Annotated in this window: 111 protein-coding genes (2 of these 111 running past the window's edge); 35 read left to right on the forward strand and 76 right to left on the reverse strand. The window is 68.7% G+C overall.

The window, feature by feature from the left end; translation table 11 throughout:
* The 6 genes from AC5Y7E_RS10820 to AC5Y7E_RS10845 all read right to left on the reverse strand — a co-directional run.
* Positions 1-210, reverse strand: the 5' portion of a protein-coding gene (locus tag AC5Y7E_RS10820) for a hypothetical protein (protein WP_499948884.1). The gene continues 132 nt to the left of window position 1, outside the view; only the first 210 of its 342 coding nucleotides appear in the window; the start codon lies at positions 208-210; the stop codon falls past the left edge of the window.
* The gene (locus tag AC5Y7E_RS10825; RefSeq protein ID WP_499948885.1) at positions 207-533 is read right to left on the reverse strand and encodes an NUMOD4 domain-containing protein; all 327 of its coding nucleotides are present in this window, start codon (positions 531-533) and stop codon (positions 207-209) included. The genes AC5Y7E_RS10820 and AC5Y7E_RS10825 overlap by 4 nt, the downstream gene beginning before the upstream one ends.
* Before the next feature lie 15 nt (positions 534-548).
* A complete protein-coding gene (locus AC5Y7E_RS10830) occupies positions 549-1,739 on the reverse strand; it encodes a hypothetical protein (RefSeq protein ID WP_499948887.1) in 1,191 nt (396 codons plus the stop codon).
* Positions 1,740-1,926: 187 nt separating this feature from the next.
* The gene (locus tag AC5Y7E_RS10835) at positions 1,927-2,157 is read right to left on the reverse strand and encodes a hypothetical protein (protein WP_499948888.1); all 231 of its coding nucleotides are present in this window, start codon (positions 2,155-2,157) and stop codon (positions 1,927-1,929) included.
* A gap of 452 nt (positions 2,158-2,609) precedes the next feature.
* A complete protein-coding gene (locus AC5Y7E_RS10840) occupies positions 2,610-3,509 on the reverse strand; it encodes a tyrosine-type recombinase/integrase (RefSeq protein WP_499948889.1) in 900 nt (299 codons plus the stop codon).
* A 28-nt stretch (positions 3,510-3,537) separates the two neighbouring features.
* Positions 3,538-4,185 (reverse strand): riboflavin synthase, encoded by a 648-nt coding sequence (locus AC5Y7E_RS10845; protein WP_499948890.1) that lies wholly within the window; start codon positions 4,183-4,185, stop codon positions 3,538-3,540.
* Positions 4,186-4,303: 118 nt separating this feature from the next.
* Between AC5Y7E_RS10845 and AC5Y7E_RS10850 the strand changes: the two genes are divergently transcribed.
* A complete protein-coding gene (locus AC5Y7E_RS10850) occupies positions 4,304-5,011 on the forward strand; it encodes an LppX_LprAFG lipoprotein (protein ID WP_499919723.1) in 708 nt (235 codons plus the stop codon).
* Positions 5,008-6,588 carry an MFS transporter gene (locus AC5Y7E_RS10855; protein WP_499919720.1) on the forward strand — a complete coding sequence of 527 codons (1,581 nt, stop codon included), beginning with the start codon at positions 5,008-5,010 and terminating at the stop codon, positions 6,586-6,588. The genes AC5Y7E_RS10850 and AC5Y7E_RS10855 overlap by 4 nt, the downstream gene beginning before the upstream one ends.
* On the opposite strand, the gene ribD is transcribed toward AC5Y7E_RS10855, so the two are convergent.
* The 4 genes from ribD to fmt all read right to left on the reverse strand — a co-directional run bounded on the left by ribD (position 6,585) and on the right by fmt (position 10,756).
* Positions 6,585-7,610 (reverse strand): bifunctional diaminohydroxyphosphoribosylaminopyrimidine deaminase/5-amino-6-(5-phosphoribosylamino)uracil reductase RibD, encoded by a 1,026-nt coding sequence (gene ribD / locus AC5Y7E_RS10860; RefSeq protein WP_499948891.1) that lies wholly within the window; start codon positions 7,608-7,610, stop codon positions 6,585-6,587. The two genes, AC5Y7E_RS10855 and ribD, sit on opposite strands and share 4 nt — an antisense overlap.
* Entirely contained in the window at positions 7,607-8,305 is a 699-nt protein-coding gene (rpe, locus tag AC5Y7E_RS10865; protein WP_499948893.1) for a ribulose-phosphate 3-epimerase, read from the reverse strand. The genes ribD and rpe overlap by 4 nt, the downstream gene beginning before the upstream one ends.
* A gap of 52 nt (positions 8,306-8,357) precedes the next feature.
* Entirely contained in the window at positions 8,358-9,707 is a 1,350-nt protein-coding gene (locus AC5Y7E_RS10870; protein ID WP_499949188.1) for an RsmB/NOP family class I SAM-dependent RNA methyltransferase, read from the reverse strand.
* Positions 9,708-9,808: 101 nt separating this feature from the next.
* Complete coding sequence (fmt, locus tag AC5Y7E_RS10875; protein WP_499948895.1) at positions 9,809-10,756, reverse strand: methionyl-tRNA formyltransferase; 948 nt, start codon at positions 10,754-10,756, stop codon at positions 9,809-9,811.
* A 177-nt stretch (positions 10,757-10,933) separates the two neighbouring features.
* Here fmt and AC5Y7E_RS10880 point away from each other — a divergent pair, with 177 nt between their 5' ends.
* Positions 10,934-11,761 carry a class I SAM-dependent methyltransferase gene (locus AC5Y7E_RS10880; RefSeq protein WP_499948897.1) on the forward strand — a complete coding sequence of 276 codons (828 nt, stop codon included), beginning with the start codon at positions 10,934-10,936 and terminating at the stop codon, positions 11,759-11,761.
* Positions 11,762-11,764: 3 nt separating this feature from the next.
* Here AC5Y7E_RS10880 and AC5Y7E_RS10885 read toward each other — a convergent pair whose 3' ends face one another.
* The 3 genes from AC5Y7E_RS10885 to AC5Y7E_RS10895 form a co-directional block, all read right to left on the reverse strand.
* Positions 11,765-12,250, reverse strand: a complete 486-nt coding sequence (locus tag AC5Y7E_RS10885) for a MarR family winged helix-turn-helix transcriptional regulator (protein WP_499919709.1) — start codon at positions 12,248-12,250, stop codon at positions 11,765-11,767.
* 127 nt (positions 12,251-12,377) lie between these two features.
* Positions 12,378-14,390, reverse strand: a complete 2,013-nt coding sequence (locus AC5Y7E_RS10890; RefSeq protein WP_499948899.1) for a primosomal protein N' — start codon at positions 14,388-14,390, stop codon at positions 12,378-12,380.
* 79 nt (positions 14,391-14,469) lie between these two features.
* Positions 14,470-15,240: a lysoplasmalogenase gene (locus tag AC5Y7E_RS10895; RefSeq protein WP_499948901.1), complete on the reverse strand. Its 771-nt coding sequence runs from the start codon at positions 15,238-15,240 to the stop codon at positions 14,470-14,472.
* On the opposite strand from AC5Y7E_RS10895, the gene lipI reads away from it, so the two are divergent.
* The 3 genes from lipI to AC5Y7E_RS10910 are packed head-to-tail and all read left to right on the forward strand — an operon-like array spanning position 15,239 to position 18,714.
* Entirely contained in the window at positions 15,239-16,213 is a 975-nt protein-coding gene (lipI, locus tag AC5Y7E_RS10900; RefSeq protein WP_499948903.1) for an esterase LipI, read from the forward strand. The two genes, AC5Y7E_RS10895 and lipI, sit on opposite strands and share 2 nt — an antisense overlap.
* 22 nt (positions 16,214-16,235) lie before the next feature.
* Entirely contained in the window at positions 16,236-17,207 is a 972-nt protein-coding gene (locus AC5Y7E_RS10905) for an alpha/beta hydrolase (RefSeq protein ID WP_499948905.1), read from the forward strand.
* 10 nt (positions 17,208-17,217) lie between these two features.
* Positions 17,218-18,714, forward strand: a complete 1,497-nt coding sequence (locus AC5Y7E_RS10910; RefSeq protein ID WP_499948906.1) for a flavin-containing monooxygenase — start codon at positions 17,218-17,220, stop codon at positions 18,712-18,714.
* Positions 18,715-18,720: 6 nt separating this feature from the next.
* Here AC5Y7E_RS10910 and metK read toward each other — a convergent pair whose 3' ends face one another.
* The 5 genes from metK to mihF form a co-directional block, all read right to left on the reverse strand.
* A complete protein-coding gene (gene metK / locus AC5Y7E_RS10915; protein WP_499919697.1) occupies positions 18,721-19,932 on the reverse strand; it encodes a methionine adenosyltransferase in 1,212 nt (403 codons plus the stop codon).
* 95 nt (positions 19,933-20,027) lie between these two features.
* A complete protein-coding gene (coaBC, locus tag AC5Y7E_RS10920) occupies positions 20,028-21,281 on the reverse strand; it encodes a bifunctional phosphopantothenoylcysteine decarboxylase/phosphopantothenate--cysteine ligase CoaBC (protein WP_499919696.1) in 1,254 nt (417 codons plus the stop codon).
* Positions 21,282-21,305: 24 nt separating this feature from the next.
* Complete coding sequence (gene rpoZ, locus AC5Y7E_RS10925; RefSeq protein ID WP_007774376.1) at positions 21,306-21,632, reverse strand: DNA-directed RNA polymerase subunit omega; 327 nt, start codon at positions 21,630-21,632, stop codon at positions 21,306-21,308.
* A gap of 65 nt (positions 21,633-21,697) precedes the next feature.
* Positions 21,698-22,369, reverse strand: coding sequence for a guanylate kinase (gmk, locus tag AC5Y7E_RS10930; RefSeq protein ID WP_499919692.1), 672 nt, complete (start codon positions 22,367-22,369; stop codon positions 21,698-21,700).
* A gap of 33 nt (positions 22,370-22,402) precedes the next feature.
* The gene (gene mihF / locus AC5Y7E_RS10935) at positions 22,403-22,717 is read right to left on the reverse strand and encodes an integration host factor, actinobacterial type (RefSeq protein ID WP_007171927.1); all 315 of its coding nucleotides are present in this window, start codon (positions 22,715-22,717) and stop codon (positions 22,403-22,405) included.
* Positions 22,718-23,520: 803 nt separating this feature from the next.
* Between mihF and AC5Y7E_RS10940 the strand changes: the two genes are divergently transcribed.
* The gene (locus AC5Y7E_RS10940) at positions 23,521-23,943 is read left to right on the forward strand and encodes a TOBE domain-containing protein (protein ID WP_499919691.1); all 423 of its coding nucleotides are present in this window, start codon (positions 23,521-23,523) and stop codon (positions 23,941-23,943) included.
* A 13-nt stretch (positions 23,944-23,956) separates the two neighbouring features.
* On the opposite strand, the gene pyrF is transcribed toward AC5Y7E_RS10940, so the two are convergent.
* The 8 genes from pyrF to AC5Y7E_RS10980 all read right to left on the reverse strand — a co-directional run bounded on the left by pyrF (position 23,957) and on the right by AC5Y7E_RS10980 (position 33,258).
* A complete protein-coding gene (pyrF, locus tag AC5Y7E_RS10945; RefSeq protein ID WP_499948908.1) occupies positions 23,957-24,781 on the reverse strand; it encodes an orotidine-5'-phosphate decarboxylase in 825 nt (274 codons plus the stop codon).
* Positions 24,778-28,155, reverse strand: coding sequence for a carbamoyl-phosphate synthase large subunit (gene carB / locus AC5Y7E_RS10950; protein WP_499948910.1), 3,378 nt, complete (start codon positions 28,153-28,155; stop codon positions 24,778-24,780). Before carB ends, pyrF begins: the two co-directional genes overlap by 4 nt.
* Positions 28,155-29,276: a glutamine-hydrolyzing carbamoyl-phosphate synthase small subunit gene (gene carA / locus AC5Y7E_RS10955; protein WP_499948912.1), complete on the reverse strand. Its 1,122-nt coding sequence runs from the start codon at positions 29,274-29,276 to the stop codon at positions 28,155-28,157. Before carA ends, carB begins: the two co-directional genes overlap by 1 nt.
* Positions 29,273-29,776, reverse strand: a complete 504-nt coding sequence (locus tag AC5Y7E_RS10960; RefSeq protein ID WP_499948913.1) for a PH-like domain-containing protein — start codon at positions 29,774-29,776, stop codon at positions 29,273-29,275. The genes carA and AC5Y7E_RS10960 overlap by 4 nt, the downstream gene beginning before the upstream one ends.
* Entirely contained in the window at positions 29,773-31,077 is a 1,305-nt protein-coding gene (locus AC5Y7E_RS10965) for a dihydroorotase (RefSeq protein WP_499919678.1), read from the reverse strand. The genes AC5Y7E_RS10960 and AC5Y7E_RS10965 overlap by 4 nt, the downstream gene beginning before the upstream one ends.
* A complete protein-coding gene (locus AC5Y7E_RS10970) occupies positions 31,074-32,033 on the reverse strand; it encodes an aspartate carbamoyltransferase catalytic subunit (RefSeq protein ID WP_499919677.1) in 960 nt (319 codons plus the stop codon). The genes AC5Y7E_RS10965 and AC5Y7E_RS10970 overlap by 4 nt, the downstream gene beginning before the upstream one ends.
* Positions 32,030-32,602 (reverse strand): bifunctional pyr operon transcriptional regulator/uracil phosphoribosyltransferase PyrR, encoded by a 573-nt coding sequence (gene pyrR, locus AC5Y7E_RS10975; protein WP_499919676.1) that lies wholly within the window; start codon positions 32,600-32,602, stop codon positions 32,030-32,032. The genes AC5Y7E_RS10970 and pyrR overlap by 4 nt, the downstream gene beginning before the upstream one ends.
* A gap of 227 nt (positions 32,603-32,829) precedes the next feature.
* The gene (locus tag AC5Y7E_RS10980; RefSeq protein ID WP_499948914.1) at positions 32,830-33,258 is read right to left on the reverse strand and encodes a cellulose-binding domain-containing protein; all 429 of its coding nucleotides are present in this window, start codon (positions 33,256-33,258) and stop codon (positions 32,830-32,832) included.
* Positions 33,259-33,403: 145 nt separating this feature from the next.
* On the opposite strand from AC5Y7E_RS10980, the gene AC5Y7E_RS10985 reads away from it, so the two are divergent.
* Together AC5Y7E_RS10985 and AC5Y7E_RS10990 are read left to right on the forward strand one after the other, a co-directional pair.
* Positions 33,404-34,618 (forward strand): serine hydrolase domain-containing protein, encoded by a 1,215-nt coding sequence (locus AC5Y7E_RS10985; protein WP_499948916.1) that lies wholly within the window; start codon positions 33,404-33,406, stop codon positions 34,616-34,618.
* A 12-nt stretch (positions 34,619-34,630) separates the two neighbouring features.
* Positions 34,631-35,170, forward strand: a complete 540-nt coding sequence (locus tag AC5Y7E_RS10990) for a GNAT family N-acetyltransferase (RefSeq protein ID WP_499919673.1) — start codon at positions 34,631-34,633, stop codon at positions 35,168-35,170.
* On the opposite strand, the gene AC5Y7E_RS10995 is transcribed toward AC5Y7E_RS10990, so the two are convergent.
* The 6 genes from AC5Y7E_RS10995 to AC5Y7E_RS11020 are packed head-to-tail and all read right to left on the reverse strand — an operon-like array spanning position 35,171 to position 41,893.
* On the reverse strand, positions 35,171-37,873 hold the full coding sequence (locus AC5Y7E_RS10995) for a fumarate reductase/succinate dehydrogenase flavoprotein subunit (RefSeq protein WP_499948917.1): 2,703 nt from the start codon (positions 37,871-37,873) through the stop codon (positions 35,171-35,173).
* Complete coding sequence (locus tag AC5Y7E_RS11000) at positions 37,870-38,622, reverse strand: ABC transporter ATP-binding protein (protein ID WP_499948919.1); 753 nt, start codon at positions 38,620-38,622, stop codon at positions 37,870-37,872. The genes AC5Y7E_RS10995 and AC5Y7E_RS11000 overlap by 4 nt, the downstream gene beginning before the upstream one ends.
* Positions 38,619-39,494 carry an ABC transporter permease gene (locus tag AC5Y7E_RS11005; protein ID WP_499948921.1) on the reverse strand — a complete coding sequence of 292 codons (876 nt, stop codon included), beginning with the start codon at positions 39,492-39,494 and terminating at the stop codon, positions 38,619-38,621. Before AC5Y7E_RS11005 ends, AC5Y7E_RS11000 begins: the two co-directional genes overlap by 4 nt.
* Positions 39,491-40,879 carry an ABC transporter substrate-binding protein gene (locus tag AC5Y7E_RS11010; protein WP_499948922.1) on the reverse strand — a complete coding sequence of 463 codons (1,389 nt, stop codon included), beginning with the start codon at positions 40,877-40,879 and terminating at the stop codon, positions 39,491-39,493. Before AC5Y7E_RS11010 ends, AC5Y7E_RS11005 begins: the two co-directional genes overlap by 4 nt.
* A gap of 25 nt (positions 40,880-40,904) precedes the next feature.
* Entirely contained in the window at positions 40,905-41,135 is a 231-nt protein-coding gene (locus AC5Y7E_RS11015) for a 4Fe-4S dicluster domain-containing protein (protein WP_064885673.1), read from the reverse strand.
* On the reverse strand, positions 41,132-41,893 hold the full coding sequence (locus tag AC5Y7E_RS11020) for a GntR family transcriptional regulator (protein WP_499919661.1): 762 nt from the start codon (positions 41,891-41,893) through the stop codon (positions 41,132-41,134). The genes AC5Y7E_RS11015 and AC5Y7E_RS11020 overlap by 4 nt, the downstream gene beginning before the upstream one ends.
* A gap of 187 nt (positions 41,894-42,080) precedes the next feature.
* On the opposite strand from AC5Y7E_RS11020, the gene AC5Y7E_RS11025 reads away from it, so the two are divergent.
* Together AC5Y7E_RS11025 and AC5Y7E_RS11030 are read left to right on the forward strand one after the other, a co-directional pair.
* Positions 42,081-42,923, forward strand: coding sequence for a COG4705 family protein (locus tag AC5Y7E_RS11025; protein WP_499919657.1), 843 nt, complete (start codon positions 42,081-42,083; stop codon positions 42,921-42,923).
* Between the two features lie 33 nt (positions 42,924-42,956).
* Positions 42,957-43,625 carry a response regulator transcription factor gene (locus AC5Y7E_RS11030; protein WP_499919653.1) on the forward strand — a complete coding sequence of 223 codons (669 nt, stop codon included), beginning with the start codon at positions 42,957-42,959 and terminating at the stop codon, positions 43,623-43,625.
* Here the strand turns inward: AC5Y7E_RS11030 and AC5Y7E_RS11035 are convergent.
* The 6 genes from AC5Y7E_RS11035 to AC5Y7E_RS11060 all read right to left on the reverse strand — a co-directional run bounded on the left by AC5Y7E_RS11035 (position 43,607) and on the right by AC5Y7E_RS11060 (position 51,058).
* Positions 43,607-45,019 (reverse strand): ATP-binding protein, encoded by a 1,413-nt coding sequence (locus AC5Y7E_RS11035; RefSeq protein WP_499919837.1) that lies wholly within the window; start codon positions 45,017-45,019, stop codon positions 43,607-43,609. The two genes, AC5Y7E_RS11030 and AC5Y7E_RS11035, sit on opposite strands and share 19 nt — an antisense overlap.
* Before the next feature lie 392 nt (positions 45,020-45,411).
* Positions 45,412-48,264: an aminotransferase class I/II-fold pyridoxal phosphate-dependent enzyme gene (locus AC5Y7E_RS11040; protein WP_499919647.1), complete on the reverse strand. Its 2,853-nt coding sequence runs from the start codon at positions 48,262-48,264 to the stop codon at positions 45,412-45,414.
* 92 nt (positions 48,265-48,356) lie between these two features.
* Positions 48,357-48,755 (reverse strand): antitermination protein NusB, encoded by a 399-nt coding sequence (locus tag AC5Y7E_RS11045; RefSeq protein WP_499948923.1) that lies wholly within the window; start codon positions 48,753-48,755, stop codon positions 48,357-48,359.
* A complete protein-coding gene (nusB, locus tag AC5Y7E_RS11050) occupies positions 48,752-49,255 on the reverse strand; it encodes a transcription antitermination factor NusB (protein ID WP_499919644.1) in 504 nt (167 codons plus the stop codon). The genes AC5Y7E_RS11045 and nusB overlap by 4 nt, the downstream gene beginning before the upstream one ends.
* The gene (gene efp / locus AC5Y7E_RS11055) at positions 49,252-49,815 is read right to left on the reverse strand and encodes an elongation factor P (protein WP_007171952.1); all 564 of its coding nucleotides are present in this window, start codon (positions 49,813-49,815) and stop codon (positions 49,252-49,254) included. Before efp ends, nusB begins: the two co-directional genes overlap by 4 nt.
* Positions 49,816-49,948: 133 nt before the next feature.
* Positions 49,949-51,058: a M24 family metallopeptidase gene (locus AC5Y7E_RS11060; RefSeq protein WP_499948925.1), complete on the reverse strand. Its 1,110-nt coding sequence runs from the start codon at positions 51,056-51,058 to the stop codon at positions 49,949-49,951.
* Between the two features lie 33 nt (positions 51,059-51,091).
* Here AC5Y7E_RS11060 and AC5Y7E_RS11065 point away from each other — a divergent pair, with 33 nt between their 5' ends.
* The gene (locus AC5Y7E_RS11065; RefSeq protein WP_499948926.1) at positions 51,092-51,808 is read left to right on the forward strand and encodes a B-4DMT family transporter; all 717 of its coding nucleotides are present in this window, start codon (positions 51,092-51,094) and stop codon (positions 51,806-51,808) included.
* On the opposite strand, the gene aroQ is transcribed toward AC5Y7E_RS11065, so the two are convergent.
* The 5 genes from aroQ to AC5Y7E_RS11090 are packed head-to-tail and all read right to left on the reverse strand — an operon-like array spanning position 51,805 to position 56,380.
* Positions 51,805-52,251, reverse strand: a complete 447-nt coding sequence (aroQ, locus tag AC5Y7E_RS11070; protein WP_499919638.1) for a type II 3-dehydroquinate dehydratase — start codon at positions 52,249-52,251, stop codon at positions 51,805-51,807. The two genes, AC5Y7E_RS11065 and aroQ, sit on opposite strands and share 4 nt — an antisense overlap.
* A complete protein-coding gene (gene aroB / locus AC5Y7E_RS11075) occupies positions 52,248-53,342 on the reverse strand; it encodes a 3-dehydroquinate synthase (RefSeq protein ID WP_499948928.1) in 1,095 nt (364 codons plus the stop codon). Before aroB ends, aroQ begins: the two co-directional genes overlap by 4 nt.
* A 48-nt stretch (positions 53,343-53,390) precedes the next feature.
* Positions 53,391-53,915, reverse strand: a complete 525-nt coding sequence (locus AC5Y7E_RS11080; RefSeq protein WP_499948930.1) for a shikimate kinase — start codon at positions 53,913-53,915, stop codon at positions 53,391-53,393.
* Positions 53,915-55,120 (reverse strand): chorismate synthase, encoded by a 1,206-nt coding sequence (gene aroC, locus AC5Y7E_RS11085; RefSeq protein WP_499948932.1) that lies wholly within the window; start codon positions 55,118-55,120, stop codon positions 53,915-53,917. The genes AC5Y7E_RS11080 and aroC overlap by 1 nt, the downstream gene beginning before the upstream one ends.
* Positions 55,121-55,171: 51 nt before the next feature.
* Positions 55,172-56,380 (reverse strand): acyl-CoA dehydrogenase family protein, encoded by a 1,209-nt coding sequence (locus tag AC5Y7E_RS11090; RefSeq protein WP_499948934.1) that lies wholly within the window; start codon positions 56,378-56,380, stop codon positions 55,172-55,174.
* 211 nt (positions 56,381-56,591) lie between these two features.
* On the opposite strand from AC5Y7E_RS11090, the gene AC5Y7E_RS11095 reads away from it, so the two are divergent.
* Entirely contained in the window at positions 56,592-57,665 is a 1,074-nt protein-coding gene (locus tag AC5Y7E_RS11095; RefSeq protein WP_499948936.1) for an LLM class flavin-dependent oxidoreductase, read from the forward strand.
* A 5-nt stretch (positions 57,666-57,670) separates the two neighbouring features.
* On the opposite strand, the gene AC5Y7E_RS11100 is transcribed toward AC5Y7E_RS11095, so the two are convergent.
* From AC5Y7E_RS11100 to AC5Y7E_RS11125, 6 genes are all read right to left on the reverse strand, one after another.
* On the reverse strand, positions 57,671-58,099 hold the full coding sequence (locus AC5Y7E_RS11100; RefSeq protein WP_499948937.1) for a prepilin peptidase: 429 nt from the start codon (positions 58,097-58,099) through the stop codon (positions 57,671-57,673).
* A 10-nt stretch (positions 58,100-58,109) separates the two neighbouring features.
* Positions 58,110-58,940 (reverse strand): shikimate dehydrogenase, encoded by an 831-nt coding sequence (locus AC5Y7E_RS11105; protein WP_499948939.1) that lies wholly within the window; start codon positions 58,938-58,940, stop codon positions 58,110-58,112.
* Positions 58,915-60,162, reverse strand: a complete 1,248-nt coding sequence (gene mltG / locus AC5Y7E_RS11110; protein ID WP_499948940.1) for an endolytic transglycosylase MltG — start codon at positions 60,160-60,162, stop codon at positions 58,915-58,917. The genes AC5Y7E_RS11105 and mltG overlap by 26 nt, the downstream gene beginning before the upstream one ends.
* Positions 60,155-60,673 carry a Holliday junction resolvase RuvX gene (gene ruvX, locus AC5Y7E_RS11115; protein ID WP_499919624.1) on the reverse strand — a complete coding sequence of 173 codons (519 nt, stop codon included), beginning with the start codon at positions 60,671-60,673 and terminating at the stop codon, positions 60,155-60,157. The genes mltG and ruvX overlap by 8 nt, the downstream gene beginning before the upstream one ends.
* Positions 60,674-63,376, reverse strand: coding sequence for an alanine--tRNA ligase (alaS, locus tag AC5Y7E_RS11120; protein ID WP_499948942.1), 2,703 nt, complete (start codon positions 63,374-63,376; stop codon positions 60,674-60,676).
* A gap of 132 nt (positions 63,377-63,508) precedes the next feature.
* Positions 63,509-63,898, reverse strand: a complete 390-nt coding sequence (locus AC5Y7E_RS11125) for a secondary thiamine-phosphate synthase enzyme YjbQ (protein WP_170880053.1) — start codon at positions 63,896-63,898, stop codon at positions 63,509-63,511.
* A 192-nt stretch (positions 63,899-64,090) separates the two neighbouring features.
* Here AC5Y7E_RS11125 and AC5Y7E_RS11130 point away from each other — a divergent pair, with 192 nt between their 5' ends.
* Complete coding sequence (locus AC5Y7E_RS11130) at positions 64,091-64,714, forward strand: hypothetical protein (RefSeq protein ID WP_499948944.1); 624 nt, start codon at positions 64,091-64,093, stop codon at positions 64,712-64,714.
* Positions 64,715-64,729: 15 nt separating this feature from the next.
* Here the strand turns inward: AC5Y7E_RS11130 and AC5Y7E_RS11135 are convergent, their stop codons facing one another.
* Both AC5Y7E_RS11135 and AC5Y7E_RS11140 read right to left on the reverse strand, forming a co-directional pair.
* Positions 64,730-65,065, reverse strand: a complete 336-nt coding sequence (locus AC5Y7E_RS11135; protein WP_499948946.1) for a hypothetical protein — start codon at positions 65,063-65,065, stop codon at positions 64,730-64,732.
* On the reverse strand, positions 65,062-66,423 hold the full coding sequence (locus AC5Y7E_RS11140; RefSeq protein WP_499948947.1) for a replication-associated recombination protein A: 1,362 nt from the start codon (positions 66,421-66,423) through the stop codon (positions 65,062-65,064). Before AC5Y7E_RS11140 ends, AC5Y7E_RS11135 begins: the two co-directional genes overlap by 4 nt.
* A gap of 111 nt (positions 66,424-66,534) precedes the next feature.
* Here AC5Y7E_RS11140 and AC5Y7E_RS11145 point away from each other — a divergent pair, with 111 nt between their 5' ends.
* The gene (locus tag AC5Y7E_RS11145; protein ID WP_499948949.1) at positions 66,535-67,533 is read left to right on the forward strand and encodes a hypothetical protein; all 999 of its coding nucleotides are present in this window, start codon (positions 66,535-66,537) and stop codon (positions 67,531-67,533) included.
* Between the two features lie 64 nt (positions 67,534-67,597).
* Entirely contained in the window at positions 67,598-70,231 is a 2,634-nt protein-coding gene (locus AC5Y7E_RS11150) for a circularly permuted type 2 ATP-grasp protein (RefSeq protein ID WP_499948951.1), read from the forward strand.
* An 88-nt stretch (positions 70,232-70,319) separates the two neighbouring features.
* Here AC5Y7E_RS11150 and AC5Y7E_RS11155 read toward each other — a convergent pair whose 3' ends face one another.
* The 3 genes from AC5Y7E_RS11155 to AC5Y7E_RS11165 are packed head-to-tail and all read right to left on the reverse strand — an operon-like array spanning position 70,320 to position 72,974.
* The gene (locus tag AC5Y7E_RS11155) at positions 70,320-70,991 is read right to left on the reverse strand and encodes a DUF6629 family protein (protein ID WP_499919617.1); all 672 of its coding nucleotides are present in this window, start codon (positions 70,989-70,991) and stop codon (positions 70,320-70,322) included.
* A 2-nt stretch (positions 70,992-70,993) separates the two neighbouring features.
* Positions 70,994-72,049 (reverse strand): zinc-binding metallopeptidase family protein, encoded by a 1,056-nt coding sequence (locus AC5Y7E_RS11160; protein ID WP_499919616.1) that lies wholly within the window; start codon positions 72,047-72,049, stop codon positions 70,994-70,996.
* Positions 72,042-72,974, reverse strand: coding sequence for a transglutaminase family protein (locus AC5Y7E_RS11165; RefSeq protein ID WP_499948952.1), 933 nt, complete (start codon positions 72,972-72,974; stop codon positions 72,042-72,044). The genes AC5Y7E_RS11160 and AC5Y7E_RS11165 overlap by 8 nt, the downstream gene beginning before the upstream one ends.
* Before the next feature lie 129 nt (positions 72,975-73,103).
* On the opposite strand from AC5Y7E_RS11165, the gene AC5Y7E_RS11170 reads away from it, so the two are divergent.
* Positions 73,104-73,493: an MmcQ/YjbR family DNA-binding protein gene (locus AC5Y7E_RS11170; protein WP_499919614.1), complete on the forward strand. Its 390-nt coding sequence runs from the start codon at positions 73,104-73,106 to the stop codon at positions 73,491-73,493.
* 5 nt (positions 73,494-73,498) lie between these two features.
* On the opposite strand, the gene AC5Y7E_RS11175 is transcribed toward AC5Y7E_RS11170, so the two are convergent.
* Complete coding sequence (locus AC5Y7E_RS11175) at positions 73,499-74,551, reverse strand: FUSC family protein (protein ID WP_499948953.1); 1,053 nt, start codon at positions 74,549-74,551, stop codon at positions 73,499-73,501.
* A 24-nt stretch (positions 74,552-74,575) separates the two neighbouring features.
* A complete protein-coding gene (locus AC5Y7E_RS11180; protein WP_499919611.1) occupies positions 74,576-75,007 on the reverse strand; it encodes a nitroreductase family deazaflavin-dependent oxidoreductase in 432 nt (143 codons plus the stop codon).
* Between the two features lie 207 nt (positions 75,008-75,214).
* Here AC5Y7E_RS11180 and AC5Y7E_RS11185 point away from each other — a divergent pair, with 207 nt between their 5' ends.
* Complete coding sequence (locus AC5Y7E_RS11185; RefSeq protein WP_499948955.1) at positions 75,215-75,352, forward strand: hypothetical protein; 138 nt, start codon at positions 75,215-75,217, stop codon at positions 75,350-75,352.
* 21 nt (positions 75,353-75,373) lie between these two features.
* Here AC5Y7E_RS11185 and aspS read toward each other — a convergent pair whose 3' ends face one another.
* Entirely contained in the window at positions 75,374-77,146 is a 1,773-nt protein-coding gene (gene aspS, locus AC5Y7E_RS11190; protein ID WP_499948956.1) for an aspartate--tRNA ligase, read from the reverse strand.
* A 62-nt stretch (positions 77,147-77,208) separates the two neighbouring features.
* Here aspS and AC5Y7E_RS11195 point away from each other — a divergent pair, with 62 nt between their 5' ends.
* Genes AC5Y7E_RS11195 through ypfJ form a run of 3 tightly spaced genes read left to right on the forward strand, consistent with a single transcriptional unit; the run spans position 77,209 to position 79,515 of the window.
* Entirely contained in the window at positions 77,209-78,108 is a 900-nt protein-coding gene (locus AC5Y7E_RS11195; protein WP_499949189.1) for an oxidoreductase, read from the forward strand.
* A gap of 9 nt (positions 78,109-78,117) precedes the next feature.
* Positions 78,118-78,627 (forward strand): SRPBCC family protein, encoded by a 510-nt coding sequence (locus AC5Y7E_RS11200; RefSeq protein ID WP_499948958.1) that lies wholly within the window; start codon positions 78,118-78,120, stop codon positions 78,625-78,627.
* Between the two features lie 9 nt (positions 78,628-78,636).
* Positions 78,637-79,515: a KPN_02809 family neutral zinc metallopeptidase gene (gene ypfJ, locus AC5Y7E_RS11205; RefSeq protein WP_499948959.1), complete on the forward strand. Its 879-nt coding sequence runs from the start codon at positions 78,637-78,639 to the stop codon at positions 79,513-79,515.
* Here ypfJ and AC5Y7E_RS11210 read toward each other — a convergent pair.
* The gene (locus tag AC5Y7E_RS11210; protein ID WP_499948960.1) at positions 79,512-80,390 is read right to left on the reverse strand and encodes a dihydrodipicolinate synthase family protein; all 879 of its coding nucleotides are present in this window, start codon (positions 80,388-80,390) and stop codon (positions 79,512-79,514) included. The two genes, ypfJ and AC5Y7E_RS11210, sit on opposite strands and share 4 nt — an antisense overlap.
* 11 nt (positions 80,391-80,401) lie before the next feature.
* Positions 80,402-81,187 carry an aldolase gene (locus tag AC5Y7E_RS11215; protein ID WP_499948962.1) on the reverse strand — a complete coding sequence of 262 codons (786 nt, stop codon included), beginning with the start codon at positions 81,185-81,187 and terminating at the stop codon, positions 80,402-80,404.
* 70 nt (positions 81,188-81,257) lie between these two features.
* On the opposite strand from AC5Y7E_RS11215, the gene AC5Y7E_RS11220 reads away from it, so the two are divergent.
* Positions 81,258-81,791: a helix-turn-helix domain-containing protein gene (locus AC5Y7E_RS11220; protein ID WP_499948963.1), complete on the forward strand. Its 534-nt coding sequence runs from the start codon at positions 81,258-81,260 to the stop codon at positions 81,789-81,791.
* A gap of 75 nt (positions 81,792-81,866) precedes the next feature.
* On the opposite strand, the gene AC5Y7E_RS11225 is transcribed toward AC5Y7E_RS11220, so the two are convergent.
* Entirely contained in the window at positions 81,867-82,292 is a 426-nt protein-coding gene (locus tag AC5Y7E_RS11225) for an Rv2576c family protein (protein WP_499948964.1), read from the reverse strand.
* 88 nt (positions 82,293-82,380) lie between these two features.
* Between AC5Y7E_RS11225 and AC5Y7E_RS11230 the strand changes: the two genes are divergently transcribed.
* Positions 82,381-83,982, forward strand: coding sequence for a purple acid phosphatase family protein (locus AC5Y7E_RS11230; RefSeq protein ID WP_499948966.1), 1,602 nt, complete (start codon positions 82,381-82,383; stop codon positions 83,980-83,982).
* Between the two features lie 11 nt (positions 83,983-83,993).
* On the opposite strand, the gene AC5Y7E_RS11235 is transcribed toward AC5Y7E_RS11230, so the two are convergent.
* Both AC5Y7E_RS11235 and AC5Y7E_RS11240 read right to left on the reverse strand, forming a co-directional pair.
* Positions 83,994-85,022, reverse strand: a complete 1,029-nt coding sequence (locus tag AC5Y7E_RS11235; protein WP_499948967.1) for an Rv2578c family radical SAM protein — start codon at positions 85,020-85,022, stop codon at positions 83,994-83,996.
* 68 nt (positions 85,023-85,090) lie between these two features.
* Positions 85,091-86,593, reverse strand: coding sequence for an HNH endonuclease signature motif containing protein (locus AC5Y7E_RS11240; RefSeq protein WP_499948969.1), 1,503 nt, complete (start codon positions 86,591-86,593; stop codon positions 85,091-85,093).
* 115 nt (positions 86,594-86,708) lie between these two features.
* Between AC5Y7E_RS11240 and AC5Y7E_RS11245 the strand changes: the two genes are divergently transcribed.
* The 3 genes from AC5Y7E_RS11245 (at position 86,709) to AC5Y7E_RS11255 (ending at position 87,943) form a co-directional block, all read left to right on the forward strand.
* Complete coding sequence (locus AC5Y7E_RS11245; protein ID WP_499919599.1) at positions 86,709-87,194, forward strand: SRPBCC family protein; 486 nt, start codon at positions 86,709-86,711, stop codon at positions 87,192-87,194.
* Between the two features lie 128 nt (positions 87,195-87,322).
* A complete protein-coding gene (locus AC5Y7E_RS11250; protein WP_499948970.1) occupies positions 87,323-87,550 on the forward strand; it encodes a deoxyribodipyrimidine photolyase in 228 nt (75 codons plus the stop codon).
* 93 nt (positions 87,551-87,643) lie between these two features.
* Complete coding sequence (locus AC5Y7E_RS11255; RefSeq protein ID WP_499919597.1) at positions 87,644-87,943, forward strand: hypothetical protein; 300 nt, start codon at positions 87,644-87,646, stop codon at positions 87,941-87,943.
* A 9-nt stretch (positions 87,944-87,952) separates the two neighbouring features.
* On the opposite strand, the gene hisS is transcribed toward AC5Y7E_RS11255, so the two are convergent.
* A complete protein-coding gene (hisS, locus tag AC5Y7E_RS11260; protein ID WP_499948971.1) occupies positions 87,953-89,224 on the reverse strand; it encodes a histidine--tRNA ligase in 1,272 nt (423 codons plus the stop codon).
* A 4-nt stretch (positions 89,225-89,228) separates the two neighbouring features.
* The gene (locus AC5Y7E_RS11265) at positions 89,229-89,897 is read right to left on the reverse strand and encodes an MBL fold metallo-hydrolase (RefSeq protein ID WP_499948973.1); all 669 of its coding nucleotides are present in this window, start codon (positions 89,895-89,897) and stop codon (positions 89,229-89,231) included.
* A gap of 117 nt (positions 89,898-90,014) precedes the next feature.
* On the opposite strand from AC5Y7E_RS11265, the gene AC5Y7E_RS11270 reads away from it, so the two are divergent.
* The gene (locus AC5Y7E_RS11270) at positions 90,015-90,911 is read left to right on the forward strand and encodes a peptidylprolyl isomerase (protein ID WP_499948974.1); all 897 of its coding nucleotides are present in this window, start codon (positions 90,015-90,017) and stop codon (positions 90,909-90,911) included.
* 133 nt (positions 90,912-91,044) lie between these two features.
* Positions 91,045-92,754: a protein kinase domain-containing protein gene (locus tag AC5Y7E_RS11275; RefSeq protein WP_499949190.1), complete on the forward strand. Its 1,710-nt coding sequence runs from the start codon at positions 91,045-91,047 to the stop codon at positions 92,752-92,754.
* A 13-nt stretch (positions 92,755-92,767) separates the two neighbouring features.
* Here AC5Y7E_RS11275 and AC5Y7E_RS11280 read toward each other — a convergent pair whose 3' ends face one another.
* The 6 genes from AC5Y7E_RS11280 to yajC form a co-directional block, all read right to left on the reverse strand.
* Complete coding sequence (locus tag AC5Y7E_RS11280) at positions 92,768-95,146, reverse strand: RelA/SpoT family protein (protein ID WP_499948975.1); 2,379 nt, start codon at positions 95,144-95,146, stop codon at positions 92,768-92,770.
* 43 nt (positions 95,147-95,189) lie between these two features.
* Positions 95,190-95,723 carry an adenine phosphoribosyltransferase gene (locus AC5Y7E_RS11285; protein WP_499948976.1) on the reverse strand — a complete coding sequence of 178 codons (534 nt, stop codon included), beginning with the start codon at positions 95,721-95,723 and terminating at the stop codon, positions 95,190-95,192.
* A 7-nt stretch (positions 95,724-95,730) separates the two neighbouring features.
* Positions 95,731-97,425 carry an ABC transporter substrate-binding protein gene (locus AC5Y7E_RS11290; protein ID WP_499948978.1) on the reverse strand — a complete coding sequence of 565 codons (1,695 nt, stop codon included), beginning with the start codon at positions 97,423-97,425 and terminating at the stop codon, positions 95,731-95,733.
* A gap of 4 nt (positions 97,426-97,429) precedes the next feature.
* Positions 97,430-98,707, reverse strand: a complete 1,278-nt coding sequence (secF, locus tag AC5Y7E_RS11295; RefSeq protein ID WP_499948979.1) for a protein translocase subunit SecF — start codon at positions 98,705-98,707, stop codon at positions 97,430-97,432.
* A 3-nt stretch (positions 98,708-98,710) separates the two neighbouring features.
* Positions 98,711-100,513 (reverse strand): protein translocase subunit SecD, encoded by a 1,803-nt coding sequence (gene secD, locus AC5Y7E_RS11300; RefSeq protein WP_499948980.1) that lies wholly within the window; start codon positions 100,511-100,513, stop codon positions 98,711-98,713.
* 116 nt (positions 100,514-100,629) lie between these two features.
* Positions 100,630-100,956, reverse strand: a complete 327-nt coding sequence (yajC, locus tag AC5Y7E_RS11305) for a preprotein translocase subunit YajC (protein ID WP_499919585.1) — start codon at positions 100,954-100,956, stop codon at positions 100,630-100,632.
* A gap of 200 nt (positions 100,957-101,156) precedes the next feature.
* Between yajC and gabT the strand changes: the two genes are divergently transcribed.
* Both gabT and car read left to right on the forward strand, forming a co-directional pair.
* Positions 101,157-102,497, forward strand: coding sequence for a 4-aminobutyrate--2-oxoglutarate transaminase (gene gabT / locus AC5Y7E_RS11310; protein WP_499949192.1), 1,341 nt, complete (start codon positions 101,157-101,159; stop codon positions 102,495-102,497).
* Positions 102,498-102,642: 145 nt separating this feature from the next.
* Positions 102,643-106,155, forward strand: coding sequence for a carboxylic acid reductase (car, locus tag AC5Y7E_RS11315; protein WP_499948982.1), 3,513 nt, complete (start codon positions 102,643-102,645; stop codon positions 106,153-106,155).
* Between the two features lie 63 nt (positions 106,156-106,218).
* Here the strand turns inward: car and AC5Y7E_RS11320 are convergent, their stop codons facing one another.
* The 6 genes from AC5Y7E_RS11320 to ruvC all read right to left on the reverse strand — a co-directional run bounded on the left by AC5Y7E_RS11320 (position 106,219) and on the right by ruvC (position 110,752).
* Complete coding sequence (locus AC5Y7E_RS11320; protein ID WP_499919582.1) at positions 106,219-106,911, reverse strand: hypothetical protein; 693 nt, start codon at positions 106,909-106,911, stop codon at positions 106,219-106,221.
* Between the two features lie 131 nt (positions 106,912-107,042).
* The gene (locus tag AC5Y7E_RS11325; protein ID WP_499919580.1) at positions 107,043-107,426 is read right to left on the reverse strand and encodes a DUF1304 domain-containing protein; all 384 of its coding nucleotides are present in this window, start codon (positions 107,424-107,426) and stop codon (positions 107,043-107,045) included.
* Between the two features lie 153 nt (positions 107,427-107,579).
* A complete protein-coding gene (locus AC5Y7E_RS11330; protein ID WP_499919579.1) occupies positions 107,580-108,302 on the reverse strand; it encodes a hypothetical protein in 723 nt (240 codons plus the stop codon).
* Positions 108,303-108,543: 241 nt separating this feature from the next.
* Positions 108,544-109,590 carry a Holliday junction branch migration DNA helicase RuvB gene (ruvB, locus tag AC5Y7E_RS11335; protein WP_499948984.1) on the reverse strand — a complete coding sequence of 349 codons (1,047 nt, stop codon included), beginning with the start codon at positions 109,588-109,590 and terminating at the stop codon, positions 108,544-108,546.
* Complete coding sequence (gene ruvA, locus AC5Y7E_RS11340) at positions 109,587-110,189, reverse strand: Holliday junction branch migration protein RuvA (protein WP_499948985.1); 603 nt, start codon at positions 110,187-110,189, stop codon at positions 109,587-109,589. Before ruvA ends, ruvB begins: the two co-directional genes overlap by 4 nt.
* A complete protein-coding gene (gene ruvC / locus AC5Y7E_RS11345; protein WP_499948987.1) occupies positions 110,186-110,752 on the reverse strand; it encodes a crossover junction endodeoxyribonuclease RuvC in 567 nt (188 codons plus the stop codon). Before ruvC ends, ruvA begins: the two co-directional genes overlap by 4 nt.
* A 168-nt stretch (positions 110,753-110,920) precedes the next feature.
* On the opposite strand from ruvC, the gene AC5Y7E_RS11350 reads away from it, so the two are divergent.
* The 5 genes in view from AC5Y7E_RS11350 to AC5Y7E_RS11370 are tightly spaced (at most 17 nt apart) and all read left to right on the forward strand, a layout consistent with a single transcriptional unit that may run on beyond the window.
* On the forward strand, positions 110,921-111,532 hold the full coding sequence (locus AC5Y7E_RS11350) for a DUF4178 domain-containing protein (RefSeq protein ID WP_499948988.1): 612 nt from the start codon (positions 110,921-110,923) through the stop codon (positions 111,530-111,532).
* A gap of 17 nt (positions 111,533-111,549) precedes the next feature.
* Positions 111,550-112,056: a DUF2617 family protein gene (locus AC5Y7E_RS11355; protein WP_499948989.1), complete on the forward strand. Its 507-nt coding sequence runs from the start codon at positions 111,550-111,552 to the stop codon at positions 112,054-112,056.
* On the forward strand, positions 112,053-112,484 hold the full coding sequence (locus AC5Y7E_RS11360; protein ID WP_499948991.1) for a DUF4247 domain-containing protein: 432 nt from the start codon (positions 112,053-112,055) through the stop codon (positions 112,482-112,484). Before AC5Y7E_RS11355 ends, AC5Y7E_RS11360 begins: the two co-directional genes overlap by 4 nt.
* Before the next feature lie 17 nt (positions 112,485-112,501).
* A complete protein-coding gene (locus AC5Y7E_RS11365; RefSeq protein ID WP_499919572.1) occupies positions 112,502-112,957 on the forward strand; it encodes a DUF350 domain-containing protein in 456 nt (151 codons plus the stop codon).
* Positions 112,954-113,075 carry the 5' end (the start) of a polyamine aminopropyltransferase gene (locus AC5Y7E_RS11370; protein WP_499948993.1) on the forward strand. The gene runs 1,456 nt beyond the window's last position, so the window shows 122 of its 1,578 coding nt (coding positions 1-122); it begins with the start codon at positions 112,954-112,956; the stop codon falls past the right edge of the window. The genes AC5Y7E_RS11365 and AC5Y7E_RS11370 overlap by 4 nt, the downstream gene beginning before the upstream one ends.

Consider the following 113,075-nt stretch of genomic DNA (forward strand, 5'->3'; position numbering starts at 1 on the left):
GACGCACAGGCGACTAAAACTACAATCCGCGGGTGTTTCCGCCTTCGCGGCTAGCCTGTATCCCAGCGTGGACATAGCGCCGATAGCGCGTAAGTCGGACTCGTCGCATTTGTCGAATTCAACGCCGAGTTCATCAACCTTCATGCGGTAATAGATGCCGTGCAAAAAAGAGCCGACGAATTCTTCGGCACTCATCTCCCAGCCGCTCATGCTGCAGCCCCAGACTGTCTAACGCCGTTAGACAGTTCTCCCCAGACTTCCCGCATCAGTACGGACACGAGCCGGACATGTCTGTGACCATCTCTGGCCAGGGTGACTGATAGGTGCTGGGGGCGTCCGTTAACCGGGATGGGCTTGAGCACCTTCCCGCGTACGCGGTAGCGCCACCCATTCGAGCGAACGAGATTGCGGCTGACGCTTCGTACCCTGCCGTAGTTGGATATCTGGTAGTAGCCGACCCAATCGGGGATGTCGCGCCACTGCTCAGTCATGACGCGGCCCCCCGTCTTGGTGATGGCGGTCAGGGAAAGCATTTCGTTGGTTCTCCTTTAATAATCAAGGTCGTCATCGAGGGTTGACTTGAGGTGGTCGAATTGTGAGTCGATTTCGTAGTGTCCCGTTTTAGCTATTTGCCAAAATCCTTCGGATTCGGATTCGATGCGGCGGATTTCGGCGAGATTGCCTGCCATGGAGTGCTGGCAGTCCACTTCGTATTCTTCGTCGTCTTCGTCGTTGAGGAGATTGATTACGTAGCCGTGGCGGTCCAGAAACTTGCCAGTGCCGTAGCAGAGGTTGCAGGTTTTAGGCGGGCATGCGGAGCGCCCGCTTGCGGGCGGGCGCGCAGCGTGCTCGCCTTTAAGTTCTTTTAAAGTCTTAACAGACTTAAAAGACTTATGGGAATGGTCGTTTACGCTGGTCAGTGAATCGGAGTTGGACAGGGGTCTGTCCACAGGTGGACAGGGGTCTGTCCAACCATGGCCAGGGGTCTGTCCATTGGTGGACAGGGGTCTGTCCATTTCGGGTGCTTCGTCGGGCTGCGGATCGGGGTCCTGGAAGTGCTCTTGGGGTTTGGCGGCGATTTTTTTGAGCGCCTCCGCCAGTGTGAGTTGGCCGGCTTGGTGGCCTTCCCAGGCGATGTGCGCGACCCGGTAGGCGAATTCGGAATTTCCGCAGCGGTCCATGACGGCATCGAATACTTCGGCCTCGAATTTGTTACAGGCGTCGGCTTCGGCCCTCAGCCATTCCGTCTGGATTTGTTTCTCCGCATCGAGCCATTCCTGGACGAATCGTTTCTCCGCGTCGAGCCACTGCCGTACGAATTCGTATTCCGCGTCTAACCATTCTCGGACAAATTCTTTCTCCGCTTTGAGCCATTTCCGGCAATCTTCTTCGTGAAAGTGCTTAAAGGTTTCCCACAACTCGAGTCGTTCGTCTGGCGGGATGATCGTGTACACGTTGGCGCCGCCGGATGTATCCGTGATGTCCCAATATTTTTCGCGGTACAGCTCGTCAACCGCGCGGCGGACCGACCGATAGGTCATGCCACAGAGGTTCGCCATTGCTTTATGGGTCGCCTTGAAGTACCCCTTGCGGCCCGCCAGCTTGAGTACGGTCAGCGTGGCGACGAGCTTGGCCGGTGGCGACAGCGCGGGATTGGCGCAGAGGTCGTAGATCCACGCGAACTTGATCTGGTTGCCGTTGGGTTCCGGCGCCGGCTCGGGCTGCTGGCGGCGGGTCACGATTCCCCCTGAGCCCACCCCTCCGAGCGAAGGTCGGGGGTGTTGTCGTCGTCAATCAGGCCCAAGTCGCAGTGCCATTCCTGGGGGTGGTTGCCTGTATACTGACGAATGGTTAATGGTGTGGCGTGGAGGCCGCTTGAACTGTTGATTGGCCCCTTCGGGGGCCTTTCTTCTTTTGGCGGGCCGGTCATGCTGCACCACCGCCCCGGCGGCGGCTCTGGGCTGATTTCAGCGCCAGCTTGGCGAAATATGCTTTGCGCAACGACTGAGCGCGCAACTCGTCGCCATCAGCCTCGGCGAGGAACTTGTCTTCGAATGCCCTGCGCGCATTGGCGGTACGGGCGGTGCGGTTGAGAGTGTTCGCCCAACTGGTGTGAGCAGCGATGCTCGCCTTCAGCGAGATTTCTGATTCGGTCAACGGACAGCCTTCGCTAATCGAAGGCCCGTTGAGACCTTGCCTAAGGGCGTACCCCCGGTGGTGAAACCGTAGCCGGGAGGGCGGTTATGGTTATGCACTCTAGCGCATAACGCTGCATTAGGAAGCTAAGCGGTGTTCGGCGCGTCCGGCGACGGCTTCTCGGGCTAGCTCAAGAGCTAGTCGGCGCTCGTTGTAGGAGCCGCGGTAGTTGCAGCGCCCGTTGACGCACTCAAGCACAGTGTTTGTGTTGGCCGATACGTGAACATCGGCGGAGAAAACCCCACCCCTTTGAGAATCCCTGCGGCGCATATCTTTTCCCGATAGGCCCCACCGTGTCGTCATCTGGCCGTCCCTCACGAATAGCGTGATGTTGGCGATGAAGTGCCCGTGTGGACACAGAACTCTAATTTCGCGCGGCGACTGTTCCAATTGGCGGATCACGTCCTCGGTGTTCACAGCTCACCTAGATTCAGTCCGCGTGCTTCTACCGCAGCGCGTTCCGCCGCGCTAGCGCCCGTATATCTGTCAAGCATGGAGCGGGTAGTCCAACCAGCCACGCTCATCAGTCCCTGTTCGCTTCCTCCCGCGCGGAGCCACCGGGTGGCAGCGGTGTGGCGCATTAGGTGAAGGTGGAAGTTTGCAATGCCGGCGACTGCAGCTCGGCGCTTGAGCGCGATATTCAAGCCGTGATAGGAGAAGGTCTGACCGCCGCCGCCGAGCCAGAGTGGATCGGTGCCGCTGAGTCGGTGGCTGCGGCGGGCGCGAAGGTAGCGGTCGATCGCGGCGGCGGTTTGCGGCCCGAAGGGAACTGAGCGGCCCTTGCCGCCCTTGCCGCGCCGTATGGTCGCGCGCCCTTCCTGTAGGTCGACATCGGCCGCGCTCATTGCGATGACTTCGCCGGCCCGCAATCCGGTCTCGGACATCAGTCGCACAATGGCCTCGTCGCGGCGGTCGATCAGTTCTTTCCCGGCGCACGCCTTAATCAGTAGCCGTAGTTGCTCGTCGCTGAGTGCTTCCACCATCTTGTTGTCGAGCTTGGGTGGCTTGACACCGAGCAGTGGATTGGCGTCGATCTCGTCTTCGTCGGCTAGCCATGCCGCGAATCGGCGCAGTGCCATATGCCGAGAACGAGCGGTGGCGGCCTGGGCACCGCCGTCGAGCAGGTCGGCGGTGAATGCCTGCACAGTCTGTTTGGTGATCTCGGGCGCCATGCCCGCGGACTCGCACCAGCGCAGGAACGCCAACACCCCTTCGGTGTAGCTCGCGACCGTGGCCGGGGATTTGCGTTCGGCCCGCATGGCCAGCTGCCAGGACGGCAGGAGTGCAGCTAGGTCGGGCGCACTGGGGGTCACACGGTTATCTTAAACCAGAGCGCTGTGCTTACGTGCTATTCTCGCCTGTGTCAGCTAAACCGCTGGCAGATCGGATATTCGGGGTGAGTAGTCGTTCAACATATTTGGCGATGACATCGACTTCGAGGTTCACCGGCGTCCCGACTGCAGCGCGGCCCAAGGTGGTCAATTCGCGGGTGGTGGGTATCAACGAGACTTCGAACCAGTCCCCCGGCCCTCCGCCCAGCCCGGACACCGTCAACGAAATCCCGTCGACGGTGATCGATCCCTTCTCCACGACGTAGCGGGCCACCTCGGCGGGCATCTCGATTCGCACCACTTCCCAGTGCTCGGACGGGGTCCGGGCCACGATGCGCCCCGTCCCGTCGACGTGCCCCTGCACGATGTGGCCGCCCAGCCGGCTGTTCACGGCCGCGGCGCGCTCCAGGTTGACTCGGCTGCCGACCTGCAATTCGCCCAAGTTGGACCGGTTGAGCGATTCGGCCATCACGTCGGCGGTGAACTGACCACCGGGCAACAGCTCGGCGACGGTCAGACACACGCCGTTGACGGCGATCGAATCGCCGTGGCCCGCGTCGGCCGTCACGACGGCGCCGCGAATGGTCAGCCGCGCCGCCTCGGAAAGGACCTCACGAGCAGTCACCTCGCCGAGTTCCTCGACAATGCCGGTAAACATCCTCTTAGGCTAATTGGGCCTCAGGCAGACTGATGAGCAGGGCAAAGACCGCGACCCGGGCGACACCGGCCCCCCGCGTTCACCAGAGCAGTCACCGGCACCCTCTACGATGCACAGTATGCAGACCCGCCGCCGTCTATCGGCCGTCATCGCATCCCTTACCCTCGCCACCGCCCTGATCGCCGGCTGTTCGTCGGGCTCCAAGCAGAGCGGCGCGCCGCTTCCCGACGCCACGACCTTGGTCAAGCAGTCGGCGGCCGCCACCAAAAACGTGAAGAGCGCGCACCTCGTGCTCAGCGTTCAGGGCAAGATTCAGGGGCTACCGCTCAAGACGCTGACCGGTGACCTCACCACCGCGCCTGCCACCGCCGCCTCGGGCAACGCGACGATCACTTTGGGTGGTTCCGACATCGACGCCAACTTCGTGGTGGTCGACGGAACCCTGTATGCCGCCCTCACCCCGAACAAGTGGAGCGACTTCGGCAAAGCGTCCGACATCTACGACGTCTCGGTGCTGCTGAACCCCGACACCGGGCTGGGCAACGTGCTGGCGAACTTCAGCAACGCCAAGGCCGAGGGCCGCGACAACATCAACGGCCAGAACACGGTCCGGATCAGCGGAAACGTCTCCGCGGACGCGGTGAACAAGATCGTGCCGCAGTTCAACGCGACGCAGCCGGTACCCAGCACGGTGTGGATCCAAGAGAGCGGTGACCACCAGCTGGTCCAGGCCAATCTGCAGAAGAGCTCGGGCAACACCGCCCAGATCACCCTGTCCAACTGGGGCGAGCCGGTTCAGGTCAGCAAGCCCCCGGTGAGCCAGTGACCGCGGACACCGAGGCCCAACCCGGCCACCAGACCGGACGTCGCGTAGCGATCAGCGCGGGCAGCCTCGCGGTCCTGCTGGGCGCCCTGGACGCCTACGTCGTCGTGACGATCATGCGCGACATCATGACCGACGTTCACATCCCGATCAACCAGCTGCAGCGCATCACCTGGATCATCACGATGTACCTGCTGGGCTACATCGCCGCCATGCCGCTGTTGGGCCGCGCTTCGGACCGATTCGGCCGCAAGCTGGTGTTGCAGGTCAGCCTGGCACTGTTCATCGTGGGCTCGGTGGTCACCGCGCTGGCCGGTCACTGGGGCGATTTCCACCTGCTGGTCGGTGGCCGCACCATCCAGGGTGTGGCCAGCGGCGCGCTGTTGCCGGTCACCCTCGCGCTGGGCGCCGATCTCTGGGCGCAGCGCAACCGCGCCGGTGTGCTGGGCGGCATCGGCGCCGCGCAGGAGCTCGGCAGCGTGCTGGGCCCCCTGTACGGGATTTTCATCGTCTTCCTGACCCACGACTGGCGCTACGTCTTCTGGATCAACGTCCCGCTGACCCTCATCGCGATGGTGATGATCCAGTTCAGCCTGCCGTCGCACCAACGGGTCGAGCAGCCCGAAAAGGTCGACCTGGTCGGTGGTGTGCTGCTGGCGGCCGCCCTGGGCCTCGCCGTGATCGGTCTGTACAACCCGCAGCCGGACGGCAAGCAGATTCTGCCGAGCTACGGGTTACCGCTGGTCATCGGGGCGGTCGTGGTGGCGGTGCTGTTTTTGCTCTGGGAACGCTTCGCGCGCACCCGGCTGATCGAACCGGCGGGCGTGCACTTCCGCCCGTTCCTGGCCGCGCTGGGCGCCTCACTGTTCGCCGGTGCCGCGCTGATGGTGACGCTGGTCGACGTGGAGCTGTTCGGCCAGGGCGTGCTGGGCCAGGACCAGGCCCAGGCCGCCGGGCTGTTGCTGTGGTTCCTGATCGCCCTGCCGATCGGGGCGGTGCTGGGCGGCTGGATCGCCACCCGGATCGGTGACCGGATCATGACCTTCGTCGGACTGCTGATCGCCGCCTACGGGTACTGGCTGATTCACTTCTGGCGCCAGGACGTGATGAACCAGAAGCACAACATCTTCGGGGTGTTCAGCGTGCCCGTGCTGCACGCCGACCTGCTGGTGGCCGGCATCGGCCTCGGCCTGGTGATCGGGCCGCTCACCTCCGCCGCGCTGCGCGTGGTGCCATCCGCCCAACACGGCATCGCCTCGGCGGCGGTGGTGGTGGCCCGGATGACCGGGATGCTGATCGGCGTTGCCGCGCTCAGCGCGTGGGGCCTTTACCGGTTCAACCAGATCGTGGCGAACCTGACGGCCGAGATCCCGCCCAACGCCACCCTGTTGGAGCGCATCGCCGCGCAGGGCACGCTGTACCTCAAGGCCTTCGCCCAGATGTACGGCGACATCTTCTTGGCCACCGTCGTGATCTGCATCGCGGGCGCGCTGTTGGGCCTGTTGCTCGGTGGACGCAAAGAGCACGCCGAAGAGCCGGAAATCGCCGAGCCGCAAGCGGTCTCGCTGAGCGAGCGCTAGCCGCTGCGCGGCACCAGGCTGAGCACCACGTCGGGTCCCACCCGGTCGATGCCGTCGAACTGCCAGCGCAGCGCCCGCGCGATCGTGGTGACCCCGACGTCGTCGACCGCGGTGACCGGGCCGCCCAGCAGGGTCGGAGCGACGTAAGCCAGGATCCGGTTGACCACCCCGGCCCGCAGGAAGGCGCCGGCCAGGGTGGGGCCGCCCTCCAGCAGCACATCGGTGCGGTCCGACACGGCCTTGAGCACCTCTAGCGGGTCGTGCGTGCGGATCAGCATGGTCCGCGAATCGTCGTTGAGAACCTTTGCTTCCGAGGGTATTTCACGCTTCCCGACGACGACTCGCAGCGGTTGCCGGCCGGCCAGTGAGCCGTCCGGCAGCCGGGCGGTCAACGCCGGGTCGTCGGCGAGCACGGTGCCGGTCCCCACCACGATCGCGTCGGCGGCCGCGCGGCGACGATGCAGATCGAGCCGCGAGGCCTCGCTGGAAATCCACTGGCTGGAGCCGTCCGCGGCCGCGCTGCGGCCATCGACGCTGCTGGCGTACTTCCAGGTCAGGTGCGGAAACCCGGTCCGTTGCTTGTGCAGCCACTCGCGCAGCGGGCCGCCGGTCACCTCGTCGGCCAGCACGCCGGAGTGCACGGGTACGCCGGCTTCCTCGAGACGGGCCGCTCCACCGGCGGCTTCCGGGTTCGGGTCGGCGACGGCGTACACCACGGTGCCCACCTTCGCGGTCAGCAGGGCGTTGACGCACGGCGGGGTTCTGCCGTAGTGGTTGCACGGCTCGAGGGTGACCACGACGGTGCCGCCGGCCGCCAGCTCACCGGCCCGCCGCAGCGCCAGGATCTCGGCGTGATCGCCGCCGGCCGGTTCGGTGGCGCCGACACCGACCACCTCGCCACCGGCGTCCAAGACGACCGCCCCCACCGGTGGGTTCGGATACGTGGTCCCCTTGACGTGATTGGACTGGTCGATCGCCAGGCGCATCGCGGCGTCAAGGCTGTCGCCCGGCGGAACCGTCATCGACGCAGGTGCGGGGACGCGTCGGCGGCCTGGCGGCGCAACGCGTCGATCGCGGCCCCCGGGTCGTCGGCGCCGTAGACGGCCGACCCGGCGACGAAGCAGTCGACGCCGGCCTCGGCGGCCTGCTCGATGGTGTCCTCGTTGATGCCGCCGTCGATTTCGACCAGGATCGTCAACTCGCCGGCCTCGATGAGCTTGCGGGCGGTGCGCACCTTGCTCAGCACCTCGGGGATGAAGCTCTGGCCGCCGAACCCGGGCTCCACCGACATGATCAGCAGGGTGTCGAATTGCGGCAGGATTTCCAGGTAGGGCTCCAGCGGGGTCCCCGGCTTGACGCTGATGCCCGCTTTGGCGCCGGCGGCGCGGATGTCGCGGGCCACCGCGATCGGATTCTGGGTGGCCTCGGCGTGGAAAGTGACGTTGTACGCCCCCGCCTCGGCGTACGGGGGCGCCCAGCGGTCCGGGTCCTCGATCATCAGATGGCAGTCCATCGGAATGGTGGTGGCGGCCAGCAGGCTCTCCACCACCGGCAGCCCGAGGGTCAGGTTCGGCACGAAGTGGTTGTCCATCACATCGACGTGCAACCAGTCGGCGCCGGTCACGGCGGCGGCTTCGTCGGCGAGCCGGGAGAAGTCAGCGGAAAGGATCGACGGCGCGATCAGAGGCCCCTTCAACGGTTCCGTAGTGCGAGGCATGAGCGCCAGACTACTGAGCCGCGCGGCCCGCTTCACATCCGGCGCGCCCCCACTACCCCGCCTCGCGGCGCAGCGCGGCCGCGAACATCGCGTCGGTGCCGTGCCGATGCGGCCAGAGCTGCACGTGCGGCCCGTCGCCCAGGTCGGAGACGGGCTCGAACATCGGCCGGGCGTCCAGCGCGCTCACCGGGTGGCGGCGCAGCGCGTCGGCGACCACGCCGACGGTTTCGGCCAGGTGCGGCGAGCAGGTCGCGTAGAGCACCACGCCGCCGGGACGGGTCAGCGCGATCGCGGCGCCCAGCAACTCGCGTTGCAGCTTGGTCAGCGTGGGCACATCGGCGGGTTGGCGCCGCCACCGGGCCTCCGGCCGGCGGCGCAGCGCCCCCAGCCCGGTACAGGGCGCGTCGACGAGCACCCGGTCGAACGCCGGTTCCAGACCGGTGTGTCGCCCGTCGGTGCGCAGCACGTCGACCGGCAACCCACGAGTGTTCTCGGCCACCAAATCGGCGCGGCGCGGCGCCGGCTCCACCGCCGTGAGCCGGAACCCGGACCCCGGGTGGTGCTGCACGCCCAGCGAGGCCAGCAGCGCCGTCTTGCCACCCGGCCCGGCGCACAGGTCCAGCCACCGGCCCTCGTCACCGTCGACCGGCGCCAGGGTAAGCGCCCGGGCCACCAGCTGGCTGCCCTCGTCCTGGACCAGCGCCATGCCGTCGCGCACCGGCGCCAGCCGCCCGGGATCACCGCCAGTCAGGTACACCGCGTACGGCGAATAGCGGCCGACCGTCCCGCCAACCGCGTCGGCCAGCTCGGCGGCGGTCAGTGCGCCGGCGCGGGCGGCCAGATGCACCTGAGGCCGTTCGTCGTCGCTGGCCAGTATCGCGTTGAGTTCCGTGGCGGCGGCGCCCAGCGCATCGGCGAAGGCCTGGGCGATCCACCGGGGGTGGGCATGCACGAACGCCGCATGCCCGATCGGATCCTGCGCCGGGTTCGGGGCCAGCTCGGCGACCCAGGACCGCTCGTCGCGCAAGGAGATGGCGCGAAGCACTCCGTTGACGAAACCCGCTCGCGCCGAGTCGAATTCGATTCCGGCCTGCTCGACGGTGGTGGACACCGCGGCGTGCGCGTCGACCCGGGTACGCAGCAGCTGATACGCGCCGAGCCGCAGCAGGTCGAGCAGCACCGGGTCGATGGCTTGCGGCGGGCGCCCGGCCGCCGCGCCGATGACGGCGTCGAGCAGGCCCCGCGTGCGGCAGGTGCCGTAGGTGAGCTCGGTGGCGAACGCCGCGTCGCGGCCCGTGATGTCGCGTTCGCGCAGCAGCGCGGGCAGCGCGAGGTTCGCGTAGGCATCGCGTTCGCTGACCGCCCGGAGCACGTCGAACGCGGCGGCGCGGGCCGGGTCCAGCGGCCGGCGCGATGGTCGGCGGTCCCGTTGCCGGGGCCGGCGGTCGCGCTGCGGCGGCGTGCGTTCCGCCCGGCCGCGCTGCGCTCTGTCGCGCCCGGTGCTCACGTCGCCCGCATCGCGGGGTCGAGCCGAGCCCCGCGCGCCCAGTCGACGGCGTTCATGAATCGCTTTCCAGGCGGCTGAATGTGGCCCAGCCGCACCGGATCGGAACCCGTGCCGATCCAGACACTCTTGCGATCGACGTGAATGGCGCCGGGCGGCAAGGGTTCTGAAGGCCCGGGCAGTGCGGGGTCGCGGGAAACGTGCACCGGCCCCAGTTTGATGCGCAGATCGCCGATCAGCGTCCAGGCGCCGGGATTGGGCGTGACGGAGCGGATGCGGCGATCGACGGCCAGCGCAGGCTGGTCCCAGCGCACCCGAGCCTGCTCGACGGTGACCTTGGGCGCGAGGCTGACCCCGTCGGCGGGTTGCGGCACCGGCGTCAGCGTCCCGTCGGCGATGCCGTCCAGCGTGGTGGACAACAGCGCCGCGCCCGAAACAGCCAGTCGGTCAAGCAGTTCCCCGGCGGTGTCGGTCGGCCGGATCGTCTCGGTCACGACGCCGTAGATCGGGCCCGAGTCCAGGCTCGGCTCGATCTGAAACGTCGAGGCGCCGGTGATGCTGTCGCCCGCGGCGATGGCCGCCTGCACCGGGGCGGCGCCGCGCCAGGCGGGCAGCAGCGAGAAGTGCAGGTTGATCCAGCCCCGCGGCGGCACCGCCAGCAGGCCGTCGCGCAGCAGCGCGCCGTAGGCCACGACGGCGCAGCAGTCGGGCGCCAGCCGCGACAGCTCCCCGACGAATTCGTCCGAGTTGGGCCGCGATGGCCGCAGCACCGGAATGCCGCGGTCGAGTGCCTCGCGGGCCACCGGTGACGGCTCCGGCTTACCGCGCCGTCCGGCCGCGGCGTCGGGCCGGGTCAGCACCGCGATCACCTCGTGCCGCGGTGAGTCGATGAGACGCCGCAGCGCGGGCAGCGCGGGTTCGGGAGTTCCGGCGAAGACGAGACGCACCGACCCAGTCTAGGAAGCGGCATGCGCAAGCCGGACCCGCCCAAACCCGCGAATATGCGTGAGTACACTGTTTCTTATGGCTATTATTTCTGGTAGCCATTAACTGCGCGGGTCAGAACCTACCGCGAACTCACGTCGACAACGAGGTCCAGACGCCACCCCCCTAAGGAGGTCTGCATGACCCTCGACGCTCCCATCAACGAAGCATCAGTGGCCGCCACGCATCGCACGGTATGGGCCCTGGGCGACTACGCGCTGATGGCCGAGGAGGTGATGGCCCCCCTCGGTCCCGCCCTGGTCGAAGCCGCCGGCATCCGTCCGGGCCTGCGGGTCCTCGATGTCGCCGCCGGCTCCGGCAACATCTCGCTGCCGGCGGCGGCGACCGGCGCCTCCGTGGTTTCCACGGACCTCACCCCGGAGCTGCTGCGCCGGTCGCAGGCCAGGGCGAAGTCGCGGGGCTTGACGATCGACTACCGGGAGGCCAACGCACACGCGCTGCCGTTCGGTGACGGCGAGTTCGACGTCGTCGTGTCCGCGATCGGCGTGCAGTTCGCCCCCGACCAGCCCCGCGCTGCCGCCGAACTGGTCCGGGTTTGCCGGCCGGGCGGCACGATCGGCGTGATCAGCTGGACTCCCGAAGGGTTCTTCGGCCGGATGCTGGCCACCATTCGGCCCTACCGGCCGAGCCTGTCGCACCCCGTGCCGCCTGCGGCGCTCTGGGGCCGCCCGGGCTACGTCACCGCGCTGCTCGGCGACGAGATCGGCGAGATCACCACGGCGCGAGGCATGTTGGCCGTCAACCGGTTCGACAGCGCCGAGGCCGTGCATGCCTACTTCAAGCAGCACTACGGCCCGACGATCGAGGCGTACGCGAACATCGGTCACAACCGGGTGCTGACGGCCGAGCTGGACGCCCAACTCGTCGAACTCGCGCAGGACCACCTCACCGACGGCGTCATGGGCTGGGAGTACCTGCTGGTGACCGGCCGGAAGCGGACCGAGTAGCCGCTACAGGTCGACCTCGGCGTCCAGGTGGACGTCAGGCTCGCCGCCGGCGGCGGTGAAGGCCGTCAGGGCCCGCACCAGCCCGTGCCGCTCGGGTGGCGGCATCTTCGCGACGATGGCCGCGATCTCGGCGCGCCGGTGCGCGGTGACCTGGTGGACGACGTCGCGGCCGCGCGTGGTGAGCGCGGCGAGCAGCTCGCGCCGGGAGGTCGGGTGCGGCAGGCGGTCGATCAGCCCGGCGGCGACCAACCGGTCCACCATCCGGCCGGTGGCCGACGGCTGCACACCCAGCAGACCGGCCAGGGTGGCCAGGTTGACGGGGCCGCGATTGGACAGGATCACCAGCGTCCGGAACTGCGCGATGGTGATGGTCTCGTCGACCTGCCCGACGGAGCGGGCCGAGATGGCCATCAGCAAACGGGAGGCCGTCAGTAGCGCATCGGTGATGACGTCCAACGATTCGTCAACCGCGGTGTGATCCGCTGCCATAACGCCCTCCCCGGATGGTTTCCGGCCTTTCGGCGGCTAAGGATTAGAAAGTGTAGCAACACTCTAATGTCGTAAAAAGAGATTATTGCATGCGTATATTGTCGCCTAGGGTAATGATTGGTGAAGGTTAGCCGATGTGCAGCGGGTCGATCTGGACCCGGGCCGGCTCATGCGTTTGCCGTGTGCTGAGCACGCTGATGCCGCGCCGCAGCGCCGCCGCGAGCGCCAGGCCCTGCTGACGGGGCACGCGCACCAGCATTCGCGTCACCGGGGCGCCGGCCGGCGTTCCGGCCGGGCGGCGCACGCCGGCCGGAAGGTCCACCGGTCCAAGCAAATCCGCGTCGAGGGAATCCTGATCGGACAACCGGACCTCGTCGAGCAGCGCCGCCACGGCGCCGGCGGTCCCGTCGACGGCCGCCATGTGCACGCTGGGCGGCAGACCGACCTCGGCCCGCGCGGTCACCTCGGCCTCCGCATGACCCACGGGATCCCAACGGATCAGCGATTGCACTGTGGGCAGAGACAATTCGGCGACGATCGCCACCACGCCGCCGTCGCCACGGGCCCGCACCAACGCGGCGGCGCTCATCCAGCGCCACAACGCATCCTCGGCCGCGCGCAGGTCTTGGCGGCCCAGCAGCGCCCAGGTGTCCAACAGCAGCGCCGCCCCGTAACCGCCGCGCGCCTGCGGTTCGGCACCAGGGGTGGCCACCACCAGGGCCGGACCGGCCGCGACCTCGGGCACCACGCCGTCGCCCGACGACGTGATCACCGCCGTGTCCGGGAACGCGCGGCCGAGTTCCTCGGCGGTGCGGCGCGCGCCGACGACGACCGCGCGCACGGCGTCAGACCCGCAGCGCGCGCACCGTCGGGTCGGGTCGACGCGGCCGCACCAGCGGCACAGCAAGGCGGCCCCGCCCTCCTGCAACGACAGCGGGCCCGTGCAGTGCCGGCACCGGGCGATCGTGCGGCACCGCGCGCAGGCCAGCGCGGGGATGTACCCGCGCCGGGGCACCTGCACCAGCACCGGGGCCCCGGCCTGCAGCGCCGAGCGGGCGGCGCGCAGCGCGATGGACGGGACGCGGGCCGTGCGCGCCGCCGGGTCGCGCTCGTCGGCGTAGCCGGTGTCGTCCAGGGCGATCACTCGCGGCGTGCGGGCGCGCACCACGGGACGCGCGGCCACGATGTCGTGCGCCCAGCCGCTGCGCACCAGCGCGTGGGCTTCGGCCGTGCGCGCGTAGCCGCCGATCAGCGCCGCACACCGGGCCTGATGCGCGCGCAGCATGGCCACCTCGCGGGCATGCGGATACGGCGCGCGCGGCTCGGCCAGGCTGTCGTCGGCGTCGGCCCACACCATGACCAGCCCCAGGTCGCTCAGCGGTGCGAACACGGCGCTGCGGGTGCCGATCACCAACCGCGCGGAGCCGCGCAGCGCCGCCAGCCACCGCCGGTACCGGGCGGCCGGCCCCAGGCCGGCCGACAGGGCGACCACGCTGCCCTCGTCGATCCGCGTCGTCGCGGCTCGCCACAGCGCGTCCAGGTCGCGCTGGTCGGGAACGATCGCCAGCGCCGAGCGGCCGGTCCGCACCGTTTGCGCGGCGGCCTCGGTGAACCGGTCCGCCCACGACTCGCCGGGAAGCGCCTGCCACACGGCTCGGGCGGCCCGCGATTCGGCCAGGGCGGCCAGGAACTGAGCGCCCCGGCCGTAACCTTCCCAGCCCGACGGATCGACGGGCCCCGGGGCCGCGGCCTCGGGACCGACCGAGGGTTCCCGCTCCACCCTGGCGTGCCGGGCCGGCACCGCCAGACGCAACACGTCCGGGCGGGTGCCGGCGTAGTGCGCGGCCACCGCGTCGACCAGCCGGCGGATTTCCGGGGTGAGCACCGGTTCGGCCGACACGACGCGATCCAGCCAGCCCAGTTTGCCGGGGTGATCGGTGTCGTTGCGGCGCTCCAGCACGAACCCGTCGACCAGCCGGCCGTGGAAACGCACCCGCACCCGCACCCCGGGCTGGGCGTCGTCGGACTGTTCGGCCGACACCAGATAGTCGAAGTCGCGGTCGAGGTGGGGCACCGACAGCATCGGCAGCACCCGGGCGATGGGCTCCACCTCGACGGGCGTGCGCGCGCTCGGACTCACCGCGTCTCCGGACCGCGAATCATGTTGTCATCCAATGGTTTACCGTCGGAGTCCGCAGCGTACCGGACACCGGCGACAATCAGCTCTCGACGGGCGCCGGGGCGTCCCCGGCGGCCTGCGCGGGAACCTCGCGGCCGAAGAAGAAGCCGGCCGTGATCAGGATCTGGGCCGCCGCGTAGGACCACCAGATCGGCACCGCGAGGGCCTCGTTGCCGAGGATGAAGCGGCCGATGGCGATCATCGAGTCCGAGGCCGCAAAACACAGCGCCCCCACCGCCGTCCAGATCGTCGGCAGCTTCGCCAGCAGGGCCGCGCACACCATCGCGGTCAGCACCACGATGTAGAGCGTCACCGGCAGCGTCAGCTTTTGTGCGCCCAGGTGGGGCCAGAACCAGCCCAGCAACGCGATCGACGCCGCGCACATCAGGACCGCCGCGACGATGCGCATCGTCGACGGGCGGTCATCCTCCGAAGCTCCGGAGAACTCCGGAACCAGCGGCAGCAGGGCGGCGATGAAACACAAGTGCGCCAACAGGAATGCCCCAAGCCCCACCTCGAACGACAGCGGCCACCACGGGATCGCCAGCACCCAGTCGCCGACGGCCGACCCCAGCAGCGCCAGCATCAACCACCGCCGCTCGCGGACCTTGGCGTGGCCCGCCGCGGCCAGCGTGAGCAGCAGCGCCATCGAGGCCTTGAACGCCGGCTGAAACACCCAGTGACCGGTCAGCTCGATCCCCGGCGGCGAGCGCAGCGCGAGCACGGTCAGGTAGATGCCGTAGCCGAGGGCCACCCAGCCGGCCACCACCCAGGCGCCGGCCACCAGGCGGGGTGCGTACGGTACGTCCATGCCCAGCTTGGATAACACAGCCGAGGAGAAACCCGCTATCGACCCCATCCTGCAGAAGGTACTGGATGCGGTTCCCTTCCGGCTATCCACTGAGGACGGAATCCGCGCGGCACGTCAGCGGTTCCGCGACCTGCCGCGCCGGCCGCTGCATCCCGAGTTGCGGGTCCAGAACCGCACGATCCGCGGCCCCGCCGGCTCCATCGAGCTCCGGATCTATTGGCCGCCAAGCTATCCCGACGATGATCGACAGTGCGCCGCCGCCCCGGTCGTGCTGTTTTTTCACGGCGGCGGCTTCGTCATCGGCGACCTCGAAACCCACGACGGCACGGCGCGCCAGCACGCGGTGGGCGCCGACGCGATCGTGGTAGCCGTCGATTACCGGCTCGCCCCCGAGCACCCCTACCCCGCTGCCGTCGAAGACGCTTGGGCCGCAACGCTTTGGGTCGCCGAGAATGCGGCCGAACTGCACGCCGATCCCAGCCGGATCGCGGTGGCCGGGGATTCGGCCGGCGGCACCATCGCCGCCGCGGTGGCGCAGCGGGCGCGCGACAACCGCGCCCCTTCGATCGTGTTCCAGCTGTTGTGGTATCCGTCGACCATGTGGGACGCGTCGCTGCCGTCGTTCACCGAAAACGCCACCGCGCCGATCCTGGGCACCGACGCCGTCGCGGCGTTCTCTCGTTGGTACGCGGGCGAAGTCGCCATGTCCGATCCGCCGTCGGACATGGCGCCGGGGCGCGCGCGTGACCTGAGCGATCTGGCGCCGGCCTACATCGCCGTCGCCGGGTACGACCCCCTGCGCGACGACGGCATCCGGTACGCCGGGTTGCTGACCGCCGCCGGCGTCGCCGCCGAGGTGCACAACGCCGAGACGCTGGTGCACGGCTACCTGGGCTATGCCGGCGTGGTGCCCGCCGCCACCGCGGCGCTCGAGGGCGGACTGACCGCGCTGCGCGCCGGGCTGCACGGGTGACCCCGCGGCGTACGGTGAACGCATGAGCGAGCCGACCCCCGCCCGCCCCGGTATCGATCCCACCTTCAAGGCGCTGCTCGACGCCTATCCGATGACCTTCCGCGAGGCCGACGGCGTCGAGGTTGCCCGCAAGCGGCTGCGGCTGCTCAAGGTGCCGGCGGAAATGCTGCCGGACCTGCGGATCGAGGACCGCACGGTCTCGCACGGCGACCGCAGCGACATCCCGGTGCGCATCTACTGGCCCGACAGCGACGTCACGCCGTTGCCCGTGGTCGTCTTCTATCACGGCGGCGGGTTCTGCCTCGGCGACCTGGACACCCACGACCCGGTCGCCCGCGCGCACGCCGTGGGCGCCGAGGCAATCGTGGTGTCCGTCGGCTACCGGCTGGCCCCCGAGCATCCGTTCCCGGCGGGCGTGGACGACTGCTGGGCGGCCCTGCAGTGGGTCGCCGAGAACGCGGCCGAGCTCGGCGGCGACCCGGCCAACATCGCGGTGGCCGGCGACTCGGCGGGCGGCAACCTCGCCGCGGTGACGGCGCTGTTGGCCCGCGACAACGCCGACAACGGCGGGCCCGAGCTGCGCTTCCAGCTGCTGTGGTACCCGACGGTCATCGCGGATCTGTCGCTGCCGTCGTATACCGACAACGCGGATGCGCCGATCCTGAACCGTGAAGTCATCGACGCGTTCCTGGCCTGGTATGTGCCCAGCCTCGATGTCACCGACCCGAAGGCGCTGCCCACCACCATGGCTCCGGCGAACGCCGCGGACCTGTCCGGGCTGGCGCCCGCCTACATCGCCACCGCCGAACACGATCCGCTGCGCGATGAGGGGACCCGTTACGCCGAGCTCCTCGAGGCAGCGGGCGTGCCGGTCGAGCTGAGCAACGAGCCCACCCTGGTGCACGGGTTCGTCAGTTTCGCGCTGGCGATACCCGCCGCCGCCGAGGCCGCCGAGCGTGGCCTCGCGGCGCTCCACAAGGCTCTGCACCCCTAGGCAGGCAACGATGATCCCCACCGACGACGAAACCCCCGACTACCACACGCTGATCATCGGCGCCGGGTTCTCCGGCATCGGCGCGGCCATCAACCTCGACCGGGCCGGGCTGTCCGACTATCTGGTGATCGAAGCCGGCGACGGGGTCGGCGGCACCTGGCACTGGAACACGTATCCCGGTATCGCCGTGGACATTCCGTCGTTTTCCTACCAGTTCTCCTTCGAGCAGAGCCGGCACTGGTCGCGCACCTACGCGCCGGGCCGAGAGCTCAAGGCCTACGCCGAACACTGCGCCGACAAATACCGCATCCGATCGCGGATCCGCTTCAACACCAAGGTGCAGGCCGCCGAGTTCGACGACGAGCGCCGGCTGTGGCGGGTACAGACCGACCCTTCGGGCGAAATCACGGCGCGGTTCGTGATCAGCGCGTGCGGCGTGCTGACGGTGCCCAACCTGCCCGACATCGACGGCGTGGACTCGTTCGCCGGCACCACCATGCACACCGCGCGGTGGGACCACAATCAGGATTTGACCGGCAAACGCGTCGCCGTGATAGGCACCGGCGCCTCGGCGGTCCAGGTGATCCCCGAGATCGCGCCAATCGTCTCGTCGCTCACCGTATTTCAGCGCACGCCGATCTGGTGTTTCCCCAAGTTCGACGTCCCGCTGCCCACGCCCGCGCGGTGGGCGATGCGAATCCCCGGCGGCAAGTTCGTGCAGCGCCTGCTCAGCCAGGCCTACGTGGAGCTCACCTTCCCCATCTCGGCGCACTACTTCACCGTCATCCCGCTGGCCAAGAGGATGGCGGCACTGGGCAAATCCTATCTGCGGCAACAGGTTCGGGATCCGGCCGTGCGCGAGCAGCTCACGCCGAAGTATGCCGTCGGCTGCAAACGCCCCGGCTTCCACAACGGCTACCTGGCCACGTTCAACCGCGACAACGTGCGACTGGTCACCGAACCGATCGACAAGATCACGCCCGACGCGGTCGCCACCACCGACGGCGAGAACCACGAGATCGACGTCCTGATCCTGGCGACCGGCTTCAAGGTGATGGACCCCGACAACGTACCCACGTTCGCGGTGACCGGAAGCGGCGGAAAGTCGTTGAGCCGCTTCTGGGACGAGCACCGGCTGCAGGCCTATGAGGGCGTCACCGTGCCCGGCTTCCCCAACCTGTTCACCGTCTTCGGCCCCTACGGTTACGTCGGCTCGTCGTATTTCGCGCTCATCGAGGCGCAGACGCATCACATCGTGCGCTGCCTCAAGCGGGCCAAGTGGGTCGGCGCGACCCGCGTCGAGGTCAGCCAGGAAGCCAACGACCGCTACTTCGCCGAGATGATGCGCCGACGGCACCGGCAGATCTTCTGGCAGGACAGCTGCAAGCTGGCCAACAGCTACTACTTCGACAAGAACGGTGACGTGCCCCTGCGCCCTGGCACCACCCCGGAGGTGTACTGGCGCAGCCGGCGATTCGATCTGGACGACTACCGATTCACCGGCTGACCGGCCCTAGATCGCGCGCTTGAGGTCGTCGACCTTGTTCAGCTGCTCCCAGGGCAATTCGACGTCGGTGCGGCCGAAGTGCCCGTACGCGGCGGTCTGCGCGTAGATGGGGCGCAGCAGGTCCAGGTCGCGGATGATCGCGCCCGGCCGCAGGTCGAACACCTCGGGAACGATCTTCTCGATCTTGACCGGGTCGACGGTCGCGGTGCCGAACGTCTCGATGAACAGCCCGACCGGGGCGGCCTTGCCGATGGCGTAGGCCACCTGCACCTCGACTCGCTCCGCCAGGCCGGCGGCGACGATGTTCTTGGCCACCCAGCGCATCGCGTAGGCCGCCGACCGGTCCACCTTGGACGGATCCTTGCCGGAGAAGGCGCCGCCGCCGTGGCGGGCCCAGCCGCCGTAGGTGTCGACGATGATCTTGCGGCCGGTCAGGCCCGCGTCGCCCATTGGCCCGCCGAGGACGAACTTGCCGGTCGGGTTGACCAGCACCCGCGTCGCCGACGAGTCCAGGGTGTCGTGGGCCAGCTCGTCCAGCACGGTCTTGAGCACGTGCTGGCGGATGTCGGGGTCCAGCGTCTTCTCCAGGTCGATGCCGTCGGCGTGCTGGGTGGACACGACCACGGTGTCCAGCCGGACCGGGACGTCGTCCTCGTACTCGATGGTGACCTGTGTTTTGCCGTCGGGCCGCAGGTAAGGCAGCGTGCCGTTCTTGCGGACCTCGGTGAGCTTGCGCGACAACCGGTGGGCCAGCGCGATCGGTAGCGGCATCCGCTCGGGGGTGTCGTTGATGGCGTAACCGAACATCAGGCCCTGGTCGCCGGCGCCCTGGGCGTCCAGCGGGTCAGCGGCGCCCTCGACCCGGGCCTCGTGGGCGGTGTCGACGCCCTGGGCGATGTCGGGCGACTGCGCGCCGATACCGATGTTCACGCCGCAGGTGGCCCCGTCGAAGCCTTTGTCCGACGAGTCGTAGCCGATGTCGAGAATGCGCGCGCGAACCGTATTGGTGATGTCGGCGAACGCCTCTTTGGCCGTCGTCGTCACCTCGCCCACCACGTGCACCTGTCCGGTGGTGACCAGCGTTTCGACCGCGACACGTGAGCTCGGGTCCGCCGCCAACAGGGCGTCGAGAACGGAGTCGCTGATCGCGTCGCAGATCTTGTCGGGGTGTCCCTCAGTCACCGACTCACTGGTAAACAGGCGACCCTTTTCGCTCACAATGCCGATCCTTCCAAATAGTTAGTTAGCCGAATTATATCGACTGGCGTCGGCCCGCCAGCACCTGGTCCGGTGCCGAGAAGAACTCGACCGCTCTACCCGCTGTCCCCGTGCAGAAACGCGGCGATCGCATCAACGATACGACTGGCCATCAACGTCTTGGAGCCGTGTTGCAGCGCCGACTCGGTACCGTCGGCCGCCAGCAACCAGCCGTCGTTGCTGTCCACCTCGAAGGCCCTACCGTCGCCGACCGCGTTGACGACCAACAGATCACAACCCTTGTTGCGCAGCTTCGTCCGGGCGTGAAACAGCACGTCCCCGTTGGCGTCGCCGGTCTCGGCGGCGAACCCCACGATGGCGCGCATGTTGGGCAGCTCACCGTTGGCGCGTGCCCGCACGGCGCCGGCCAGAACGTCGTCGTTGCGGACCAACTCGATCGTGGGCGGCTGATCCTGATCCTGCGGGCCCTTTTTGATCTTGGCGGCCGCAACCCGGGCCGGCCGGAAGTCGGCGACCGCGGCGGCCATCACGAGCACGTCCACCTCGGCCGCGTGCTTGGCCACGGCGTCGCCCAGTTGCTCGGCTGAGCTGACGTGGACCACCTCGACACCCGCGGGATCGATCAGCCCGGCGGTATGCCCGGCGATCAGAGTGACCTCAGCGCCCCGCTGGGCCGCGACCCGCGCCACGGCATAGCCCTGCTTGCCGGAGCTGCGGTTGCCGATGAAGCGCACCGGATCGACCGGTTCGCGGGTGCCGCCGGCCGTCACCAGCATCTTGCAGCCGGCGAGGTCGTAGGGCAGCGCGTCCTGGCGCTCCAGCAACAGGTGAGCCAGGGTGGTGATCTCCTCGGCCTCGGGCAGCCGGCCCGACCCGCTGTCCGTCCCTGTGAGCCGCCCGGCGGCGGGTTCGAGCACCACCGCTCCCCTGCGGCGCAACGTGGCCACGTTGTCCACGGTGGCGGGGTGCAGCCACATCTCGGTGTGCATCGCCGGCGCGAACAGCACCGGACATCGCGCCGTGAGCAGGGTGGCGGTCAGCAGATCGTCGGCCCGGCCGTGCACCGCCCGGGCCAGCAGGTCCGCGGTGGCAGGCGCCACCACGACCAGGTCGGCCTGCTTGCCGAGCTGGACGTGCGGAACCTCGGGCACGTCGTTGAAGACGCCGGTGTGCACCGGCTGGCCGGACAGCGCCTCGAACGTGGCGGCCCCGACAAAGCGCAGCGCGGACTCGGTCGGGATGACGCGAACGGAATGACCGGCCTCGGCGAGCTGGCGGACGACGGTGCACGCCTTATAGGCGGCGATGCCGCCCGAGACGCCGACGATGATCCGCTTGCGGCTGTCCACAGCGCGTCGCCCGGCCCGGCCCGGTTACTCGCCCTCGGTGTGCTCGAGCAGGTCGCCGTGGATCTCGCGCATCGCGATCGACAGCGGCTTTTCCTGCAGCCCCGGCTCGACCAGCGGACCGACGTATTCGAGGATGCCCTCACCGAGCTGGTTGTAGTAGTCGTTGATCTGACGGGCCCGCTTGGCGGCGTAGATCACCAGGGCGTACTTGCTCGAAACGCGGTCCAGCAGCTCGTCGATGGGCGGGTTGGTGATGCCCAGCGGGGTGTCGTATGCGCCCGGTCCCCCTGCGGACGGATCGAACCGGTCGGGGACGGCGGCCAGTGCCGCGTCGGACTGGGGAATGCTCACTTAGGTCAATCTCCTGGCGCATTGGAGCGGCTCGTCGCCGCTGAAAGATACTGGAAAATTCGTGGTCAGTCGTGCTGGGATATGGTCCGGCTGCTGGTCTCGCTGGACGGGTCATGGCGGCCCGGCGCAGTTTCCACCAGCAAGGATACCAATTCCGAGCAGGCCGACTCCAATTCGCTGTTCACGACCACCCGATCGAAGTCGTTTCGGGCCGCCATTTCGGTGCGAGCGGTCTCCAGCCGCCGCTGCATGACCTCGGGTGTCTCGGTGCCGCGGCCGACGAGCCTGGCCTGCAGATCCTCCCAGCTGGGCGGCGCCAGGAAGACCGCCAGCGCCTCGGGCATCGCCTTCTTGACGGCCCTGGCCCCGGCCAGGTCGACTTCGATCAGCACGGGAAATCCGCGGGCGGTGGCGGCCCGCACCGGCTCGGCCAGGGTGCCAGATCGATGCAGGCCCCCGTGGATTTCGGCCCACTCCAGCAGCGCACCCTCGTCGATGAGCTGCTGGAATCGGTCGGGGCTGACGAAGTGGTAATCGACGCCGTCGACCTCGCCGGGCCGCGGCGCCCGTGTGGTGGCCGAGACGCTGAAATGCAGGTCCGGGACCCGCTCCCGCAGGCATCGGACCACAGTCGACTTGCCGACCGCTGAGGGACCGGACAGCACGACCACACGTCCGTTACCCGATGGTTCAGGACGTGTGCCGTGCTGGACGTCCGGTCCCCCGCCGGCGCTCACAGGCGCTCCTGGGCCGGTGCGCCCACGGTTCGGTTAGGAGCCGAACTTTTCCAGCAGGGCCTTGCGCTGACGATCGCCGAGGCCGCGCAGACGGCGGGTCGGGGCGATCTCCAACTCGGTCATGATCTCCTGCGCCTTGACCTTGCCAACCTTCGGCAACGCCTCGAGAAGCGCGGAAACCTTCATCTTGCCCAGGACTTCGTCGGTCTCGGCGTCCTTGAGCACCTGGGTGAGGTTGGTGCCGCCACGCTTCAGGCGGTCCTTCAGCTCTGCTCGCGCTCGACGTGCGGCAGCCGCCTTCTCCAACGCGGCCGCGCGCTGCTCGTCGGTCAACTGGGGAAGGGCCACGATTCCTCCGTATCTGATCAATCAATTTCAATCGATCTCATTTTGTCTCGCCGGCACTTCTGCCAGCGGAGACGACCGTACTCAGGCCTCCTGACGAAATCTAACCCGGCCCCCTGCTTGAGGGGGCAAAGTCCCAGCATGGACCGGCGTGTGACCGGCCAAAACGGCGCTCCCACGCGCGTCGCCGACGGTCGCGTGTGGCGCCGCCCGCGGGGCGATACCGGCCGCGCTTCAGCCCCTCGTTAGGCCGTCTACCAGGGGTTTTGTCGTCCGCCGGCGGGGCAGGGCTTTCCGGCCGGGCGGCCCGGAAAAGGCGCCGGCCGGCAGCCCCGACGCCCGGTGCGGGGGATCACGGATTTGTTGCGGCGTGTCGCGCGTGTCGCGTCGCCGGTCAAACGGGTCGCGCACGGATCGCTCAGCAACCAACGCGGCTATCACCGAGATTCGTCGTCGAGGGCGCGGGAGGGGCTGGCCGCCGCATCCGGCGAAAGGACATCGGGTGCCCGGTGCGTCCGCACCGCTGGTCGGCCGACCGGTTCGACGCCGGCACGACGCCCGCTCCAGAACACCGCCGACTTTCACCAATCATCTAGGGCGGCAACATCTTTGGCGGTGGTGATCCGCGGCCGCGGCCGGTCGCGCGCGGCGACGACGGTTGCCCATCTCCGTGGATTCGGACGGATTTCCAATGAATCGCCGCATGCGCGGAATTGGGCAGGCGCTTATTCCGTCCTTGCGGATAACTAGGCCCTCGCCACCGTATTTCAGCTAATCGGCAGTGCGCAATCCGATACGATCGACCGGTGTCCAACCTGCGAATTCGCCAGGCGGCTGAGCTGCTGGGCGTCAGCGACGACACCGTGCGGCGCTGGATCAACCAGGGCACATTGACGGTCAGTCACGATGCCGCCGGCCGCAAGGTGATCGCCAGCGAGGACCTGGCCCACTTCTCCCGCACCAACGCACCCGCCCCGCCGGCGGACCCGCTCAGCATCGGCAGCTCGGCCCGCAACCGCTTCGTCGGGCTGGTCACGTCGGTGGTCAGCGACAAGGTGATGACCCAGGTGGAGATGCAATGCGGTCCATTCACCGTCGTCTCACTGATGAGCACCGAAGCCGCCGAGGAATTGCAGCTGCGACCCGGCAGCGTCGCGGTGGCCGTGGTCAAGGCCACTACCGTCATCGTCGAAACCGCGCGGCCCAACACCGCACTGGCGTCGGACTAGACGTCCACCCCACTCATACGGCCAGGTAGGCCACCGCGTCCAGCATGCGATCGGCCGCGTCCCGCAGCTGCGTCACGCCGGGGCCGGCCCGCAGCACCTCGCGGGCCACCGCGGGCAGCAGCTGCCCGGGTTCCGCGCCGCCCAGCCCGGCGAGCGCCTCGGGTCGCCCGCCCTGCACACCGAGCCCGGGCACCAGGACCGGACCGCCGAGCGCGCTCAGATCGGGCGCCTGCAACACGGTCGCGCCGACGACCACGCCGACATATCCCGGCCCGGACGGGGTCGCGGACCGGTTCACCACCGCGGCCTGGTCGACGACCAGCTGGGCCACCGTGCGGCCGTCGAAGGCGGCCCGCTGCACCGTGGCGCCCTCGGGGTTGGAAGTGGCCGCCAGCACGAACACCCCGCGGTCGTGGGCCGCGGCGGTCTCCAGCAGCGGCCGCAGCGAGCCGAACCCCAGGTACGGGGTGGCCGTCACGGCGTCGGCGGCCAGCGGCGAATCACCCGCCCAGGCAGCGGCGTAGGACGCCATCGTCGTGCCGATGTCGCCGCGCTTCGCGTCGGCCAGCACCAGCACCCCGACCGATCGCAGGTCCGCGATGGTGCGTTCCAGCACCGCGAATCCCGCGGCTCCATACGCCTCGAAGAACGCGACCTGAGGCTTGACGACGGCGTATCCGGAAAACGCCTCGATGCAGATGTCGCAGAACGCGGCCAGCCCCTCGGCGGTCGTGGGCAGGTCCCAGGCGCGCAGCAGCTCGGGATGCGGATCGATGCCCACACACAGCGGCCCGCGTTCCGCTTTCGCCTCCGCGAGGCGGACGCCGAATCCGGTCACCGGGCCCCGTTACCGGGCACGCCGCCCTGACCGATCTGGCTGTGCAGTTCTTGCAGGCTGCGCACGCCGATGTCGCCGCGGATGCCCGCCTCGATGCCCTGGACGGCGGCCGAGGCGCCCTGCACCGTCGTCACACAGGGGATGTTGACCGACACGGCGGCCGAACGGATTTCATAACCGTCGATGCGCGGCCCGGAGTTGCCGTAGGGCGTGTTGATCACCATGTCGACCTCGCCGGCCTTGATCGCGTCGACCGCCGACATCTCGGGGCGGCCCGGCTGCGGGTCCTCGAAGTGCTTGCGCACCTCGTCGCAGGGGATTCCGTTGCGGCGCAACATCTCCGCGGTTCCTTCGGTGGCCAGCACGCGAAATCCCAAGTCGGCCAGCCGCTTGACCGGAAAGACCAGCGATCGCTTGTCCCGGTTGGCCACCGACACGAAGATGGTGCCCTGCGCGGGCAGCGACCCGTAGGCGGCGGTCTGGCTCTTGGCGAACGCGCTGCCGAAGTCGCGGTCGATGCCCATCACCTCGCCGGTGGATTTCATCTCTGGGCCCAGCAGCGAGTCGATGCCCGAGCCGTCGGCCCGGCGGAACCGGTGGAAGGGCAGCACCGCCTCCTTGACCGCGATCGGCGCGTTCTGGGCCGCGTGGGCCCCGTCGCCGGACGCCGCCAGCAACCCCTCCTCGCGCAGCTGAGAGATCTTGGCGCCCAACATGACCCGGGCACACGCCTTGGCGAGCGGGATCGCGGTGGCCTTCGACACGAACGGCACCGTGCGGCTGGCGCGCGGGTTGGCCTCCAGGACATAGAGCACGTCGTCCTTGAGCGCATACTGCACGTTGAGCAGCCCCACGACACCGATGCCGTGCGCGATGGCCTCGGTCGCGCGGCGGACCTTCTCGATGTCGCTGCGGCCCAACGTGACCGGCGGCAGGGCGCACGCCGAGTCGCCGGAGTGGATGCCGGCCTCCTCGATGTGCTCCATGATGCCGCCGATGTACACCTCGGTGCCGTCGCACAGCGCGTCCACGTCGATCTCCACCGCGTCCTCCAGAAAGCGGTCGACGAGCACCGGGTGCTCGGGTGAGAGCTCGGTGGCGCGGGTGATGTAACCCCGCAACGTCTCCTCGTCGTACACGATCTCCATGCCCCGACCGCCCAGCACGTACGACGGCCGCACCAGCACCGGGTACCCGATGTCTTCGGCGATCCGCTGGGCCTGCGCGAAAGTGGTTGCGGTGCCGTACTTCGGCGCCGGCAGGCCGGCCGCGGTGAGCACGTCGCCGAACGCGCCGCGGTCCTCGGCGAGATCGATGGCCTCCGGTGGTGTGCCGACGATCGGCACCCCGGCGTCGGCGAGGCGCTGTGCCAGCCCGAGCGGAGTCTGGCCGCCCAGTTGCACGATCACCCCGACCACACCCGGGCCGCCGCCCGCCGATTGCTGCTCGGCGCGGAACACCTCGAGGACGTCCTCGAAGGTCAGCGGTTCGAAGTACAGCCGGTCCGCGGTGTCGTAATCGGTGGACACCGTCTCCGGGTTGCAGTTGATCATCACGGTCTCGAAGCCGGCCTGCGACAACGTCGTTGCCGCGTGCACACAGCTGTAGTCGAATTCGATGCCCTGGCCGATACGGTTGGGCCCCGAACCCAGGATCAACACCTTGGGCTTCTCGGTTTGCGGCGCCACCTCCGTCTCGGCGGCGGGGTCCAGTTCGTAGCTGCTGTAGTGATACGGCGTCTTGGCCTCGAACTCCGCCGCGCAAGTGTCGACGGTCTTGTACACCGGGTGCACACCCAGCCGCTCGCGCAGCGACCGCACGCCGTTCTCGCCGGCCAATTCCGGCCGCAGCGCGGCGATCTGGCGGTCCGACAGCCCGCTGTGCTTACCGCGGCGCAACAGGTCGGCGTCGAGCACCGGGGCGGCGATCAACTCGGCGCGCAAGTCGATGAGCTCGCCGATCTGCGCGACGAACCACGGGTCCACTCCGCTTGCCTCGGCAACGCGTTCCACCGAAGCACCCAGGCGCAGCGCCAATTCGATGTCGTAGAGCCGGCCCTCGGTCGGAGTGCGCAGCCGGGTCAGCACCTCGTCCGGCCCCTTGCCGTCCAGCGCCGGATCGTCCGGTTTGGTCCAGAAGCCGGCGCGGGTGGTCTCCAGCGACCGCATGACCTTGCCGAGCGCCTCAACGAAGTTGCGGCCCAACGACATTGCCTCGCCGACCGATTTCATGGTGGTGGTCAGGGTGGGATCGGCGCCCGGGAACTTCTCGAAGGCGAAGCGCGGAGCCTTGACCACGACGTAGTCCAGGGTGGGTTCGAAGCAGGCCGGCGTTTCCTTGGTGATGTCGTTGACGATCTCGTCCAGGGTGTAGCCGATGGCCAGCTTGGCCGCGATCTTGGCGATCGGAAAGCCGGTGGCCTTGGACGCCAGGGCACTCGACCGCGACACCCGGGGATTCATCTCGATGACGATCAGCCGGCCATCGACAGGGTTGACCGCGAACTGGATGTTGCAGCCCCCGGTGTCCACGCCGACCTCGCGCAGGATCGCGATGCCCAGGTCGCGCATCCGCTGGTATTCGCGGTCGGTCAGCGTCATCGCCGGCGCGACGGTGACGGAGTCACCGGTGTGCACGCCCATCGGGTCGAAGTTCTCGATCGAGCACACCACGACCACGTTGTCGTTGCCGTCGCGCATCAGCTCGAGCTCGAATTCCTTCCAGCCGTAGATCGATTCCTCGATCAGCACGTTGGCGCTCGGGCTTTCGGCAAGCCCGGCGCCGGCCATCCGGTCGACCTCCTCGACGGATCGCGCCATCCCCGAACCCAGGCCACCCATGGTGAAGCTGGGTCGCACCACGACCGGCAGGCCGAGCTCGGCAACCGTCTCGCGGACTTCTTCCATCGTGAAACACACTCGGCTGCGGGCGGATTCGCCGCCCACCTTGGCGACGATGTCCTTGAACATCTGCCGGTCCTCGCCGCGCTGAATGGCGTCGAAGTCGGCACCGATGAGCTCCACGCCGTGGCGCTCCAACGCGCCGTTCTCGTACAGCGCGACCGCGGTGTTGAGTGCGGTCTGCCCGCCCAGGGTGGCCAGCAGCGCGTCGATCTTGTTGCCGCGCTGCGCCTGCTGGGCGATCACCTTCTCGACGAAGGCGGCGGTGATCGGCTCGACGTAGGTGTGGTCGGCGTACTCCGGGTCGGTCATGATGGTCGCCGGGTTGGAGTTGACCAGGCTGACTTGCAGCCCCTCCGCGCGCAGCACCCGGCACGCCTGGGTGCCGGAGTAGTCGAATTCGCAGGCTTGCCCGATGACGATCGGCCCTGAGCCGATCACCAGCACGTGGTTGAGGTCGGAGCGACGTGGCACTAGCGGCCCTCCCCTGCCATGAGCTCGATGAATTGGTCGAACAGGTATTCCGCGTCGTGCGGGCCGGCCGCGGCCTCCGGATGGTACTGGACCGAAAAGGCCTGCCCGTCGGCGAGTTTGACGCCCTCGACCACTCCGTCGTTGGCGCAGGTGTGGCTCACGATCGCTCGGCCGAACGGCGTGTCGAAGGACTGGCCGGCCTCCCCTTCGAGCGCGAAGCCGTGGTTTTGTGCCGTGACCGCCACGCGGCCGGTGGCGTGGTCGATCACCGGGATGTTGATGCCGCGGTGACCGAACACCAGCTTGTAGGTGGACAGTCCCAGCGCCCGGCCCAGGATCTGATTGCCGAAACAGATGCCGAACAGCGGGATCCCGGCGCCCAGCGCCTCGCGGGTGATCGCGACGACGTGATCGGCGGTGGCGGGGTCGCCGGGGCCATTGGACAGGAAGATGCCGTCGGGCTTGATGTCGGCGATCTGCTCGTAGGTCGCCGACGATGCCAGCACGTGGGTGCGGACGCCGCGGCGGGCGAAGTTGCGCGGGGTGTTGGTTTTGATCCCCAGGTCCAGCGCGGCAACCGTAAACCGCGGTGCGCCTTCGGGTTCCACGATGTAGGTGTCCGGCGTGCTGACCTCGCCGGCCAGGTCGGCGCCCAGCATCGACTGCTGGCCGCGCACCCGCCGCAGCAGTTCGTCCGGATCGGCGAGCGCGTCACCGGAGAACACGCCCGCCTTCATCGAGCCGCGGGTGCGCAGATGCCGCACCACCGCGCGAGTGTCGATGGCGGCGATTCCCACGATCTGCTGGCGGACCAGTTCGTCCTCCAGCGTTCCGGTGGCCCGCCAGTTGGACGGCCGCGGCGACGGATCGCGCACCGCGTAGCCGGCGACCCAGATCTTGTCGCCCCGGCTCTCGGCGTCCTCGCCGTTCCAGCCGGTGTTGCCGATCTGCGGAGCGGTGGCCACCACGATCTGCCGGTGGTAACTGGGATCGGTCAGCGTCTCCTGGTAGCCGGACATGCCGGTGGAAAAGACGGCCTCGCCCAATGTTTGGCCGACCTTGCCGAACGGCGTGCCGGTGAAGACGCGGCCGTCCTCGAGTACCAACTGCGCTTTACTCACGGGCGCCGCTCCCCCTCATGTTGCGATTTGAGCCAGCCGTCGTATTCGTTGCGGTGATTCGCCCGGAAGCCGGTGTCGATCTCGACGCCCGAGGGCAGCCGCCAGCGGATCGCCAGGATCCCGACCCGGCCCGTCATCCTGCGCTCCATCCGGATGTGCGTGATCGAATCCTCAGGTATCCAAATAGGCTGGGCCCGTACGCGTTCCACCATGATGCCCCCCTCATAGCGAGTCAGTACCGCCTTGCTACGGAAACCCAGATCACCGGCTGCGATCCGCTCGCTCCAGCCCGGCGCCATCATGGAACCGCAGTAGTGCCCGCGGGTGGTGATGGTCGCCGCCCCCACCTGGTCCGGGATCTCGGGCAGCGCCCCGATCAGCTCCGCCTGCTGCTGGGAACGACGGTGCCAGGTCCGCATCATCAGCTGGATCACCACCGTGAGCACGACCACCAGTACGGCCGCGAAGATCAGCGATCCCACCAGCGTGCCCGAGTTCATGCCGGGCACTTCCCGTCTCGGGCGGTGACCTTGCCGCGCAGCAGCGTGGCGGTCACGGTGGCGGGCAGGGTCATCGCCTCGTACGGCGTGTTGGCCGACCGGCTGGCCAGGTCGGCGCCGGCGATCGTCCATGAGGCCGTGGGATCCACGACCGTGAGGTTGGCGGGCTCCCCAACCTCCAGCGGCCGCCCGTGATCGGGCAGCCGCGCAATGCGTGCGGGGTTTTCACTCATCACCCGGGCGACGTCCCGCCAGGTCAGCAACCCCGGGGTGACCATGGTCTGCACCACGATCGACAGCGCCGTCTGCAGCCCCAGCATGCCGGGACGCGCCGCGGAGAACTCCACACACTTCTCATGCTCGGCGTGCGGGGCGTGGTCGGTGGCCACGCAGTCGATGACGCCGTCGGCCAGCGCTTGGCGCAGCGCCGTCGCGTCGGCGGCTTCGCGCAGCGGCGGGTTGACCCGGTTGCGCCCGTCGTAACTGGCCAGCCGGCTGTCGTCGAGCATCAGGTGGTGCGGGGTGACCTCGGCGGTGATCGAAATCCCTTGCTCCTTAGCCCATTTCACGATCTCGACCGTGCCCGCCGTGGAGGCGTGGCAGATGTGGACCCGGGCGCCGGCGTCGCGGGCCAGCAGCGCGTCGCGGGCCACGATCGATTCCTCGGCCGCCCGCGGCCAGCCCGCCAGGCCCAACCGGGCCGCGGTGGGGCCCTCGTGGGCGACGGCGCCGACCGTCAGCCGCGGCTCCTCGGCGTGCTGGGCGATGAGCACGCCCAGGCCGGTGGCGTATTCCAGGGCGCGGCGCATCACCAGCGGGTCGTGCACGCAGATGCCGTCGTCGGAGAACATCCGCACCTGCGCGGCACCGGCCGCCATCATGCCCATCTCGGTGAGCTCCTTGCCGGCCAGCCCGACGGTGACGGCGCCCACCGGGTGCACGTCGACCAGGCCGACCTGCTGGCCGCGATGCCACACGTGGTCGGTGACCACCGGGCTGTCGGCGACCGGGTTGGTGTTGGCCATCGCGAACACCGCGGTGTAGCCACCCAAAGCCGCCGCAGCCGAGCCGGTTTCGATGTCCTCCGCGTATTCACGCCCGGGTTCGCGCAGGTGCGTGTGCAAGTCGACCAGGCCGGGCAGCAGCACGTGGCCGGTGGCGTCGATCACGTCGGCCGTCTCGGGAATGTCCAACGTGGCCCCGATGTCGGCGATCTGGCCGTCAAACCCGGGGCTGTCGATCAGCACGTCGACGCGATCGCCCTCGCCGTACAACCGAACCCCGCGCAGCAGCACGCTCACGCCGCACCCTCTTCTCCGGCTAGTTCGGTGCCGACCAGCACGTGGAACAGCACCGCCATTCGCACGTGGACACCATTGGAAACCTGTTGCAGCACAGCAGATTGCGATGAGTCGGCCACCGACGAGGCGATCTCCATGCCGCGCAGCATCGGCCCGGGGTGCAGCACGACGGCGTGGCCGGGCAGCAGCGCCTGGCGGCGATCGGAAAGCCCGTACAGGGAGGAGTATTCGCGCACCGACGGAAAGAAGCCGCCGTTCATCCGCTCGGCCTGCACGCGCAGCATCAGCACCGCGTCGGCGGCGGGCAGCTCGGCGTCGAAGTCGTTCGATACGGTGACCGGCCAGCCCTCGACCCCGACCGGCAGCAGCGTCGGCGGCGCGACCAGGACCACCTCGGCGCCCAGGGTGTCCAGCAGCATCACGTTCGAGCGGGCGACGCGGCTGTGCAGGATGTCGCCGACGATCACGATGCGCCGGCCTTCGATGCCGCCGAGGCGCTGGCGAATGGTGAGTGCGTCCAGCAGCGCCTGGGTCGGGTGCTCGTGGGTGCCGTCGCCGGCATTGATCACCGACGGCCCGCCGTCGTCCTTCGCGCCGGTCCAGTCCGCGAGCAGATGCGCGGCGCCGGAAGCCGGGTGCCGGATGATCAGCGCGTCGGCGCCGGCGGCGCGCAGCGTGAACGCGGTGTCGCGCAGCGACTCTCCCTTGCCCACCGACGATCCCGACGCGCTGACGTTGATCACGTCGGCGCTCATCCACTTGCCCGCCACCTCGAAGGACACCCGGGTGCGGGTCGAGTTCTCGTAGAACATCGTGACGATGGTGCGGCCGCGCAGCGTCGGCAGCTTCTTGATCTCGCGGCCCACCAGCGCCTGCGCGAACCGGTCGGCGTCGTCGAGGATGGCGGTGGCGTCGTCGCGGCTCAGGTCGCCGGCGGCCAGCAGGTGGCGCGTCATCGCGAGATCACCACCCCGTCGTCACCGTCGTTCTCGCTCAGCAGCACGTGCACGCTCTCGCTGCGTGAGGTGGGGACGTTCTTGCCCACATAGTCGGCTCGCAGCGGCAGTTCGCGATGGCCGCGGTCGACCAGCACCGCCAGCTGGACGACCCGCGGCCGGCCCACGTCGCGCAGCGCGTCCAGCGCGGAACGCACCGAGCGGCCGGAGTACAGGACGTCGTCGACCAGGATCACCAACGCGTCGTCGATGCCGCCGGCCGGAATCGAGGTGGCCTCCAGCGGCCGCGGCGGCTTTTGCATCAGATCGTCGCGGTAGAGCGTGATGTCCAGGGCGCCGTGGCCGACCTCGACGCCGCTGTATTCGCCGATGTTGGCCGCGAGCCGCTTGGCGAGGATGACACCGCGGGTCGGGATGCCCAGCAACACCACCCGTGGCGCGTCGGGAGCGTCCAGCGCGGTCTTTTCGATGATCTGATGCGCAATGCGGGAAATGGTGCGGCCCACGTCGGCCGCCGACATCAACTCCCGGGAATCGCTGCCTAAGCCGGTGTCGCCCGCAGCACCCATACGAAACTTGACCTCCTTCTCCGCCTCGCCGGACGGATCGTTAAAGGATGTCGACTGCGTGGCAGCGTAGCACTTATTTCGAGCGAGGCGCTGCGAGGGACATGTCGCGCCGGTCGCCCGTCGCCCGCGCCCGTCACACCCGCCCCATCAATCTCTGAGAAGGGACACAGGGTGTTTGTCTCCCACCGACGCGTCGCGACGCCCAGCCGGCCGCTAGGGGTGCTCGATCAGGTGCAGGGATATTGCCCGTTGAGCACGCAGTTCGCCGGCGGCGAGTAGGAACCGGTCAGCATGCCTCTCATGCCACCGGTCGCGGAACCACCGGGCGCAATGGTGCGATTCCAATTCGCGGGAGTGAGAACATAGTGCGTGCCGGACTGGGTAATCGTGCTGTTCCACGTGTGCACGACGGATTCTCCCGCCGGCAAGTCGAAATCGAGCCTCCAATCGGTTAGCGGCGCCAGGCTCGAATTGACGATGGTGAAGCGGGCGATGAAACCGGTCTGCCATGTGTGTTCAACCGTCAGCGTCGCCGTGGCGGCAGCCGCATGAGCGACGGGAGTGTTGGCAAGTCCGACGATGGCAACCACCAATGCCGATACGGTTACGTGAAGCGCTGTGCGCCAGCGCTTCACACAATTGTTCAGTCCGGACATAGCAGCCAACAGTAAAACCACACAGGCGATATCGGCCCTCGCATCGCGGGTACGCTGCAGTACCTTTGCTCAACCGCAACCGTCATGAAATTTTGGCCGCGAGACGGGTAACCGGGCGCCGCGCCCGGCCCGCTAATCTGACCAGGTGAATCGCTCGGCCCTCAACGGCAATGCCGCCTCCGTGAGGGAAGTGTGCGACGCCGGCCTGCTCGCCGGTGCGGTGACTGTCGTGTGGCAGCGCGGAGAATTGCTACAGGTCAACGAGATCGGCTACCGCGACGTGGATGCGGGTCTGCCGATGCAGCGCGACACGCTGTTTCGCATCGCGTCGATGACCAAGCCGGTGACGGTCGCGACGGTGATGAGCCTGGTCGACGAGGGCAGGCTGACGCTCAAGGATCCGGTCACCCGCTGGGCGCCGGAGCTGGCCGGCGTGCGGGTGCTCGACGATCCGCACGGCCCGCTCGACCGGACCCACCCGGTGAACCGCACCATCCTGATCGAGGATCTGCTCACCCACACCAGCGGGCTGGCCTATGGCTTCTCGGTGTCCGGGCCGATCTCCAAGGCCTACATGCGGCTGCCCTTCAATCAGGGCCCGGACGCCTGGCTGGCCGAGCTGGCCAAGCTGCCCCTGGTGCATCAGCCCGGCGACCGGGTCACCTACAGCCACTCCATCGACCTGCTGGGGGTCATCGCCTCCCGCATCGAGAACAAGCCCTTCCACCAGGTGCTCGAGGAGCGGGTACTGGGCCCGGCGGGCATGACCGACACCGGGTTCTTCGTTTCGCCCGAGGCGCGCCGCCGCGCGGCCACGATGTACCGGCTCGACGGACAAAGCCGGCTGCAGCACGGGGTGATGGGCCCACCGCACATCACGCCGCCCTCGTTCTGCAACGCCGGCGGCGGATTGTGGTCGAGCGCCGACGATTACCTGCGGTTCGTGCGGATGCTGCTCGGCGGCGGAACGGTCGACGGCGTGCGGGTGCTTTCGGAAGAGTCCGTCCGGCTGATGCGGACCGATCGGCTCACCGACGAACAGAAGCGGCACAACTTCCTGGGCGCGCCGTACTGGGTGGGCCGCGGCTTCGGGCTCAACCTGTCGCTGGTGACCGATCCGGCCAAGTGCACACCGCTTTTCGGGCCGGGCGGTCTCGGCACGTTCAGCTGGCCCGGAGCCTACGGCACCTGGTGGCAGGCCGACCCCAGCGCGGATCTCATCCTGCTCTACCTGATCCAGAATCTGCCGGACCTCACCGTCGATGCCGCCACCGCCGTCGCCGGCAACACGTCGCTGGCCAAACTCCGCACGGCACAACCCAGATTCGTCCGCAACACCTATCGTGCCCTCGGCCTCTAAAGTCACATTCCGATGCCCGGATACCCACCCGACCGCATCAGCGGTCCGCGACTGCTGCTCCGCCCGCCCGCGCTCGACGACGCCGGGGCGCTGTTCCAGCGAGTCGCCCGCGATCCGCAGGTCACCAAGTACCTGCTGTGGGCGCCGCATCCCGACGTCGCCGCGACGCGGCGCGTGATCACCGAAAAACTCAACGCCAGCGCGGACGAGAAGACCTGGGTCATCGAGTCGCGGCACCGTGGCGAGGTGATCGGGCTGGCCAGCTGTCGGCGCACCGCGCCGCACTCGGTCGAAGTCGGCTACTGCCTGGGCCGACGCTGGTGGGGCAAGGGATTGATGTCCGAGGCGCTCGGCATGCTGCTCACCGCGCTCGACGCCGATCGCGAGATGTATCGCGTCTGGGCCACCTGCAGCGTGGACAACGAACGCTCGGCGCGACTGCTCGAGCACGCCGGCTTCTTCCTGGAGGGGCGGCTGGCCCGGCACGCGGTCTACCCCACGATGGGGCCAGAGCCCCAGGACAGCCTGCTCTACGCCAAGATTCTGCGTTGATCAGGCTTTCTCCGCCGAGCCCTCCTCGTCGAGCGCCCGGCGGGCGTAGGCGCGCACGTCGGCGTCGCCGTCCTTGAGCGCAAGCCCCAAGGCGTCCCGAGCGGCGGGCTCACCGGCCCACCGGGTCAGGGACAGCACCCCGGCCTTGCGCACGTCCAGATGGGCGTCACCCAGCGCCTCGGACAGCTGCGCAATTGCGAAGTCGGCAGGCGCGCCGGCCAGCGCGCGCGCCGCGCCCTCGCGCACCTGCCAGGCCGGCGACCGCAACGCCTGCTTGATCGCGACGTAATCGTCTGCGCTGCAACCTAATTGGCCCAGCGCGGTCAGCGCGGCGGCGCGAACCAGTGGGTCGGAGTCGGCAACGAGCCGGCGCACCGCATCGACACCATTGCGCAGGGTCGCGAGCCCGGCGGCCGCCGCGATGCGCACTTCCCGGTTCTCGTCGCCCGCGGCGGTGACGACACCGTCCACGTCGTCGACGGACACCAGCGCCCGCACCGCCTCGATGCGGACCCGATGATCGACGTCGCCCAGGGCGCGACGGTATTGCACGGCGTCACCGGCCCGGCGCGCGGCCAGCACGTACAACGACGCCGCGCGCACCAGCCGATCGACCGAGTCCAGGTACTCCCGAACGCTTTCCGGCTCCGGCAGCACCTCGACCAGCTCGCGGATGCCCTCGGCGCTCGTGAGGCGGACGGCGGCGTCGTCGTCGTTCAGCGCGGCCACCAGCGCCGGCGCGTAACCGTCGGGAATGTGCTCGGTCAGCGTCGAGACCGCGGTGCGGCGCACCCCCGGATCCGCGTCGGCGAGGTAGGGCCGCAGGGTGGCCATCGTGGGCTCCTCGAGCGCCAGGACCTCGGCGATACGCGGTGACGGCGGTTCGAACACCGTTGCGGCCGCGTCGATTCGGGACACCGTGGTGGCCGGCGCTTGGCCGCCGACCAATGGCGGCTGCTCCACGGGATACACGGTCTGGTCGGTGGGCGGCAGGCCGTCGAGCTCCGGGACCGGCACGAAATACGGTGCCACCGGCCGCTTGAGGAACACCATCTCGCCGTCGGCGTCCTTGCGCAGATTGAGGTGATAGCCCCATTGGTGGTCGTCGCGGCCGGGCAGGTCGGCGCGATCGTGATAGAGGCCCCACCGTGATTCGGTGCGGGTGTGCGACGAACGGGCGGCCATCTCGGCACAGTCGCGGATGAACGACACCTCCACCGCGCGCATCAGCTCGTGCGGATTGCGGGCGCCCATCTCGGCGATCTCCACGCGCATCCGCTCGAACGTGCGGATGGCCAGCGACAGCTTGGCCCCGGTCTTGGGCGGCGCGACGTAGTCGTTGACGAAGCGGCGCAGCTTGTATTCGACCTGGGGCTGCGGCGGGCCGTCCGGATGCCGCAACGGCCGGTAGATCAGCTCGTGCGCCTCGCGCACCTGTTCTGCCGGAAGTTGTTGCGGTGCAGCGGTATCGGCCAGCGTCGAGGCGGCGTGCGTGCCGGCCAGGTCGCCGAACACGAATGCCCCGATCATGTAGTTGTGCGGCACGCACGCCATGTCACCGGCGGCGTACAGCCCGGGCACCGTGGTGCGGGCGTGCTCGTCGACCCACACACCCGACGCGGAATGCCCGCTGCACAACCCGATTTCGGAGATGTGCATCTCGATGTCGTGGGTGCGGTAGTCGTGGCCGCGGTTGGCGTGGAAGGTGCCCCGGGTCGGCCGCTCGGTGGTGTGCAGGATGTTCTCCAGCGCGGTCAGCGTCTCGTCGGGCAGGTGCGACACCTTGAGGTAGATGGGCCCGCGCGCCGAATCGATCTCGGTCTTGACCTCGGCCATCATCTGCCCCGACCAGTAGTCGGAGTCGACGAACCGCTCGCCGAGCGCGTTGACCTGATAGCCGCCAAAGGGATTGGCGACGTACGCACACGCCGGGCCATTGTAGTCCTTGATCAGCGGGTTGACCTGGAAGCACTCGATGCCCGACAGTTCCGCACCCGCGTGGTAGGCCATCGAGTAGCCGTCGCCGGCGTTGGTGGGGTTCTCGTAGGTGCCGTACAGGTAGCCCGACGCGGGCAGGCCGAGCCGGCCGCAGGCGCCGGTGGCCAGGATCACCGCCTTGGCGCCGACCGTGACGAATTCACCGGTGCGCGTGTTCAGGGCCGCCGCGCCGACCGCCCGCCCGCCGTCGGTCAGCACCCGGACGGGCATCAGCCGGTTCTCGATCTGGATCTTCTCGCGCATCGACCGTTGCCGCAGCACCCGATACAGCGCCTTTTTGACGTCCTTGCCCTCGGGCATCGGCAGCACGTAGGAGCCCGAGCGGTGCACCCGGCGCACGGCGTATTCGCCGTGCTCGTTCTTCTCGAACTTCACGCCGTAGCGTTCCAGCCGCTGCACCATCGCAAACCCGCGGGTGGCGGTCTGATACACGGTGCGCTGGTTGACGATTCCGTCGTTGGCGCGGGTGATCTCGGCGACGTAGTGCTCGGGTTCGGCCTTGCCGGGGATCACCGCGTTGTTCACGCCGTCCATGCCCATCGCCAGCGCACCGGAGTGGCGCACGTGGGCCTTTTCCAGCAGCAGCACCTGCGCTCCGTTCTCGGCGGCCGACAGCGCCGCCATGGTGCCCGCGGTGCCACCGCCGATGACCAGGACGTCACAGTCGAGCCGGACCGGGGTCGCCGGGTCGGGAATCTGCATCATGCCGCCTCCGCCGAGTGATTCAGTGCCGCAATGACTTCGGCGCGCAACGCCGCGCGCTGCCGCTCGACGCGCGGCTCCGGAACGTCGATCAGGGCGCGCAGCGGCTGACCGGCCCTGCCCAGCACGGCGATGCGATCGCCGAGCAGCAGCGCCTCCTCGACGTCGTGGGTGACGAAGACGATCGTCGTCGGATGGGCACGCCAGGTGTCGATCAGCAGCCGCTGCATGGCGGTACGGGTCTGGGTGTCCAGGGCGCCGAACGGCTCGTCCATCATCACCGCGCGCGGCGCGCCGGCCAGCCCGCGGGCCAGCTGGACGCGCTGGCGCATGCCGCCCGACAGGCTCTTCGGCAGGTAGTCGCCGAAGCCGGTGAGGCCGAGCTCGGCGATCCAGCGGTCCGCCTCGGCGCGCCGCCCGGCGCGGGAGACGCCGCGCAGCCGCAGGGCCAGCTCGATGTTGGAGCGCACGGTGCGCCAGGGCAGTAACGCGTTGTCCTGGAACACCATGCCCCGATCCCCCGACGTGGTGGTCACCTCGTCGCCGTCGGCGACGATCCGGCCCTCGTCGGGCCGCAGCAGCCCCGCCAGGGCGCGGAGCACCGTCGACTTGCCGCAGCCCGAGGGGCCGGTGAGCACCAGGATCTCTCCGGGGCGCACCGTCAGGCTCAGCCGGTCGATCACCGGTTCGCCGGTGTAGGACAAGCGAACTCGATCCAGTTCGAGACTCACTCCAGCCTTTTTTAAAGTCATTGCCGGCCTTCCTCCTCCGCTCGCGGCAGCCAGCCGGTCACCCGGCGGCCCACGACCTCCACGGCCGCCGCGGTCGCGAAACCCAGCACGCCGATGGTGATGATCCCGACGAACACCTGCGGATACGCCAGCACGGTGTAGTCCTGCCAGGTGCGGTAACCGATCCCGAGCCGGCCCGAGATCATCTCCGCGGAGATCACGCAGATCCACGCCACGCCCATGCCGACCGAAAGGCCGCCGAACACTCCGGGCAGGATGCCCGGCAACACCACCTGCTTCAGCACATCCCACCGGCCGCCGCCGAGGGTGCGCACCGAGTCCTCCCACAGCGTGGGCAACGCCCGCACCGCGTGCCGGGTACTGACCAGGATCGGGAAGTAGGCCGCCAGGAAGGTGATGAACACGATGCCGGCCTCGTCGGTGGGGAACAGCAGGATCGCCACCGGCACCATCGCGATGGCCGGCACGGGCCTGACCAACTCCGTCAGCGGGCCGAAGGTGTTGGCGAACAAGCGCGAACGGCCCAGCAGCACGCCCGTCGCTACCCCGACCACGGCGGCCAGTCCGAAGCCGGTGAGAATCCGGATCAGCGACTGCGCCAGGTCAAGCCAGTACTCGGACGTTCCGAGCCGGCGTCCCAGCGCGTGCACGATCTCGGTGACGGTGGGCAGCGTGTCGAAGCGCAGCAGCAACCGCACCTTGCCGGCGGTGAGCGCCTGCCACAGCCCGATCGCGGCGGCGACCGAGGCGAGCCGCAGCAGCCGCCACTGCCACGGTGAGCCGGCACGTCGCGGGGTGGCCGTCGCCGGGACCGGGTCGACGACTTGCGCCGATACCGGGGCTGCCGGGTCGCCGGTGAGATAGGCGGTCATACCGAACCTCCAAGGGCCTGCTGGTAATTCACGATGGCGCCGCCCGGGTGTGCGGCGAGATAGCGATGCGCGCCGGCCGGCGTCCCGAACGGCAGGTAGTTCTGGCCGTCTTGCACCCAGACCGCCTTGTCGGCGAACCATCGGGTGCCCAGCTCGGCGTCGGGAACGTAGGCGGCACGGACTTTGGTGCCGTGGGCGGTCGCCTCGCGCACCGCGCGAAGCAGACTCGTCGGGTTGGCGACCGTCTGGGTGGCATTCGAACCGTCCAGCCACAGTTCGCTGGCCAGGGCGGGATCCCCGCGCAGCGCGGACGGGTTGGCGGTGACGGCCCGGGCCGCGTCGTAGTTCAGGCCGCGCGCGCGGAACACGGTGCGCAACGGCGCGTCCTGGACGAAGCCGGACACGTCGAGGTCGGCGAAGTCGCCGATCGACTTCAGGTACGGCACATCGTTTTTCAGCGCCTCGACCAGTGACGGTTTGAGCGTGGTGTCGAATGACGTACCGCCGGGACCGTTGTAGAGGTACACCACTTCCTGCGGCAGGCCGCTGCCCTGGGCGACGATGCGGGCGGCTTCCAGTGGCTTGTCGTTGAGGAAGTCGGTGGCGTCCAGTTGCGCCTGCAGGAAGGCGCCCAGCACCTCCGGGTGAGACGCCGCGTACGAGCGCCGCACCACCACCCCGTGCAGGGTGGGCAGGTTCAGCTCGGCGCCGTCGTACAGCAGTTTGGCCTTGCCCTGAAAGACGAGCAGGCCCGGCCAGGCGACGAACTGCGAAAGGCCCTGCACCTGGCCGGATTCCAGCGCGGAGGCGCCCACCTGCGGTTGCTGGTTGAGCACTTCCACGCCTTTGATCCCGGCCCTGTCCAGCGCCCGCATCAAGGTGCCGTGACCGGCCGACCCCACACTCGCCGAGACCTTGGCGCCGGCCAGGTCGCTCAGCGTGGCCGCCGACGAACCGGGCGCTACCACCACCATGTTCAGCGCGCCCTTGGGGTTGTAGCCGGTGATGGAGACGATCTCGGTTTTCGCCAGCGGGTTGGCCTGCGTCTTGGAGCCGTTGATCAGCATGGGATAGTCGCCCATCGAGCCGATGTCGATCTTCTCGGCGAGCATCTGCGCGGTGATCGGGGCGCCGGTGTCGTAATCCTGCCATCGCACCGCGTATTTGGTGCCGGTGCGGGTGGTGATGTCGGCGAGCCGGCGCTCCAGGTAGCCCTGCGCGCGAAGCAGCGTGCCCGCGGTGACGGTGTTGATGGTCTTGGACTGATAGCCCACCACCACGTTGACCACGCCGGAGGACTGCGACAGGGATTCCAGTGAGCAACCGGAGGTGAGCGCGGCGATCGCGAACACCGCCGACGCCAGCCGGATGGCGCGTCGTTTCATGAAAGATCCTGGGGTCGGCGGCTTTTCAGCGAAGGAGATAGGGCATGTTGACGGTGACGGCGCCGGTGGGACAGCGGGCCGCGCAGGGACCGCAGTACCAGCACTCGTCGACGTGCATGAAGGCCTTGCCGGTGTCGGGGTTGATGGCCAGCGCATCGAGCGGGCAGACCTCCACGCACAGCGTGCAGCCGTCGATACACAGCGACTCGTCGATGGTGACCGGCACGTCGGCGCGGTTGTTGTTGATCAGCGTCATGGGTTGCTCCTCATCGGCTCGGCTCTGAAAAGATTGCCCCGCATGGTGATTCGATCGCCCCGCATCCGGATGTACTCCAGGTCCACGGGGGTGCCGTCGGCGAGGCTGGTGAGCCGCTCCAGCATCAGCAGCGCCGCACCGTCGGGCACCTGCAGCGTGGCCGCCGAATGCGCGTCGGCGGGAATGGCCTCGAGCGCCAGCGCCGCCGAGCCCAGCCGTTGCCCGCTCACCTCCTCGATGAGCGCGAACAGATCGTTCGTCTCCAGCGGGTGGTTCAGCACCTCGCGGCCCAGTTCTGGGGCGAGGTAGGTGAGGTCCAGGCTGAGCGGCAGGTCACCCAGGTAACGCAGCCGCTCGACGAACACCGCCTGCTCGCCCGGCCGAAGTCCCAGCCGGCGGGCCACCGACGGCGGCGCGGTGACCGGCATCGCGGCGCGCACCTCATTGCGGACCTCGCCGAGATCCTTGAACGTCTCCTTCAGGCCCAGCAGCGCGTCGAGCCCGTGATCGTACTTGCGCTGCGCGACGTGCGTGCCGACCTTCGGTCCGCGATCGATCAGCCCCTCGTGCTTGAGGACGGCCAGCGCCTCGCGAATGGTGTTGCGCGACACCGAGAACTCGGCGGCCAGGTCTAGTTCCGCGGGCAGGCCCTGCGGGTAGGCGTCGGAGTGGATCTGCTGGCGCAGCACATCGGCGACCCGGCGGGCGCGGTCGGCCCTGGGTCCGCCAAGAGGTAATGGTTGCGCCACGGGGGCCACGCTAATGCAGCTCAGGGCCGCTTTTCGGGTCGCCGATGAGGGCCCGCCCCGGTGGCGGGGCGCATTGCGCCGGGGCGCCTTCGGGCGCGACCAGCCAAAACCGTCAACCGCCGCGCTATTGCGCCACCTGCGAGAACCCGCCGTCTTTGCGATCCTGATGAGCAGAACCTGAAGGAAGATGGCTTGCATGACTGACGTTTCGAAACACGCGCTGACCAAGGTGCCGGCGGTCACGCTGGGCTTTTGGGTCATCAAGGTCTTGGCGACGACGCTGGGGGAGACCGGCGGCGACACCGTCACGATGACGCTGAATTGGGGCTACGCCGCCGGGGTCGCGATTTTCGGCGTGGCGCTGGTGGCGCTGGTCGCGGCGCAGATACTCGCCAAGCGATTTCACGCCGTCCTCTACTGGGCGACGATCGTGGCCTCGACGACGTTCGGCACCGTGCTGGCCGATTTCGCGGACCGGTCGCTGGGCATCGGCTACACGGGCGGGTCGCTGCTGCTGCTCGCGTGCCTGGTGGCGACGCTGTGCCTCTGGCGATGGTCGCAGGGCACCGTATCGGTCAGCACCGTCTCGACGCCCAAAGTCGAGGCCTTCTACTGGGCGACCATCACGTTCTCGCAGACGCTGGGCACCGCGCTCGGCGATTGGCTGGCGGACACCCGCGATTTCGGGTACGAACGCGGCGCGCTGGTCTTCGCGGCCGGCCTGGCCGTGGTCGCGGCCCTGTACTTCTGGACGTCCATCTCGCGCGTCACCTTGTTCTGGGTGGCGTTCATCCTCACCAGGCCGCTGGGGGCGACGGTGGGCGACTTCATCGACAAGCCCGTCGCCGACGGCGGCCTGGCGTGGAGCCGCCCGTGGGCCTCGGCGGCGCTCGCGGCGCTCATCGCGGTGTTGCTCGTCGTCATCCCGCAGCGTCCCGGTCGCCATCCCGGTGAGCTCAAAGACGATGAGGCAGAAGCCCATCCGGGCACCGACGTCGAGCAGCCAGACCAAATGCGCATCGACCGGCCGCCCGAATGAGGGTGCGCCCGACACTCGACGTAGCTTTGACACATGCGAGTCCTGCTCGTTGAGGATGAACCGCGGCTGTCCGCCACCGTGGCCAGGGGGCTCAAGGCGGAGGGGTTCGTCGTCGTTGCCGTCGGCAACGGCGTCGACGGCCTGCGGGAGGCCACCGAAAACGGGTTTGACGTAGTCGTTCTCGACATCATGCTGCCCGGGCTCAGCGGTTATGAGGTCCTGCGCCGGATGCGGTCGCACAACGTGTGGACACCGGTGCTCATGCTGACCGCCAAGGACGGTGAGTACGACGAAACCGACGCCTTCGACCTCGGGGCGGATGACTATCTGACGAAGCCGTTCTCATTCCGCGTGCTGGTGGCGCGGCTGCGGGCGCTGGTTCGTCGCGGTGCACCGGCGCGGCCGGTGGTCATGAAAGCGGGGACGCTGACCCTGGATCCCGCCCGGCACACGGTCGAGCGGGGCTCGACCCCCATCGCGCTGACTCCGCGCGAATACGGGGTGCTCGAGTTCCTGATGCGCAACAAGGACGTGGTGGTGACCAAAGCCGAGATATTGCAGAACGTCTGGGACGCGCATCACCACGGCCCCGACAACGTGGTCGAGGTCTACGTGGGATATCTGCGTCGCAAGATCGATGTTCCTTTCGGTACCAACACCATCGAGACGATCCGGGGCGTCGGTTACCGACTGGTGTGCTGAGACACGGGCAGCGTCACAATCATTGTTGTTCCGCCGCAGGGCGGGTCGTCGATGGTGACCACGCCGTTGTGGGCGGCGACGATCTCGGCGACGATCGCCAGGCCCAGCCCGGCCCCTCCCCCGCTACGCGCTCGATCGGAATCCAGGCGCACGAAACGTTCGAACACCCGGCGCCGATCGGCTGGGGCGATCCCGGGCCCGTCATCGCTGACGGTGAGGGTCACCGTTGCGCCTTGGCCGCCGACTTCGATGGCGGCACACGAATCCGCATGACGGACAGCGTTTTCGATGAGGTTGCGGATCATCCGCGACATGGCGACCGGGTCGGCTTCCAGGCGCACCGGATGGATATCGGTGTGGATCACGCATTGCGTGTCACGCCGCGCGCGGTCGACTTCGGCCTGCGCCAGGTCGTCGAGCGCCACCTGCTCTTTGCGCCGGAGCAGCGTCTGCTCGTCGGCGCGGGCCAGCAGCAGCAGATCTTCGATCAGGGTATGCATGCGCCGCGCCTCGGGCAGCAAGGTGTTGACCGTCAATTCGGCGTCGAGTAGATCGGGGTGTGCCTCGGCCACTTCCAGCCCGGAGATGATGGTGGTCAGCGGGCTGCGCAGTTCGTGTGAGGCGTCGCCGACAAAGCGCTGCTGCGCACGGTGACCCGCCTCCAGGCGCGAGAGCATCTCGTTCATCGTGACTGCCAGGGCCGCGACTTCGTCGTGGCTGTCCGGCACCGGTACCCGCTCGGCCAGATCGGACGTCGAGATGTCGGCCACCCTGGTCCGGATGGCGTCCACCGACTGCAGCGACCGTCGCACCAGCCAGTAGGTTGCAGCCGCCGCCACCCCGACGATCACCGGTGCGCTGCAGGCCAACAGGATCGCCAGCGTCCGCGCGGTCGCCTCGACCGCCTCGCTGCCTCCCCCCACCAGCACGGTGTACACACCGGATCGGGTTGCGACCTTTTGGCCGCTGACCCGCATGTCGTCACCGGCGACCGCGTCGTCGGGCAGGCCGCGACGCAGGTTGAAGTCGAACTGATTCGCCGGGACCAGCGGTGTTTTCGGCGCCGAGCCGGACCGCTTCACCACATTGCCATCCGGACCGACCAATTGGGTTGCGACCACCCGCTGGTCGGTGTGCAGCAACGCGTTGTCGAGGTCGTCGACCGAACCGGACTGCAGCGCCTTGGTGATGTCGCGGACCCGCTCGGCGGCGGCGTAGTCGACGCCCGCCAACAGCTTGCGGTACAAGACCGCGTCCAAGCCGGCGCCTGCCACGCTGAGCGCACACAGTACGACGATCGCCGACACGGCCGCCGACCGGGCCGAAATGCCCAGGTGCGCCAGGTGCCACGAACGCGCTCGCCCGCTTCGCCGGGACGGCCAGGCACCGGATATCCGCACGTCGTTAATTCTGCAGTCCCGCCGCCCGGGGCGAAAACGTCGAGTTCAGCGCGTTCTCAGCGGCCTCTCAGCGGCCGCGTCCTACGCTGACGTGGTCATGCCTGGTATTGCACGCCCTGTGCGTCGTAACGATCGTGTGATCGCCCGACTACTGGTCGGCGCGGCGGTAGTGGTCTGCTGCGGCGCCCTGGGCGCCGCCCCGGCCGGTGCCGACCCCAGCCCCTTCAACACCCTCAGTTCGAGCTGCAACCAGACCGCTGCTGGGGGCAGGGACGCGCTCCTGCAGGGGATTCGGCGAGGTATCGCCGACTGGTCGATGGGCGCAACGCACACCTCTGCCCGCACCACGTGCGGCGCGAGCCCGGCACCGACGACCGGTTGATCGCTCAGCTGTCCGCGACCGACGGCATGGCGGGGACACCGTTGGCGCGTGCCCCGTTGGTTGCCGACGCGTCGGCGGGCAGCTCGAACGCAGCGGTCACCGAACCCACCGCCGCCATCGCCGCGTTGCGTTGTGCCTCCATGCGCGCCAGCGCCGTCTCGGTGAAGACCGACAACCCGAGATCCGGGTTGTATCCGTGGATTTCCTTGACGTCGAGCTGGGCCAGGAAGTAGACGATCTCCTTGGATACCACCTGCCCAGGGACCAGCACCGGGAAGCCCGGCGGGTAGGGCACCACGAACGTGGTCGACACCAGGGTCTTGCCCTCGGCGAGCCGTCTGCCCGCGCTGCCGATCTGCACGTACTCGCGGTCCGACTCTTCGTATCCGGCGTAGAACGCCGACCGCATGTCGCCGAATTTGCACTCATCGACCGGCCGGAACGCCACGTCGAACTCGCTGAAGTCGGGCAGATGCGGCAGATCCTCGGTGATCTCCTCGACATGACGCTCCTGCAACGCCCGGTCGGCGACGCTGGCCGCCTTCACGATGCGATCCAAATCGATTGCCACCCTGCGTAATACGTCGAGCAGGTAGTGCACGCTCGACCAGGTGACACCGATCGTGAAGATGAGCAGCACGCTGTTGATCGAGGTCTTGTTGATCTGGATGCCGAATCGTTCCATCAGCACCTTTTCGCGGAAGTCGAATCCGGTCATTCCGGTGTTGCCGATGAACAGCGTGACCCGCGTCGGGTCCAGCACGAACTGATCGGAGCGCCAGGCCTCGTTCCACTCGGCCAGGGCGCCCTGCCTGATCGACGCGGTCGAGCTGACCGTGGAGGCACGAAACTCCTCGGGCACCAGGTCGGACTCGTCGAGGATGCTGAACCACTTGCTGATCAACCGGTCTTTGCGCACCCGGTGGCGGAAGACCAACGCCATGTCGTAGACCTGGCGGACCAGCTGGAAGCCCTCCATGTCGACCTGCCGGCGCGCCAGGTCCAGCGAGGCGAGCAGTTGCTGGTTCGGTGAGGTCGAGGTGTGGGTCAGGAAGGCCTCACCGAAGGCGTCGCGGGCCCGGGAGTTGAAGTCCTGGTCGCGGACATGAACCATCGAAGCCTGCCGAAACGCAGACAGGGACTTGTGGGTGGAGTGCGTCGCGTACACGCGGACCCGCGCGCGACCGGGGTCGGGAAGCAGCCGCCGCTCAACCCACTCCGACCGGTCCACCCCTTCCATCGACGTACGCCAATCCCTATATTCCGCAACGTATTCCGGCGATGCCAGCATCTGCTCGAGACGCTCGGCGGCTATCATCGCGGTTCGCTGCCGGGCCCACGGCACGGCCGTGGCGAACGCGTACCACGCCTCGTCCCAGAGGAAACAGATGTCGGGCTTGATCGCCAGCACTTCCAGCATGACCTGCATGGGGTTGTAGACGACACCGTCGAAGGTGCAGTTGGTCAGCAGCAGCATCCGGACCCGGTGCAGCTGACCGGCCGCCTCCAGGTCCAGCAGCGTCTGCTTGACGGTGCGCAGCGACACCGCGCCGTAGATCGCGAACTGCGGCAGCGGATACGCGTCCAGATACAGCGGATAGGCGCCGGCCAGCACCAGCCCGTAGTGGTGGGACTTGTGGCAGTTGCGGTCGATCAGCACGATGTCACCGGGTCGCGTCAGCGACTGCACCACGATCTTGTTGGCGGTCGATGTGCCGTTGGTGACGAAATAGGTGTGGTCGGCGTTCCACGTCTTCGCGGCCTTGTCCATCGCCTTTTTGATGTTGCCGTGCGGGTCCAGCAGCGAGTCGAGTCCACCGGAGGTGGTGGAGGTTTCGGCCATGAAGATGTTGCGGCCGTAGAACTCCCCCATGTCCTGCAGCGACCTGGAGTTGAAGATGCTGGCGCCGCGCGCGACGGGCAGGGCGTGGAATTGGCCGACCGGCGCCGCGGCATACGCCCGCAATGCATCGAAAAACGGTGTGGCGTAACGGTTTCGCAGTCCCGCGAGCACCGTGCTGTGCAGGTCGGTGACGTCGTTGAGCCGGTAGAACGTCCGGTCGTAGACGTCGGGCTCGGCGTCGTCGCCGGCCGCGATCGACTCGTCGGTCAGCAGATACAGGTCGATGTGGGGCCGCAGCTCCCTGATCCACTCGCCGCACTCCACCCAATCGTTGGCGCGGTCCGGAATGACGCCTTCCGCATCCTCGTTGGGCCCGAGCAATGTGTTCATCAAGGGCAACCGGTCGCGGGACCGAAGCGGCAGGTCGTCGCGGATGATCGCGGCCTGAATCTCGCCGTTCAGCGCGACCGCGGTGATGGCGTCCTCGACGCTCGGCACCACCAGGATTTCGAACTGCACGTCGTCGGACGGGCTGCGCAGCGCGCGCAAGCACTCGGCCAGGCTGTCCGGCGCCGTGCTCGGGGCGTCGTCGGCGAGCAGCACGGTGTAGAAGTGCTGCTGCATGGCCTGAGCGACCAGCTCCTGATCGTCCAGCGGCGCCGAAGTGTCGAAAAGCCCTGCGCGGTCGCCGTATTCACTGAGCAATCGCACGGCCAGGGAAACCTCTTCGGTGAGCCGCACGGTGGACAGGCTCTCCAGGTGAGCTCGGAAGACCGCCAGGTTGGCCGCACCGGGGTACAGCCAGTACCGCTCGTAGGCGGCGATGCGGTCCATCAGACGTTTGACCCGCGCCACGTCGTGGGCTTTGTCCAGCCCGGCGAGGTCCACCTCGGCGAGGTGACGGCAGGCGTCGTCGAGCAGGTTCCAGGTGTCCACCCTGGCGTACGACGGGTTGGCCACGGCCGCCAGTGCGGACACTCGAAGTCGTCGCGGCTGGGTGCTGTATCGAATCATGACCTCACCTGTTCTTCGTTCGCCGCCGCTGACGTGCCGCTCGTATTGTCAACCCGCCGCGTCACGCCCGTGGTCATTTCACCGCAGCTCGATCAATCCGCCCCGTCGTCGCTTTCCACGTCACCCTCTATTAAGCGCCGCCGCCCCCGGGCGCCGTCCGCCCACCGCAGCATCGGCAGCTCCCAGCGCCGGGCCGGCAGCTCGGTGACATCGGTGAGGGACCTGACCACGGCCTGCGTCAGTCCCATGATCGCGGCCATCACCGGCAGCAGCGGCTGCAGCGGCTTGGCCGCCGAGCGCACCGTGCTGATGCGGCGGGCGACGACCACCCGTTCGACGCAGTGGTACAGCCAGGCGCCCACGCCGAGCGCGTAGATCGAGAGCACCGAGGCGACGATGGTCAGGCCGTAAGCGGCGCAGATCACCGCACCCATGACCACCGTCGCGGCCAGGACGGCCGCCACGAGCAGGCGCAGCTCCAACCGGGTCATGGCTGCGGCCCGTGCTCCTCCGCTGTCATGTCGGAACCCACCGCGCCCCGAACCGCCCGGGCGGCGGCCCTGATCTGCGGCGTCACCAGCATGACCTGGCCCAGGACGCCGTTGACGAAGCCCGGCGAGTCGTCGGTGGACAGCTCCTTGGCCAGCTGGACGGCCTCGTCGACGGCGACCGGCTCCGGCACGTCGTCGGCATACAGCAACTCCCAGACCGCGACTCGCAGGATGGCGCGGTCCACGGCGGGCAGCCGGTCCAGCGTCCAGCCCTGCAGATGCGAGCTGATCAGGTCGTCGATGTGCGCGGCGTGTTCGCCGACGCCCCGGGCCGCCACGGCGGTGTACGGCTGCAGGGGCGCGATTTCGGGGTTCGTTTCGGCCAGCCCGGTGCGGACGTCGACGACCTCCGCCGGGCTCAGCCCACGGGCCTCAGCTTCGAACAACAGGTCGACGGCACGTTTACGGGCCTGATGGCGTCCCCGGACGGGTCTGCTCACGCGTTGACGCGCCCCAGGTAGCTGCCGTCGCGCGTGTCGACCTTCAGCTTGTCTCCGGTGTTGATGAACAGCGGCACCTGGATCTCGGCCCCGGTCTCCACGGTGGCGGGCTTGGTCCCGGCGCTGGACCGGTCGCCCTGCAGGCCCGGCTCCGTGTGCGTGACCTCCATCTCGACCGACACGGGCAGCTCGATGTACAACGGCGCCCCGTTGTGGAACGCCACCTGCACCGGCAGGCCCTCGAGCAGGAAACGGGCCGCGTCGCCGACCAAGGACTCGGGCAGCGGGTGCTGCTCGTAGTCCTGGCTGTCCATGAACACGAAGTCCGACCCGTCGCGGTAGAGGTAGGTGGTGTCGCGCCGGTCGACGGTAGCGGTCTCCACCTTCACGCCGGCGTTGTACGTCTTGTCGACGACCTTCCCGGAGAGCACGTTCTTCAGCTTGGTCCGCACGAAGGCGGGGCCCTTGCCGGGTTTGACGTGCTGGAACTCGACGATCTGCCACAGCTGGCCGTCGATCACCAGCACGAGTCCGTTCTTGAAATCGGCAGTGCTTGCCACGGTTCGGTATATCTCCTCGGACTTTGGACAGCCGTCTGCGGAACTGTCTGTGACTTGTCGATCAGTTTAGAGCGCGTGGCGGCGGCGCCTGCCGGGCCGGGGTCGGGCGGTGACGCGCGAAACCCTGTACGGGCTACGCCAAGACGGTCAGCTCTTTGGGGAACTTGGTCAGCAATTCGGGCGACTTGCCGTGAGCCTCGTCGGGCACCACGAGGGTGTCCTCGATGCGCACGCCGCCGCGGCCGGGCAGGTAGACGCCGGGTTCCACGGTCACCACCGATTCGGCCAGCAACGTGCCGGTCGACGTGGCGCCGATGCCGGGCGCTTCGTGAATCTCCAGGCCCACGCCGTGGCCGAGGCTGTGGCTGAACTGCTCGCCATAGCCGGCGTCGGCGATCACCTGGCGGGCCGCGCCGTCCACCTCGCGCAGGCCGGCGCCGGCGCGCAGCGCCTCCCGGCCGGCCCGCTGCGAATCCGCGACCAGCTGGTAGATCTCCAGCTGCCAGTCGGCGGCCTTGCCGAGCACGAAGGTGCGGGTCATATCGGAGTGGTAGCCGCCCACCAGCGCGCCGAAGTCGATCTTGACGAAATCGCCGCCGGCCAGCACCGCGTCGGTGGGGCGGTGATGCGGGATCGCCGAATTCGGCCCGGCGGCCACGATGGTCTCGAACGAGATCGCGTCCGCGCCGTGGTCCAGCATCAGCGCCTCCAGCTCGCGGCTGACCGCGCGTTCGGTCCGGCCGGGCCGCAGGCCGCCACGCGCCACCAGATCCGTCAGTGCCGCGTCGGCCGCCTCGCAGGCCAGCCGCAGCAGCGCGACCTCGCCGGCGTCTTTGACCTCGCGCAGCGCTTCGACGGTCCCGGCCGCCTTGACCAACTCGGTGGCCGACTTCCGCTCGTCCAGCTCGCGGGTCAGGGCGTCGAATCCGTCGACGGTCACCACATTGCTTTCGAAGCCCAGCTTCCGCGCGCCCGCCTTCGCGGCCTGTGCGGCCAGGTAGCGTCCCAGCACCCGTTCGATCGCGACCTCGAGGTCCGGTGCCTGCTCGGCGGCCTGGGTCCGGTACCGCCCATCGGTGGCCAGCACGGGGCCGCGATCGTCGGCGAACACCAGCAACGCGCCGTTGGATCCGGTAAAACCGGAGAGATAACGGACGTTCACCAGGTCCGTGACCAGCAGCGCATCCAATCCGCTGGCCTCGAGTCGCGCTCTGAGCCTTTCCCGACGCTGTGAATGTGTCACGGGTCTTGACGGTACTCGCTACGCTTTTGGGCCATGAGTAACTGGATGCTGCGCGGATTGGTCTACGCCGCGGCGATGGTCGTGGTCCGATTGTTCCAGGGTGCGCTGATCAACGCGTGGCAGACGCAGGCGACGCTGTTCAGCGTGGCGCTGCTGCTCGTGTTCATCATCGGCGTGGTCATCTGGGGGATTCGCGACGGCCGGGCCGACGCCATCGCCAACCCCGACCCCGATCGCCGCGGCGACCTGGCGATGACCTGGCTGCTGGCCGGCCTGGTGGCCGGCGTGCTCAGCGGAGCCGTCACCTGGCTGATCGCCACCTTCTACAGCGGCCTGTACACCGGGGGGCTGCTCAACGAGTTGACGACGTTCGCGGCCTTCACCGCGCTGATTGTCTTCGTGCCCGGGATCATCGGCGTGACCATCGGGCGCTGGCGGGTTGACCGCAATCCCCCGGCGCGCCGGCCCGGCGCTGACGAGGACCGAGCCGACACCGACGTGTTCTCCGCGGTGCGCGCCGACGACGCGCCCACCGGCGAGATTCCCGCGCAGGGCTCCGATGCCCACACCGAAGCGCGCACCGCATCGGTCGCCACGGCCGAGCGCGACGCGCCCACCGACAAGGTGTCCACCACCGAATCGCCGACCGAAACGATCCCCAAGGCCGTAGACGACCCGAAGACCGAGGTGATCCGCACCCGCGGCGGCGACGAGCACACCAGGCCCGGCACCGAACACGACAAGGGCTAGCTGTCGGCGCCGGGCTTCCCGGCCAGATAGCGCAGGGCGAGCAGATAGCCCTGCACCCCCAGCCCGACGATCACGCCGGTCGCGACGGGGCTGAGGTAGGAGTGTCGCCGAAATTCCTCGCGCGCATGGACATTGGAGATGTGCACCTCGATCAGGGGGGCGCTCAACTCCGCGCACGCGTCGCGCAGCGCCACCGAGGTGTGGGTGAGCCCGCCGGCGTTGAGGATCACCGGTTCGGCCGCGTCGGCCGCCGCATGGATCCAGTCCAGCAGTTCCGCTTCGTTATCACTCTGTCGCACAACGGCTTTGAGGCCGAGCGCGTCGGCCTCCCGTTCGATCAGCGCGGCCAGCTGATCGTGCGTCGTGTCGCCGTACACGTCCGGCTCGCGCACGCCCAGCCGGCCCAGGTTCGGGCCGTTGATGACGTTCACCGTCGTGGTCACGAAGCCTCCTCCGCGAGTCCGGCATAGGCCGCCGCCAGCAGCGACGGGTCGGGGCCGGCCATCCGGCCCGGCTTGCCCAGGCCGTCGAGGACCACGAACCGCAGCACCCCGGCCCGCGACTTCTTGTCTCCCGCCATGTATTCCAGCAACTGCGGCAACGCGTCGGCGTCGTAGCTGACCGGCAGGCCGAGCGCGGACAGGATGGTGCGGTGCCGCTGCGCGGTGGCGTCGTCGAGGCGGCCGGCCAGCCGGGCCAGCTCGGCGGCGAAAACCAATCCCACCGACACCGCCGCGCCGTGCCGCCACCGGTAGCGCTCGCGACGCTCGATCGCGTGCCCCAATGTGTGTCCGTAGTTGAGGATTTCGCGCAGCTCCGACTCTTTCTCGTCGGCGGCCACCACCTCCGCCTTGACGGCGATCGCGCGGCGGATCAGCTCCGCCAGCACGTCACCCGCCGGGTCGACCGCGGCCTGCGGATCGGCCTCGATGAGGTCGAGGATCACCGGATCGGCGATGAATCCCGCCTTGACGATTTCGGCCATCCCCGCGACGAGTTCGTTGGCCGGCAACGTCTGCAGCGTCGCCAGGTCGACCAGTACGGCGTGTGGCTGATGGAACGACCCGACCAGGTTCTTACCCGCGTCGGTGTTGATCCCGGTCTTGCCACCGATGGCCGCGTCGACCATGCCGAGCAGCGTGGTCGGCACGTGCACGATGTCGACGCCGCGCAGCCAGGTGGCCGCCGCGAAGCCGGCGACGTCGGTGGCCGCTCCGCCCCCGAGGCTGACCAAAGCGTCTTTGCGTCCAATACCGATGCGGCCCAAGACTTCCCACAAGAAGCCCACCACCGGCAGGTCCTTGCCCTCCTCGGCGTCCGGGATTTCGATGCGGTGCGCGTCAACACCCTTGTCCGCCAACCGGCTTCGGATCACCTCGGCGGTCTCGGTCAGCACCGGTTGATGCACGATGGCCACCTTGTGCCGGCCGACGAGAAGTTCGTCCAACTCGCCCAGCAAGCCGGTGCCGATGATCACCGGGTAGGGCGGGTCGACGGCAACCTCGATGGTGACCGGATCCCCGGGCTCAGTCACGTGCGCCGCTCCTCCTCATCGCTGCGCTCTGCATCGTCGCCGGCGCTGTCATGTGGCGGCCCCGGCGGGGGCCTGCAACCGCGAGACGATGTAGCGGACCACCGCGCCGGGGTTACGCCGGTTGGTGTCGACACGGATGGTCGCCGCTCGCCGGTACAGGGGGCTGCGCTCGGCCAGCAGGGCGCGGTACTTGTCGGCGCGATCCGGTCCGGCCAGCAGCGGGCGCACGGTGTTGCCGCCGGTGCGCCGCACGCCCTCGGTGGCGCTGATCTCCAGATAGATGACGGTGTGGCCGGCGAGCGCGGCACGCACCCCCGGGCTGGTGACCGCGCCGCCCCCGAGCGACACCACGCCGTGGTGGTCGGCCAGCGCCGCACGCACCACGCCCTCCTCGATCCGGCGGAATTCCGGCTCGCCGTCGGTGGCGAAGATGTCGGCGATGCGACGCCCGGTCTGCTGCTCGATGGCCACATCGGTGTCGAGGAAATCGACGCCGAGCGCCTTGGCCAGCCGCCGGCCGATGGTGGACTTGCCCGATCCGGGCAGACCCACCAGGACCGCTTTCGGCGCCACTACGCGGTACCCCGGGCCGCCGGTGATTCCCGCTCCGCGACCGCGCGTCGGTAGGCCTCGACGTTGCGCCGGGTTTCGGCCAGCGAATCGCCGCCGAACTTCTGCAGGGTCGCCCGGGCCAGCACCAGCGCCACCATGGCCTCGACCACGACGCCGGCGGCGGGCACCGCGCACACGTCCGAGCGCTGGTGGATGGCGACGGCCTCGTCGCCGGTCGCCATGTCGACGGTGGCCAGCGCCCGCGGCACCGTGGAGATGGGCTTCATCGCGGCGCGCACCCGCAGCGGCTGGCCGTTGGTCATGCCGCCTTCCAGGCCGCCCGCACGGTTGGTCGAGCGGACCACCCCGTCGGGGCCGGGGTACATCTCGTCGTGGGCCCGGCTGCCGCGGCGGCGCGCCGTCTCGAAACCGTCGCCGATCTCGACGCCCTTGATCGCCTGGATGCCCATGACGGCGGCGGCGAGCTGGCTGTCGAGGCGGTTGTCGCCGCTGGTGAACGAGCCGAGCCCGACGGGCAGGCCCAGCACCACCACCTCGACCACCCCGCCGAGCGTGTCGCCGTCCTTCTTGGCGGCTTCGATCTCGGCGATCATCGCCTCCTCGGCCGCCTTATCGAAGGCGCGCACCGGGCTGGCGTCGATCGCGGACAGGTCGCCCGGGCCCGGCGGCGGGCCCTGGTAGGGCGCCGACGGGCCGATCGCGATCACGTGCGAGAGCACCTCGACGCCGAGCGCCTGACGCAGGAACGAACGCGCGATGGTGGCCGCCGCGACGCGGGCCGCGGTCTCGCGCGCGCTCGCCCGCTCCAGCACCGGCCGGGCGTCCTCGAAGCCGTACTTGAGCATGCCCGCGTAGTCGGCGTGGCCGGGCCGCGGCCGGGTGAGCGGCGCATTGCGCGCGCTGTCCGCCAGCTCCCCCGGGTCGACCGGGTCGGCGGCCATCACGGTCTCCCACTTCGGCCATTCGGTATTGCCGATCTCGACGGCGATCGGCCCGCCCAGTGTGACGCCGTGACGCACCCCGGCCAGCACGCTCACCGCGTCCCGCTCGAAAGCCATCCGGGCGCCGCGGCCGTAACCGAGGCGGCGCCGGGCCAGCTGTTCGGCAATGTCGAGGGAGGTGATCTCCACACCGGCGACCATGCCTTCGAGCACGGCAACCAGCGCGCGGCCATGCGACTCCCCAGCAGTGATCCAACGCAACACGGGTCCCATTGTCCCATGGGCACCTGCGCTGACTTAAATCCGCGCGCTGCGTCAGAAGAAACTGCTCTGGGGCAGGTCCGCGCCGTTGACGGCGATATCGCCGAGCACCCGCGCCTTGTAGACGGTCGGGTTGTGCGAGAACAACGTCCGCAGGTTGCGCCAGTGCCGATCCAGCAACGCCGACGCCTGGACGGCCGACGCGCCGCCGGCGTCGAAGATGCGCGAGGCGGCCCGCAGCGCGGGCTCCTGGATCGTGACCTTGACGCGCGCGGCCGCGATCGACGACCTGGTTTCGAGATCGGGATCGATCCCCGTGCTGCGCGCCGCCTCCAGCGCGGGCGCGAGTTCGGCCGCCGCGCTGCGCACCAAGGCCTGCGCGGCGTAGGCCACCGCGTCGATCTCGCCGACGATCTGCAGCAGCTGCGGATCCGAGCTGGGCTCCTCGACACTGGCGAACGTGTAGGTGCGTCGCCGGCCACGCACCAGCGCCGCGGCGTCTTCGGTCAGCGCCCGCAGGATGCCGGCGGCGATCGCGTGCAGGTAGAGCTGCATCAGTGCGCCCCGGGCGCGGTTCACCCCGATCATGTCGGCCATCGGGAACACTTCGTCGGGCGCAACCGCGACGTCGTTGAATACCGTTGTGCCGCTGCCTGTTTGGCGCTGGCCGATGCCGTCCCAGTCGTCGAGGTGCTCGACACCGGCCCGGTCCACCGGGATCACCACGGCGGTTGGGGCGTTGTCGTCGTCCTGCGCGGTGATGCGCAGGTAATCGGAGAACTGCGCGCCGGTGCTGTAGAACTTCCGGCCGCGCAGCCGCAGCCCGTCCGAGGTCGACACCAACCGGGTGTCACGCTCGTTGCCTCCGATCGACTTCTGGCTTTTTTCGGCGTTGGCGCCGCCGATCAGCCCACCCTCGGCGACCACCGCGATCCACCGGTCGCTGCCCAGCGGCCGCGGCGCGACCTGTAATTCCTCCACCAGCGCGTAGTGAATCCGCAGGATGTGTGCCAGGTCGGGATCGGCCGCGGCGAGCGCGATGAGGTGGTCGAAGAATTGGGCCGCCGAGTAGCCGGCGCCGCCGTGCTCGCGGGCCAACCGCACCGCGCCCCACCGATGGTCGCGGACGAGTTCGAGGCCGCGCAGGGGCGGCTGGGTCCCGCCGCAGGCCAACCGATGACGGTCATCGGCGGCGATTTCGGCGAGCACCCCGTCGATCCCCGCCGGATCCGCCGGCGTGTGGTCGTGGGATTCGACGGGCATGGGTGTCAAAGCCTCTCTGGGCGAATCGATGTCGTACGCGGGACGGCCAGCCCGGAAGGCTGTCAGGAGCGGACGTTACCGCCAACGGTTTGCTGCGTGCTGAATTTTCGCTCACCCGTCGACTTTCATCCGCGGTGATTCCGGCGATGACCATGGGATAAGCCGCGAAGCCGCGCCACGCGATCGCGGTCGTGTGCCACCATGATGGCTGGTGGGGCAATTTCTTTGGTACATACCGAATACCGTCGAGCCGGGCCATCGAGGCGATGACACGGTCGACGGCTGGGGAAGTCTGGACTATTCGGTCGACCTGGCGCTGCGCGCCGAGCAACACGGTTGGGAAGGCGCGCTGATCGGCACCGGCTGGGGGCGACCGGACACGTTCACCGTCGCGACAGCAATCGCCGCGCGCACCAACAACTTCGCCCCGCTGGTGGCGGTCCGCCCCGGGTACTGGCATCCCGCGCATTTCGCCAGCGCGGCGGCGACCCTGGATCGGCTCAACGACGGCCGGCTGTTGATCAACATCGTGAGCGGCGCCGACGACCTGGCCGCGTATGGCGACGCCGAAGTCGACAAAGCGCGCCGCTACGACCGCACCCGCGAATTCATGCGGCTGGTTCGCCGCTTGTGGAGCGAGGACGACGTCACCTTTCGCGGCGAGTTCTTCACCGTCGAACACTCGACGCTGCAGCCGCGCCCGCTCGGAGCGGCCGACGGCCGGTTCCCGAAGCTCTACTTCGGCGGGGCATCGGCGACCGCCGAGCAGGTCGCCGCGACCGACGCCGATGTCCAACTGTTCTGGGGCGAGTCACTGGACGGGATCGCCGAGCGCATCGACCGGCTGAAGTCGTTGTCCGACAAGCTCGGTCGCGAACACGCGCCGCTGGAATTCGGGCTTCGGGTGACCACGCTCGTGCGCGACACGTCCGAGCAGGCCTGGCGCGACGCCGAGGCGAAGGTCGCCAAGCTGGCCGGCACGCCGACCATGCTGCTGCTGCACGACCCGGCCGGGTCCGAGGGGCAGCGGCGGCTCAACGACCTCGCCGGGCGCGGCGAGGTGCTCGATTCCTGCCTGTACACGACGCCGAGCAAGTACGGCGGGGAGGGCGCCGGGACGACCTGGCTGGTCGGCTCGGCCGTCGAAGTCGCGGACGCGCTGCGCAACTACGCCGACCTCGGGGTCAGCCATTTCGTGCTGTCGGACACCCCGTACATGTCGGAGACGGTCAGGCTGGGCGATGAGTTGTTGCCGCTGCTGCGCTCCACCGCCGTGCCGAAGTGAGGGCGTCAACACAGCGCCAGCCCGATGCCCGCCGCGCTGGCCAGACACATCGACGGCCCGTGCGGCACCGACCTACCGGCGCCCCGCGCCATGGCGACCACCGCCAGCGCGGCGGTCAGCAGCGGCGCCCCCACCGCGGCCAGAAACCACACGCCGATCCCGAAGCAACCGGTCAGTGCGCCCAGACCGATGGCCAGCTTGACGTCGCCGGCGCCCATTCCGTCCGGCCCCACGCAGTGCACCACCAGGTAGACCGCGGTCAGCGCCACGGCTCCGGCCAGTGCCGCTAAGCCGCGCCCGGCCACCGTCGCGACGGCCGGCACCACCACGGCCCCGGTCAGCGTCAGCGCGTTGGGCAGGCGGCGTTGGCGAATGTCGTAGCGACTCAACGCCGCCAGCCAGGCCAGCACCACGAACGCCGCCGCAATCCGCATGCCCGGCAAACTAATCCGGTGCGGCCACCGCGCAAGTCATGGCCTCGCGCGGCGCGGGCAGCCCGGTGAACTGTTCCACCTGCGCGAAGGCCTGATGCAGCAGCATCTGCAGACCGCTGACCACCCGCCCGCCGGCGGCGCCGACCGCGGCGGCCAGCGGCGTGGGCCACGGATCGTAGACGACGTCCAGCAGCACACCGATGCGTGCGAAGGTGCCGGCGTAGCGTTCGGCCACCTCCGCGGGGATGGTGCTGACCAGCACCTCGGCGCCCGCCACCGCATCGGCCAGCCCGTCGCCGTCCAGGTCGCAGAACCGCGTCGGCACGCCCAGCTCGTTGCCCAGGTCCACCAGCCGGGCCGCCTTCTCGGCGTTGCGGGCCACCACGGTGATGCCGGCGACGCCCAGCTGGGCCAGGCCGGCCACGGCGGCCGGCGCGGTGCCCCCCGATCCACAGACGAGCGCCCATCCCGAGGCGCTGCCGAGGGCCCCGGCCACCCCGTCGATGTCGGTGTTGTCGGCCCGCCAGCCGGTCGGCGTGCGCACCAGGGTGTTGGCCGAGCCCACCCGCCGCGCCCGGTCGGTGCGCTCGTCGGCGAAGCGCAGGGCGGCGAACTTGCCGGGCATGGTCACCGACACCCCGGCCCATTCGGGGCCGAGGCCGCCGACCACGCCGGGCAGCTGCTCGGCGTCGCACTCGATGCGCTCGTAGGTCCAGTCGGTCAGGCCGAGCGCACGATAGGCGGCCAGGTGCAATTCCGGGGACTTCGAGTGGGCGATCGGCTTGCCGAGCACGGCCGCCCTGCGGGGGCCCGCGCTAGCGGGGCGTGCTGTCCAGGACACCGTTGCGCTTAGCCAGCTCGATGTTGGCCAGGTGTTGTTGGTAGTCGCGGGTGAACAGCGTCGTGCCCTGGCCGTCGATGGTGACGAAATACAGCCAGTCGCCGGGCTCCGGGTGCTCGGCGGCGCGCAGCGCGTCGGTGCCGGGCGAACAGATCGCGGTGGCCGGCAGGCCCTGCGACACGTAGGTGTTCCACGGCGTCTTCTGGGCCCGGTCGGCGTCGCTGGTGGCCACCTCGCGGCGGTCCAGCGGGTAGTTGACCGTCGAATCGAACTCCAGCGTGTGGTGGGCGTGCAGGCGGTTGTAGATGACCTGCGCGACCTTGGCGAAGTCCTGGGAGTTGGATTCCTGCTGCACCAGCGACGCCACCACCAGGATGTCGTAGGGCGACAGCCCCATCGCCTGGGCGGTGTCCACCAGCCCGGACTTCACGTACTCCTCGGCCCCCGCCCCGATCAGGGCGGCCAGGATCGCCTCCGGCGAAGCGGATGGGTCGATGTTGAAGGTGCCGGGCGCGATCAGGCCCTCGATCCGGCGGTGGTCCCTGCCGAGCTCGCCGACGGGTTCGGTGGCCCACGGCGGCACCGCCAACGCCAAGGGAGAGCTGTTGGTCGCGGCCGCGCGCAGGTCCTGCGCCTGGACGCAGCGGGTGTCACCGTCGAGGTCCACGCAGGTGGCTCGCGAGATCAGCGTCAGGATTCCGGGCGTCACCACGTTGGTCTTCATATCGGTGGTGTCGTCAAGCTGACGGCCTTCCGGGATGACCAGCCGGCCCACCCGGCTATTCGGGTCGGTCAACCGCGCGACGGCGTTGGCCGCCGGGATCTCGGTGCGCATCCGGTAGAAGCCGGGCTGAATCGAGTTGATGGCGCTGTTGCCGTGCGCGGCGTTGACGAACGCCCGCACCGTCTTGATGACGTGCTCTTTTTGCAGGGTCTCGCCGATGTTGGTGGTGGAGTCACCGGCCTGAATCTGAATCACCAGGTCCCGCTTGCCGCTACCGCTGTAGTCGTCGCCGAGCCCGAACAGCGCGTGCCACAGCTTGCCGCCCGCGAACACGCCGGCGACCACCACCACGACGAACACCGCGAGCGCGATCTTGACGACGAAGCGCCGCCGACGGCCCCGCTTGGCCTGGTTGCGGGCGACGCGGCTCGACCTGCGCGCCGACGGCGCGCCCACTGCCTCGGGCTCGGCTCGTTCCCGCCGTGCGCTGTCAACCATCGCTGAGCTCCCCCGCCACCGCGGCGCGGCGCTGATCCAGCCAGCTCTGCAGGATCGCCACCGCCGCCGCCTGATCGATCACCGCACGCTGTTCCTTGGCCCGCACCCCCGCCGCGCGCAGCGATCGCTGCGCGGCCACGGTGGTCAACCGCTCGTCGGCCAGCCGCACCGGCACCGGCGCGGCTCGCCGCGCCAAAACTTCAGCCAACGCCTCGGCCACCTCGATCGCGTCGAGGGCCGACGGGCCGGTGCGATCGGCCAGCGTGCGCGGGAGCCCGACGACCACTTCGACGGCCTCGTATTCGGCGGCCAGCGCGGCCAGCCGCCGCAGATGCTTGCCGTTGCGGTCGCGGCGGACGGTTTCGACCGGGGTGGCCAGGATCGCGTCGGGATCGCTGCAGGCCACGCCGATGCGGACGCTGCCCACGTCGATGCCGAGCCGTCGCCCGCGCCCGGGATCCTGCTGCGGATCGCCGGGTCGGTCGGGCAAGCGATGCTGTGTCAAGACCACTCAATCGACCCGCGCTATCGCGGCGATCTCGGCACGCACCGCGTCGAGCGCCACGTCGATGGCTGCCGGATCCTTACCCGAACCCTGCGCCAGGTCGGCCTTGCCGCCGCCACGTCCGTCGACGGTTGCGGCGAGCTGCTTGACCAGGTCGTTGGCGCGAAGGCCGAGATCTTGGGCGGCCGGGTTGGCGGCGACCGCATACGGCACCGACCCGCCTTCGCCCTCGGCGATCAGGGCGACCACGGCGGGATCGCTGCCCAGCTTGCCGCGAATGTCACCGACCAGGGAGCGCAGGTCGGCCGCCGTCATCCCGCCCGACATTCGTTGCGCCACCACCCGGACGTTACCGATGCGCTCCGCGCCGGCCGCGGCGTTGGTCGCAGCCGCGCGCGCACCGGCCAGCCGCGCGCGTTCGAGTTCCTTCTCCGCCGCCTTGAGCCGCTCGACCAGGTTGGCCACCCGGGCGGGGACCTCGTCTGAGGGCACCTTCAGCGACGACGCCAGTCCCGCCATCAGCGCGCGTTCCTTGGCCAGGTGCCGGAACGACTCCAGCCCGACGTAGGCCTCCACCCGGCGCACGCCGGAACCGACCGACGATTCGCCCAGGATCGTCACCGGCCCGATCTGCGCCGAGTTGTGCACGTGCGTTCCACCGCAGAGCTCCAGCGAGAACGGGCCGCCGATCTCGACCACCCGGACCTCGTCGGGGTAGGCCTCGCCGAACATCGCCATCGCACCCATCGCCTTGGCCTTCTCCAGTTGCTCGGTGAACGTGTGCACCTCGAAGTCGGCCTGCACGGCCTGGTTCGTCACCTCTTCGACCTCGGTGCGCTGGCTCTCGGACAGCGGCCCCTGCCAGTTGAAGTCGAACCGTAGGTAGCCCGGCCGGTTCAGTGACCCGGCCTGAACGGCGTTGGGGCCCAACACCTGTCGCAGCGCCGCGTGCACCATGTGGGTGCCGGAGTGCCCCTGGGTGGCGCCGCGGCGCCACTGCGGGTCGACCGCGGCGACGACGGTGTCGCCCTCCACGAATTCACCCGACTCGACGTGAACCCGATGCACCCACAGGGTTTTGGCGATCTTCTGCACATCGGTGACCGCGGCGCGGGCGCTCTGTCCGGCGCCCGTCCCACTGATGGAGCCCTCGTCGGCGATCTGGCCGCCGGCCTCGGCGTACAACGGGGTACGGTCGAGCACGAGTTCGACCCGGTCGGCCCCTTCGGCGCCGTGGGTGACCACCGGAACCCGCTTGCCGTCGACGAAAATGCCCAGAATCTTTGCCTCGGAGGTCAGTTCGTCGAAACCGGTGAACTCGGTGGGCCCGGCGTCGACCAGTTCCCGGTAGGCGGTCAGGTCGGCGTGCGCGTGCTTGCGCGCGGCGGCATCGGCCTTGGCCCGGCGGCGCTGCTCGGCCATCAATTCCCGGAAGCCGACTTCGTCCACCCGCAGGCCGGCCTCGGACGCCATCTCCAGCGTCAGCTCGATCGGGAAGCCGTAGGTGTCGTGCAGGGTGAAGGCGTCCGAACCCGAAATCGATTTCGCACCAGAGGCTTTGGTGGTGCCCGCCACCTCGTCGAACAGCTTCGAGCCCGCCGTCAGCGTGCGATTGAACGCCGTCTCCTCGGCGACGGCGATGCGCCGGATGCGGTCGAAGTCGGCGACCAGTTCGGGATACGACGGGCCCATCGCGTCGCGCACGGTGGCCATCAGGTCACCGACGATGGGTCCCTCGATGTCGAGCAGCCTGGCCGAGCGGATCACCCGGCGCAGCAGCCGGCGCAGCACGTAGCCGCGGCCGTCATTGCCGGGTGTGACGCCGTCACCGATCAGGATGGCCGCGGTGCGGCTGTGGTCGGCGATGACCCGGTAGCGCACGTCGTCGTCGTGGTTGCCTACGTCGTATCCGCGCGGTGCCCGCGCGGCCGCGGCGTCGATGACGGGCCGCAACAGGTCCGTCTCGTAGACGTTGTGCACGCCCTGCAGGATGAAAGCGACCCGCTCCACACCCATTCCGGTGTCAATGTTCTTGCGCGGCAACGGTCCCAGGATCTCGAAGTCGGCCTTGCCGGTCCCCTCGCCGCGCTCGTTCTGCATGAACACGAGGTTCCAGATCTCGATGTAGCGGTCCTCGTTGGCGATCGGGCCGCCCTCGACGCCGAACTCCGGCCCGCGGTCGTAGTAGATCTCCGAGGACGGGCCGCACGGGCCGGGGATGCCCATCGACCAGTAATTGTCTTCCATCCCGCGACGCTGGATCCGGTCCTCGGGCAGCCCGGCGATCTCCTGCCACAGCCGCACGGCCTCGTCGTCGTCGAAAAAGACTGTCGTCCAGATGCGTTCGGGATCGAGGCCGTAACCGCCCTGCTCGACGCTGTCGGTCAGCAGGGTCCACGCGAGTTCGATGGCGCGGCGCTTGAAGTAGTCGCCGAACGAGAAGTTGCCGGCCATCTGAAAGAACGTGTTGTGCCGGGTGGTGATACCGACCTCGTCGATATCGGGGGTGCGGATGCACTTCTGGATGCTGGTGGCGGTTGAGTATTCGGGGGTTCGGGCGCCCAAGAAGTAGGGCACGAACTGGACCATGCCGGCGTTGACGAACAACAGGTTGGGGTCGTCGAGGATCACCGACGCGCTCGGCACCTCGGTGTGCCCCGCCTTCACGAAATGATCAAGAAACCGTTTCCTGATCTCGTGTGTCTGCACTTTCGGAGTCCGCTTCTTCTGAGTTACTTCGACGTCTGCATCCCAGCCTATTCGCCGGCGCATGGGAAGCCCGTCTAACGACGCATTTCGACCGCTCACAGTACCTGCCCCGGCGCGACGCGCACCGAGGCGCTAACCCTCCAGGAAGCTCAGCCGGACCGAGCGTTGCGGGTTGTCGCGGTTCAGGTCGACCAGGACGATGCTTTGCCACGTGCCCAGCATCGGCTCACCGGCCGATACCGGAACCGTCACCGACGGCGCGACGAGCGCCGGCATCACGTGGTCGGCGCCGTGACCCGCGGAGCCGTGCGAATGCCGGTAACGATCGTCGCGCGGGAGCAGCCGCTCCAGCGTGTCGACCAGGTCGTCATCGGAACCGGCGCCCGTCTCGATGATGGCGACCCCGGCCGTGGCGTGCGGCACGAACACGTTGCACAGGCCGTCACCCCGCGACCAGCAGAACCCGCGCACCGCCTCGGTCAGATCGACGATTCGGCGCCGCGAGGTGTCCACGTCCAACACATCCGTATGCACCCGGCCAAGCCTACGGCGCGAGCCTCGAGGCCGGCCAATGCGTTGTGAGCGCTGTCACGACATCTGAACGCAGCGGAGAAGCTTTTCGAAAGCGTTGCGGCGACTAATCGGCAGGAGGAAGGTAGCGGGTGGGACCGGTGGCGCCACCGGGGCGCCGCCCCGACACAGGAGGGGCCGACCGTGTACGCACGCTCCACCACCATCCAGGCGCAACCCCTGTCCGTCGACATCGGCATTGCGCACGTTCGCGATGTCGTCATGCCCGCCCTCACCGAGATCGATGGGTGTGTGGGGCTGTCGCTGTTGGTCGACCGGCAATCCGGCACCTGCATCGCCACCAGCGCGTGGGAATCGATCGACGCGATGCGTGCCAGCGCCGAGCAGGTCCCACCCATCCGGGACCGCGCCGCGCTGATGTTCGACGGCAGCGCGCGGGTCGAGGAATGGGACATCCCGCTCCTGCACCGCGACCACCCCTCCCGCGCGGGGGCGTGCGTGCGGGCCACCTGGCTCAAAGTGGTGCCCGACCAGCTGAACCGGTCGCTGGAGTTCTACCGGATGGCGGTGCTGCCCGAGATGCAGCATCTCGACGGGTTCTGCAGCGCCAGCCTGATGGTCGACCACCCCGCCTGCCGCCGCGCCGTGACCTGCTCCACGTTCGACTCCATGGAGGCGATGGCCCGCAACCGCGACCGCGCCAGCGAACTGCGCAGCAGGCGGGTGCGCGACCTGGGCGCCGAAGTGATCGACGTCGCCGAGTTCGAGCTGGCGATCGCGCACCTGCGGGTGCCCGAGCTCGTCTAGCGCGTCACGGCCGGTTCAAGGCAAGGCGTCGCCGGGGAAGCCGCGGCAGGCGTGCACCTCGTAGGTGAAGACGCTCGCGGCGACCCCGGGGTCGTCGGCCATGATCGCCGCGGTGTCCTCGACCGTCGCCGCGAACACCCCGACGCCGCAGACGTCGGATTCGTCGCTGACCGGTAGGACCACCGCGAGCACGCCGTCGTCGCGCAGCCCGAAATTGCGCCGGCCGTGCTCCCAGATGACGCCCGCTGACGACTCGTCGGCGAACTTCGGGCCGCGCTTGAGGATCATCACGGTGTAGGGCCGGGCGGTGGGCAGCAGCGCGCCCATCTCCTCGTCGGTGAAGGTTTTCATGACGGTTTCCTTTTGTTGCGGATGATCGCGCGCAGCCGGTCGAGGCGGCCGGCCATCTCGCGCTCGCCGCCACGGCCGGTGGGCCGGTAGTAGTCGACCCCTACCAGCTCATCCGGTGGATATTGTTGTGCGACAACACCATCCGGGTGGTCGTGCGAGTACTTGTAGCCCTGCGCGTTGCCCAGTCCCGCCGCACCCGAATAGTGCCCGTCGCGCAGATGCGGCGGGACCAGACCGGCTTTGCCGGCCCTGATGTCGGCCATCGCCGCGGCCAGCGCCGTGGTGACCGCGTTCGACTTCGGCGCGCTGGCCAGATAAATCGTGCAGTGCGCCAGGGTGAGCTGCGCCTCGGGCATGCCGATCAGCGCCACCGTCTGCGCGGCCGCGACCGCGACCTGCAGCGCGGCCGGGTCGGCCATGCCGATGTCCTCGCTGGCCAGGATCATCAGCCGGCGCGCGACGAACCGCGGGTCCTCGCCGGCGACGAGCATGCGGGCCAGGTAGTGCAGCGCGGCGTCGACGTCCGAGCCGCGGACGGACTTGATGAAGGCGCTGATGACGTCGTAGTGCTGGTCGCCGTCGCGGTCGTAGCGCACCGCGGCCTCGTCCAGGGACTGCTCTACGGCCGCGACGGTCAGCTCGCCGCCGGGCTCGACCGCCTCGGCGGCGACCTCCAGCGCGGTCAACGCGCGCCGGGCGTCACCGGCGGCCAGCCGCACCAGCAGGTCGACGGCCTCGGGCGCGACCCGGGTCTGCCCGCCCAACCCGCGCGGGTCCTCGATCGCGCGCTGCACCACGATGCGGATGTCGTCGGCGCTCAGCGGCCGCAACTGCAGGATCAGCGAGCGCGACAGCAGCGGCGACACCACCGAGAAGCTGGGGTTCTCCGTGGTCGCCGCCACCAGCAGCACCACCCGGTTCTCCACCGCGGACAACAGCGCGTCCTGCTGGGTCTTGGAGAACCGGTGCACCTCGTCGATGAACAGCACCGTCTGCTCCCCGGACAGCAGCGCCCGGCGCGCGGTGTCGATCACCGCCCGAACGTCTTTGACGCCGGCCGACAGGGCCGACAGCGCCTCGAACCGGCGGCCGGTCGCCTGCGAGATCAGCGCGGCCAGCGTCGTCTTGCCGCTGCCGGGCGGGCCGTACAGGATGGCCGACGCCACCCCCGAACCCTCGACCAGGCGGCGCAGCGGGGATCCGGGCGCCAACAGATGGTCCTGGCCGACCACCTCGTCAAGCGATGCCGGACGCATCCGGACCGCCAGGGGTGCGCCGCCCGACACGCCCAGCCCATGATCGCTTGACTGCGGCGGGCCGGGCAGGTCAAACAGACCGTCGGACACGGCTTCAGGCATACCACGAAGCCGCGACACGGCGGCGCCTCATCTGGCACGGTCTGCACTGCCGTCGGATACTTGTTAAGTTCTGCGACGCATGCCCAGAACGTCGACGACGTAGGAGCGGCCATGAGCCAACCCCCGGAGTACCCCGGCAATCCGATCCGGCCGCAAGGCAACCCTGAGCCCTCCGGTTACCCGCCCCCCGGCTACGGGCCGCCCCCCGGCTACGGGCCACCCCCCGGCTCGGCGCCCCCCGGTTATGGCCCGCCGCCCGGATACGGGCCACCGCCCGGCTACGGCCCGCCCCCCGGTTATGGCCCGCCCCCCGGTTATGGCCCGCCCCCCGGATATGGGCCACCACCGGGCTACGGTGCACCCCAACAGCCCGGCTACCCGGGTTACGGCGGCCCGCAGCGGTTCAGCATCGGCGAAGCCTTCTCGTGGGCGTTCAACAAGTTCGGTAAGAACGCCGTGCCGCTGATCGTCGCGTTGCTGGTGTACGCCGTGGCCGGGCTGATCCTGTACGGCCTGGTATTCGTGCTGTTGGGCGGCGCCGACGCGTCGACGAGCAATGCCGACGGAAACTACGGCGCATCGTTTACGGGAAGCATGGCCGGCGTCGGCGCGATCGTCCTGCAGATCGTGATCTTCGTCTACACCATCTTCGTCCAGGCGGCATTCCTGTCGGGCGCCCTTGACATAGCGGACGCCCGGCCGGTGACGGTCAGTTCGTTCTTCAAGCCGCGCCACTTCGGCAACGCGCTTCTGGCCGCGGCACTGCTCAGCGTGATCAGCGTGGCCCTGGATGCGGTCTCGCTGATCCCGCCGACGATTCTGTTCAACCTGGTGGCGCTGTTGGCGGTCGCGGTCTTCAGCTTCTTCGCGCTGTTCACCATCGCCTTCGCGACGGATCGCGACCTGCCGCCGATCGAGGCGCTGAAGGCAAGCTTCACCACGGTCCGCTCCGACATCGGCAGCGCCTTGCTGTCGTGGCTGGTGCAGTTCGCGATCGTGCTGGTCGGTGCCTTCCTGTGCTTGGTGGGGCTCGTCGTCGCCGCCCCGGTGGCGCTGTTGATCCAGGTCTACACCTACCGCCGGCTGTCCGGCGGGCAGGTCGCGCCGTGAGTCCGCTGACCGTCACCGTCGGCTGAGGCGGCTTCGCTGCCTCGGTCATAAGGCCGGCCCACCAATGACATTCGCCACCGGCGCGCCGTCAGGGCCCGGCACCGCGCGCTACGACGCGGATCGCCTGCTGGCCGGATACCGCGCCGCGCGCGCCCAGGAGGCGCTCTTCGATCTGCGGCACGGTCCGGCGCGCGGGTATGACGAATTCCTCGACCGCGACGGCAACGTGCGACCGGCGTGGGCCGAGCTGGCCGACGCCATCGCGGAGCGCGGCCGCGCCGGCCTGGACCGGCTGCGCTCGGTGGTGCACGACCTCATCGACAACGACGGCATCACCTACACCGACGTCGCGCCCGACGGTCGCGGCCAGGAGCCCAGGCCCTGGCAGCTGGACACGCTGCCGATCGTGCTGTCCGCGGCCGACTGGGAGGTGCTCGAGACGGGCCTGCTGCAACGGTCGCGGGTGCTCGACGCCGTACTGGCCGACCTGTACGGGCCGCGCAGCCTGCTCACCGAGGGCGTCCTTCCCCCCGAACTGCTGTTCGGCCATCCCGGGTATGTGCGCGCCGCCAATGGAATCGAAATCCCCGGGCGCCACCAGCTTTTCATGCACGGCTGCGATGTCAGCCGGCGTCCGGACGGCACTTTCGTCGTCAATGGCGACCGCACCCAGGCGCCCTCAGGGGCCGGCTACGCGCTGGCCGACCGGCGCGTCATCGCGCATTCGGTTCCCGACCTCTACGAGCGAATCGCGCCCCGGCCGACGACTCCGTTCGCGCAGGCGCTGCGGCTGGCGCTGATCGACGCCGCACCCGATGACGCCCAGGATCCCGTCGTGGTGGTCCTGTCCCCGGGTATCTACTCGGAGACCGCATTCGACCAGGCCTACCTGGCCACCCTGCTGGGTTTCCCGATGGTGGAAAGCGCCGACCTGGTGGTGCGCGACGGCATGTTGTGGATGCGCTCGCTGGGCACCTTGAAACGCGTCGACGTCGTCCTGCGCCGGGTCGACGCGGACTACACGGACCCGCTGGATCTGCGCGCCGATTCCCGGCTCGGGGTGGCCGGTTTGGTGGAGGCCCAGCACCGCGGGACGGTGACCGTGGTCAACACGCTGGGCAGTGGAATTTTGGAAAACCCTGGGCTGCTGCGTTTTTTGCCCGCGATGGCCGAGCATCTGCTGTCGGAAACGCTGCAGTTGCCGAGCACCGAGGTCTACTGGGGCGGCATCGCCAGTGAACGCTCACACCTGCTGGCGAACCTGCCGTCGTTGTTGGTGAAGTCCACCATCGGTGACACGACCCTGGTCGGGCCGGCACTATCGTCTGGGCAGCTGACCCGGTTGGCCGCCCGCATCGAGCAGATGCCGTGGCAGTGGATCGGCCAGGAGCTGCCGCAGTTCTCGTCCGTGCCGACCGACCACGCCGGTGTGTTGTCCTCGGCGGGCGTCGGCATCCGCTTGTTCACCGTCGCCCAGCGCGGCGGCTACGCGCCGATGATTGGCGGCATCGGTTACGTGCTGGCCCCCGGGCCCGCCGCGTACACGCTGAAAACCGTTGCGGCCAAAGACGTCTGGGTGCGCCCCACCGAGCGGGCGCACGCCGAGGCGATCAGCCTTCCGACGCCCGGGCCGTCGGCCAAGACGGCCGCGGGCACCTGGGCCGTCAGCTCCCCGCGCGTGCTGTCCGACCTGTTCTGGATCGGCCGCTACGGTGAGCGCGCGGAAAGCATGGCGCGACTGCTGATCGTCGCCCGCGACCGGTTCCACGTCTACCGCCACCACCAGCACAGTGCGGAAAGCGAATGCGTGCCGGTGCTGATGACCGCGCTGGGCCGCATCACCGGAACGCCTGACAGCGATGGCGACCACGCCGAGATGATCGCCATCGCCCCCTCCACGCTGTGGTCGCTCACCGTTGATCCGAACCGGCCCGGCTCGCTGGTGCAGTCGGTGGAGGGTTTGGCACTGGCCGCGCGGGCGGTGCGCGACCAGATGTCCAACGACACCTGGATGGTGCTGGCCGGGGTGGAGCGCGCGCTGGCGCTCAAAAGCGATCCGCCGGAATCACTTTCGGAGGCCGACGCGGTGCTCACCGGAGCGCAGACCCAGACGCTGGCCGGCATGCTGACCCTGTCGGGGGTGGCCGGCGAGTCGATGGTGCGCGACGTGGGCTGGACGATGATGGACATCGGCAAGCGGATCGAACGCGGGCTGTGGCTGACGGCGCTGCTGCAGGCCACCCTGACCGTCGCCCGCGGCGCCGCGGCCGAACAAACCGTCATCGAATCCACGCTGGTGGCGTGCGAGTCCTCGGTCATCTACCGGCGCCGCACGGTGGGCAAGGTCAGCGTGGCCGCCGTGGCCGAGCTGATGCTGTTCGACGCGCAGAATCCGCGGTCGCTGCTGTACCAGCTGGAGCGGCTGCGCACCAATCTCAGGGACCTGCCCAGCTCATCGGGATCGTCACGCCCGGAACGGTTGGTGGACGAGATCGGCACCAGGTTGCGGCGCTCGCACCCCGCCGAGCTCGAACGGGTCAGCGACGATGGCCGGCGTGCCGAGTTGGCGGAGCTGCTCGCGTCGGTGCACGCCGAGCTGCGCAACCTGGCCGAGGTCATCACCGCTACGCAGCTGGCGTTGCCCGGCGGCATGCAACCGATTTGGGGTCCCGACCAGCGACGCGTGATGCCCGCCTAGCCGGACGACGATGCACCCGCGCAGCGGGGTGAGGAGGAGTCCGGCAATCCTGCCTAGTCCCGTTCTCGCCCAACACGTTTCATGCCTTCTATGCCGCATGCTCCGCGGTGAGGCCGTGGTAGCGGTGCGGATCGGGCAGTCGCCGTCGCCGCACCATGTGCACCAGCGCCAGGACCGACAGCGTGGCGGCGTAGATGCACCACAGCGACGCGAACGCGTTCACGTAGAGGACGGCGACCACGACGAGCCCCACCAGGTTGGCCAACCCGAACACCACGATGGAGCGATAGCCCGACAACAGTGCCGGGCCGATGACGGCGATGACGTAGAGCACCGCCCACACGTAGCCACCGTGAACGCCGGTCTGGTATTGCAGCGCATGGGGACCCTTCGTCACTTCGACCGGTTCGGTGAGCACGACGACAGCCAGATAGGCGGACACGACGGTGCCGAGCACCGCGAACGGCGCCACCCGAAGGCGGGCGCCACGCGGTTCCAGCAGCAGAATCGCCCACGGCACCAACGCCGGAAGCAGCGGCAGCGCGATGAAGACATACGCGCGCGTCGCCAGGTGGATCAGCCCCGCCGAGAACAAGCCGTCCGGCCACACCGCCGCCTCGATGAACTGGTGGACCGCGAACACCGTCGGCAACAACGCGAATGGCACTTCGCGCCAGTGCCTCACCTCGCGCAGGGTCGCGACGGCGACCGGGACGAGGGCGGCACCCACCACCAGATCCGCTGTGATCGAAAAGCACATCGTTAACCGGCCACCGAGGCGGGGCCGCGCGACTCCGATGTCACGTCGTCGACCACGGTGTGGATGAACCTCATCTTCTCCAGCACCGCGGCCGGGAGCACGAACGGGTACAGGTCGTCGTGGCCCATCGACCGGTTCACCATGTTCAGCGACCACGACAACGGCAACCACATGTCGATGATCGTCTGAAAAGCGCTGGGGCCCAAGGCGGGCCGGTCGAACGTGGCCGACGCCGGGGCCAGCCCGCACCACGCCGAGGTGTCCAGCGTGTCGCGGATGTGCAGGTAGTGGGCGAACGTCTCGGCCCAGTCTTCGGCGGGATGCATTGTGGCATAGGACGATACGAAGTGCTCCTGCCAGCCCTCGGGAGCGCCCTCGCTGTAGTGGCGATCGAGCGCCGCCTGATAGTCGGCTTCGTGGTCGCCGAACAGCTCGTTGAACCGCTCGACATAATCGGTGAACGGTGCGATCAGCCGGTAGTAGTAGTAATGGCCGATCTCGTGGCGGAAGTGACCCAGCAGGGTCCGGTACGGTTCGTCCATCTCCACCCGCAACTGCTCGCGGTGCGCGTCGTCGCCCTCGGCTAGGTCGATGGTGATGACGCCGTTCTCGTGCCCGGTCATCACCTGTTCGTGCGCGCTGGACAGCAGCCGGAAGGCCAGCCCGTAGTCGGGATCGCGGTCCCGCCCGACGATCGGCAGCTTCAGCTCGTGCAGCTCGGCGATCAGCCTGCGCTTGGCCGCCTCCGCCCTGGCGAACTCGGCCATCCCGGTGGTGTCGGCGTCGTTGGGCCGTTCGATCGTCAGCGCGCACGACGGGCACAGCAGCCGGGGGTTGTTGACGGGAACCAGCCAATTGCATTCGGCGAGTAGCAGATTGGCGCACAGCTGATACTCGCTCGCGCGCACGAAGCCGGCGTGCTCGCCTGCGTCGTCCTCCGCGATCACCAGCAATGCCATCTGGTCGAGCGAAAACCCCAGCGCGCTACCGCAATTGAGACAGGTGGAATTCTCGAAGGTAAGGCGCTGGCCACAATTCGGGCAGGTGAAGTCACGCATGCAGCACATCGCCTTCGAAGGGCACCACGTCGACGGCGACGTCGATCGCGCTGTGTGCCGAGTCGGTGTAGATGATGCCCCGCAGCGGCGGGACGTCCGCGTAGTCACGGCCCCGGCCCACGACGATGTAGCGCTCGTCGACCATCTGGTCGTTGGTGGGATCAAGCCCCAGCCACTCGAATTGCCCGGGCCGCTGCCGAGTCCAGACCGCTGCCCACGCGTGGGTGGCGTCGATGCCGATCATCCGATCCTTTCCGGGTGGCGGGTCGGTGGCCAGGTATCCGGAGACGTAACTGGCCGCCAACCCGTTGGCTCGCAGGCAGGCGATCGCCAGCCTGGCAAAGTCTTGACATACCCCTTCGCGGGCGGCCAGAACCTCGTTGACTCCGGTGGAAATCGTCGTCGACCCCGATCGGTAGGTGAAGTCGGTGAAGATGCGCGACGTCAGATCTCGCAGCACTTCGATGAGGGGACGCCCGGGGGCGAAGCTGGCCGCCGCGTAGTCGCGGATGTCGTCGGTGATCTCCGGCGGATTGAGGTCCAGGGTGAACTCGGTCGCCAGGGCTGCGCCAGGGCCGGTCGGCCGGGCCGCCTCCCACGGCTGGGCCGCGGTGTCAGGATCCGGGCGGTGCGGATAGACGTCGACGATGGAATCGCTGGTCACCTTCAGGGTGTGGTGCGGCTCGGTCACGTGGAAGTAGGAGCTGGTGTTGCCGTAGCTGTCCACACTGGTGGAGCTGTCGGCGGGGGCCGGCTCGATGATCAGCTGATGCGCGACACAGCGCTGCCGCAGCGAGTCGCGCGGCGTGAGGAACCCGCGCCCATACGAGCCGGTCACGATGTCGGAGTAGCGATACTCGGTGCGGTGGGTCACCCGGTGTCGGCGGGCGACCCCGGCCCCTGGTTCGCCTGGTTCTGCTGGCAAGCCCTTCATCCCTCCTCACCGCTGATCTCATCACATGCCCGCCCCCTGCGTAGGGCCCGCGGAATGCCCAGTCGCCCACCGTTTGCCAATCCGACGGCACTGGCGCCAAAACGGGAGCACAATCGTGATGTGGCCACCTGGGGCGAGGTCGCCCGCATCGTCGGTGAGCTGGCACTCACCTCCGAGCCGTCACCGCACGACTGGCGGGTCGGCAAGAAACTGCTGGCCTGGGAGCGGCCGCTGCGGCCCTCCGAGCGCGAGGCGCTGGAACGCACCGGGCCCCAGCCGCCGCGGGGCGACATCCTCGGGGTCCGGGTGTCGGACGAGGGCGTCAAGTTCGCGTTGATCGACGACGAGCCGAGGGTCTACTTCACCACCCCGCATTTCGATGGCTATCCCGCGGTGTTGGTCAACCTCGCCGAGATCTCGGTGCGCGACCTCGAGGACCTGATCACCGAGGCGTGGCTGACCCAGGCGCCGCGGAAACTGGTTCAAGAGTTCCTGGCCGACTCGCGCTGAAACGCTCAGACGTGCCGAAGGTCGATGACGCGCTGCAGGTCGTCGATGCAGGCGCTGACGACGTCGGCGAGCAGCAGGTGCGTCTTCTGATGCGCCCCGGCCTGTAATTCCGCGGCGTGATGGCGCGCCGACGCCGTGTAGGCGCAGGCGCCGGCGGGATCGGAGTCGGCCAGCGCGGTCGCGGCCGCCAGCACCACCAGCACGGTGGGCACCGGCTGCGGAAGGCGTTCGCCGGCCGGGATGGGATCGGGGCCGGGCGAGACGGCGCGGGCCAGTTGCAGCACCGAGCCGGCCAGCAGGGCCACGTGCACGGCCTGGTGATCGGCGGCTTCGATCGTGGTGCGCAGCACCCAGCGTCGCGGCGCGATGGCGACGACGTGGCGGGCCGTGGTGCGCGCCTCGAGCAGCCCGCTGAGCTGTTCGTGCACCCGATCCACCGCCGTCAGCGGCCAGTCCGGCGGCGGGTCTTTGCGTCCGGCGGCGACGTCCGCGGCGCGCGCCAATACGTCGTGCAGCGTCCCGAGCACGCCCACCCGGGCATTGCGCAGCACCGTCAGCGGGTCGGCGGGAAACAGCAAGACGGCGAACACGATGGCCACCGCACCGCCGACCAGCGCGTCGAAGATGCGCTCCAGTCCGACGCCGCCGTGGTACAGGGCCAGCACCAGGATCGCCGACACCACGGTCTGATTGGCGAACATCATCCCGTGTCCGATGAAGCCGCCCCCGATGAACACCGCGGCGGCCAGCGCCACCAGCGCGGCGACCGCGATGGGTAGTTCGCCCGGCCCGAGCAGGCCCTGCACCAGCGAGCCCACTCCGATTCCCAGCGTCACCCCGATCATCATCTGGACGGCGCGTTGCGCGCGCAGCACGTTGCTGGTCGACAACGACACCGCGGCGGCGATCGGCGCGAAGAACGGCTGCGGGTGCTCCAGGACGTCGTGGGCCAGGTACCAGGACAGGCCCGCGGCCAGCGCGGTCTGCACCAGGTTGAACCACACCACCCGCAGCCGCTTGCCGCCCGCGCGCGCGGCGGCGAGAACCAGAGATGGCATCGCTCGCCGCGAACCGCCCACCGGCTAGGTCCGGTTTAACTCGAACAGCGGAATCACCCGGGTGGTCTTGGCCTGGTATTCCGCGAAGCCCGGCGCGACGGCGGTGATCTTGTCGAAGAGCGCTGCCCGCTCGTCGGCGGGAAGCTCGCGGGCGGCGACGTCGAACGCGTCCGTGCCGATCTCCACGCGCGCCTGCGGATTGGCCCGCAGGTTGTGCACCCAGGCGGGGCTGACCGGGGCGCCGGCGAAGGATCCGATGATGATGAGCTTGCCGTCGACGCGGAAGTAGGCCAGCGGCGACACCCGCGGCTGACCGGACTTGGCGCCGGTCGTGTGGAGCAACAGCAGGTTGGCGCCCTCGAACTGGCCACCGACCACGCCGTCGTTGGCGCGGAATTCGTCGATGATGCTCTTGTTGAACGCGTTGACGGTCTCGGCGTCAGGGGTTTCGGTCATTTCCTGTGAACCTTGTCGGGCTTGGCGTCTATTCCGGACTTCGTCCCTCAGCAGCGCCGTCAACGCTAGCCGCTCGACGATTCGCGTAGTCCGCGACGCCCGGCAGTTCCCGAAATATTGCACATGTGTCTAAAGACACGCGGTAGCATCAGCTAGCCCGCGGTAGTTGACCTACGCGGCCACCTCACCAGCAGAAAGGTGTGACTCATGAAGGCGAAGATCACCAAGAGAACGCTGCGCGCCGCCGCCCTGGCCATGATGCTGATCGGTGTGATGCTGGGATCGTCGAGCTGCATCATGATCGAAGGCGGTACGGTTTGCGCCGCACTTCGCGCCGGCTGCTAGTGGGCCTGGCCACTAGCTAGGTCAAGACGTCTTAAGCTGCGGCTTGGCGTCTATTCCGGACTCCTTGCGCTGCTGGGCGGTGATCGGCGCCGGTGCTTCGGTGAGTGGGTCCACCCCGCCGCCGGTCTTCGGGAAGGCGATGACCTCGCGGATGGAGTCGACCCGGGACAGCAGCGCGTTGATCCGGTCCCAGCCGAACGCGATGCCGCCGTGCGGCGGTGCGCCAAAGGTGAAGGCCTCCAACAGGAATCCGAACTTCTCCTGGGCCTCGGCCGCATCCAGCCCCATCACCGCGAACACCCGCTCCTGGATGTCGCGGCGGTGGATACGGATCGATCCGCCGCCGATCTCGTTGCCGTTGCAGACGATGTCGTAGGCGTCGGCGAGCACCGCGCCGGTATCGGTCTCGATGGCGTCCTCATGCCCGGGCTTGGGTGAGGTGAACGCGTGGTGCACGGCGGTCCACGCCCCCGACCCGACGGCGACGTCGCCGGCGGCGGTCGCGTCGTCGGCGGGCTCGAACAGCGGCGGGTCCACCACCCAGACGAACGCCCAGGCGTCCGGATCGATCAGGTCCAGCCGGTGGGCGATCTCTCCGCGGGCGGCGCCCAGCAGCGCACGCGAGGGCTTGGCCGGGCCCGCCGAGAAGAAGACGCAGTCGCCCGGCTTCGCCCCGACGTGCGCGGCCAGGCCGTCACGTTCGGCGTCGGACAGGTTCTTGGCGACCGGACCGCCCAGCGAGCCGTCGTCGGCGATCAGGACGTAGGCCAGCCCGCGGTGGCCGCGCTGTTTGGCCCACTCCTGCCAGCCGTCCAGCGTGCGCCGCGGCTGTGACGCCCCGCCCGGCATCACCACGGCACCGACGTAAGGCGCCTGGAAGACGCGAAATGTGGTGTCCTTGAAGAACTCTGTGCAGTCGACCAGCTCGAGCCCGAAGCGCATGTCCGGCTTGTCGGAACCGAATCGCCGCATCGCGTCGGCGTAGCTGATCCGCGGGATCGGGGTCGGAATCTGGTAGCCGATCAACGCCCACAACGCGACCAGGATCTCTTCGGAGATGGCGATGATGTCCTCGGCGTCGACGAAGCTCATCTCCATGTCCAGCTGGGTGAACTCCGGCTGACGGTCGGCGCGGAAATCCTCGTCGCGGTAGCAGCGGGCGATCTGGTAGTAGCGCTCCATGCCGGCCACCATGAGCAGCTGCTTGAACAGCTGCGGGCTCTGCGGCAGGGCGTAGAACGAGCCGGGGTGCAGCCGGGCCGGCACCAGGAAGTCGCGGGCCCCTTCCGGGGTCGAGCGGGTGATGGTCGGGGTTTCGATCTCGACGAAGTCATGCTGGGAAAGCACCGACCGCGCCGCGGCATTCACCTTGGAGCGCAACCGGATTGCCTCGGCCGGCCCGTCGCGGCGCAGGTCCAGGTAACGGTACTTCAGCCGCAGCTCCTCGCCGGCGGGCTCGTCGAGCTGGAACGGCAGCGGGGCGCTCTCCCCCAGCACCGTCAGCGACGTGGCGTTGACCTCGATGTCGCCGGTGGCGATCTCCGGGTTGGCGTTGCCCTCGGGGCGGATCTCGACGACACCGGTGACGGCGACACAGAATTCGGCGCGCAGCCGGTGCGCCTGCGCCAGCACGTCCTCGGCGCGGAACACCACCTGGGCGATGCCCGAGGCGTCGCGCAGGTCGATGAAGATGACGCCGCCGTGGTCGCGGCGGCGGGCCACCCAGCCCGTCAGCGTCACCTGCTGCCCGGCGTCGCCACTGTCCAGCGAACCCGCGGCATGACTGCGCAGCACAAAACACTCCTCTTCACCTGGCCAGAACGAGTGCCCAGTCTAAAGGAGGTAATTTCGATGCCATCGCCACAGACGCTGCTACCAACATCGCCCTGGTCGGTCCCGGCGCCGTCGGCACGACGGCCGCCGCTTTGCTGTACCGGGCGGGCCATTCGGTCATGGTGTGCGGTCGCACCCCGCGCGACGCCATCGAACTGCGGCCCGACGGATCGGATCCGATCGTCGTTCCCGGGCCGGTGCGCACCGATCCCGCCGAGGTGACCGAGCCGGTGGACGTGGTGCTGCTGGCCGTCAAGGCCACCCAGAACGACGCCGCGGCCGGTTGGCTGGCCAGGCTGTGCGATGTCCACACCATCGTCGTGGTCCTGCAAAACGGCGTGGAGCAGGTCGAGCAGGTGCAGCCGCACTGCCCGTCCTCGCCCGTCATTCCCGGGATCGTGTGGTACTCGGCCGAGACCCAGCCCGACGGCTGGGTGCGATTGCGCACCGAGGCGGCCCTGGTCCTGCCCAGCGGCCCGTCCGGGGAGACCGTCGCCGAACTGCTGCGCGGCGCCGGTTGCCGGGCGGACTGCGACCCCGACATCATCACCGCGGCCTGGCACAAGCTGCTGACCAACGCACTGGCCGGGTTCATGGCGCTGGCGCGAAGGCGGTCGGGCATGTTCCGCCGCGACGACGTCGCCGCGCTGTCGCGGCGGTATGTGACCGAGTGCCTGGCCGTAGCGCGGGCCGAGGGCGCCCGGCTGGCCGACGGGGTGGTCGACGAGTTGGTCGACATGTTCCGCAACGTGGCCGAAGACCTGAGCACGTCGATCCTCACCGACGCCGAACATCAACGGCGGATGGAATGGGATGTCCGCAACGGCGTGATCATTCGCAAAGGCCGGGCCCACGGGCTGGCTACGCCGATCAGCGACGTCGTAGTGCCCTTACTGGCCGCGGCCAGCGACGGCCCCGGCTAAGTTGTTGTCATGTTCCCTTGCGAACGCGTCGATACGAGCTTCACCGACGCTGATTCCGTTGAGGCCCGTTTCCGGTTCAGCAACAGCGTCGACCTGGCCATCACGCCCGAGCAGCTGTTCGAGGTGCTGTCCGATGCCGAGTCGTGGCCGCGGTGGGCGAAGGTGATCACCAAGGTGACCTGGACCAGCCCCGAGCCGCGCGGCATCGGGACCACCCGCGTCGTCGAGATGCGCGGCGGCCTCGTCGGCAACGAAGAATTCCTCGCCTGGGAGCCGTTCACACACATGGCATTTCGGTTCAACGAATGCTCGACCCGATCCGTGGCGGCGTTCGCCGAGGATTACCGGGTCGAGGCCATCCCGGGTGGCTGCCGGCTGACGTGGACGATGGCCCAGAAACCGGCCGGCCCGGCGAAGCTGGCGATGGCCGTGGTGGGCCCACTGCTGAACCTGGCCCTGCGCCGCTATCTGCGCAACCTGCGCAGCTATACCGACTCCCTTGCGACCCGGCAACGTTAGGAGCGTGTCATGACCTTCAACGAGGGCATGCAGATCGACACCAGCACTGCGTCCTCGTCCGGTGGGGGCGGGATGGGAATGGCCGTCGGGGGTGGTGGCCTCGGACTGCTGATCCTCATCGGCGCGCTGTTCTTCGGCGTCGACCCCGGTCGCGTCATGAACTCGCAGCAGACCAACACCGGCGGGTACTCGGCGCCCGGCTTCGACCTGAGCCAGTGCAAGACCGGCGCAGACGCCAACAAGTATGTGCAATGCCGCGTGGTCGCCACCGGCAACTCGGTGGATGCGGTGTGGCATCAGCTGCTGCCGGGGTACACCCGCCCCCACGTCCGGCTGTTCACCGGTCGGGTGAACACCGGCTGCGGGGCGGCCACCACAGCGGTCGGGCCGTTCTACTGCCCGGTCGATCAGACGGCGTACTTCGACACCGACTTCTTCCAGGAGCTGGTCGATCGATTCGGTTCCAGCGGTGGGCCGTTCGCGCAAGAATATGTGGTCGCCCACGAATACGGTCACCACGTGCAGAACTTGCAGGGTCTGCTGGGCCGCTCGCAGCAGGGTGCCCAGGGCGCCGGCGGCAACGGCGTGCGCACCGAACTCCAGGCCGACTGCTACGCCGGGATCTGGGCGCACTACGCCTCCACGGTCAAGCAGGAGAGCACGGGCGTGCCCTACCTGGAACCGTTGAGCGACAAGGACATTTCCGATGCCCTCTCCGCGGCGGCGTCGGTGGGCGATGACCGCATCCAGAAGGAATCCACCGGGCGGGTCAATCCCGAGTCCTGGACGCACGGTTCGTCCGAACAGCGGCAGAAGTGGTTCACCACCGGCTACCAGACCGGTGACCCGAAGAAGTGTGACACCTTCTCCGCGCCCGAGTTGGGCTAGGCGTTAGTCAGCAAGCCCCGCAACTCGACGCGGCCCTGCTCGTCGAGCGGCAACAGCGGCGCGCGCGGGTCGCCGACCGGGAAATCGAGCAGCTCCAGGCCAGCCTTGACCGTGGTCGCCAGCCCGCCGGCGACGATGTAGGTGAGCAACGGCTTGAGGTCGTCGTAGAGCTTCTGCGCGGTGTCGAGGTCCTGCGCGCGCACCGCCTCGTACAGGTCGATGCAGGGCTGCGGCCGCAAATTGGGTGCGGCCGTGCACCATCCGGACGCCCCGGCCTTCAGCGCGTCGAGTACCAGCGGGTTACTGCCGTTGTAGAAGGGCAGCCGGTTGCCGGACAGTTCGGCGATGCGCCGCATGCGGGCCAGGTCGCCGGTGGATTCCTTGACCATGGTGACGTTGTCGATGTTTTCGAACATGCGCACCAGCAGCTCCGGAGGCATGTCGACACCACTGGTGGCCGGATTGTTGTAGGCCATGATCGGGATCGAGATGGCGTCACCGATGCTGCGGTAATGCTGGAAGATCTCGCGCTCGGTGAGCTTCCAGTAGGACACCGGCAGGATCATCACCGCGTCGGCCCCGGCCTGCTGCGCGTACTGGGCGCGCCGAATGGTCTTGGCGGTGGTCACATCCGACACCCCGACGATCACCGGGACGCGGCCGGCGACCGTGGCGATGGTGGTGTCGACGACGGTGTCGAATTCGGGTTCCTCGAGGTACGCCAGTTCACCCGTGCTGCCCAGCGGCGCGATCGCGTGAACGTCGGCGGACACCAACCGCTCCACCAGCGCGGCCAGCCGTTCGGTGTCAATCCCGTTATCGGAGAACGGGGTCACCGGGTAGGCGATGATGCCGTGGATCTTGGGCTCGGTCACTGCTCGGCTCCTCAGCTGGTCAACACGTCGGGGTGCCGGGCCAGCGCCCGGCGGGCGTAGTAGGCGAAGTTGGCGCGGCTGCGTTGCGGTGACAACGTCCAGTCATGGGCTTCGCGGGCGAGTTCTTCGGGCAGTTCCTTGACGGTGCCGGCGGCCATGGCGGCCAGCTGCAGCTTGGCGGCGCGCTCGATGAGGATTCCCAACGAGCACGCCTCCTCGACGCTGGCGCCGGCGATGACGTGGCCGTGATGCGCCAGCAGCACAGCCTTCTTGTCGCCGAGCGCGGCGGTGATGATCTCGCCCTCTTCGTTGCCGACGGGCACGCCCGGCCATTTCGGCAAGAATGCGCAGTCGCCGTAGAGCGGCGTGGTGTCCATGTGGGAGACGATCAACGGGACTTCCAGCATCGACAGCGCCGCCACGTGAAACGCGTGGGTGTGCACGATGCACTGGACGTCGGGCCGGGCGCGATAGATCCAGCTGTGAAAACGGTTGGCGGGGTTGGCAATTCCGTCCCCGTCGAGGACGTTGAGGTCCTCGTCGACCAAAAGCAGGTTGCCGTCGGTGATCTCGTCGAACCCCAGGCCCAGCCGCTGGGTGTAATAGGTGCCGTCCGCCTCGGCCCGGGCGGTGATCTGCCCGGCCAGCCCGGAGTCATGCCCGGCGTCGAACAGCGCCCGGCACGTCAGGGCCAGCTTCTGGCGCGTGGTGAATTGCGCGTCGGCGACGTTCGCGGTCAACTGCTCGGCGGCCCGGCGCATCAAATCGGACTTCGAATCGGTGAACGTGCTGGCCATATCGGCTCCCTCGGCGGTATGACACAATAGTATCACTGTAGGAAACCTTGTGTCATGAGAGGGGTCGCCCATGACCGCATTGTTGCGCGCGGTCCGCAGGCAACGCGGCCTCACGCTCGAGGCGCTGGCCCAGCAGACCGGACTGACCAAGAGCTATCTGTCCAAGATCGAACGCCGACGCAGCACGCCGTCGATCGCGGTGGCCCTCAAGGTGGCCAAGGCCCTCGAGGTCGACGTCGGGCGGCTGTTCTCCGAGGACGCGGCGCAGGAGAAGATCACCGTCGAACGTGCCACCGGCAGCGCCGACGGTGAGCGCTATCGGGTGCTCGCCTCGTCACTGCTGGGAAAGACGATGTCGCCGTTCGTGGTTCGCCCGACCGAGCAGCTGGCCGACGATCCTCATCCCACGCATGCCGGGCAGGAATTCATGTTCGTGCATGCCGGAACCATCGAATTCGACTATGGCGACCAGACATTCACACTCGAGGCCGGCGACAGCGCGTATTTCGACGCCTCGGTCAGCCATAACATACGGGCCGTCGGCGTCGCACGCGCCGAAGTCGTCGTCGTCGCGCACGCCGAACCCGGCAGCACACCGGCTTGAGCGTCGTCCATGTGGACCACGACGGTGTTCGCCATCAGCGAACGCGCGTCGATTACCCGGGCTAGGTGTTCTTCCCTAGGCCGCGCAGGTGACGGTGGTGGTGGCGTCCTGCTGCGCGATCACCTGGCCGTCCACGGCGATCTCGCAGTGGAACGAGGCCGGACCGTTGCCCGAATCCGGCCAGTGCAGCATGCCGCTGGCGCTGATCCTCGCCGACTGGTTCGGGTTGGCCAAGGTGGCGGTGTAGGTGACCGGGGTTCCCGCGCTGAGCGGGGCCTGGACGCTGGTCATGAACTTCGACGGGTCCGCGTTGTAGGCCGCCTGGCTGGGGGGATCGGCATTCACGTAGTTGACGGTGGCGGTCACATTGTTGGGGCTCGTCACCGTGTAGGTCACCTGGTGGCCTTCCGCATGGGCCGTCCCCGCCGTCAGCACCGCCCCCGTGGCCGTTGCCAGCATCACCGCTGAGATCGCGCTCGCTGTCTTATGCACGTTCGTCATATCGAAAACGCTACCGGATTCGTTAGCGGCGGTTCGCTGTTTACCGGCAGCCGTGCCCGTGGTCGCGCGGCTGCGGTATGAAGCAAGCATGAGCGATGAGCCGCAGGCGGCACCGACACCGGCCGCTATCGCCGCAGCGCCGGTGACCCGCCGCCGGTTGCTGACGACCGGGGCGGTCTCGGCAGCCCTCGGGGTGAGCCTCGGCGGCGGCGCCGTGCTGCTGGGGTCCCGCCCGAGAAGCCCGATGGCCTGGCTGCAGCCCGACCGCCACGGCGCGCCACCGGTCGGCGGGCTGCACCTACAGTTCGGGAGGAACGCCGGCACCGAGGTGGTGGTCTCCTGGCACACCACCGACGCGGTCCGCAATCCGCGGGTCATGGTCGGGACGCCGACATCCGGCTTCGGCCGCACCGTTGCCGCGGAAACCCGCACCTACCGGGACGCGAAGTCGGGCACCGAGGTTCGCGTCAACCATGCGCGGCTGACCAACCTGACCCCGGACACCGACTACGTGTATGCGGCGATGCACGACGGCGCACAACCCGAGCCGGGCACGGTGCGCACCGCCCCGGTCGGCCGAAAGCGACTGCTGTTCACCAGCTTCGGCGACCAGTCCACACCGGCGCTGGCCAGGATGCCTGACGGCAGGTACGCCACCGACAACATCGGCTCGCCGGCCGCCGCCGACACCACGATGGCGATCGAACGGATGGGGCCGCTGTTCAACCTGATCAATGGCGACCTGTGCTACGCCAACCTGGCCCAAGACCGGGTGCGCACCTGGTCGAACTGGTTCGAGAACAACACCCGCTCGGCGCGACACCGGCCCTGGATGCCGGCCGCGGGCAATCACGAGAACGAGTTGGGTAACGGGCCAATCGGTTTCGGCGCTTACCAGGCCTTCTTCGCGGTTCCCGATTCCCGGTCGAGCCCGGAGACCCGCGGCATGTGGTACTCGTTCACGGCCGGCTCCGTGCGGGTGATCAGCCTGAGCAACGACGACGTCGCCTTCCAGGATGGCGGCAACTTCTATGTGCACGGCTACTCCGGCGGTGAGCAAAAACGCTGGCTTGCAAAGGAACTCGCTGCGGCCCGGCGAGACCCTGACATCGACTGGGTCGTGGTGTGCATGCACCAGACGGCGATCTCCACCGCCGACAAGACCAACGGGGCCGACCTGGGCATCCGCGAGGAATGGCTGCCGCTGTTCGACCAGTACCAGGTCGATCTGGTGGTGTGCGGCCACGAACACCACTACGAGCGATCGCATCCGCTGCGCGGCACGCTGGGGACCGACACCCGCACGCCGATACCGGTCGACACGCGCAGCGATCTCATCGACGCCACGCGGGGAACGGTGCACCTCGTCATCGGCGGTGGTGGCACGTCGGCGCCGAGCAACGCGATGTTCTTCCCCGAGCCACGGTGCCGGGTGGTGACCGGTGTGGGTGCTTTCGATCCAGGGCTCAGACGCAAGGCCCCGCGATACGTCCTCGAGGATGCACCATGGTCGGCATTCCGCGACCGCGAAAACCCGTACGGCTTCGCGGCTTTCGACGTCGACCCGGGCCAGCCCGGCGGCAGCACCACGATCAAGGCGACGCACTACGCGCTGCGTGGTCCGTTCGGTGAAGTCGCCGTCATCGACGAGTTCACACTCACCAAGCCGCGTGCGGACGGGGCCGGCTAGCGCGGTTCAGGTCAAAACAACGTCGGCTGAACGGGTTCCGGCGCCGGCGCGACCGAGAGCGCCTGCGAGAACGGGCGGTGGTCGCCCGCCAGTCGATACTTGGCGATCAGCGGTGCGGCCCGCTCCCGCAACGCGGCCCGATAATCCGGCGGCAAGTAGGCCCCGCGGCGGTACAGCTCGCGATAGCGGCCGACCAGCTCGGGATGCGAGCGCGCCAGCCATCCCATGAACCAACCCCGGGTCGAACCGCGCAGATGCAGGCCGAAAACCGTGACGCTGTTGGCGCCGGCCGCCGCGATCTGGCCGAGCAGCCCGTCGAGGTGCTCCACGGAATCGGTGAGATGCGGCAGCACCGGCGCGACCATCACGTGACAGTCCAGCCCCGCGGCCCGGATGGCGCTGATCAGATTCAAGCGGGCCTGCGGTGTGGGCGTGCCCGGCTCGACGTCCTGGTGCAGCTCTGGATCGCCGACGGCGAGCGACACCGCGACCGAGACCGGAACCTGCGCCGCGGCACTCGTGAGCAGCGGCAGGTCGCGACGCAGCAACGTGCCCTTGGTCAGGATCGACAGTGGCGTGCCCGATTCGGCCAGGGCGCCGATGATGCCGGGCATCAGCGCGTAGCGTCCCTCCGCCCGCTGGTACGGGTCGGTGTTGGTGCCCAGGGCGACGGTCTCGCGCTGCCAGGAGGGCCGCCGCAGCTCGCGGCGCAGCACCTCGGCGACGTTGGTCTTGACGACAACCTGAGTGTCAAAGTCGTTGCCGCAGTTCAACTCCAGGTATTCGTGGGTGGGCCGCGCGAAGCAGTATCGGCACGCGTGCGAGCAGCCGCGGTAGCCGTTGACGGTGTAGCGGAACGGCAGCGCCGACGCGTTCGGCACCTTGTTCAACGCGGACTTGCACACCACCTCGTGGAAGGTGATCCCGTCGAACTGCGGCGAGCGCACGCTGCGCAGGAAACCGATGCGTTGCAGCCCCGGCAACGCCCCGTCCTCGACGGGCTTCCCGTTGACCGCGACGGCCTGGTTTGCCCACCGCATGCCCGCTATTCGAACACTAGTTCGAGGGTGAGTCAAGCACCGCGGCCGGTCAAACCATTGGCCGCCGATCAGAATGGCGGTGGATCGTCGTCGCCGTCGGCCGGCGGTGCGGGACCGAAGTAGGCGGCCTCGCGTTCTCGACGTTTCGCTTGCCGCGCTTGGTGGTTCTGCCTGCGTTCGGTGGCGACGCGATGGGCGCGGTTTTGAGCGCGGGTGGTGCGACGTTTGGGCATCATCGCGTCGCGCTCGCCACAACGATCGCCGCCCGCTCTCGGACGGTCGGGCAGCGACACCTCGGCAGTGGGTCGGCACAAACCGGGGAACAGCAGCGCGCTGCCCGGGGTGGTGACATACGTGTGTCCGGACGGGGACGTCAAGATCAGCGTGCCGTCGGGTAGCTGCTGGTCGCGCCACCCCCAGAACGTTTTCACCAAATGATGAGTGCGGCAGTAGCACTTGAGGTTCGACGCGTGGGTAGGCCCGCCATCGCTGTAGGGAATCGTATGGTCCACATCGCATTCGGTGGCCGGACAGTCGCACCCGGGCCAGCGGCAGGTCAAATCTCGACACCGCACGAAATCTGCCAAAGCCTTCGATGGCGCATAGTGCGGCTCGGGTGCGGAGTCGGCCGGGTGGACCAGCGGCACCAGCCTCGCCGACGCGGCCAGCTCGGCTATCAGCTCCGGCGGGATCAACCCCTCAGCACCCACCTCGACGCCCGGACCCGGGCCCCCATCCAGGGTGGAATGCTCTGCGATCACATGGATTACCACAGGCCCGGGGGCGCCTCGTTTCCCCGCGGTGCAACCCGGGGACGCGCACCGGCACCCCAACCGATCCGCGCCGGCAACCAGCGCGCCCACCGCATCGGCGCGGCGTTGGTCACGGCTGCGGGGGTCCTTCTCGCATACCGTGGCCGCCAATGCGTCCAACCGCCGATCCAGCGCGTGCGCATCCGGGCTCAGCAGACTGCCTTCCAGGTGGGCCAGGCCGCCCTCCATATCGGCGATCCAAACCTGCCGGTCGGCCCGCCGCTCGGTGCGCCGGCGCACCGCATCGGCATCGTTTCTGGCCACAATCTTGTCCACTTGCGCGGCCAGCCGCCCCTGCGTCATCGACGGCCAGCGTGGCACCTTGGTCGCCAACTCGGCGTCGACCGCGGCCAACACGTCACGGTCGGTGATCAGGTCGGTGCGATAGACGATCGTGGCGAACAACCGAAAATCGAGGTCACCGGCCCGGAAGACGCCACCAACCTGAGGCAGCCGTTCGCGCATCGCGCGGGCGTACCGCACTCGGCTAGCGGCCAGTCCCTGACTGATCCGCAACTCCGCGGCCACTTCCGCGCTCACCGCCGCCTCGGTGTCGACCGCCCAGTCCTCGCACTCGGAACAGCGCGACAGCCGGTACGCGAACAAGTCTCCGATCGCCGTCAACTGCTGGGCCGCCGCGCGGTTCTCGACCCGCGAAAACGCACCGATCCGCTCCAGCAGTTCGGCGGACGCCGGCGTCGCCGAGGGATGGTGGCGCTCGATCAACTCGTCGAACCGAGCGATCACGTCTTCGAACATAGGTTCGATTATCGCATGGGGCTACGACACCTCAACATCACGAACGCGGCGAAGGATGGACGAACCAACGGGGTTAAGCTGCGGAACGTATCGCCCCACCCGGCTGCGAGGACATATGACCGACCGCATCGAGACTTCCCGCACCATCGCCGCCGCTGCACCGGCCATCTTCGCCGTGCTGTGTGACCCCCAGGGCCACGTCGCAATCGACTCGTCGGGGATGCTGCAGGCGGCCGACGGTGATCCGGTGCGGGGCGTGGGTGATCAGTTCGTCGTTCACATGGACCGCGAATCTTTAAACGATTTCCCAGAATTGGGCAAATACGACGTCACCGTCGACATCAGGGAGTTCGAGCAGGATCGCCTGATCGCGTGGACGGTTCTGGGCCAGATCAAGCCGCCGCTCGGCCACGTCTACGGCTATGCGCTGGCGCCGTCCGAAGACGGTTCGGCCACCGTGGTCACGTCGTTCTACGACTGGTCGAACATCGACCCGCAGTGGCGGGAAGCCGGAATTTTCCCGATTTTGTCCGAGGGCGCCCTGCGGGCGACTCTGGGAATTCTGGACCGTACGGTGCGCCGCGGTTATCCCGCCGGATAAGTTCAACGCCACCATCCCCACACGCGATGTCGTTCATTGAGTTTCGGGCGACCGGGTCTATAGGGGATGCGGTTTCACGCCGCATTTGTCCGGGTATAACGACCAGGCCCCTCACGAAAGGACTGGTCATGTTGCACTCGGTGATTTTGGCGAGTTCGGACCCCGTCGCCGCAGGCTTTATCCTGCGCGGCATCAAGGGGATTTTCGTCGCCATCGGCAGCATTATCGCGGCAATAATCTGCGGAGTGATCGCAATGATGAAGGGCCGCAACCCGCTGGGATGGGGAATTCTCGGCTTGTTCTTCTCGATCCTCACATTGATCGTCATCATCATTATTCCCAGCAAGAAAAGCTGAAAGGCGCTTCCCGGGCGGTGACGTAGGCGCGCGCACCGGGCATCGCCGAATTTCGAGCTTGGTCAAACAATGTGGACGCGGGATAATGCCCGCATGCGTTTCATCTGTGTCGCTGCGGCGGCGGCCATGCCCGTCGCCATGCTGATCGGGATCTCGTCAGCTCATGCCGAAACGGGCGTCCCTGGTTACGTTCAATGCCTAGGAGGCGACGCGAAGCCCCCGCCGCCGGGGGTGAGCGCGGAAAATTGGTTCCCCAGCCTGCATGTGATCGATACCGACATCGGTTCCGGTGTACCCGCGGACCAGGTGGTTCAGAGATTAGTGACCATGGGAGTCAGCCCGAGCGACGCCGCCACCCGAGTGCGGTGCTACCTGGCCAACCTGCCGCATTAGGGCGGCAGGCTAGCGAGCTAGGCGCGAAAGCACTTCGGCGACAACCGAGTCCAGCGCGACGGGGACCTGCTCCCCCGTCATCAGATCCTTCACACCGACCGTGCCGGACTCGATGTCGCGGTCGCCGAGGACCAGCGCAAGCCGGGCTCCGGAACGGTCGGCCGCGCGCATCGCACCCTTGAGACCACGGTCGCCGTAGGCCATGTCGACGCGAACACCGCCGGCCCGCAGCTGTGCGGACAGCACCGCCAGCCGCAATTTGGCCTGCTCGCTCAGCGGCACGCCGAACACCTCGCAGCGCGCCGTCTCCCCCACGCTCTTGCCCTCGGCGCGCAGCGCCAGCAGCGTGCGGTCCACGCCGAGCCCAAAACCGATGCCGGACAAGTCTTGTCCGCCGAGCTGGCGCATCAGGCCGTCGTAGCGGCCGCCGCCGCCGATGCCGGACTGCGCGCCCAGGCCGTCGTGCACGAATTCGAACGTGGTCTTGGTGTAGTAATCCAGCCCGCGCACCATGCGGGGGTTCAGCACGTAGGGCACTGCCATCGCATCCAGGTGGGCCAGCACGGTATCGAAGTGCTGCTTGGCCGCATCGGACAGGTGATCGAGCAGCACCGGAGCGTCGGCCGTCATCGCACGCACCTCCGGCCGCTTGTCGTCGAGCACCCGCAGCGGATTGATCTGCGCCCGCCGTCGCGTTTCCTCGTCGAGGTCGAGCGCAAAAAGGAAGTCTTGCAACAGTTCCCGGTACTGCGGCCGGCAGCTGTCGTCACCGAGCGAGGTGATTTCCAGGCGGAAGCCGTCGAGCCCGAGCGAGCGAAAGCCGGCGTCGGCGATCGCGATCACCTCGGCGTCCAGCGCGGGGTCGTCGACGCCGATCGCCTCCACGCCGACCTGCTGCAGCTGGCGATAACGGCCGGCCTGCGGACGCTCGTAGCGGAAAAACGGCCCCGCGTAGCAGAGTTTGACCGGCAAGGCGCCGCGATCCAAGCCGTGTTCGATCACCGCGCGCACCACGCCGGCGGTCCCCTCGGGCCGCAGCGTCACCGAGCGATCGCCCCGGTCGGCGAACGTGTACATCTCCTTGGAGACCACGTCGGTGGATTCGCCGACGCCGCGGGCGAACAGGGCGGTGTCTTCGAAGATCGGCAGCTCGATATCGCCGTAGCCGGCCCGGCGGGCGGCCCCGAGCAGGCCGTCGCGCACCGCGACGAACTGTGCCGAGTCCGGCGGGACGTAGTCCGGCACGCCTTTGGGCGCCGAAAAAGCAGAAAATTCCGGCACGGGCTTACAGGCCTTCGAGGAACGGGTTGAGGCGCCGCTCGGCGCCGATGGTGGTGGCATTGCCGTGCCCGGGCAGCACCACGGTCGCGTCGTCGAGGACCAAGAGTTTGTCCACGATCGAGGTCAGCAAGTCGCGTCCGCTGCCACCGAACAGGTCCGTGCGGCCGATGGAGCGCTCGAACAGCGTGTCGCCGGTGAACACCACGTCCGTTCCCTCCTTGCTCGCCGCGAGGACCCGGAACAGCACCGACCCCCGAGTGTGCCCGGGGCTGTGATCGACGTTCACGGTCACGCTGCCCAGGTCCAGCTTGTCGCCGTCGCGGTCCAGCTCGACGACCTGCTTGGGCTCCCGCCAGAACGCGCCCGCGACCATTTGCGCCAGGCGCGGGCCCAAGCCGTAGATCGGGTCCGTGAGCATGAACCTGTCCTCGGGGTGGATGTAGGTCGGGCAGCCGTAGGTGTCGGAGACCTTCTGCGCCGACCACATGTGGTCGATGTGCCCGTGGGTCAGCAGCACCGCAGCCGGCGTCAGCCTGTGCTTGTCCAGGAGGTTTCGCAACGGGCCCATCGCCCGCTGCCCCGGATCCACAATGACGGCGTCCGTTCCCGGCCGCTGCGCCAGCACGTAGCAGTTGCACTGCAACATGCCGGCGGGAAATCCGGTGATCAACACGATGCCCAGTTTCCCACGGCCCCACTTGACACGAGTCGCGGCGCCCACATTAGCCTGAGCTGGCAGCTCACCGGTTCAGCGAGATTCCGACTCACCAACCATGGAGGCATAGCGGCCGTGCCGACCAACGAACAGCGACGTGCCAACGCCAAGCGCAAGCTCGAACGGCAGCTGGAGCGGCGCGCGAAGCAGGCCAAGACGCGCCGGATCGTGCTGATCGCGACCGGCTCGATCGTAGCGGTGGCCGTGGTCGTGGCGGTGGTGATCGCGATCGTCAACACCAAGCACGACCACAAGGGCAACACCGCGGCGTCGACGACCACCAGCAGCAGCTCATCTATAGAGTCCAGCACTCCCGCCGGACCGCCGCCGTCCGCCGCGCCGCTGCCGCCGTTCAAGCCCTCGGCCGACGTGGGCGCCAACTGTCAGTACCCGGCCTCGCCGGAGCCGGCGGCCAAGCAGGTCAAGCCGCCGCGAACCGGCAAGGTGCCCACCGACCCCGCCCAGGTGAGCGCCAGCATGGTGACCAACCAGGGTCACATCGGCCTGATGCTGGCGAACAACGAATCACCTTGCACCGTCAATAGTTTCGCGAGCCTCGCCAGCCAGAAATACTTCGACAACACCAAGTGCCACCGGCTGACCACCTCGCAGAGCCTGGGTGTCTTGCAGTGCGGCGACCCGAAGGGCGACGGTACCGGCGGGCCCGGCTACCAATTCGCCAACGAGTACCCGACCGATCAGTATCCGCCGAACGACCCCAAGGCGCAGGAGCCAGTGCTCTACCCGCGCGGCACCCTGGCCATGGCCAATGCCGGCCCCGGCACCAACGGCAGCCAATTCTTCCTGGTGTACAAGGACTCCCAGCTGCCGCCGCAATACACCGTGTTCGGCACCATCCAGCCCGACGGACTGGCCACCCTGGACAAGATCGCTAAGGCCGGCGTCGCAGGTGGCGGTGAGGACGGGGCGCCCGCCACCGAGGTCACCATCACCTCGGTCCTGCTCGACTGAATCCACAGCGGCGCAACGCAGACCGGGATTCGCGAGAATCACGCGACGGCCGCGACCGACGGCTTATTGTCGTTGCGTGGCGGGAGAGTCATTCGGGCAATATCAATTGCTCGAAGTCTTGGGGCGCGGTGGCATGGGACAGGTCTACCGCGCTTTTGATGCCACCACCGATCGGGTCGTCGCGCTGAAGGTCCTGCCCGCAAACCTGGCCGAGGACCACGAGTTTCAGCAGCGGTTCCGGCGCGAGGCACGCATTGCCGCCAGGCTGAACGACCCGCACGTGGTGCCCATCCACAGCTACGGCGAAATCGACGGCCGGCTCTACGTCGACATGCGGCTGATCGAGGGCCGCGATCTGGTCGACTACATCACCGAGAACGGCGGCCGGCTGAGGCCCGAGCGCGCGGTCGCGGTGGTCGAACAGGTTGCCGCGGCGCTGGATAGCGCGCACGCGGCGGGATTGATCCACCGCGACATCAAGCCGAAGAACATCTTGGTCACCACCGCACGGGATTTCGTCTACCTGATCGACTTCGGCATCGCCCGCAGCTCCGCCGACACGGCCCTGACGCAAACCGGACACACGATGGGGACCGTCGCGTACATGGCGCCCGAACGTTTCAGGGGCACAACGGATCACCGCGCCGATATCTACTCGCTGGCCTGCGTCCTGCAGGAATGCCTGACCGGCAAGCGCCCCTTCCCGGGTGAGAGCCTCGAAGAACAGCTCAACGCGCACTTGACCATTCCGCCGCCCCAGCCGTCGACCAGCGTGCCCGGGCTGCCTCCGGGGCTGGACGCGGTGGTCGCGCGCGGCATGGCCAAGGACCTCGAACACCGCTACCAGTCGGCGATGGAGCTCGCCGAGGCCGCCCGCGCCGCGTTGGGCAGTCCTGCAGCCGGGCCTTTCGGGTCCGCGTCGCCGACGCCGCCACCGCCCGGTGCGTCGCCACCGGGGCCCGCGCCTCGCCCGCCGGACAGCAAACCCGATGCGCGGTTACGGCACGGCCGCCCAACGCATTCGCGGCGCTTGCTGGTCAGCATCGTCGGCGCATCGGCGCTGGCGCTGACCGCGGTGGCGGCGTTGGTCATCGCGCTGGTGAGCCAGAGCCACGGCTCCGCCAACAGCGCGGGCGCCACCCAGACCCCGGCCGGGGTCCCCGGCCGGACCGCATCCGGCCCCGGCACGACCAACCCGGCGGCGGTGCCGCCGCTGCCCGCGTTCGCGCCGCCGCCCGATCTGGGCGCCAACTGCCAATATCGATCGGTGCCGGACCCGGTCACCCGGCCGGTGAACCCGCCGCCGCCGGGCCGGGTGTCCACCACTCCCCCGCAGATCGGCGCCGTCATCTCCACCAACGTCGGAGACATCGCCATCCGGTTGGCGAATTCGGAGTCCCCGTGCGCGGTGAACAGCTTCGTCAGCCTGGTCAAGCAGCAGTTCTTCGACGGCACCCAATGCGCCCGATTGATCAGCTCCCAAGACGGCGGATCACTGTTGTGCGGCGGCCCCGAGGTGGACGGATCCGGTGGCCCCGGTTACGAATTCGCCGACGAGTACCCCACCGACCAATACAAGTCCGACGACCCCGCGTTGCGCGCGACGGTGGTATACCCGCGCGGCACCATCGTCATGGCCACCGAGGGACCCAACACCAACGGCAGCCAATTCGCATTGATCTTCAAGGATTCCGAGATGGAACCGCAGAGCACCGTGCTCGGGACCATCGACCGGGCCGGCCTCGAGACCCTGGACAAGATCGCGCGGGCCGGCATCGCCGGCAATCGTCAGAGCGGTGCGCCCACCGACCCGGTGAAGATCACCTCGGTGCGACTGAGTTAGGGCCGGACTCGGATCACGCCGCGGAGGTCACGCGGTAGACGTCGTAGACGCCTTCGACGTTGCGCACGACGTTGAGCAGGTGGCCCAGATGCTTGGGGTCACCCATCTCAAAGGTGAAGCGGCTGATCGCAACCCGGTCACCGGAGGTGGTGACCGACGCGGACAGGATGTTGACCTTCTCGTCGGCCAGCACGCGGGTGACGTCCGAGAGCAGCCGGTGCCGGTCGAGCGCCTCGACCTGGATGGCCACCAGAAACACCGACGACGGCGACGGCGCCCAATGCACCTCGATGATGCGCTCGGCCTGCTGCTGCAGCGAGGCCGCATTGGTGCAGTCGGTGCGGTGCACGCTCACTCCGCCGCCGCGGGTGACGAATCCCATGATCTGGTCGCCGGGGACCGGGGTGCAGCATTTCGCCAGCTTGGTAAGCACGCCGGGGGCGCCGGGAACCGAGACGCCGACGTCGTCGCTGCTGCGCGGCCGGCGCAACATCGTTGTCGGCGTGGACCGTTCGGCGAGGTCTTCCTCGGCCTGGTCGATGCCGCCGAGTTCGGCCAGCAGCCGCTGCACGACGTGCCGGGCCGACACGTGGCCCTCACCGATCGCGGTGTAGAGCGCGGAGACGTCGGTGTAGTGCAGTTCGCGGGCCACCGCCGCCAGCGTTTCGCCATTGACCAAGCGCTGCAACGGAAGTCCACCGCGACGCACCTCGCGGGCCATGGCGTCCTTGCCGGATTCGAGCGCCTCCTCGCGACGCTCCTTGGCGAACCACTGGCGGATCTTGGCCTTGGCGCGCGGCGAGACCACGAATTGCTGCCAGTCTCGCGACGGCCCGGCGTTGGCCGCTTTGGAGGTGAAAACCTCGACGACTTCCCCGTTTTCCAGCTTGCGTTCCAGCGCGACCAGCCGCCCGTTGACGCGGGCGCCGATGCAGCGGTGGCCGACCTCGGTGTGCACCGCGTAGGCGAAGTCCACCGGCGTGGAACCGTTGGGCAGGGTGATCACATCACCCTTGGGGGTGAACACGAAAATCTCTTGCACCGCAAGGTCATAGCGCAGGGACTCGAGGAACTCGCCCGGGTCCGCGGCCTCACGCTGCCAGTCGAGCAGCTGGCGCATCCAGGCCATGTCGTCGATCTCGGCCGCGGCGTGCGGATGCGGAACGCCGTTGCGCCCCTTGGCTTCCTTGTAGCGCCAGTGCGCTGCGATGCCGTATTCGGCGGTGCGGTGCATGTCGCGGGTGCGGATCTGCACCTCCAGCGGCTTGCCTTCCGGGCCCACGACGGTGGTGTGCAGCGACTGGTAGACGCCGTAGCGCGGCTGGGCGATGTAATCCTTGAACCGCCCCGCCATCGGCTGCCACAGCGAATGCACCACGCCGACAGCGGCATAGCAGTCCCGGATCTCGTCGCACAGGATGCGGATGCCGACCAGGTCGTGGATGTCGTCGAAGTCGCGGCCCTTGACGATCATCTTCTGGTAGATCGACCAATAGTGCTTGGGCCGGCCCTCCACCGTCGCCTTGATCTTCGACGCGCCAAGGGTATTCACGATCTCGGCGCGGACCTTGGCCAGGTAGGTGTCCCGCGACGGCGCGCGCCCAGCGACCAGCCGAACGATCTCCTCGTACTTCTTGGGATGCAGGATCGCGAACGACAGGTCTTCCAACTCCCATTTGACGCTGGCCATGCCCAGCCGATGAGCAAGGGGCGCAATGACTTCCAGCGTCTCGCGGGCCTTGCGCGCCTGCTTCTCCGGCGGCAGGAACCGCATGGTACGCATGTTGTGCAGCCGGTCGGCGACCTTGATCACCAGCACGCGCGGATCGCGCGCCATAGCGGTGATCATCTTGCGGATGGTCTCGCCCTCGGCGGCGCTGCCCAGCACCACCCGGTCGAGTTTGGTGACGCCATCGACCAGATGGCCCACCTCTTCACCGAATTCCTCGCTCAAGGCGTCCAGGGTGTACCCGGTGTCCTCGACGGTGTCGTGCAACAGCGCGGCCACCAAAGTGGTGGTGTCCATGCCCAATTCGGCCAGGATGGTCGCGACGGCCAGCGGGTGCGTGATGTAGGGGTCGCCGGAATGGCGTAACTGGCTGGCGTGCCGGTGGTCGGCGACCTCGAAGGCGCGCTGCAGCAGCGACACGTTCGCCTTCGGGTAGATCTCCCGGTGCACGGCCACCAGCGGTTCCAGCACCGGGTTGAGCGTGCTGCGCTGGGCGGTCATCCGGCGGGCCAGCCTGGCCCGGACCCGCCGCGACGCGCTGCTGGACGTTTTCAGGGATTCGGCCGGCGGCTCCGGAATCTCCATCGGCTGGGTGATGGCCGGCGACTCCGGGGCGTTGGTGGGCGCGTCAAGCGCTTGCGCCGCGCTGTTTTCCTCCGCCACGTTGGTCACCTCCGAAATCGAGGATATCTCCAATGCAAAAGCGCTACTCGCAAGTCAGGCTGTGCACCGCCAACGGCGCGACCGCTTCGCGGCCGCCCAGCGCGCCGAGTTCGAACACCACCGCCGCCGCCGTCACATTCGCGCCGGCGCGCTCGAGCAGCCTGGCCGCCGCGGCCAGGGTCCCGCCGCTGGCCAGCACGTCGTCGATGATCGCGATGTTGCGTCCGCGCAGGTCCAGGCCGTCCGCGGGGATTTCCAGCGTCGCGCTGCCATATTCCAGGTCGTAGCGCTCGGCGTGGACGGGCGGGGGCAATTTCCCGGCCTTGCGAATGGCCAGCACGCCGGTCTGCAACCGCTCGGCGACGGCCGCGGCCAGCAGGAAACCCCGGGCCTCGATGCCGGCCACCAGATCCGCGCCGGACGCGATCTCGGCCAACGCGCCGGTGATCGCCGTCATCGCCGTCGCGTCCGCGAACACCGGGGTGAGGTCCTTGAACTGGACCCCCGGCTTGGGAAAGTCGGCCACCTTGCGCGTCAGCGACGCGATCAGCTCGGCCACCGGCGCGGGGTCGCTCATCGGGGCCTCACTGGATGAGGGCCCATCGGTCCATGTTCCAGCCCGCGCCCCACCGCGTCGGGTTCTTGCTCACCGCGTACATCTTCTTGGAGCTCAGCAACGTGCGCTGCTGCCGGTACAGCGGCAGGGTGGGCAGGTCGCCCCACAGTACCGGGGCGGTTTCGGTCAGCAGCCGGGCTCGTTCGGCGGCGTCGGCCGAAACGGCCAGCGCGCCGATCGCGTTGTCGACCTGGGAATTCGAGTACCCGGACAGGTTGTTGCCGTTGCCCGTGTGCAGGGCGTAGGCGTCGAGCGTCGACGACCCCGACGACCCGCTGCCGGTGGCCCCGCCGGTGCTGGCCAGCAACGCGTCGATCTTGCCGTCCCGCAGCGCCTGTGGACCCGGGCCGTCCAGAATGACGGCGGAGACGGTGATGCCGGCCGCGCCGCACGCCTTGGCGATGACGCCGACGTTGACCGCCAATCGCGCGTTGGGTCCCTGGTATCCGATCCGGACCGTCAGCGGCGCACCGCCCAGCGCCTTGCGCGCGCCGGCCGGATCGGACTTGCTGAACGGGCCGGCCTCGGCGGCCCCGTCGCCGGCCGACACCGCATCATCGGTGGCCGGGTCCAGGCGCGAGTTGGCGATCGGTGTCCCCGCGTCTTTGGCCAGCGAATCGCGCGGCGTGCACAGCGCGACCGCGCGGCGGGCATTGGGCGCCGCCAGCGGCCCCCGCGGGGCGAAGATCAGCTGCTCGATGCCGTTCGACGGCCCGTCGGAGCGCTCGTAGTTGTCGGGCGTGGTCAGCGCCCCCGAGGAGCCCGCGGCGACGTCGACCACGTCGACGCTGCGGTTGTTGACCCGGTCCTGAATGTCGGGTCCCTGCGACCACACGGTCACCCGCTTGGTGATGGCCTTGGGCCCCCACCACCGGTCGTTGGCCACGAGCACCACCGCGCCGCGGTCCAGGACGGATTCGATCTTGTACGGACCCGACGACGGGAAGCGCTTGAGGTCGACCCCGGGCTTGAGGTCCCAGATGGTGTTCCACAACTTGGCGATCTGGGCCACCAGGGGTCCGTTGTTGCTGAGCAGGGCCGCGGTGACGTCGACGTTGAGCTGGTCGGCGATGACGTGCGACGGCATCAGCGAGGTCGCGGTGAACAGCTGGTTGTAGTCGACGACGCCACGGTCCGGGATGAAGGACACCCGCGCCTTCTTCTGCCCGGGCATGCATTCGACGTTGGCGATGTCCAGGTACCCGGCCTGGCTGGCGGCGTGGAAGTCGGGGAACCTGCCGGACTGAGCCGCCCAGGCGAGCACGATGTCGTCGCAGGTCACCGGCTTGCCGTCGGAGTAGACGGCGTTGTCGGCGATCTGGTAGTCGAGCACCAGCGGCGTGCCGCCGACCACCGACACGGTGCCGAAGTCGCGGTCGGCGACGATCTGCCCGTCGGGGCCGTGATAGCTGAAGCCGGTGAGCGTGCGGGCGAACGCCTGCGCTCCGGCCGACGCGGCGCCGGCGACGGTGTTGGTGTTGTAGGTGGACAGCGGGCCGTCGACCACATAGTCGACCTGGGACGCGGCGCTACCCGCGCAGCCGGTCAGCGTGAAGCCCGCCGCCAGCACCAGCGCCAATCCGGCGGCGATCCACCCGGCTACCCCGCGGCGGCCGACGAGCCCGCCACGATCGGCCCCAGTCCCGGGGTACCTGGTGGCCATGGGCCTACCGCCGGCCGACGTTCCGCTTGCCGGTGGGACGCCGCGTCCCGGTCGGCCGCACCGGGCGGGCGCCCGGCGCCGGCTTGCTGGGTGCGGGCTTGGGCGGCTGGGCCGCGGCCGCCGTTTCTTCCGCTTCGTCGGCGGTTTCGGTGTCGCCGCCGTCGGTGTCGGCCGTCGCGCCCGAGCCGGGGCCGCGGCGCCGCATCACGCGTCGGGTGTGGGTGCGCACCAGCTCGGTGCGCTCGCGCAGGGTGACCAGCAGCGGCGTGGCGAAGAAGATCGACGAGTAGGTGCCCACCAGGATGCCGACCAGCTGCACCAGCGCGAGGTCCTTCAGGGTGCCGACGCCCAGCAGCCACACCGCCACGACCATCAGCGCCAGCACCGGCAGCACGCTGATCAGGCTGGTGTTGATGGAGCGCATGAACGTCTGGTTGATCGCCAGGTTGGCCTGCTCGGCGAACGTGCGGCGGGTGGTGTGCTGGAAGCCGTGGGTGTTTTCCTCGACCTTGTCGAACACGATGACGGTGTCGTACAGGGAGAAACCCAGAATCGTCAGCAGGCCGATGACGGTGGCCGGCGTGACCTCGAAACCGACCAGCGAGTACACCCCGGCGGTGACGCTCAGGTCGAAGACCATGGTGGTCAGCGCGGAGACGGCCATGTAGCGCTCGTAGCGGACCATGATGTAGACGCCGACCAGCACCAGGAAGACGGCGAGCGCGATCAGCGCCTTATCGGTGATCTGGTCACCCCAGGTCTCGGAGACCGCGGCGTCGCTGATGGCCTGCTTGCTGGGCTTGCCGTCGGCGCCTTTGGGGTGAAAGGCGTCGAACAGGGCGTTGCGCAGCTTGGTCGTCTGGTCGTTGGTCAGCGTTTCCGAACGGATCTGCACGGTCGCGCCCGCGCCGTTGCCGACGACGACCACCGACTCCGGATCGTTGCCGATGGCCTTGTGGAACACCTCGGAGACCTGCGAGGTCTGCACGGTGCCCGCGGCCCCGGCGGCGGGCATCGACACCGTCGTGCCGCCGTTGAAGTCGATGCCGAAGGTGAAGCCGCGCAACAGGATGCTCAGGACGGCGACGGCGACGATGGCACCGCTGATGCCAAACCACAACCGGCGCCGCCCGACCACCTCGAACGCGCCGGTGCCGGTGTAGAGCCGCGACAGGAAGCCGTGATGCGGCACGCCCGCGGCGCTGCTGCCGGTCAACTCGGTCGCGCCCTCGGAGGCTTCGGTGATCTCGGTAGCGTCTTTGGAGGCTTTGGAGGAAGTCATGCGCTATCCCCGTCCCGTCTTCACCTGCGCCGAAGCCCGCCGTTCGCGGGCGACCCGCTGAACGGCGCCCAGGCCGTTGTAGGCCGGCTTTGCCAGCGTCGGGGACTTGGACGCCAGGTACACCAGCGGCCAGGTCACCAGGAACACCACCACGATGTCGAGGACCGTGGTGAGGCCCAACGTGAAGGCGAATCCCCGCACCTGGCCGATGGCCAGGGCGTAGAGCACCGCGGCGGCCAGGAAGGTGACGGCGTTACCCGACACGATCGTCTTGCGGGCACGCACCCAGCCTCGTGGCACCGCCGATCGGAACGAACGGCCCTCACGGATCTCGTCTTTGATGCGCTCGAAGAAGACGACGAACGAGTCGGCGGTGGTGCCGATACCGATGATCAGACCCGCGATGCCCGCCAGATCCAGGGTGTAGTTGATCTGCCGGCCCAGGATCACCAGGATCGCGAAAATCATTGCCCCGGAAGCGGCTAGCGACAGCGCGGTGAGCAATCCCAGCACCCGGTAATAGAGCAGCGAATACAGCAACACCAGGATCAAGCCGATGGTGCCGGCGACGAGCCCCGCTCGCAGCGAGGTCAATCCCAGTGTCGCCGAGACGGTTTGGGCCTCCGAAGCCTCGAAGGACAGCGGCAGCGAGCCGTATTTGAGGACGTTGGCCAGCTGCTTGGCCGTCGCGGCGGTGAACGGCGGATCGCCACCGCTGATCTGAGTCCGGCCGCCGGGAATGGCTTCCTGGATCATGGGCGCGCTGACCACCTGCGAGTCCAGGGTGAACGCGGTCTGGGTGCCGATATGCGCGGCGGTGAAGTCGGCCCAGGTGTTGGCCGCGGCCGACTTGAACTGGAGGTCGACGACGTAGCCGATCCCGCGCTGGTTCTGGCTGGAGGTGGCGTCCTGAATCTGGTCACCGCTGATGATCGACGGGCCCAGCAGGTAGGCGACTTTGTGGTCGGTCGAGCAGGTGACCAGCGGCTGGGCCGGATCGTCGTTGCCGGCCAGGATGTCTTCTTTGTCGCAGCGGGTGGCTTGGAACTGCAGGGCGAGGAACTGAATGCCCTGGCGTGCGCTCTGGCGCCACTTCTTCTCGTCGGCGATCCGGTCGGCGAGTTCCTTGCGCGGATCGGGCGGCGCGGGCGCTTCGCCGGGCGGCGCCTCCGCCGCGGGCCCTCCCGGAGCGGGAGCCGGGGGCGCTGGGCTGGGCGGCGGCGGGTCTTGGGGATACGGCCGGGGCTGGGCACCCGGGTGAGCGGGCGCCGGCTGCCCCGGAGCCGGGTGAGCGGGCGCCGGCTGCCCCGGAGCCGGCTGGGCGGGCGCGGGCTGGGCGGGCGCGGGCTGGCCCGGAGCGGGCTGACCAGGCGCCGGCTGACCGCCCGCTGGCTGGCGCGCCGGCGGCTTGGGCTCGGCGCTCTGGGCCGGCATCGAGTTGAGCACGGGCCGGATGTAGAGGCGGGCGGTCTGACCCAGGTTGCGGGCTTCGTTGCCGTCGTTCCCGGGAACCGTGATGATCAGGTTGTCGCCGTCGACGACGACCTCCGAGCCGGAGACGCCGAGCCCGTTGACCCGGGCGCCGATGATCTGCTGGGCCTGCGCCAGCGCCTCACGGCTGGGCTTAGAGCCGTCCGGCGTGCGCGCGGTCAATGTGACGCGGGTGCCGCCCTGGAGGTCGATGCCGAGCTTGGGAGCGGCGCGCTTGTCCCCGGTGAGAAACACCAGCAGGTAGACGCCGACGAGCAATAACAAGAAGACCGACAGGTAGCGGGCAGGGTGCACCGGCGCCGAAGACGATGCCACGTTCCTTCTATCTCCTTGAAAATCGGTTACTTACCCCGGACAGAGCCTACGTGCCCCCCACTTGCCCGTGGTGCAAGCGGTCCGCCGGTGGGCGGCGATCGGGTGGTGAATCCCCGTCAGGAATCCTTGGTGATCGAGCCCTCGTCGGCGGAGCCCTCGCCGTCGGCCAGGTCTTCGTCGTCGTCGGGCAGGATCCGGTCGCGGATCGCCAGCTTCATCCAGGTGGTCACCACGCCGGGTGCGATCTCGAGGTCGACGGTGTCATCGGTGATCTCGACGACGGTGGCCTGAAGGCCCGACGTGGTGTGCACCCGGTCGCCCGGACGCAACGACTCGTGCAGGTCGATGGTGGCCTGCATCGCACGCTTCTGGCGGCGCGATGCCAAGTACATGAACCCGCCCATGATGAGCAGGAACGGCAGGAACAGGATCAAGCTCTGCATGGACGCGCCTGTCTTTCGTCGTGAATATCGGGACCGACGGTGCCGCGAGCTCGCGCACCTCGAAGGGTCCAGTGTGCCCGTTCAGTCTGGCAGGCCACCTGCGGCGACCGTCCGCCACGGTGCACCGAGTGCCCGCCGGCGTCAAGCTCGATAGGCTTTTGATGCGACGTGACGCGCGCGCCGCGGAGGGGAGTTATGTGGTGGCCAGCCTCGAGCAGACTCGCCAGCTGGTCACGGAGATCCCCGGTCCGGCATCGCTGGAACTGACCAAGCGCCGGGCGGCGGCGGTGTCGCACGCGGTCAACGTGTCGGTGCCGGTATTCGTGGCACGCGCGGGCGGCGGCATCATCGAGGACGTCGACGGCAATCGGCTGATCGACCTGGGATCCGGCATCGCGGTGACCACGATCGGCAACTCGTCGCCCCGCGTCGTCGAAGCGGTCCGCGCGCAGGTGGCCGAGTTCACCCACACCTGCTTCATGGTGACGCCGTACGAGTCCTACATCGCGGTCGCGGAGACGCTGAACCGCATCACCCCGGGTTCCGGTGAGAAGCGCTCGGTGCTGTTCAACTCCGGCGCGGAGGCGGTCGAGAACGCCGTCAAGGTCGCACGCGCCTACACCCGCAAGCCCGCCGTCGTGGCGTTCAACCACGCCTACCACGGCCGCACCAACCTGACCATGGCGCTGACCGCGAAGTCGATGCCCTACAAGGGCGGCTTCGGCCCGTTCGCGCCCGAGGTATACCGCGCGCCGCTGTCCTACCCCTACCGCGACGGCCTGGTCGACAAGGAACTGGCCACCGACGGGGAGAAGGCCGCCGCGCGCGCCATCAAGGTCATCGACGGCCAGATCGGCGCCGACAACCTGGCCGCCCTCATCATCGAGCCCGTCCAGGGCGAGGGCGGGTTCATCGTTCCGGCCGAGGGCTTTCTGCCCGCCCTGCTGGACTGGTGCCACGACAACGACGTGGTGTTCATCGCCGACGAGGTGCAAACGGGTTTCGCGCGCTCCGGCGCGATGTTCGCGTGCGAGCACGAGGGCATCGAGCCCGACTTGATCTGCACCGCGAAGGCGATCGCCGACGGTCTGCCGCTGTCGGCGGTCACCGGCCGGGCACAGATCATGGACGCGCCGCATGTCGGCGGTCTGGGCGGCACGTTCGGCGGAAACCCGCTGGCCTGCGCGGCCGCGTTGGCCACCATCGAGACAATCGAGAACGACGGATTGATCGATCGGGCCCGGCAATTGGAACGGCTGATCACCGAGCCGCTGCTGCGCCTGCAGGCCGGCGACGACCGCATCGGCGACGTGCGTGGCCGGGGCGCCATGATCGCCATCGAGCTGGTGAAGTCGGGAACCGCCGAGCCCGACAAGGAACTGGCCCAGAAGCTGTCCGTCGCGGCGGCCGCCGCCGGAGTGATCGTCCTGACCTGCGGCATGTACGGCAACATCATCCGGTTGCTGCCCCCACTGACCATCAGCGACGAGCTGCTGGCCGAGGGCATCGACATCCTCGGCGAACTGCTCGGCGACCTGTAACACCTGGGAGGCCCCGCGTGGGCAATCTCACAAACACCACGAACGTCGGATCATGGTGGAATACCTTTACTTTAGCTAACGTTCTATACGTCAGCGCGGACAGCGCATATTGACTCGCTAACTTTCATTTGCAAGGGATCTGTCTATGTCGACTGCAATTCATGACGAACAACTCGACCGTCGCGTCGAAGAACTCATTGCCAACGACCCGCAGTTCGCTGCCGCCCGACCGGATCCGGCGATCACCGCCGCCCTCGAAAAGCCCGGGCTGCGGCTGCCCCAGATCATTCGGACCGTGCTGGACGGCTACGCCGACCGGCCGGCGCTGGCGCAGCGTGCCGTCGAGTTCGTCAAGGACGCCACGACCGGACGCACGTCGGCCGAGCTGCTCCCCCGCTTCGAGACCGTCACGTATGGCGAACTCGGCCAACGGGTTTCGGCCCTCGGCCGCGCCTGGCTCAGTGACTCGGTCAACCCCGGTGACCGCGTCTGCGTGCTGGGCTTCAACAGCGTTGACTACGCCACCATCGACATCGCGCTGGGCACCATCGGCGCCGTGTCGGTGCCGCTGCAGACCAGCGCGGCGATCACGTCGCTGCAGCCGATCGTGACCGAGACCGAGCCCAGCCTGATCGCGTCGAGCGTCAACCAGCTGACCGACGCCGTGGAGCTGATCCTGTCCGGCGACCACGTGCCCGGCAAGCTCGTCGTGTTCGACTACCAGCCCGAGGTCGACGACCAGCGCGAGGCCGTGGAAAACGCCGTGGCGCGGCTGGCCGGCGCCGGCGTCGCCGTCGAGCAGCTCGCCGACGCGTTGCGGCGCGGCGAGGACCTTCCGGCTGTTGCCGAGCCGGAGACCGACGAGGACTCGCTGGCCCTGCTGATCTACACCTCCGGAAGCACCGGCGCCCCCAAGGGCGCGATGTACCCGCAGAGCAACGTCGGCAAGATGTGGCGGCGCGGCAGCAAGAACTGGTTCGGCGAAAGCGCCGCGTCGATCACCCTCAACTTCATGCCGATGAGTCACGTCATGGGACGCGGAATCCTCTACGGCACCCTGGGCAATGGCGGCACCGCCTACTTCGCGGCCCGCAGCGACCTGTCCACCCTGCTCGAGGACCTCGAGTTGGCGCGCCCCACCGAGCTGAACTTCGTTCCGCGCATCTGGGAGACGCTGTTCGGCGAATTCCAGCGCCAGGTCGAGCGTCGCCTGGCCGACGGCGGGGACCGCGAGGTGGTCGAGGCCGCGGTCCTGGACGAACAGCGCCAGTACCTGCTGGGCGGGCGGTTCATCTTCGCAATGACGGGCTCCGCACCCATCTCACCGGAACTGAAGAAGTGGGCCGAGTCGCTGCTGCAGATGCACCTGATGGACGGCTACGGCTCGACCGAGGCCGGAATGGTGTTGTTCGACGGGGAGATTCAGCGCCCGCCGGTGATCGACTACAAGCTGGTCGACGTTCCGGATCTCGGTTACTTCAGCACCGACCGGCCGCATCCGCGCGGTGAGCTGTTGCTGAGCACCGAGAACATGTTCCCCGGTTACTACAAGCGGGCCGAGACCACCGCCAACGTGTTCAGCGAGGACGGCTACTACCGGACCGGTGACGTGTTCGCCGAGGTCGCCCCGGACCGGCTGGTGTACGTCGACCGCCGCAACAACGTGCTGAAGCTCGCGCAGGGCGAGTTCGTGACGCTGGCCAAACTGGAGGCGGTGTTCGGCAACAGCCCGCTGATCCGTCAGATCTACGTCTACGGCAACAGCTCTCAGCCCTACCTGCTGGCCGTCGTGGTGCCGACCGAAGAGGCGTTGGCGTCGGGCGACATCGAGTCGCTCAAGCCGAAGATCGCCGACTCGCTGCAGAAGGTCGCCAAAGAGGCCGACCTGCAGTCCTACGAGGTGCCGCGCGACTTCATCGTCGAGACCACTCCGTTCACACTGGAAAACGGTCTGCTGACCGGGATCCGGAAACTGGCGTGGCCGAAGCTGAAGCAGCACTACGGCGAACGGCTCGAGCAGATCTATGCCGACCTGGCCGCGGGGCAGGCCAACGAGTTGGCCGAACTGCGCCGCAGCGGCGCCGACGCGCCCGTGCTGCAGACGGTGAGCCGGGCCGCGGCCGCCATGCTGGGTGCCGCGGCCGGCGACATCGCCCCCGATGCGCACTTCACCGATCTGGGTGGAGACTCGTTGTCCGCGTTGACATTCGGCAACCTGCTGCGCGAGATCTTCGACGTCGACGTGCCGGTGGGTGTGATCGTCAGCCCGGCCAACGACTTGGCAGCCGTCGCCGCCTACATCGAGGCCGAGCGCCAGGGCTCCAAGCGGCCGACGTTCGCCGCCGTGCACGGGCGCGGCGCCACCACGGTGCACGCCAGCGACCTCACGCTGGACAAGTTCATCGACGAGGCGACCCTGGCCGGTGCGCCGAGCCTGCCGAAGCCGGCGACCGAGGTGCGCACCGTGCTGCTGACCGGTGCGACCGGATTTTTGGGCCGCTACCTGGCACTGGACTGGCTCGAGCGGATGGACATGGTCGACGGCAAGGTGATCGCCTTGGTGCGGGCCAAGTCTGACGAGGAGGCGCGGGCCCGGCTGGACAAGACCTTCGACAGCGGCGACCCGAAACTGTTGGCGCACTACCAGCAGTTGGCCGCCGACCACCTCGAGGTGATCGCGGGAGACAAGGGCGAGGCCAACCTCGGCCTGGACCAGCAGACCTGGCAGCGCCTGGCCGAGGAGGTCGACGTCATCGTCGACCCGGCGGCACTGGTCAACCACGTGTTGCCGTACAGCGAGCTGTTCGGGCCCAACGCCTTGGGTACCGCGGAGCTGATCCGGATTGCGTTGACGTCCAAGCAAAAGCCGTACACGTACGTGTCGACGATCGGCGTCGGCGACCAGATCCGGCCCGGCACGTTCGTCGAGAACGCCGATATCCGGCAGATCAGCGCCACCCGCGAGATCAACGACAACTACGCCAACGGCTACGGCAACAGCAAGTGGGCGGGCGAGGTGCTACTGCGTGAGGCACACGACCTGTGCGGCCTGCCGGTCGCGGTGTTCCGCTGCGACATGATCCTGGCCGACACCACGTATGCCGGACAGCTCAACCTGCCGGACATGTTCACCCGGCTGATGCTGAGCCTGGTCGCCACGGGTATCGCGCCCGGTTCGTTCTACGAGCTCGACGCCGAGGGCAACCGGCAGCGGGCACACTACGACGGTCTGCCGGTCGAGTTCATCGCCGCGGCGATCTCGACGCTGGGAACGCAGATCACCGAGAGCGACACCGGCTTCCAGACGTACCACGTGATGAACCCGTACGACGACGGCATCGGGCTCGACGAGTACATCGACTGGCTGGTCGAGGCCGGCTATGCGATCGAGCGCATCGCCGATTACTCCGAATGGCTGCGGCGGTTCGAGACCTCGCTGCGGGCCCTGCCGGATCGGCAGCGCCAGTACTCGCTGCTGCCGCTGTTGCACAACTACCAGGAGCCGGAAAAGCCGATCAACGGCTCGATGGCGCCCACCGATGTGTTCCGTGCGGCCGTGCAGGAAGCGAAAATCGGTCCCGACAAAGACATTCCGCACGTGTCGGCGCCGGTGATCGTCAAGTACATCACCAACCTGCAGTTGCTCGGACTGCTCTGAGGTAGGCCAAACAGTAAGTCGCCCAGCCTTTTCGGGGCTGGGCGGCTTACTTGTTGTGCAAGGCTACTGCTGCGGGTGCGGCCAGCGCAGATACGCGGCGTTGGTACCGGACCCCGTACCGGAGCGGTTACGGCGCCATCCCCGCTTGGGTTCGGCGTCGGCCGCGGACCGCGGCTTGGTCAGCGCTCCCGAGGAGACCTCGGCGGGCTCGTCGTAAGTCGAATCCCGGTAGGGCTCGACGGCCGGCGTCGCGGCGCGTTCGGCGGCCACCGGATGGACGTCGCGCGCCAGGCGCGCGGCGGTGCGGGCGAGCGCGACCCCGCCCAGGAACACGATCAGCACGCCCAGGCCCGAGAAGTACGTGACCTCGAGCACCGCGCGCTTGCGATCGGTCGCGGCAATCGGGTCACCGGCGGAGCCGATTCCCAACAGAGGGGCGACCTGGCCGCCCACGACGAACCAGGCGCCGGCCAGCACGGCCAGCCAACCGCCCAGCATGGCGGCGACACGGTTCCCGGCGACGATCAGCAGCAGGCCGCCCAGTACGGCCGCCGCGCCTGGGGCGACCTCGAGCCAGCCCCGGGCCGTGCTCCATGCCCAGTCCCGGTCCGGTGTGTAGGCGAAGTTGAAGTGCGGACCAACAAACGGTATTAACGCCCCCCACGCTCCCAAGATGACCAGGAGCAATCCGCTGACCGCGCCGCGCGAGCGCGGGATACCCAGCCCGCGGGTGTGGCCGTCTTCTGCGTATTTCATGACATCCCCTCGTTGAATACCGGGTCGTTTTCCGGCCTGGGGTGGTTACCCAGCGCCTTCCACTACTAACCCATGGGGCGGCCGAAAGCGACCGCTCGCCGTGACCAATGAGGCTGATGAGACCGGTGTTACTACTGCAGGCCGAGCAGCAGGAGCACGATTGCGATCGCCGGGAGCGTGCCCTGCGTCGCGGCGGCGCGCGCCTTGTCGCGGTCGGACGCAATCAGAACCAGCGCGGCGGCGGCCATCGATCCGACCCCGGCGAAGACGAGCGACGCTCCAATACCTGTGTGGCCCAGGGCAACTGCGATGATGCCCACACCGGTGACGACGGCCAGGAAAAGGTTGTAGAACCCTTGGTTGAAGGCGAGCAGCTTGGTGGTTTCGGCTTCGGCTTCGGTGGTTCCGAAGGTCGCGCGGGTGCGCGGCGAGGTCCAGGTCAACGATTCCATTACAAAGATGTAGACGTGCAGCAACGCCGCTAGTGCGGCGAACACCAGGGCGGTGGCGATCATCGCTCCTCCTCGCCGATTCGGGCCCGCTACGCGGTCCGGTTCCGCACGGCGGGGCGCCGGTGAACTTTACCGACCGGCGCTCACCGGGACCAGGCTGACGCGCGAACAGGCACCGGTAGCCGGCGCTACCGGTGCCTTCCGCCCTACCTCCGACTAGGCGCCCGCGTGGTGGTGCCGGTGGAATAAGCCGCCACCTTCGGTGCGCCGGCGGAACAGGCCGCCCTCGCCGGACCGCCGACGTAACAGGCCACCACCGGTGCGCCCGCGGGGCGCCGGCTCACCGGCCATGGCGTCCGAAGGTGCTCCCGCCGGCACGCGACCCTCGTCGTACATCGCCGGTTCAGCGGCCGGCACGGTTTGGCCTGCCACCGGCGCCGGCTCTGCAACGACGACGTCTCGTGCGTGGCGAACGGCCAGCCGCGCAACCGCGGCCCCGCCCAGGAACACGATCAGGGCGCCCAGGCCGGAGAAGTAGGTGACCTCGAGCAGTGCCCGCTTGAGGTCCGTCGAGGCCATCGGTTGACCGAGGTCACCGATTCCGAGCGTCGACGCGAACGCGCGGCCGACGACGAACCAGGCGCCGCCCGCGACCGCGAGCCAGCCGCCGAAGACCGCGCTGGCCCGGTTCCCGGACATGAGCACCAGCAAACCGCCGAGCGCGGCCGCTGCCCCGGGGAGCACCTCCAGCCAGCCTTTGGCCGTGGTCCACGTCCATGCCGGATCCGCCATGTACGCCCAGTCGATGTTGGGCCCGAAGAAGGGCACCAATGCGCCCCACGCACCCAGAAGAATGAGAAGTAACCCGGTTAGCGCGCCGCGGGTCCGTGGCATGTACAACGCGCGAGGGCGGTCGTAGTCGTGGCTTCTGGTCCTCATCGGAACCTCCTTCAGACAGGTATGACTGCTGTGAGGCTGGTTACCCGAGGGTCCTGGGGTGTAACCGCTCACGCGGTACCCATGTGTTTGCTGAGGCCGCTGGGGCGAGGCTCGCCCGGCGTGGCCGAGGCCGCGCGATCGACGATGCGGGCGGGTCTGAGCAGGCCGGAGGCACCATCGGCCGGGCACCGGGACAGGCTTGGGCGCAAAGGTCACGATTTGGCCGCGATTGGGCGGCCCGCTAATCGAACAAACCGGCCTGTCCGAAGCCGGTGACGCCGGCCGGAGGGGTCATGCCGAGGTGCGTCCAGGCCAGGGCGGTCGCCACCCGGCCTCGCGGCGTCCGCGCGACCATGCCGGCACGCACCAGGAACGGCTCGCACACCTCCTCCACGGTGGCGGCCTCCTCTCCCACCGCCACCGCCAAGGTCGACACCCCGACCGGTCCGCCGCCGAAGCTGCGGGTCAGCGCCGAAAGCACGGCCCGGTCCAGCCGGTCCAGGCCCAGCTCGTCGACGTCGTAGACCGCCAGCGCGGCCTTGGCGACGTCGCGGGTGATCACGCCGTCGGCGCGCACCTCGGCGAAGTCGCGGACCCGGCGCAACAACCGGTTGGCGATCCGCGGTGTCCCCCGCGAGCGCCGGGCGATCTCCTCGGCCGCGTCGCCGCCGAGTTCGATGCCCAGGATCCCGGCGGAGCGGGCCAGCACCCGCTCCAGCTCGGAGGGCTCGTAGAAGTCCATATGCGCGGTGAAACCGAACCGATCCCGCAGCGGGCCGGTCAGCGCGCCCGACCGGGTGGTCGCGCCGACCAGGGTGAACGGCGCCAGCTCCAGCGGAATCGACGTCGCCCCGGGACCCTTGCCGACCACCACATCGACCCGGAAGTCCTCCATGGCCAGGTAGAGCATCTCCTCGGCGGGCCGGGCGATGCGGTGGATCTCGTCGATGAACAGCACGTCGTGCTCGACCAGGTTGGACAGCATCGCCGCCAGGTCACCAGCGCGTTCCAGCGCGGGCCCCGACGTCATCCGCAGCGAGGACCCGAGCTCGGCCGCGATGATCATCGCCAGTGACGTCTTGCCCAGCCCCGGCGGACCGGACAACAGGATGTGGTCGGGTGTGCCGCCGCGGTTTTTTGCGCCTTCGAGGACGAGCTGCAGCTGCTCGCGCACCCGCGGCTGGCCGATGAACTCGCGCAGCGAGCGCGGACGCAGGCTGACGTCGATGTCGCCCTCGCCCACGGTCAGCGCCGGGGAGACCTCTCGTTCCTCGTAGTCGTCGGTCATCGGGACTTGCCCAGCATCGACAGGGCGGCGCGCAGGGCGGCCGTCGTGGTGGCACCGTGGTCGGCGGCCAGCACCTTGTCGGTGGCTTCCTCGGCCTGCTTGACGGCGAAGCCGAGCCCGACCAGGGCCTCCACCACCGGCCCGCGGATCGCGTGGCCGTTGAGGCCCGCCGCCGGGGACACCCCGCCGGCCGCGAAGCCGGCGCCGACCTTGTCGCGCAATTCCAGGACCATCCGTTCGGCGCTGCGCTTGCCTATCCCGGGCACCCGGGTCAGCGCGGTGACGTCGCCGTCGTGCAGCGCCTGTCGCAGCGCCCCGGCGTCGTGTACGGCCAGGGTCGCCATCGCCAGCCGCGGCCCGACCCCCGACACCGACAGCAGCGTCAGGAACAGGTCGCGGGCGTCGGCGTCGGCGAAGCCGTAGAGCGTCATCGAGTCCTCGCGGACGATCATCGCGGTGATCAGCCGCGCCTCGGTCCCGGCCCGCAGCGTAGACAGCGTCGACGGCGTCGCGTTCACCCGATAGCCGACGCCGGCGGCCTCGATCACCACGTGATCGAGCGCCACCTCGAGGACCTCGCCGCGCACCGAGGCGATCATCGCGCCGCCTTCAGCTTGGCGTCCAGCGTGGCCTTGTATTTTCGCCGCTGCTCGGCGGCCATCGCCTCCGCCGCGGCCATCCGGGCGATCATCGGCGCCCGCCAGCAATGGCAAATCGCCAGCGCCAGCGCGTCCGCGGCGTCCGCCGGTGTCGGTTTGGCTTGCAGCGCAAGGATTCTGGTGACCATGGCGGTGACTTGGGCCTTATCGGCGGCGCCGTTTCCGGTGACCGCGGCCTTGACCTCGCTGGGGGTGTGGAAGTGCACGTCGATGCCGCGTTTGGCCGCGGCCAGCGCGACGACGCCGCCGGCCTGGGCGGTGCCCATCACGGTCGACACGTTGAGTTGGGAGAACACCCGCTCGACCGCCACGACGTCCGGCTGATGGGTCGCCAGCCAATGCTCGACGGCATCGCTGATCGTCAGGAGCCGCTCGGCGAGCGGCGCGTCCGAGGGCGTGCGCACCACGTCGACATCGAGCGCGACCACCGCGCGCCCCCGCCCGGTTTCGACGACCGACAGACCGCATCGGGTCAGGCCGGGATCGACGCCCATCACCCGCATTCCCGCTCCCATCTAGTAGAACAGCTGTTCGATACCTTACGGCCACCGGCGACAGGTCCGGGTAGGACACGCGGCGCTTCCCGGGGCAACGTTGGGACGCCGAGGCATGAAAAAGCTGTTAGCTTTAGCCCACGTTCGCTCGAGCAATGTGGCAACGGAGGGATTGGCGTGGGATCTCTGCTGGTCATGATCGCCGTGGCGCTCTTCATCGCGTCCATCGTGGTGCTGGTGGTGGCTTTGCGACGGCCCAAGCAGCCGGCCCAGCGGGGCGGCCGCCAGGACCCGCTCTCCGCCGACGCGATGCCGCAGTTCGGGCCGCGCCAACTCGGGCCCGGCGCCATCGTCAGCTACGGCGGCATCGACTACATCGTGCGCGGATCGGTCACCTACCGCGAAGGGCCCTTCGTGTGGTGGGAGCACCTGCTGGAGGGCGGCGACCAACCACTCTGGTTCAGCGTCGAGGAGGACGAGGGACGCCTGGAACTGGCGATGTGGGTCAAACGCAAGGATGTGTCCCTGCGGCCCGGCGACCAATACCTCGTCGACGGGGTCACGTTCCATGAGTCCGAACGCGGCCGCGCCTCTTACACGACCGAAGGCGCCACCGGCCTGCCGGCCGGCGGAGACATGGAGTTCGTCGACTGCGCCAACGCCGACGAGTCGGCGCTGCTCTCGTTCGAGCGCTGGGCCCCGGACATGCCCTGGGAGGTGTCGACGGGCAAGTCCGTATCGCCCGGCGAAATCACCGTGTATTCGGCACCCCCACCCAGCTCGGCGTAGGGCTAGAGGTCACGCCGGTGCCCCTTCATCAGCTCGCCGTGACTCCGGCGGACGTATCCGGGGAAAGGCTGGGACTCGCGCTCAACGCGCCCGTGCCCGCTCCCCTGGCCAGCTGCCGCCTGGACCACCCGGCCGGCGGCGCCACGCTCTTGCTGGGTGTGCTCGGCGCGTCACATGTCGTCGCGGTCGGGCACGCGTTCTCCGAGGAAATCTCCTGCACGGCACGCAATCTCGGGGCCGACCTGCCCGAGCGCACCGACGCGCCCGGTTACCGCCTTCACTCGCGTACGGACACCCACGACGAGGCGAGCTTTCGCCGGCTCGCGCAGGACCTGCGCGACCGTTGCGCGCGGCTGGACGGCTGGCTCGGCGGCACCTTCCCCGGCGATGACGCCGCGCTGACCGTGCTGGCCGCCGAGCCCGACGGCACCGGCTGGCGCTGGCAGACCTGGCACCTCTACCCGGCTCGCCTCGCGGGCGGCGGCGGAACGGTGGTTCACACGGCCAGCCGGTGGCGCCCGTGAGCCGCAACCGCCTTTTCGTGATCGCCGGAGTGCTGGGCGCGGCCGCCGTGGCGTGCCTGATCTTCGGAATCATCTTGCTGCAGAGGAACATTGGCTCGTACGTGGCCGGTCATTATCACGAGTACGCCCGCGACGCGAACGGGACCCGCTACCAGTGCACCGGTTCGCCCGAACAGGTCGCCGACGCGCTGGCCGACTACGCCCAACCCGACGCGCGGGCCGACAACGGCAAGACCGAATACCTGCGCTACAGCAACAACATCGTGATCGTCGGCCCCGACGGCGGTTATCAGTGCAGCATCCGAGTCGAACCGCTGAGCGCCGGATACAGCCACGGCGCCTTCATCTTCCTGGGCCCCGGATTTTCCCCTGGATCCCCCTCGGGCGGCGCCGGAGGCACCCCCGGCGGCCCCGGCGGAATCAAGTGAACGCAAAGGAGAGCACCATGTACCTCGCCGTCGAGATCGGCACCGTCGACATCAATCCCGTGCTGAAGGGCGCGGTCGCGACGATCCTGTATTTCGTCGTCGGCATGGCCGTCCTTCTCATCGGGTTCTACGCGGTCGACCTGCTGACCCCGGGAAAGTTGCGCCAGCTGGTGTTCATCGACCGCCGCCCCAACGCCGTGGTGGTCGCGGGCGCGATGTACATCGCCCTGACCGTCGTCATCATCACCGCCATCGCCAACAGCTATAGCCAGCTGGGCCAGGGACTCCTGGGCGTGGCGGTGTACGGGCTGATGGGCGTGATCCTGCTGGGGATAGCGCTGCTGGCGATGCATCTGCTGATACCGGGCAGCTTTCACGAGCACATCGACGAGCCGGAGCTGCATCCGGGATCGTTCGCCGTGGCGCTGATACTGCTCGCCGTGGGAGGGGTGACCGCCGCGGCGGTGTCATGAGCGCTGTCGATGTGCGGCCGCCCGAGGTGGCGCCGTCCGCGGGGCCGTCGGGTCGATGGCGGGCGCTGCTGCTGGCCGCGGTGGCGGCGTGCGCGGCCTGCGGCATCGTGTACGAACT

This window comes from Mycobacterium sp. NGS17 (assembly GCF_059813205.1).

What these genes read in the sequence shown, in the direction of transcription:
- AC5Y7E_RS11015 (WP_064885673.1), bottom strand. Translation starts at nt 41,135, where the DNA reads ATGACGCTGATCAACAACAACCGCGCCGACGTGCCGGTCACCATCGAC.
- AC5Y7E_RS11235 (WP_499948967.1), bottom strand. Translation starts at nt 85,022, where the DNA reads ATGCGGTGGGCAAACCAGGCCGTCGCGGTCAACGGGAAGCCCGTCGAG.
- AC5Y7E_RS11275 (WP_499949190.1), top strand. Translation starts at nt 91,045, where the DNA reads ATGGGACAGGTCTACCGCGCTTTTGATGCCACCACCGATCGGGTCGTC.
- AC5Y7E_RS11225 (WP_499948964.1), bottom strand. Translation starts at nt 82,292, where the DNA reads ATGACGAACGTGCATAAGACAGCGAGCGCGATCTCAGCGGTGATGCTG.
- AC5Y7E_RS11285 (WP_499948976.1), bottom strand. Translation starts at nt 95,723, where the DNA reads ATGAGCGACCCCGCGCCGGTGGCCGAGCTGATCGCGTCGCTGACGCGC.
- AC5Y7E_RS11180 (WP_499919611.1), bottom strand. Translation starts at nt 75,007, where the DNA reads ATGACCGAAACCCCTGACGCCGAGACCGTCAACGCGTTCAACAAGAGC.
- AC5Y7E_RS10825 (WP_499948885.1), bottom strand. Translation starts at nt 533, where the DNA reads ATGCTTTCCCTGACCGCCATCACCAAGACGGGGGGCCGCGTCATGACT.
- ruvA (WP_499948985.1), bottom strand. Translation starts at nt 110,189, where the DNA reads ATGATCGCCTCGGTGCGCGGCGAGGTCCTCGAGGTGGCGCTCGATCAC.
- AC5Y7E_RS11025 (WP_499919657.1), top strand. Translation starts at nt 42,081, where the DNA reads ATGACTGACGTTTCGAAACACGCGCTGACCAAGGTGCCGGCGGTCACG.
- AC5Y7E_RS11185 (WP_499948955.1), top strand. Translation starts at nt 75,215, where the DNA reads ATGAAGGCGAAGATCACCAAGAGAACGCTGCGCGCCGCCGCCCTGGCC.
- AC5Y7E_RS11155 (WP_499919617.1), bottom strand. Translation starts at nt 70,991, where the DNA reads ATGTGCTTTTCGATCACAGCGGATCTGGTGGTGGGTGCCGCCCTCGTC.
- car (WP_499948982.1), top strand. Translation starts at nt 102,643, where the DNA reads ATGTCGACTGCAATTCATGACGAACAACTCGACCGTCGCGTCGAAGAA.
- AC5Y7E_RS11230 (WP_499948966.1), top strand. Translation starts at nt 82,381, where the DNA reads ATGAGCGATGAGCCGCAGGCGGCACCGACACCGGCCGCTATCGCCGCA.
- AC5Y7E_RS11240 (WP_499948969.1), bottom strand. Translation starts at nt 86,593, where the DNA reads ATGTTCGAAGACGTGATCGCTCGGTTCGACGAGTTGATCGAGCGCCAC.
- AC5Y7E_RS11005 (WP_499948921.1), bottom strand. Translation starts at nt 39,494, where the DNA reads ATGACCGCCTATCTCACCGGCGACCCGGCAGCCCCGGTATCGGCGCAA.
- AC5Y7E_RS11090 (WP_499948934.1), bottom strand. Translation starts at nt 56,380, where the DNA reads ATGCCCGTCGAATCCCACGACCACACGCCGGCGGATCCGGCGGGGATC.
- ypfJ (WP_499948959.1), top strand. Translation starts at nt 78,637, where the DNA reads ATGACCTTCAACGAGGGCATGCAGATCGACACCAGCACTGCGTCCTCG.
- AC5Y7E_RS11330 (WP_499919579.1), bottom strand. Translation starts at nt 108,302, where the DNA reads ATGAGGACCAGAAGCCACGACTACGACCGCCCTCGCGCGTTGTACATG.
- AC5Y7E_RS11040 (WP_499919647.1), bottom strand. Translation starts at nt 48,264, where the DNA reads ATGATTCGATACAGCACCCAGCCGCGACGACTTCGAGTGTCCGCACTG.
- AC5Y7E_RS10905 (WP_499948905.1), top strand. Translation starts at nt 16,236, where the DNA reads ATGAGCGAGCCGACCCCCGCCCGCCCCGGTATCGATCCCACCTTCAAG.
- AC5Y7E_RS11200 (WP_499948958.1), top strand. Translation starts at nt 78,118, where the DNA reads ATGTTCCCTTGCGAACGCGTCGATACGAGCTTCACCGACGCTGATTCC.
- yajC (WP_499919585.1), bottom strand. Translation starts at nt 100,956, where the DNA reads ATGCAGAGCTTGATCCTGTTCCTGCCGTTCCTGCTCATCATGGGCGGG.
- AC5Y7E_RS11220 (WP_499948963.1), top strand. Translation starts at nt 81,258, where the DNA reads ATGACCGCATTGTTGCGCGCGGTCCGCAGGCAACGCGGCCTCACGCTC.
- AC5Y7E_RS11365 (WP_499919572.1), top strand. Translation starts at nt 112,502, where the DNA reads ATGTACCTCGCCGTCGAGATCGGCACCGTCGACATCAATCCCGTGCTG.
- AC5Y7E_RS11030 (WP_499919653.1), top strand. Translation starts at nt 42,957, where the DNA reads ATGCGAGTCCTGCTCGTTGAGGATGAACCGCGGCTGTCCGCCACCGTG.
- ruvC (WP_499948987.1), bottom strand. Translation starts at nt 110,752, where the DNA reads ATGCGGGTGATGGGCGTCGATCCCGGCCTGACCCGATGCGGTCTGTCG.
- rpe (WP_499948893.1), bottom strand. Translation starts at nt 8,305, where the DNA reads ATGCCTCGCACTACGGAACCGTTGAAGGGGCCTCTGATCGCGCCGTCG.
- AC5Y7E_RS10990 (WP_499919673.1), top strand. Translation starts at nt 34,631, where the DNA reads ATGCCCGGATACCCACCCGACCGCATCAGCGGTCCGCGACTGCTGCTC.
- AC5Y7E_RS11135 (WP_499948946.1), bottom strand. Translation starts at nt 65,065, where the DNA reads ATGAAAACCTTCACCGACGAGGAGATGGGCGCGCTGCTGCCCACCGCC.
- AC5Y7E_RS11100 (WP_499948937.1), bottom strand. Translation starts at nt 58,099, where the DNA reads ATGCGGATTGCGGCGGCGTTCGTGGTGCTGGCCTGGCTGGCGGCGTTG.
- ribD (WP_499948891.1), bottom strand. Translation starts at nt 7,610, where the DNA reads ATGACGGTTCCGCCGGGCGACAGCCTTGACGCCGCGATGCGCCTGGCG.
- AC5Y7E_RS11145 (WP_499948949.1), top strand. Translation starts at nt 66,535, where the DNA reads ATGAGCCAACCCCCGGAGTACCCCGGCAATCCGATCCGGCCGCAAGGC.
- AC5Y7E_RS10845 (WP_499948890.1), bottom strand. Translation starts at nt 4,185, where the DNA reads ATGTTTACCGGCATTGTCGAGGAACTCGGCGAGGTGACTGCTCGTGAG.
- AC5Y7E_RS11010 (WP_499948922.1), bottom strand. Translation starts at nt 40,879, where the DNA reads ATGAAACGACGCGCCATCCGGCTGGCGTCGGCGGTGTTCGCGATCGCC.
- AC5Y7E_RS10895 (WP_499948901.1), bottom strand. Translation starts at nt 15,240, where the DNA reads ATGGACGTACCGTACGCACCCCGCCTGGTGGCCGGCGCCTGGGTGGTG.
- AC5Y7E_RS10880 (WP_499948897.1), top strand. Translation starts at nt 10,934, where the DNA reads ATGACCCTCGACGCTCCCATCAACGAAGCATCAGTGGCCGCCACGCAT.
- AC5Y7E_RS11250 (WP_499948970.1), top strand. Translation starts at nt 87,323, where the DNA reads ATGTTGCACTCGGTGATTTTGGCGAGTTCGGACCCCGTCGCCGCAGGC.
- AC5Y7E_RS11245 (WP_499919599.1), top strand. Translation starts at nt 86,709, where the DNA reads ATGACCGACCGCATCGAGACTTCCCGCACCATCGCCGCCGCTGCACCG.
- AC5Y7E_RS11320 (WP_499919582.1), bottom strand. Translation starts at nt 106,911, where the DNA reads ATGAAATACGCAGAAGACGGCCACACCCGCGGGCTGGGTATCCCGCGC.
- AC5Y7E_RS11045 (WP_499948923.1), bottom strand. Translation starts at nt 48,755, where the DNA reads ATGACCCGGTTGGAGCTGCGCCTGCTCGTGGCGGCCGTCCTGGCCGCG.
- AC5Y7E_RS10980 (WP_499948914.1), bottom strand. Translation starts at nt 33,258, where the DNA reads ATGTCCGGACTGAACAATTGTGTGAAGCGCTGGCGCACAGCGCTTCAC.
- AC5Y7E_RS11000 (WP_499948919.1), bottom strand. Translation starts at nt 38,622, where the DNA reads ATGACTTTAAAAAAGGCTGGAGTGAGTCTCGAACTGGATCGAGTTCGC.
- AC5Y7E_RS10960 (WP_499948913.1), bottom strand. Translation starts at nt 29,776, where the DNA reads ATGAACTCGGGCACGCTGGTGGGATCGCTGATCTTCGCGGCCGTACTG.
- AC5Y7E_RS11160 (WP_499919616.1), bottom strand. Translation starts at nt 72,049, where the DNA reads ATGCGTGACTTCACCTGCCCGAATTGTGGCCAGCGCCTTACCTTCGAG.
- AC5Y7E_RS11140 (WP_499948947.1), bottom strand. Translation starts at nt 66,423, where the DNA reads ATGCCTGAAGCCGTGTCCGACGGTCTGTTTGACCTGCCCGGCCCGCCG.
- ruvB (WP_499948984.1), bottom strand. Translation starts at nt 109,590, where the DNA reads ATGACCGACGACTACGAGGAACGAGAGGTCTCCCCGGCGCTGACCGTG.
- AC5Y7E_RS10910 (WP_499948906.1), top strand. Translation starts at nt 17,218, where the DNA reads ATGATCCCCACCGACGACGAAACCCCCGACTACCACACGCTGATCATC.
- secF (WP_499948979.1), bottom strand. Translation starts at nt 98,707, where the DNA reads ATGACTTCCTCCAAAGCCTCCAAAGACGCTACCGAGATCACCGAAGCC.
- pyrR (WP_499919676.1), bottom strand. Translation starts at nt 32,602, where the DNA reads ATGGGTGCTGCGGGCGACACCGGCTTAGGCAGCGATTCCCGGGAGTTG.
- AC5Y7E_RS11175 (WP_499948953.1), bottom strand. Translation starts at nt 74,551, where the DNA reads ATGCCATCTCTGGTTCTCGCCGCCGCGCGCGCGGGCGGCAAGCGGCTG.
- AC5Y7E_RS10970 (WP_499919677.1), bottom strand. Translation starts at nt 32,033, where the DNA reads ATGACGCGCCACCTGCTGGCCGCCGGCGACCTGAGCCGCGACGACGCC.
- AC5Y7E_RS11325 (WP_499919580.1), bottom strand. Translation starts at nt 107,426, where the DNA reads ATGATCGCCACCGCCCTGGTGTTCGCCGCACTAGCGGCGTTGCTGCAC.
- AC5Y7E_RS10850 (WP_499919723.1), top strand. Translation starts at nt 4,304, where the DNA reads ATGCAGACCCGCCGCCGTCTATCGGCCGTCATCGCATCCCTTACCCTC.
- mltG (WP_499948940.1), bottom strand. Translation starts at nt 60,162, where the DNA reads ATGGTTGACAGCGCACGGCGGGAACGAGCCGAGCCCGAGGCAGTGGGC.
- AC5Y7E_RS11150 (WP_499948951.1), top strand. Translation starts at nt 67,598, where the DNA reads ATGACATTCGCCACCGGCGCGCCGTCAGGGCCCGGCACCGCGCGCTAC.
- lipI (WP_499948903.1), top strand. Translation starts at nt 15,239, where the DNA reads ATGCCCAGCTTGGATAACACAGCCGAGGAGAAACCCGCTATCGACCCC.
- AC5Y7E_RS10885 (WP_499919709.1), bottom strand. Translation starts at nt 12,250, where the DNA reads ATGGCAGCGGATCACACCGCGGTTGACGAATCGTTGGACGTCATCACC.
- AC5Y7E_RS11290 (WP_499948978.1), bottom strand. Translation starts at nt 97,425, where the DNA reads ATGGCCACCAGGTACCCCGGGACTGGGGCCGATCGTGGCGGGCTCGTC.
- AC5Y7E_RS11215 (WP_499948962.1), bottom strand. Translation starts at nt 81,187, where the DNA reads ATGGCCAGCACGTTCACCGATTCGAAGTCCGATTTGATGCGCCGGGCC.
- AC5Y7E_RS10995 (WP_499948917.1), bottom strand. Translation starts at nt 37,873, where the DNA reads ATGATGCAGATTCCCGACCCGGCGACCCCGGTCCGGCTCGACTGTGAC.
- AC5Y7E_RS11065 (WP_499948926.1), top strand. Translation starts at nt 51,092, where the DNA reads ATGAGTAACTGGATGCTGCGCGGATTGGTCTACGCCGCGGCGATGGTC.
- AC5Y7E_RS11255 (WP_499919597.1), top strand. Translation starts at nt 87,644, where the DNA reads ATGCGTTTCATCTGTGTCGCTGCGGCGGCGGCCATGCCCGTCGCCATG.